The 113,698-nt window shown below is 66.2% G+C and carries 99 protein-coding genes and 1 pseudogene (1 of these 100 cut by a window edge); 35 read left to right on the top strand and 65 right to left on the bottom strand.

The features are described 5' to 3' along the window. The 5 genes from ACFFJK_RS21035 to ACFFJK_RS21015 all read right to left on the bottom strand — a co-directional run. On the bottom strand, window positions 1-1,182 hold the 5' portion of the coding sequence (locus ACFFJK_RS21035; RefSeq protein ID WP_379681627.1) for a dihydroorotase. It extends 99 nt beyond the left edge of the window; the window shows 1,182 of its 1,281 coding nt (coding positions 1-1,182); it begins with the start codon at window positions 1,180-1,182; the stop codon falls past the left edge of the window. Next, window positions 1,179-2,156, bottom strand: a complete 978-nt coding sequence (locus ACFFJK_RS21030; RefSeq protein WP_379681626.1) for an aspartate carbamoyltransferase catalytic subunit — start codon at window positions 2,154-2,156, stop codon at window positions 1,179-1,181. The genes ACFFJK_RS21035 and ACFFJK_RS21030 overlap by 4 nt, the downstream gene beginning before the upstream one ends. Before the next feature lie 2 nt (window positions 2,157-2,158). Next, a complete protein-coding gene (gene pyrR / locus ACFFJK_RS21025; RefSeq protein ID WP_379681625.1) occupies window positions 2,159-2,707 on the bottom strand; it encodes a bifunctional pyr operon transcriptional regulator/uracil phosphoribosyltransferase PyrR in 549 nt (182 codons plus the stop codon). A gap of 5 nt (window positions 2,708-2,712) precedes the next feature. Beyond that, a complete protein-coding gene (gene ruvX, locus ACFFJK_RS21020) occupies window positions 2,713-3,096 on the bottom strand; it encodes a Holliday junction resolvase RuvX (protein WP_379681624.1) in 384 nt (127 codons plus the stop codon). 140 nt (window positions 3,097-3,236) lie between these two features. After that, window positions 3,237-3,860 carry a YqgE/AlgH family protein gene (locus tag ACFFJK_RS21015; RefSeq protein WP_379681623.1) on the bottom strand — a complete coding sequence of 208 codons (624 nt, stop codon included), beginning with the start codon at window positions 3,858-3,860 and terminating at the stop codon, window positions 3,237-3,239. Between the two features lie 290 nt (window positions 3,861-4,150). Between ACFFJK_RS21015 and ACFFJK_RS21010 the strand changes: the two genes are divergently transcribed. Continuing rightward, entirely contained in the window at window positions 4,151-5,602 is a 1,452-nt protein-coding gene (locus ACFFJK_RS21010) for a cryptochrome/photolyase family protein (RefSeq protein WP_379681701.1), read from the top strand. A 107-nt stretch (window positions 5,603-5,709) separates the two neighbouring features. Here ACFFJK_RS21010 and ACFFJK_RS21005 read toward each other — a convergent pair whose 3' ends face one another. The 6 genes from ACFFJK_RS21005 to ACFFJK_RS20980 all read right to left on the bottom strand — a co-directional run bounded on the left by ACFFJK_RS21005 (window position 5,710) and on the right by ACFFJK_RS20980 (window position 14,980). Further along, complete coding sequence (locus ACFFJK_RS21005; protein ID WP_379681622.1) at window positions 5,710-10,965, bottom strand: hybrid sensor histidine kinase/response regulator; 5,256 nt, start codon at window positions 10,963-10,965, stop codon at window positions 5,710-5,712. Between the two features lie 7 nt (window positions 10,966-10,972). Continuing rightward, on the bottom strand, window positions 10,973-13,282 hold the full coding sequence (locus tag ACFFJK_RS21000; protein WP_379681621.1) for a methyl-accepting chemotaxis protein: 2,310 nt from the start codon (window positions 13,280-13,282) through the stop codon (window positions 10,973-10,975). A gap of 12 nt (window positions 13,283-13,294) precedes the next feature. Beyond that, window positions 13,295-13,882: a chemotaxis protein CheW gene (locus ACFFJK_RS20995; RefSeq protein ID WP_379681620.1), complete on the bottom strand. Its 588-nt coding sequence runs from the start codon at window positions 13,880-13,882 to the stop codon at window positions 13,295-13,297. Beyond that, window positions 13,879-14,271 (bottom strand): response regulator, encoded by a 393-nt coding sequence (locus tag ACFFJK_RS20990; RefSeq protein ID WP_379681619.1) that lies wholly within the window; start codon window positions 14,269-14,271, stop codon window positions 13,879-13,881. Before ACFFJK_RS20990 ends, ACFFJK_RS20995 begins: the two co-directional genes overlap by 4 nt. Window positions 14,272-14,301: 30 nt before the next feature. Continuing rightward, on the bottom strand, window positions 14,302-14,697 hold the full coding sequence (locus ACFFJK_RS20985; RefSeq protein ID WP_379681618.1) for a response regulator: 396 nt from the start codon (window positions 14,695-14,697) through the stop codon (window positions 14,302-14,304). A gap of 130 nt (window positions 14,698-14,827) precedes the next feature. Further along, window positions 14,828-14,980, bottom strand: a complete 153-nt coding sequence (locus tag ACFFJK_RS20980) for a rubredoxin (RefSeq protein ID WP_029755924.1) — start codon at window positions 14,978-14,980, stop codon at window positions 14,828-14,830. 92 nt (window positions 14,981-15,072) lie between these two features. On the opposite strand from ACFFJK_RS20980, the gene thiD reads away from it, so the two are divergent. After that, window positions 15,073-15,897, top strand: a complete 825-nt coding sequence (thiD, locus tag ACFFJK_RS20975; protein ID WP_379681617.1) for a bifunctional hydroxymethylpyrimidine kinase/phosphomethylpyrimidine kinase — start codon at window positions 15,073-15,075, stop codon at window positions 15,895-15,897. Window positions 15,898-15,909: 12 nt separating this feature from the next. After that, window positions 15,910-17,208: a glutamate-1-semialdehyde 2,1-aminomutase gene (gene hemL, locus ACFFJK_RS20970; protein ID WP_379681616.1), complete on the top strand. Its 1,299-nt coding sequence runs from the start codon at window positions 15,910-15,912 to the stop codon at window positions 17,206-17,208. A gap of 82 nt (window positions 17,209-17,290) precedes the next feature. Here hemL and corA read toward each other — a convergent pair whose 3' ends face one another. From corA to mpl, 9 genes are all read right to left on the bottom strand, one after another. Further along, window positions 17,291-18,256 (bottom strand): magnesium/cobalt transporter CorA, encoded by a 966-nt coding sequence (corA, locus tag ACFFJK_RS20965; RefSeq protein ID WP_379681615.1) that lies wholly within the window; start codon window positions 18,254-18,256, stop codon window positions 17,291-17,293. Window positions 18,257-18,432: 176 nt separating this feature from the next. Beyond that, window positions 18,433-20,208, bottom strand: coding sequence for a DUF4214 domain-containing protein (locus ACFFJK_RS20960; RefSeq protein WP_379681614.1), 1,776 nt, complete (start codon window positions 20,206-20,208; stop codon window positions 18,433-18,435). A gap of 94 nt (window positions 20,209-20,302) precedes the next feature. Further along, entirely contained in the window at window positions 20,303-21,052 is a 750-nt protein-coding gene (gene mtgA, locus ACFFJK_RS20955; RefSeq protein WP_379681613.1) for a monofunctional biosynthetic peptidoglycan transglycosylase, read from the bottom strand. Window positions 21,053-21,069: 17 nt separating this feature from the next. Beyond that, entirely contained in the window at window positions 21,070-21,891 is an 822-nt protein-coding gene (gene aroE / locus ACFFJK_RS20950) for a shikimate dehydrogenase (RefSeq protein ID WP_379681612.1), read from the bottom strand. Beyond that, window positions 21,888-22,742: a TonB family protein gene (locus ACFFJK_RS20945; RefSeq protein ID WP_379681700.1), complete on the bottom strand. Its 855-nt coding sequence runs from the start codon at window positions 22,740-22,742 to the stop codon at window positions 21,888-21,890. The genes aroE and ACFFJK_RS20945 overlap by 4 nt, the downstream gene beginning before the upstream one ends. Before the next feature lie 271 nt (window positions 22,743-23,013). Next, a complete protein-coding gene (locus ACFFJK_RS20940; RefSeq protein WP_379681611.1) occupies window positions 23,014-25,077 on the bottom strand; it encodes a ribonuclease catalytic domain-containing protein in 2,064 nt (687 codons plus the stop codon). Window position 25,078: 1 nt separating this feature from the next. Next, window positions 25,079-25,660 (bottom strand): chorismate--pyruvate lyase family protein, encoded by a 582-nt coding sequence (locus ACFFJK_RS20935; protein ID WP_379681610.1) that lies wholly within the window; start codon window positions 25,658-25,660, stop codon window positions 25,079-25,081. A 7-nt stretch (window positions 25,661-25,667) separates the two neighbouring features. Next, window positions 25,668-26,267: a YqiA/YcfP family alpha/beta fold hydrolase gene (locus tag ACFFJK_RS20930; RefSeq protein ID WP_379681609.1), complete on the bottom strand. Its 600-nt coding sequence runs from the start codon at window positions 26,265-26,267 to the stop codon at window positions 25,668-25,670. Beyond that, a complete protein-coding gene (mpl, locus tag ACFFJK_RS20925) occupies window positions 26,264-27,610 on the bottom strand; it encodes a UDP-N-acetylmuramate:L-alanyl-gamma-D-glutamyl-meso-diaminopimelate ligase (RefSeq protein ID WP_379681608.1) in 1,347 nt (448 codons plus the stop codon). The genes ACFFJK_RS20930 and mpl overlap by 4 nt, the downstream gene beginning before the upstream one ends. A gap of 129 nt (window positions 27,611-27,739) precedes the next feature. Between mpl and ACFFJK_RS20920 the strand changes: the two genes are divergently transcribed. The 8 genes from ACFFJK_RS20920 (at window position 27,740) to ACFFJK_RS20885 (ending at window position 35,218) form a co-directional block, all read left to right on the top strand. Continuing rightward, window positions 27,740-28,369: a hypothetical protein gene (locus ACFFJK_RS20920; protein WP_379681699.1), complete on the top strand. Its 630-nt coding sequence runs from the start codon at window positions 27,740-27,742 to the stop codon at window positions 28,367-28,369. After that, window positions 28,366-28,920 (top strand): TlpA family protein disulfide reductase, encoded by a 555-nt coding sequence (locus ACFFJK_RS20915; protein ID WP_379681607.1) that lies wholly within the window; start codon window positions 28,366-28,368, stop codon window positions 28,918-28,920. The genes ACFFJK_RS20920 and ACFFJK_RS20915 overlap by 4 nt, the downstream gene beginning before the upstream one ends. 255 nt (window positions 28,921-29,175) lie before the next feature. Beyond that, on the top strand, window positions 29,176-29,607 hold the full coding sequence (gene aroQ / locus ACFFJK_RS20910) for a type II 3-dehydroquinate dehydratase (protein ID WP_379681606.1): 432 nt from the start codon (window positions 29,176-29,178) through the stop codon (window positions 29,605-29,607). 96 nt (window positions 29,608-29,703) lie between these two features. Next, complete coding sequence (accB, locus tag ACFFJK_RS20905; RefSeq protein WP_379681605.1) at window positions 29,704-30,180, top strand: acetyl-CoA carboxylase biotin carboxyl carrier protein; 477 nt, start codon at window positions 29,704-29,706, stop codon at window positions 30,178-30,180. A 206-nt stretch (window positions 30,181-30,386) separates the two neighbouring features. Next, a complete protein-coding gene (gene accC / locus ACFFJK_RS20900; protein ID WP_379681604.1) occupies window positions 30,387-31,802 on the top strand; it encodes an acetyl-CoA carboxylase biotin carboxylase subunit in 1,416 nt (471 codons plus the stop codon). Next, window positions 31,799-32,755, top strand: a complete 957-nt coding sequence (prmA, locus tag ACFFJK_RS20895; RefSeq protein WP_379681603.1) for a 50S ribosomal protein L11 methyltransferase — start codon at window positions 31,799-31,801, stop codon at window positions 32,753-32,755. The genes accC and prmA overlap by 4 nt, the downstream gene beginning before the upstream one ends. A gap of 14 nt (window positions 32,756-32,769) precedes the next feature. Further along, entirely contained in the window at window positions 32,770-34,257 is a 1,488-nt protein-coding gene (locus tag ACFFJK_RS20890; RefSeq protein ID WP_379681602.1) for a DUF3426 domain-containing protein, read from the top strand. A gap of 19 nt (window positions 34,258-34,276) precedes the next feature. Next, window positions 34,277-35,218, top strand: coding sequence for a carbohydrate kinase family protein (locus ACFFJK_RS20885; protein ID WP_379681601.1), 942 nt, complete (start codon window positions 34,277-34,279; stop codon window positions 35,216-35,218). Between the two features lie 85 nt (window positions 35,219-35,303). On the opposite strand, the gene ACFFJK_RS20880 is transcribed toward ACFFJK_RS20885, so the two are convergent. Together ACFFJK_RS20880 and ACFFJK_RS20875 are read right to left on the bottom strand one after the other, a co-directional pair. Next, window positions 35,304-35,831 (bottom strand): YggT family protein, encoded by a 528-nt coding sequence (locus ACFFJK_RS20880; RefSeq protein WP_379681600.1) that lies wholly within the window; start codon window positions 35,829-35,831, stop codon window positions 35,304-35,306. A gap of 87 nt (window positions 35,832-35,918) precedes the next feature. Then, window positions 35,919-36,224 (bottom strand): hypothetical protein, encoded by a 306-nt coding sequence (locus tag ACFFJK_RS20875; protein WP_379681599.1) that lies wholly within the window; start codon window positions 36,222-36,224, stop codon window positions 35,919-35,921. A 31-nt stretch (window positions 36,225-36,255) separates the two neighbouring features. On the opposite strand from ACFFJK_RS20875, the gene ACFFJK_RS20870 reads away from it, so the two are divergent. Then, complete coding sequence (locus ACFFJK_RS20870) at window positions 36,256-37,461, top strand: hypothetical protein (protein ID WP_379681598.1); 1,206 nt, start codon at window positions 36,256-36,258, stop codon at window positions 37,459-37,461. A 953-nt stretch (window positions 37,462-38,414) separates the two neighbouring features. On the opposite strand, the gene ACFFJK_RS20865 is transcribed toward ACFFJK_RS20870, so the two are convergent. After that, window positions 38,415-39,203 carry a UCP032817 domain-containing protein gene (locus tag ACFFJK_RS20865; protein ID WP_379681597.1) on the bottom strand — a complete coding sequence of 263 codons (789 nt, stop codon included), beginning with the start codon at window positions 39,201-39,203 and terminating at the stop codon, window positions 38,415-38,417. 143 nt (window positions 39,204-39,346) lie between these two features. After that, entirely contained in the window at window positions 39,347-41,062 is a 1,716-nt protein-coding gene (locus ACFFJK_RS20860) for a PQQ-dependent sugar dehydrogenase (RefSeq protein ID WP_379681596.1), read from the bottom strand. 169 nt (window positions 41,063-41,231) lie between these two features. On the opposite strand from ACFFJK_RS20860, the gene ACFFJK_RS20855 reads away from it, so the two are divergent. Continuing rightward, a complete protein-coding gene (locus tag ACFFJK_RS20855) occupies window positions 41,232-43,709 on the top strand; it encodes a hybrid sensor histidine kinase/response regulator (protein WP_379681595.1) in 2,478 nt (825 codons plus the stop codon). A gap of 120 nt (window positions 43,710-43,829) precedes the next feature. Here the strand turns inward: ACFFJK_RS20855 and ACFFJK_RS20850 are convergent, their stop codons facing one another. The 11 genes and pseudogenes from ACFFJK_RS20850 to ACFFJK_RS20800 all read right to left on the bottom strand — a co-directional run. Further along, entirely contained in the window at window positions 43,830-44,225 is a 396-nt protein-coding gene (locus tag ACFFJK_RS20850; protein ID WP_379681594.1) for a hypothetical protein, read from the bottom strand. 118 nt (window positions 44,226-44,343) lie between these two features. Further along, window positions 44,344-44,706 carry a hypothetical protein gene (locus ACFFJK_RS20845; RefSeq protein WP_379681593.1) on the bottom strand — a complete coding sequence of 121 codons (363 nt, stop codon included), beginning with the start codon at window positions 44,704-44,706 and terminating at the stop codon, window positions 44,344-44,346. 11 nt (window positions 44,707-44,717) lie between these two features. Continuing rightward, a complete protein-coding gene (locus tag ACFFJK_RS20840) occupies window positions 44,718-45,239 on the bottom strand; it encodes a hypothetical protein (RefSeq protein ID WP_379681592.1) in 522 nt (173 codons plus the stop codon). A gap of 10 nt (window positions 45,240-45,249) precedes the next feature. Then, window positions 45,250-45,741: an Hcp family type VI secretion system effector gene (locus tag ACFFJK_RS20835; RefSeq protein ID WP_379681591.1), complete on the bottom strand. Its 492-nt coding sequence runs from the start codon at window positions 45,739-45,741 to the stop codon at window positions 45,250-45,252. A gap of 187 nt (window positions 45,742-45,928) precedes the next feature. Continuing rightward, on the bottom strand, window positions 45,929-47,035 hold the full coding sequence (locus ACFFJK_RS20830; protein ID WP_379681590.1) for a ribonucleotide-diphosphate reductase subunit beta: 1,107 nt from the start codon (window positions 47,033-47,035) through the stop codon (window positions 45,929-45,931). A gap of 189 nt (window positions 47,036-47,224) precedes the next feature. Continuing rightward, window positions 47,225-50,146, bottom strand: a complete 2,922-nt coding sequence (locus ACFFJK_RS20825; RefSeq protein ID WP_379681589.1) for a ribonucleoside-diphosphate reductase subunit alpha — start codon at window positions 50,144-50,146, stop codon at window positions 47,225-47,227. A 467-nt stretch (window positions 50,147-50,613) separates the two neighbouring features. Continuing rightward, the gene (locus ACFFJK_RS20820; RefSeq protein WP_379681588.1) at window positions 50,614-52,083 is read right to left on the bottom strand and encodes a sigma-54-dependent transcriptional regulator; all 1,470 of its coding nucleotides are present in this window, start codon (window positions 52,081-52,083) and stop codon (window positions 50,614-50,616) included. Between the two features lie 18 nt (window positions 52,084-52,101). Beyond that, complete coding sequence (locus ACFFJK_RS20815; RefSeq protein ID WP_379681587.1) at window positions 52,102-53,784, bottom strand: sensor histidine kinase; 1,683 nt, start codon at window positions 53,782-53,784, stop codon at window positions 52,102-52,104. Window positions 53,785-53,791: 7 nt separating this feature from the next. Then, on the bottom strand, window positions 53,792-54,061 hold the full coding sequence (locus tag ACFFJK_RS20810; protein ID WP_379681698.1) for a PP0621 family protein: 270 nt from the start codon (window positions 54,059-54,061) through the stop codon (window positions 53,792-53,794). Further along, complete coding sequence (locus ACFFJK_RS20805) at window positions 54,061-54,867, bottom strand: cytochrome C assembly family protein (protein WP_379681586.1); 807 nt, start codon at window positions 54,865-54,867, stop codon at window positions 54,061-54,063. Before ACFFJK_RS20805 ends, ACFFJK_RS20810 begins: the two co-directional genes overlap by 1 nt. A gap of 66 nt (window positions 54,868-54,933) precedes the next feature. Beyond that, window positions 54,934-55,184: pseudogene (locus ACFFJK_RS20800) on the bottom strand (hypothetical protein); the annotation flags it as partial. Between the two features lie 175 nt (window positions 55,185-55,359). Here ACFFJK_RS20800 and ffh point away from each other — a divergent pair. Further along, entirely contained in the window at window positions 55,360-56,727 is a 1,368-nt protein-coding gene (gene ffh, locus ACFFJK_RS20795) for a signal recognition particle protein (protein WP_379681585.1), read from the top strand. A gap of 246 nt (window positions 56,728-56,973) precedes the next feature. After that, entirely contained in the window at window positions 56,974-57,363 is a 390-nt protein-coding gene (locus ACFFJK_RS20790) for an SWIB/MDM2 domain-containing protein (protein WP_379681584.1), read from the top strand. A gap of 129 nt (window positions 57,364-57,492) precedes the next feature. Here ACFFJK_RS20790 and ACFFJK_RS20785 read toward each other — a convergent pair whose 3' ends face one another. From ACFFJK_RS20785 to ACFFJK_RS20770, 4 genes are all read right to left on the bottom strand, one after another. After that, complete coding sequence (locus ACFFJK_RS20785; RefSeq protein WP_379681583.1) at window positions 57,493-58,878, bottom strand: alkaline phosphatase; 1,386 nt, start codon at window positions 58,876-58,878, stop codon at window positions 57,493-57,495. A 16-nt stretch (window positions 58,879-58,894) separates the two neighbouring features. After that, on the bottom strand, window positions 58,895-60,367 hold the full coding sequence (locus ACFFJK_RS20780; RefSeq protein ID WP_379681582.1) for an alkaline phosphatase: 1,473 nt from the start codon (window positions 60,365-60,367) through the stop codon (window positions 58,895-58,897). Window positions 60,368-60,453: 86 nt separating this feature from the next. After that, a complete protein-coding gene (locus ACFFJK_RS20775) occupies window positions 60,454-61,053 on the bottom strand; it encodes a lytic transglycosylase domain-containing protein (RefSeq protein WP_379681697.1) in 600 nt (199 codons plus the stop codon). 35 nt (window positions 61,054-61,088) lie between these two features. Next, complete coding sequence (locus tag ACFFJK_RS20770) at window positions 61,089-62,807, bottom strand: proline--tRNA ligase (RefSeq protein ID WP_379681581.1); 1,719 nt, start codon at window positions 62,805-62,807, stop codon at window positions 61,089-61,091. A 206-nt stretch (window positions 62,808-63,013) separates the two neighbouring features. Here ACFFJK_RS20770 and ACFFJK_RS20765 point away from each other — a divergent pair, with 206 nt between their 5' ends. Beyond that, entirely contained in the window at window positions 63,014-63,679 is a 666-nt protein-coding gene (locus ACFFJK_RS20765; RefSeq protein WP_379681580.1) for an RNA pyrophosphohydrolase, read from the top strand. A gap of 309 nt (window positions 63,680-63,988) precedes the next feature. Further along, entirely contained in the window at window positions 63,989-64,417 is a 429-nt protein-coding gene (locus ACFFJK_RS20760) for a DUF1841 family protein (protein ID WP_379681579.1), read from the top strand. A gap of 67 nt (window positions 64,418-64,484) precedes the next feature. Here ACFFJK_RS20760 and ACFFJK_RS20755 read toward each other — a convergent pair whose 3' ends face one another. The 3 genes from ACFFJK_RS20755 to ACFFJK_RS20745 all read right to left on the bottom strand — a co-directional run bounded on the left by ACFFJK_RS20755 (window position 64,485) and on the right by ACFFJK_RS20745 (window position 67,027). Continuing rightward, window positions 64,485-66,005 carry a SulP family inorganic anion transporter gene (locus tag ACFFJK_RS20755; RefSeq protein WP_379681578.1) on the bottom strand — a complete coding sequence of 507 codons (1,521 nt, stop codon included), beginning with the start codon at window positions 66,003-66,005 and terminating at the stop codon, window positions 64,485-64,487. Window positions 66,006-66,328: 323 nt separating this feature from the next. Then, window positions 66,329-66,679: a c-type cytochrome gene (locus ACFFJK_RS20750; RefSeq protein WP_379681577.1), complete on the bottom strand. Its 351-nt coding sequence runs from the start codon at window positions 66,677-66,679 to the stop codon at window positions 66,329-66,331. Window positions 66,680-66,688: 9 nt separating this feature from the next. After that, complete coding sequence (locus tag ACFFJK_RS20745) at window positions 66,689-67,027, bottom strand: c-type cytochrome (protein ID WP_379681576.1); 339 nt, start codon at window positions 67,025-67,027, stop codon at window positions 66,689-66,691. Window positions 67,028-67,205: 178 nt separating this feature from the next. On the opposite strand from ACFFJK_RS20745, the gene ACFFJK_RS20740 reads away from it, so the two are divergent. The 5 genes from ACFFJK_RS20740 (at window position 67,206) to ACFFJK_RS20720 (ending at window position 72,374) form a co-directional block, all read left to right on the top strand. Continuing rightward, window positions 67,206-68,060 (top strand): AAA family ATPase, encoded by an 855-nt coding sequence (locus tag ACFFJK_RS20740; RefSeq protein WP_379681575.1) that lies wholly within the window; start codon window positions 67,206-67,208, stop codon window positions 68,058-68,060. Next, complete coding sequence (locus ACFFJK_RS20735) at window positions 68,057-68,659, top strand: GNAT family N-acetyltransferase (protein WP_379681574.1); 603 nt, start codon at window positions 68,057-68,059, stop codon at window positions 68,657-68,659. The genes ACFFJK_RS20740 and ACFFJK_RS20735 overlap by 4 nt, the downstream gene beginning before the upstream one ends. 4 nt (window positions 68,660-68,663) lie before the next feature. After that, window positions 68,664-69,833: a vWA domain-containing protein gene (locus ACFFJK_RS20730; protein WP_379681573.1), complete on the top strand. Its 1,170-nt coding sequence runs from the start codon at window positions 68,664-68,666 to the stop codon at window positions 69,831-69,833. A 194-nt stretch (window positions 69,834-70,027) separates the two neighbouring features. Continuing rightward, the gene (locus ACFFJK_RS20725) at window positions 70,028-71,242 is read left to right on the top strand and encodes a cation:proton antiporter (RefSeq protein ID WP_379681572.1); all 1,215 of its coding nucleotides are present in this window, start codon (window positions 70,028-70,030) and stop codon (window positions 71,240-71,242) included. Continuing rightward, window positions 71,232-72,374: a YbdK family carboxylate-amine ligase gene (locus tag ACFFJK_RS20720; RefSeq protein WP_379681571.1), complete on the top strand. Its 1,143-nt coding sequence runs from the start codon at window positions 71,232-71,234 to the stop codon at window positions 72,372-72,374. The genes ACFFJK_RS20725 and ACFFJK_RS20720 overlap by 11 nt, the downstream gene beginning before the upstream one ends. Before the next feature lie 126 nt (window positions 72,375-72,500). Here the strand turns inward: ACFFJK_RS20720 and ACFFJK_RS20715 are convergent, their stop codons facing one another. The 3 genes from ACFFJK_RS20715 to ACFFJK_RS20705 all read right to left on the bottom strand — a co-directional run bounded on the left by ACFFJK_RS20715 (window position 72,501) and on the right by ACFFJK_RS20705 (window position 75,003). After that, on the bottom strand, window positions 72,501-72,839 hold the full coding sequence (locus ACFFJK_RS20715; protein ID WP_379681570.1) for a hypothetical protein: 339 nt from the start codon (window positions 72,837-72,839) through the stop codon (window positions 72,501-72,503). A 111-nt stretch (window positions 72,840-72,950) separates the two neighbouring features. Next, window positions 72,951-73,952: a gamma-glutamyl-gamma-aminobutyrate hydrolase family protein gene (locus ACFFJK_RS20710; RefSeq protein WP_379681696.1), complete on the bottom strand. Its 1,002-nt coding sequence runs from the start codon at window positions 73,950-73,952 to the stop codon at window positions 72,951-72,953. Between the two features lie 184 nt (window positions 73,953-74,136). Further along, window positions 74,137-75,003 carry a response regulator gene (locus ACFFJK_RS20705; RefSeq protein ID WP_379681569.1) on the bottom strand — a complete coding sequence of 289 codons (867 nt, stop codon included), beginning with the start codon at window positions 75,001-75,003 and terminating at the stop codon, window positions 74,137-74,139. Window positions 75,004-75,159: 156 nt separating this feature from the next. On the opposite strand from ACFFJK_RS20705, the gene ACFFJK_RS20700 reads away from it, so the two are divergent. Together ACFFJK_RS20700 and parC are read left to right on the top strand one after the other, a co-directional pair. Beyond that, window positions 75,160-77,157, top strand: coding sequence for a DNA topoisomerase IV subunit B (locus tag ACFFJK_RS20700; protein WP_379681568.1), 1,998 nt, complete (start codon window positions 75,160-75,162; stop codon window positions 77,155-77,157). Between the two features lie 153 nt (window positions 77,158-77,310). Beyond that, on the top strand, window positions 77,311-79,635 hold the full coding sequence (gene parC, locus ACFFJK_RS20695; protein ID WP_379681567.1) for a DNA topoisomerase IV subunit A: 2,325 nt from the start codon (window positions 77,311-77,313) through the stop codon (window positions 79,633-79,635). A 212-nt stretch (window positions 79,636-79,847) separates the two neighbouring features. Here parC and ACFFJK_RS20690 read toward each other — a convergent pair whose 3' ends face one another. The 4 genes from ACFFJK_RS20690 to ACFFJK_RS20675 form a co-directional block, all read right to left on the bottom strand. Beyond that, window positions 79,848-80,336, bottom strand: a complete 489-nt coding sequence (locus ACFFJK_RS20690; RefSeq protein ID WP_379681566.1) for a hypothetical protein — start codon at window positions 80,334-80,336, stop codon at window positions 79,848-79,850. A gap of 155 nt (window positions 80,337-80,491) precedes the next feature. Then, window positions 80,492-81,928, bottom strand: coding sequence for an IgA Peptidase M64 (locus ACFFJK_RS20685; protein WP_379681565.1), 1,437 nt, complete (start codon window positions 81,926-81,928; stop codon window positions 80,492-80,494). 61 nt (window positions 81,929-81,989) lie between these two features. After that, on the bottom strand, window positions 81,990-83,345 hold the full coding sequence (locus ACFFJK_RS20680; RefSeq protein WP_379681564.1) for a cyanophycinase: 1,356 nt from the start codon (window positions 83,343-83,345) through the stop codon (window positions 81,990-81,992). 67 nt (window positions 83,346-83,412) lie between these two features. Further along, a complete protein-coding gene (locus ACFFJK_RS20675; protein WP_379681563.1) occupies window positions 83,413-83,850 on the bottom strand; it encodes a GNAT family N-acetyltransferase in 438 nt (145 codons plus the stop codon). Window positions 83,851-84,077: 227 nt separating this feature from the next. Between ACFFJK_RS20675 and argH the strand changes: the two genes are divergently transcribed. The 4 genes from argH (at window position 84,078) to ACFFJK_RS20655 (ending at window position 87,519) form a co-directional block, all read left to right on the top strand. Next, complete coding sequence (gene argH / locus ACFFJK_RS20670; protein ID WP_379681562.1) at window positions 84,078-85,472, top strand: argininosuccinate lyase; 1,395 nt, start codon at window positions 84,078-84,080, stop codon at window positions 85,470-85,472. Window positions 85,473-85,738: 266 nt separating this feature from the next. Beyond that, window positions 85,739-86,329 (top strand): PEP-CTERM sorting domain-containing protein, encoded by a 591-nt coding sequence (locus ACFFJK_RS20665; RefSeq protein WP_379681561.1) that lies wholly within the window; start codon window positions 85,739-85,741, stop codon window positions 86,327-86,329. Between the two features lie 198 nt (window positions 86,330-86,527). Continuing rightward, entirely contained in the window at window positions 86,528-87,211 is a 684-nt protein-coding gene (locus ACFFJK_RS20660; RefSeq protein WP_379681560.1) for an HAD-IA family hydrolase, read from the top strand. Window positions 87,212-87,291: 80 nt separating this feature from the next. Further along, window positions 87,292-87,519, top strand: coding sequence for a hypothetical protein (locus tag ACFFJK_RS20655; RefSeq protein ID WP_036251760.1), 228 nt, complete (start codon window positions 87,292-87,294; stop codon window positions 87,517-87,519). Between the two features lie 20 nt (window positions 87,520-87,539). Here ACFFJK_RS20655 and ACFFJK_RS20650 read toward each other — a convergent pair whose 3' ends face one another. From ACFFJK_RS20650 to paaA, 13 genes are all read right to left on the bottom strand, one after another. Beyond that, on the bottom strand, window positions 87,540-88,013 hold the full coding sequence (locus ACFFJK_RS20650; protein WP_379681559.1) for a cupin domain-containing protein: 474 nt from the start codon (window positions 88,011-88,013) through the stop codon (window positions 87,540-87,542). A gap of 74 nt (window positions 88,014-88,087) precedes the next feature. Then, entirely contained in the window at window positions 88,088-90,139 is a 2,052-nt protein-coding gene (gene paaZ, locus ACFFJK_RS20645) for a phenylacetic acid degradation bifunctional protein PaaZ (protein ID WP_379681558.1), read from the bottom strand. A gap of 185 nt (window positions 90,140-90,324) precedes the next feature. Further along, on the bottom strand, window positions 90,325-90,924 hold the full coding sequence (paaY, locus tag ACFFJK_RS20640) for a phenylacetic acid degradation protein PaaY (protein ID WP_379681557.1): 600 nt from the start codon (window positions 90,922-90,924) through the stop codon (window positions 90,325-90,327). A gap of 2 nt (window positions 90,925-90,926) precedes the next feature. After that, complete coding sequence (gene pcaF, locus ACFFJK_RS20635; protein ID WP_379681556.1) at window positions 90,927-92,132, bottom strand: 3-oxoadipyl-CoA thiolase; 1,206 nt, start codon at window positions 92,130-92,132, stop codon at window positions 90,927-90,929. A 21-nt stretch (window positions 92,133-92,153) separates the two neighbouring features. Beyond that, on the bottom strand, window positions 92,154-93,479 hold the full coding sequence (gene paaK / locus ACFFJK_RS20630; protein ID WP_379681555.1) for a phenylacetate--CoA ligase PaaK: 1,326 nt from the start codon (window positions 93,477-93,479) through the stop codon (window positions 92,154-92,156). A 31-nt stretch (window positions 93,480-93,510) separates the two neighbouring features. Next, entirely contained in the window at window positions 93,511-93,948 is a 438-nt protein-coding gene (paaI, locus tag ACFFJK_RS20625; RefSeq protein WP_379681554.1) for a hydroxyphenylacetyl-CoA thioesterase PaaI, read from the bottom strand. Beyond that, window positions 93,938-95,491 (bottom strand): 3-hydroxyacyl-CoA dehydrogenase PaaH, encoded by a 1,554-nt coding sequence (gene paaH / locus ACFFJK_RS20620; RefSeq protein ID WP_379681553.1) that lies wholly within the window; start codon window positions 95,489-95,491, stop codon window positions 93,938-93,940. Before paaH ends, paaI begins: the two co-directional genes overlap by 11 nt. Before the next feature lie 2 nt (window positions 95,492-95,493). Next, complete coding sequence (gene paaG / locus ACFFJK_RS20615; RefSeq protein WP_379681552.1) at window positions 95,494-96,285, bottom strand: 2-(1,2-epoxy-1,2-dihydrophenyl)acetyl-CoA isomerase PaaG; 792 nt, start codon at window positions 96,283-96,285, stop codon at window positions 95,494-95,496. 216 nt (window positions 96,286-96,501) lie between these two features. Continuing rightward, a complete protein-coding gene (gene paaE / locus ACFFJK_RS20610; protein WP_379681551.1) occupies window positions 96,502-97,578 on the bottom strand; it encodes a 1,2-phenylacetyl-CoA epoxidase subunit PaaE in 1,077 nt (358 codons plus the stop codon). 16 nt (window positions 97,579-97,594) lie between these two features. Beyond that, window positions 97,595-98,107 (bottom strand): 1,2-phenylacetyl-CoA epoxidase subunit PaaD, encoded by a 513-nt coding sequence (gene paaD / locus ACFFJK_RS20605; protein WP_379681550.1) that lies wholly within the window; start codon window positions 98,105-98,107, stop codon window positions 97,595-97,597. Next, a complete protein-coding gene (gene paaC, locus ACFFJK_RS20600) occupies window positions 98,107-98,868 on the bottom strand; it encodes a 1,2-phenylacetyl-CoA epoxidase subunit PaaC (protein WP_379681549.1) in 762 nt (253 codons plus the stop codon). The genes paaD and paaC overlap by 1 nt, the downstream gene beginning before the upstream one ends. A gap of 20 nt (window positions 98,869-98,888) precedes the next feature. Beyond that, window positions 98,889-99,173 carry a 1,2-phenylacetyl-CoA epoxidase subunit PaaB gene (gene paaB, locus ACFFJK_RS20595; RefSeq protein ID WP_159701094.1) on the bottom strand — a complete coding sequence of 95 codons (285 nt, stop codon included), beginning with the start codon at window positions 99,171-99,173 and terminating at the stop codon, window positions 98,889-98,891. 95 nt (window positions 99,174-99,268) lie between these two features. Beyond that, window positions 99,269-100,258, bottom strand: coding sequence for a 1,2-phenylacetyl-CoA epoxidase subunit PaaA (gene paaA, locus ACFFJK_RS20590; RefSeq protein ID WP_379681548.1), 990 nt, complete (start codon window positions 100,256-100,258; stop codon window positions 99,269-99,271). A 94-nt stretch (window positions 100,259-100,352) separates the two neighbouring features. Here paaA and paaX point away from each other — a divergent pair, with 94 nt between their 5' ends. From paaX to ACFFJK_RS20570, 4 genes are all read left to right on the top strand, one after another. Continuing rightward, window positions 100,353-101,282 carry a phenylacetic acid degradation operon negative regulatory protein PaaX gene (gene paaX, locus ACFFJK_RS20585; protein WP_379681547.1) on the top strand — a complete coding sequence of 310 codons (930 nt, stop codon included), beginning with the start codon at window positions 100,353-100,355 and terminating at the stop codon, window positions 101,280-101,282. A 59-nt stretch (window positions 101,283-101,341) separates the two neighbouring features. Continuing rightward, window positions 101,342-102,490: a M14 family metallopeptidase gene (locus ACFFJK_RS20580; RefSeq protein WP_379681546.1), complete on the top strand. Its 1,149-nt coding sequence runs from the start codon at window positions 101,342-101,344 to the stop codon at window positions 102,488-102,490. A gap of 64 nt (window positions 102,491-102,554) precedes the next feature. Next, window positions 102,555-102,791, top strand: a complete 237-nt coding sequence (locus tag ACFFJK_RS20575; protein ID WP_379681545.1) for a hypothetical protein — start codon at window positions 102,555-102,557, stop codon at window positions 102,789-102,791. Window positions 102,792-102,904: 113 nt separating this feature from the next. Beyond that, window positions 102,905-108,049: a type I secretion C-terminal target domain-containing protein gene (locus tag ACFFJK_RS20570; RefSeq protein ID WP_379681544.1), complete on the top strand. Its 5,145-nt coding sequence runs from the start codon at window positions 102,905-102,907 to the stop codon at window positions 108,047-108,049. A 47-nt stretch (window positions 108,050-108,096) separates the two neighbouring features. Here ACFFJK_RS20570 and ACFFJK_RS20565 read toward each other — a convergent pair whose 3' ends face one another. Both ACFFJK_RS20565 and pmbA read right to left on the bottom strand, forming a co-directional pair. Further along, window positions 108,097-108,360, bottom strand: coding sequence for a hypothetical protein (locus tag ACFFJK_RS20565; protein ID WP_379681543.1), 264 nt, complete (start codon window positions 108,358-108,360; stop codon window positions 108,097-108,099). 24 nt (window positions 108,361-108,384) lie between these two features. After that, window positions 108,385-109,761 carry a metalloprotease PmbA gene (pmbA, locus tag ACFFJK_RS20560; RefSeq protein WP_379681542.1) on the bottom strand — a complete coding sequence of 459 codons (1,377 nt, stop codon included), beginning with the start codon at window positions 109,759-109,761 and terminating at the stop codon, window positions 108,385-108,387. 117 nt (window positions 109,762-109,878) lie between these two features. Between pmbA and yjgA the strand changes: the two genes are divergently transcribed. The 3 genes from yjgA to ACFFJK_RS20545 are packed head-to-tail and all read left to right on the top strand — an operon-like array spanning window position 109,879 to window position 111,800. Then, window positions 109,879-110,481 carry a ribosome biogenesis factor YjgA gene (gene yjgA, locus ACFFJK_RS20555; protein ID WP_379681541.1) on the top strand — a complete coding sequence of 201 codons (603 nt, stop codon included), beginning with the start codon at window positions 109,879-109,881 and terminating at the stop codon, window positions 110,479-110,481. Further along, on the top strand, window positions 110,459-111,094 hold the full coding sequence (gene mog, locus ACFFJK_RS20550; RefSeq protein ID WP_379681540.1) for a molybdopterin adenylyltransferase: 636 nt from the start codon (window positions 110,459-110,461) through the stop codon (window positions 111,092-111,094). The genes yjgA and mog overlap by 23 nt, the downstream gene beginning before the upstream one ends. A 40-nt stretch (window positions 111,095-111,134) precedes the next feature. Continuing rightward, a complete protein-coding gene (locus tag ACFFJK_RS20545; protein ID WP_379681539.1) occupies window positions 111,135-111,800 on the top strand; it encodes an alpha/beta hydrolase in 666 nt (221 codons plus the stop codon). Window positions 111,801-111,981: 181 nt separating this feature from the next. On the opposite strand, the gene ACFFJK_RS20540 is transcribed toward ACFFJK_RS20545, so the two are convergent. Then, entirely contained in the window at window positions 111,982-113,307 is a 1,326-nt protein-coding gene (locus ACFFJK_RS20540; RefSeq protein ID WP_379681538.1) for an aspartate aminotransferase family protein, read from the bottom strand. Between the last annotated feature and the right edge of the window lie 391 nt (window positions 113,308-113,698).

Below are 113,698 nucleotides of genomic sequence, written 5' to 3'. Positions count from 1 at the left end.
CGCCTTGCGCTCGACCTTCCAGCGTGCATCCGGATCGAACAGCACCACGTCGGCCGCGCGGCCGACCGTGAGCGTTCCCGCCTCCAGGCCGGCGATGCGCGCCGCATCCGAGGTGACTTTGGCGATGGCCTGCGGCAGCACGTCGGCGCCGTGCTGGTCCTCGGTCCACTTCAGCATCAGCGCCAGCAGCAGTTCCAGGCCGGTCGCGCCGGGCGAGGCTTCGCCGAAGGGCAGCAATTTCTCGTCTTCGTCCACCGGCGTGTGGTCCGAGCAGACCGCATCGATCGTGCCGTCCAGCAGGCCGGCGCGAATGGCGTCGCGGTCGCGCTGGCTGCGCAGCGGCGGCGTCAGGCGCGCGTTGGAATCGAAGAAGCCGATGTCGGCGTCCGTCATGTGCAGGTGGTGCGCGCCGACGTCGCACGTCACCAGGAGGCCTTCCTTCTTGGCTGCGGCCACGAGCGCCAGCCCGGCGCTTGACGACATGCGGCACAGGTGCACGCGCGCGCCCGTGGCCCGCATCAGTTCGAAGATCGTGTGCAGCGCGATGGTTTCCGACATGACCGGCACGCCGGACAGGCCCAGGCGCGAGGCCAGCGGGCCGCTGTGGGCCACGCCGCCGCGGCCGATATGGGGGTCCTGCGGACGCAGCCATACGGTGTAGCCGAAGGTCTTGGCGTACTGCATGGCACGCAGCAGCACGGTGGTGTCCAGGACCGGTTCCTCGGCCTGCGAGAAGCCGATGCAGCCGGCTTCGGTCAGCTCGGCCATCTCCGTTAATGATTTGCCTTTCAGCCCCATGGTCAGCGCGCCCAGCGGGTGCACATTGGCCTGGTTCAGGATGCGCGCGCGGTGCTTGAGCATCTCCACCAGGCCCGGCTCGTCCAGCACCGGGTCGGTGTCCGGCGGGCAGACGAGCGTCGTCACGCCGCCCTGCATGGCCGCCTGCATTTCGGATTCCAGCGTTGCCTTGTACTCGTAGCCCGGCTCGCGCAGGCGCGCCGACAGGTCCACCAGGCCCGGCGCGACCACCAGGCCGGTGGCGTCGATGGTCCGGTCGGCCGTGAAGCCTTCCAGCGCCGTGCCGACGGCGGCGATGACGCCATCGGCGATGAAGAGGTCCTGGATGGCGTCGATGCCGTTCGCCGGGTCGATCACCCGGCCGTTCTTGATATGGTGTTTCATCCGTGGGTTCCTGCCAAAATGCTCATCACTGCCATCCGTACCGCGATCCCGAAGGTCACCTGCGGCAGGATCACCGCCTGGCTGCCGTCCGCCACCGCCGAGTCGATCTCGACGCCGCGGTTCATCGGGCCCGGGTGCATCACGATCGCGTCCGGCTTGGCCAGCGCCAGGCGCTCGGGCGTCAGGCCGTAGCTCTTGAAGTATTCCTGCGCGGACGGCAGCAGCGCGCCGCTCATGCGTTCGTTCTGCAGGCGCAGCATGATGATCACGTCGACGTCCTTCAGGCCCTCGTCCATGTTCGTGAAGGTGCGCACGCCCATCTGTTCCAGGCCGCCCGGCAGCAGGGTGTGCGGGCCGATGGCGCGCACTTCGGGCACGCCCAGCGTGGTCAAGGCATGGATGTCGGAACGGGCCACGCGGCTGTGCAGGATGTCGCCGACGATGGCCACGCGCAGGTTGGTGAAATCCTGCTTGTAGTGGCGGATCGTGTACATGTCGAGCAGGCCCTGGGTCGGGTGCGCGTGGCGGCCGTCGCCGGCGTTCACGACGTGCACGTGCGACTGGTTCGTCTCGACCAGGTGCTTGGCGATCAGGTAGGGCGCGCCGGATTGCGCATGGCGCACCACGAACATGTCGGCATGCATGGCCGACAGGTTGTCGATGGTGTCGAGCAGCGATTCGCCCTTGCTGGCCGACGAGGCCTGGATGTTCAGGTTGATGACGTCGGCCGACAGGCGCTTGGAGGCGATCTCGAAGGTGGTGCGGGTGCGGGTGCTGTTCTCGAAGAACAGGTTGAACACGCTCTTGCCGCGCATCAGCGGCACCTTCTTGACCTCGCGGTCGGAAATGCTCACGAAGCTCGAGGCGGTGTCGAGGATGTGGTTGATGATCGACTTGGGCAGGCCCTCGATGCTGAGCAGGTGCTGCAGCTCGCCGTTCTTGTTCAGTTGCGGGTTATCAAACAGTTTCGGCATGGTCAGTGGGAAGCAGCGGATTCGGACGGATCTTCTTCGATGGTCAGCGTGAGCTGGCCGGCCTCGTCGCGCTGCAGGCACAGCGACTGGTGCGGGGCCAGGGTGGTGGCGTGGACGCCGACATAATCGGCCGCCACCGGCAGTTCGCGCCCGCCGCGGTCGGCCAGCGCCGCCAGGCGGATGCAGGCCGGGCGGCCGTAATCGAACAGCACGTTGATGGCCGCACGCACGGTGCGGCCGGTCTGCAGCACGTCGTCCACCAGCACGACCGTCGCGCCATCCACCGGGAAGCGGATATGGGTCGGCTTCACGTCCGGGTGCAGGCCCTTCTTGGCATAGTCGTCGCGGTAGAACGAGACGTCGATCGAACCCAGGCGGCCGGTGAGGTCGAGGTCGCGCGCCAGCCGCTCGGCCAGCCAGGCGCCGCCGGAATGGATGCCGACGATGGCGGCGTCCTGCACGCCGTCCAGGCCCGCGCGGACCTGGGCGAGCAGTTCGCGGTAGAGCGCTTCCGCGTCGAAATCGGCGGTAGCGGTGTTAGATGTTGGCATGAGAGTCAATGAGCATCAAAGTATTGTTGCAAAATGATGGCGGCCGCCTTGGCGTCGATGATCTCGCCGCGCTTTTGCGGGATGACGGCGGAGGAATAGCGCTCGTCGACGAGTTCGACGGGCAGGTTGAAGCGGCCGTGGAGCTGGTTGGCGAAACGCCGGCTGCGCAGCGTCATGTCGTGCTCGGCGCCGTCGGGATGGCGCGGCTCGCCCACGACGAGGCGCGCCGGCTTCCATTGCGTGATCAGGTCGCCAATGACCTGGAAACGGGTGGCGTTGTCGACGGCCCGGATGACCGTCAACGGCTGCGCCTGCCCCGTCAGGGTGTTGCCCATGGCAATACCGATGCGCTTGACCCCGAAGTCAAATCCAAAAACAATATCAACCATCGTTAAAGCATCTCGAAGAACCGTAGCGAGCGGAAGCAGTCATGGTCGAGAAGCGCAGCCGTACAGACGTACGGCCGGTCCGCCGTAGCGGAGCATCGCAGGCCGCGAATGCGACGCGCAGTAGGTTATTCGAGATGCCACTACGCATGGCCGGCTTCTGTGGCAAGCATGAGCGGATCAATTCCCAGCAGTTTGATGGCGGCGGTATAGCGTTCCTCGATCGGCAGGTCGAACAGCACGCGCGGGTCGGCGCCCACCGTGAGCCAGCCGTTGCGCGAGATTTCTTCCTCGAGCTGGCCCGGGCTCCAGCCGGCGTAGCCGATCGACACCAGCATGCGGGCCGGGCCGGAACCGCTGGCGACGGCCTCGAGCACGTCGATCGAGGTGGTGAAGGCGACGTCGTCGGTGACCGTGAGCGAGGACGAGAAGCGTCCGCCAGGCGAATGCAGCACGAAGCCGCGGTCGTCCTGGACCGGGCCGCCGAACATGATCGGTTCGTCGACCACGGAAGCGCGCAGGCCTTCGGCGAGCTTGAGGTCGATGCGGTCGAACAGGACTTCCATCGTCATGTCGGTCGGCTTGTTGATGACCACGCCGAGCACGCCCTTTTCGTTGTGCTCGCAGACGTAGACCACGGTGCCGCCGAAGATCGGGTCCTGGATCGACGGCATCGCGATCAGGAAATGGTTGGCGAGGTTCAGTCCCGAAGGAGCGGGCCCGGCCTTCGCGAGCGTGTCGTCGTGCTCCGGCGGCATGCCGGGCATCGGTAGAGTTTTGCCAACTTTACTTTTTTTCATACGCTTGCTCTCACATGGGCTCACTCTGATGGGGGACGCCGTAAGCGACCGTGAAGTGTCCACTAAACAACTTTACGCTTTTCGATAGTTTACACTGAATTGGCTCCGGGGCCATGGAACGCCGTGACGCGCCCCGGTTCAGCATCCTCGCACGGGCCGTCCCGTCCCGCGAATGTCCCGCCTCAGGATGAACGGCTGCTGCTTAGGAAGAATCCTACCCAGTACAATCGGCCGCCGTCTTGACCCTGCACACGATGATGAATATGAGCAACTCTTTGGTCTGGTTCCGTCGTGACCTGCGCGCATTCGACCATGCGGCGCTGCACCAGGCATTGACTTCGTCCAATCGCGTCTACTGCGTCTTCGTGTATGACTGCGACATCCTCGCTGCGCTGCCGCGCGACGACCGGCGTGTACGCTTCATCCACGCCAGCCTGGCCAGTCTCGATGCCGAACTGCGCCGGCTCGGCGGCTACCTGATCGTGCGGCAAGGCCGCCCTCTTGAAGTGATCCCCGCGCTGGCCGCCGAACTCGGCGTGGACGCGGTGTGTGTATGTGCCGATTATGAACCCGACGCGGTCAAACGTGACGCACGGGTGAACGAACGGCTCGAAGCGGACGGACGGAAACTACTGAGCCTGAAGGACCACGTCGTTTTCGAGCAGGACGAGGTGCTGACGCTGGCCGGGGGGCCGTTCTCGGTGTTCACGCCGTACAAGAACGCCTGGCTCAAGCGCCTGGCCGCGAAGCCGGAAACGCTGGCCACCTGGCCGGTCGACCAGTACGCGCAGGCCTTTGCGCCGCCACCCGGGCCGCCTGCCCTGCCCCCGCTCGATGAGCTCGGCTTCGAGCCGGGCGAACCGCCGCTGCCGGCCGGGATGGAAGGCGCCGAAGCGCTGTTCGAACGCTTCGTCGCGCGCGTGGCGGACTATGGCCGGGCGCGTGACTTTCCGTCCGGGGACGGCACTTCGCGCCTGTCGGTGCACCTGCGCTTCGGGACCACCTCGATCCGCCACCTGGTGCGCACGGCGCAGCAGATGGCGCTCAGCGGCGCCGGCGGCAGCGGCGCCTCGGTGTGGCTGTCGGAACTCATCTGGCGCGATTTCTATTCGATGATCCTGGCGCGCAATCCGCAGGTGACGACGCAATCGTTCAAGCCGGCCTTCGACGCGCTGGCGTGGGACAGCGGCGCGCAAGCCGAGGAACGGTTCGCGGCCTGGTGCGCAGGACGGACCGGCTATCCGCTGGTCGACGCGGCGATGGCGCAGTTGAACCGGACGGGCTTCATGCACAACCGGCTGCGCATGATCACGGCGAGCTTTCTCACCAAGGACCTCGGCATCGACTGGCGCCGCGGCGAGCGCTATTTCGCGCTGAAGCTGAACGACTACGACCTGGCGTCGAACAACGGCGGCTGGCAGTGGGCGGCCTCCACCGGCTGCGATGCCCAGCCGTGGTTCCGGATTTTCAACCCGGTGTCGCAGTCGCAGCGCTTCGATGCGCAAGGGCAGTTCATTCGCGCATGGGTGCCGGCCCTGGCAGGACTCGGTGCGAAGGAGATTCATGCGCCGTGGCTGGTCCCGAGGGACGAGCTGGCGCGCAAGGGCGTCGTGCTGGGGCGGGATTATCCGTTGCCGGTGGTGGACCACGATGAGGCGCGCAAGCGCACGCTGGAGCGGTTCGCTGCGCTCAAGAAGGGGGACGGCTAACCCAATGAACTTGAGCCCCCGCCTGCGCGGGGACGACGTCGGTGTAGTGGTCGGCTGAGCAAGGATGGCGGTTGCAAAGGTGCGAATCCAATCCCGCACCGCAGCCATCAGCCCTTGTCGAGCAAACTCCCGATCGCCGCCAGCAACACCTCTTCCTGGTACGGCTTGCCGAAGTAAGCGTTGACTCCCAGCCCCAGCGCCACATTGCGGTGCTTGTCCGCCGTGCGCGACGTGATCATGATGATCGGGATCGACTCCGTCGCCTCGTCGCTGCGGATCTGGCGCGTCAGGTCGAAGCCGTCCATGCGCGGCATCTCGATATCGACCAGCATCAGGTCCGGCCGCATATGCCCGGCCTGCCCGGCCTGCCCGATCTGCTCCAGCGCGTCGACCCCATCCTTGGCCAGCATCACCGCGTAGCCTTCGCGCTCCAGCAGGCGCTGGGTGACGCGGCGCACGGTGATCGAATCGTCCACCACCATGATGGTCGGCGCGCGCGCGGCCGGCGCGCGCTCGGCTGCGCCGTCCGGAACGCGCGCGGCAGGCTGCTGCGCCAGCGCCACCGGGTCGAGGATCAGCACGATCTCGCCGGTGCCCAGCACCGTTGCCCCGGCAATGCCCGGCACGCGCGCCAGCTGCGGCCCGATGGGCTTGACCACCACCTCGCGGTTGCCCAGCACGTCGTCCACACACAGCGCGATGCGGCCGCCGGCGCCCTGCACCACCAGCACCGGATGCAGGCGCTGCGCGGCGGCAGCGCCCTGGCCCGCCGCGGCGTGCTCGCCCAGCAAGGCCGCGAGCGCGTGCAGCGGGTGCGGCTGGCCGCCCACCGGGATCGAACCGAGCGCCTGCGCCGCGTCCAGGTCGGTATCGCGCACCTGCATCACCTGCTCGACCAGCGTCGACGGCAGCGCCCAGGTGCGTCCGGCGCCCGACACCAGCACCACCTGCGCCACGGCCAGGCTCAAGGGCAGGTGGATCGCGATCCGCGTACCCTGGCCCGGCTCGGTGCTCACCGCCACGCGCCCGCCGAGCGCCCGGGCCTCGGAGCGGACCACGTCCATGCCCACCCCGCGCCCGGCCAGCTCGGTCAGCGCGTCGGCCGTCGAGAAGCCCGGCTCGAAGATCAGCTCGGCCGCCTCCTGGTCGGACACGATCTCATCCGTCCCGACCAGGCCCATGGCACGCGCCTTGGCGCGGATGCGCCCGAGGTCGAGCCCGGCGCCGTCGTCGCCGATCACGATCGCCACCTCGTTGCCGTGCTGGCTCACCTGCACCAGGATCTCGCCGGTCTCCGGCTTGCCGGCCGCGGTACGCTGCGCGCGCGGCTCGATGCCGTGCACGATCGCATTGCGCAGCAGGTGCTCGAACGGCGCGGCCATCTGCTCCAGCACGCTGCGGTCGATCTCGACCGCGCCGCCGCGGATGTCGAGGTTGACGCGCTTGTCGGTCTCCTTGGCCGTCCGGCGCGCCACGCGGAACAGGCGTTCGGACAGGTTCGCAAAGGGCACCATGCGCACCCGCATCAGGTCGCGCTGCAGGTCGCGCGTCATGCGCGACTGGGCGGCCAGGTCTTCGGCCGCGCTGTCCACCGTACGCGACAGTCCTTCGTGGAAGGCCTCCACGTCGTTCACGCTCTCGGCCATCATGCGCGTCAGTTCCTGCAGGCGCGTGAAGCGGTCGAATTCGAGCGGGTCGAACTCGCGCTCGCCCGCGATCGACAAGCGCGAGGCGATCTGCGACTCGGCCTGCATCTCGATCTCGCGCATCTGGCGGCGCAGGCGGTCGAGGTTTTCGGAGAAATCGGACAGCGCGCTCTTGAGCGAACCCACCTGGTTTTCCAGGCGCGAACGCGTGATCGACACCTCCCCGGCCTGGTTGACGACCCGGTCGAGCAGGTCGGCGCGCACGCGCACCAGCGGCGCCCGCGCGCCCGGCTGTTCGGCCGGCGCCGCGGCAGCAGCAGAGGCGCCAGCGGCTGCGTCCGGCGCCGGCGCGGATGGCTGCTGGAGCTGTTCGAACAGCAGCAAGGCCTGGTCATGGTTGGCCAGCAGTTCGTCGAAGGCTGCCGCGCCGGGCGCAACAGCGTTCGTCCCGGCATGCACCATGTTCTCGATCTGGGTTTCCATCTCGTGCACGTGCTGGCCGAGGCGCATCGCGCCGGCCATGCGGGCGCTGCCTTTCACCGTGTGCAGCGCGCGCTGCAGGCCCTGCGCGATCGCATGGTCGCCGGGGTTCTGCTGCCACTGGCGCAGGCCGTTGCCGATCTGCGGGAACAGGTCGGCGCCCTCCTCGAGGAACACGGGCAACAGGTCCGGGTCGAGTTCGTCGCCGAACACGGCGCCGGCGGCCAGCACGCTGTCGGCCGGCGCCGGCGTGGCCGGTACGCTGTCGGGAGCAGGCACGGGGACCGGTTCGGAGGCCGTTTCCGGAACAGGCCCGGGCGCCTGCACGGCATCGAGCAGCACCGCTTCATCCGGCGTGACCGGGACGAAGGCCGGTTCCTGTTCCGCAGGCGCCGCCTGGACCAGTTCCGGCGCGGCGAAGGGATCGTCGAGGAAGGCGTCGAACAGGTCGTCGATCTCGCTGGCGGCGCTTTTCTGCCCGGCGGCTTCCGGCACGGCCGGCGCCTCCCCGGCTCCGGCGGTGTCCCCGACGTACTCGAACGGCGGCGCCACCAGCAACTCCCGGTAGGCAGCGGCGAACAGTGCATCGAGCTCCTGCGCCAGCACCGGGTCGACTTCCCCGTACAGGTTCGCCGCCTGCTGGCTCGCCAGGCGTTCGAGCAGCGCGCCGAGCTGGGCGACGAGGTCCGGCTGGGCCGGGGCGAGTTCGCCGAGGGCGAACACCTGCAACATCGTGCGCACGCGCGACAGGGCCGCGTCCAGCAGGCCGCGTGCGCTGTCGTCCAGTTCCGGCCCGGGTGCGGCGAGCTTTTCCAGCACCAGTTCCAGTGCATGGGCGACATCGTGCAGCGCGGTGTAGCCGACCGTGGACGAGGTGCCGGCCAGGGTATGCGCGGCCTTCAGCGATTCCGGGGCGGCGCGGCGTTCCGGTTCGGCGCGCCACGCGTCGACATCCTGCGCCAGCTGCTGCACCAGCGTCTCGGCCTCGTCGAGGTAGATGGTGTACAGGCCGAGCGGAATCTCCAGGTCGCCGATGCGTTTGGTGTCCGGCGCCGGCGCAGCGGCTGCCTCGCCGGTCACGGCGTCGCCGCCTTCCTGCACGCGCGCCGCGGCCGCCACCAGGGCCTCGCCGGTGCGTGCCGAGGTGCCGCCGGCCGCCAGCTCGGCCACCCAGTCCGACAGTTCCGCATGCGCCTGCGCGAGCAGCGCCAGCAGCGCGGGCGTGGCGCTGCGCCCCTCGGCCAGCCACAGGTTCATGGTCTTTTCGATGGCGGCGGCCGCCTCCGCGAAGCGCTCCAGGCTCACCATGCGGCTGCTGCCCTTGAGGGTGTGGAAGGAGCGGCGCAGCAGGGTCAGGGCCTCCTGGTCAGCCGGCCGGCCGTGCGCCTGCGGCAGGGTCCCGGCCACGACGTCCAGCACTTCGCGGGCTTCGAGGATGAAGATCCCGAGCAGCTCGGACTCGAGCGTCGTTTCCTGTGCCGGCGCCGCGGGCTGCTCCTGCGCCGGTTCGGGTACGGGCTCGGGCGCCGGCGCGGCCTCGACGAACTCGAACGGCAGCTCGCGCAGCAGGCGCTTGTCCCGGTCGAAGGTGAAGCGGCCCTGCGCCGCCGCGCTGTCCTGCGCCAGCAGGTCGGTGAAGAAACCGAGCGCGCCGATGTTCTGGGCGATGTTGTGCAGCGCGGCCGACTGGGCCGCGAGGTCGCCGTCGCCCGTTTCCAGTGCGCGCACTTCGGCCGCGACATGGCGCGCCGCCAGCACGGCCTGCTCCTGGTCGAGGATGGCCAGCGCGCCCTGCAGCTGGTGCAGGACCGGTGCGGCCTGCGCCAGCGCCTCGCGCTTGCCCGGATCGTCGTAATACTCGTCCAGCAGCTTCTCGACCTGGCGCAATCCGGTCTTGATCTCGCCCGCCAGCACGGCCACGGTCTGGCCCTGCTGGATCTGGCGCGCCAGCTCGCCCTGCCAGTGCGGCGCGTCGGGCGGGGTCTCGCCGGCCGCCAGCGCCAGCAGGCGCGCGCCGACGGCTTCGGCGTTCTCGGCGAAGTCGTCCGGCAGCTGGCGCAGCTGGTCCAGGCCGTTCTCGACGAACAGCATGGCGGTCGCCATCTCCAGCTTGACCTCGTCGCTGCGGCCGGCCTGCATGGCGTCCGTCGCGGCGCGGCCCAGTTCGCGCATCAGCTGGGCCAGCGCGGGCGCGCCCAGCTTTTCGCTGGCGCCGGCCAGGCGCGACAGCGCGTCGCTGAAATCGTCCCTGACCCCGGCGTCGCCTCCGGTGGCGATGCGGTCCCAGTCCTGCTTGGTGCGGGCCAGCGCCTCGCGCGCTTCCTGCAGCGTGGCCTGGTCGATGTGTCCGTAGCGGCGCGCCGCGTAGTCGTGCGGCACCAGGCCGTCCAGGCCGCAGGCCTGGCGCAGGGTTTGCGCATCCGGCCCAGGCTGGGCTGCGGCCGCCACGAAGAACAGCGCATCGCGCAGCATCGCGTCCGGCGTGCCGCCCTGCCCCTGCGCCAGGCGGCGCAGCTGCAGGTTGACCTGGCCGAGCAGCTGCTTCACGTACAGGTCCGCGTCGACCTGGCCGTCGGCCACCACGCCGGCAAAGGCGTGCATGGCGCGCCAGAACAGGCGCGGGCGCGGCTCGAGCTGGCTGGCCGCGATCGGCGCCAGGGCGTCGCGCATGCCGGCGGCGTGCTCCGGGCCGCCGCTCTTCAGGTAAGGCAGCAACGACCGTTCGAAGCGCGCACGGCAGGCCGCGACGTCGGGGACTTCGGCGGTTCCCGGTCCCGGCAGCTCGACCGCCTTGCCGAGGTCGGCCGGCAGCAGGTCGGACGGATGGATGCGCTCCACGCCCAGCAGTTGCTGCAGGTCGCGGTAATAGGGGAACAGGCGCGCCGGCTGCTGCGAACTGCCCCTGAGCAGTTCGTCCAGGTATTCGACGATGGCCTGGTAGGCTTCCTGCACGGTCTTCACCGCCTCCGGCGTGCAAGGCAGCTGTCCATCCTTGAAGCGGTCGATCAGGGTTTCGGCTGCCGTGCCCAGCACCTCCACGCCTTCGACGTCCACCATCTGCAGGGCGCCATGCGCCTGGTGCAGGTGGGTCTTGGCGTGCAGCAGCAGCGTCGGCTGCGCTTCAGGACTGCGGCCGGCCGCGTCGCGCAGCGCGCTGCCCGAGCGTGCGAGCGCGTCGCGGATCTCGCCGATCACCCACGACAGCGGGCCGGTATCGAAGGAGGAAGAAGCGTTCATGGGGTCCTCAGGCGGCCACGCGGAAGCGCGACACGGAATCTTTCAGCTCCTGCGCCAGCAGCGCCAGCTCGCGGATCGACTGCGCCGTCTGGCGCGTGCCGCCCTGGGTGTGCTCGGTGACGGACAGGATGTGCTGCATGTTGTGGGCCACGCCGTTGGCCGAATGCGCCTGCTCCTCGGCCGCGGCCGAGATGCCCTGGATCAGCTCCGCCAGGCGGTTCGACACGCGCGAGATGTCGATGAGTGCCGCGCCGGCCGCGTCCGACAGGCGCGCGCCCTCGACCACGCCCTGGGTCGATTTTTCCATCGCCGCGACGGCGTCGTGGGTATCGGCCTGGATGGTGCGCACCAGCGCGCCGATCTGCTTGGCCGATTCGGCCGAGCGCTCCGCCAGCCGCTGCACTTCCTCGGCCACCACCGAGAAGCCGCGTCCCGCTTCGCCGGCCGAGGCCGCCTGGATCGCGGCGTTCAGCGCCAGCACGTTGGTCTGCTCGGTGATGTCGGAGATCAGGTCGGTGATCTCGCCGATCTCCTGCGAGGATTCGCCCAGGCGCTTGATGCGCTTCGAGGTTTCCTGGATCTGTTCGCGGATCTCGTTCATGCCGGCGATCGCGTTCTGCACCGCCAGCGCGCCCTGCTCGGCCGCGGCCACCGACTGGCGCGCCACGTCGGCCGACTCGGTGGCGGAACGCGACACGTCCGCGATCTGCGCCGCCATGTGCAGCACGGTGGACGAGGCTTCCTTGATCTGGCGCGACTGCTGCTCGGCCGCGCCCAGCAGCTCGGTCGACACCGCCTGGGCGCCGCCGGACGCGCGCGTCACCTGCTCGGTGGTCTTGATCACCCGCAGGACGAGTCCGCGCAGCTCCTCGACCGTGTAGTTGACCGAGTCGGCAATCGCCCCGGTGATATCTTCCGACACGGTGGCGTGCACGGTCAGGTCGCCGTCCGCCACTTCCTGCAGTTCGTTCATCAGGCGCAGGATCGCCGCCTGGTTCTGGTCGTTGGTGGCCTTGGCCTCTTCTTCCTTGGCCTGGGCCAGCTGGCGCATCGCCTCGGCTTCGCGGCGGCGCGCATCGGCGCCGCGGGTACGGTTGCGCGAATCCTGCAGCATGACGCGGCTGATGCTGCCGCCCACTGCCAGCGTGAAGATCGAGGCGCCGACAAGCAGCCAGAACCAGGCGCCGTTGCGGCCCAGGTTGGCGCGGTATTCGAGCTGCACGCGCGCCAGCGTCGCGCGCAAGCCCTCGTTGTCGCGCGCGATGACCTGCTCGGCGGCGTGGGCGGCGGCGAAATGGTGGAGGTTGCTCGAGAAGGCGGCCACGCCTTCCTGCCAGGCCTGGTAGGCGGTGCGGGCAGCGGCCAGCCGGTCGCGCAGGCCGGCGTCCGGCAACGGCGCCAGGCCGAGGGTGGCGCTGCCTTCGACCAGGCCGTCCAGCAGGGCGCCCAGTTCGGCGCTGTCGCGCACGATGGTCCTGGCGGCGTCGCGGTGCGCGGCGCCAGGGGCCGTGGCGGCATGGCTCGACACCGACAGGCGTTCGGTGAGCGCAACCAGGCGCTCGAGAGCGGCCACCTCGCGCGCACCGCCGCGCTGCGTCCTGGCCGCGAGCAGCTTGCCGGCGACGTCCTGGAGCTCGGGCACGAGCACCTCGAGCCTGGTCACGCTGGCGCCGAACCCGGCCAGGTGGCGTTTGTTTCCGACGATGGTGGTGGCCGCGGCGTTCGAAGCCGACCAGGCCGAACGCGCTTTCGCCAGCAGGGCACTGATCTCGCCCGAAGCGGCCGGCAGCGCCAGGCCGCCCGCCTGGCCGCCGCGCGCCAGCAGCGCCAGTTCGCGCCCGAGTTCGGCGCGGCTTTCGTCGAGTTCCTTGAACGCCGTGGCGTCGCCGCGCAGGGCGTTCGGCGCGGCCTTCGCGACGCGCTGCGAATGCATCAGCGCATCGCTGGCGACCTGGCTCTGGGTCGAGGCGACGTTGGTGCGCGCGGCGCTTTGCCACATCGCCAGCACGGTGAGCAGGATGCCGATCGCGAAGGCTACCAGCAGCAGGCGCAGCTGGCGCGACAGCGACAGGTGGCCGATCAGCGGCAGGCGCAGCTCGTCGCCCTCTTCCGGCGGCGCCGCCAGCGGCTTGCGCGGGCGGGTATTGCCGAGCCGGCGTGCGGCGGCCTCGGCCGAGCCATGGGGCGCCCCGTCGTTCGACGGCTGCTGCGGCAGCATGCCCGGACCGAACTGGGTGTCGGGCGAGGCCAGCGCGGTGTCGACGTCCGCGCTGTCCTTCGAGAATACGTTCATGGCGAGTTTCGAGGCGATACCCATTCCGGCTCCAGCTTATCCGTGGTTTGCGTGTGATGCTGCGTGCGTCGCTGCTTGTACGTGTGCGTGCCCCTGTGCGCCGGCCGGCAGTCCGACGTGCAGGAAGCGCTCTTCCCGCACCAGCGCCGCCAGCGAGAGCGGCGTCCAGGAATTGCCCTCGGCATCGACCAGGGCCTCGCCCTCGCGCTGCATGGCGCTGGCCTGGCGCAGCCCATACACGCGCTCGGCCAGCAGGGCGCAATTGAAGCCGAGCGAGGGCGAAAAGGTGACGAGGCGCGCGCTGGCGCCAGGCGCGGGCGGGCCGTCCCGGCCGAGGTAGCGCGCCAGGTCGATCACGCCCACCAGGGTGCCGCGCACATTGGCCAGGCCCAGGTACCAGGGCACGGTCAGCGGCACGCGCGCCAGCGGCACCGGCGCGACGATCTCGCCGGCCTCGACCAGGTCGAGCAGGTAGCGGGTGCCGCCCACCTGCAGCCCCAGCTGCTGGATCGGCGCGCCGCTGCCGTTCCTGGCGGCCTGCATGCGCTCGAGGAGCTGTTCCTGGTATTCGCGCAGGCGGGTGCGGCGCGTGGCGGGGTCGAGCCGTGCCGGGCCCGCGGTCATGCTGCGGCGGCCTGCACAGCCTTGTCGTCGATCGACGCGATGCTGGCCAGCAGCAGCGCCGGGTCGACCGGCTTGACCAGGTATTCCCTGGCGCCCTGGCGCATGCCCCAGATGCGGTCGGTTTCCTGGCTCTTGCTGCTGCAGATGATGATGGGGATCGCCGCCAGTTCCGGGTCGCGCGCGATCGAGCGCGTCACCTGGAAGCCGTTCGCGCCCGGCATGACCACGTCCATCAGGATCAGGTGCGGGCGTTCGGCGCGGATCTTGTCGATCGCCTCCTCGCCGTTGACGGCGACGGTGACGGCATAGCCGTGCCGCACCAGGATGTCGGTGAGGTAGAAGCGCTCGGTCGGGGAGTCGTCGACGATCAGGACTTTTTGTATGGCCACGTTGGGCTCCGGAGTCGGTGAGGTAGCGGGTCAGGATCTGGCGGCGGTGTGCTCGCGCACGGCCGCCAGCAGGCTGTCCTTGGAAAAGGGTTTGGTCAGGTAGGCCGAGGCGCCGACCATCGCGCCGCGCGCGCGGTCGAACAGGCCATCCTTGGACGAGAGCATCAGGACGGGCGTCGCGTGGAAGCGCGCGCTCTTCTTGATCAATGCACAAGTCTGGTAGCCGTCCAGGCGCGGCATCAGGATGTCGCAGAACACCAGCGCGGGATGGTGGTCGTTGATCTTGGCGAGCGCGTCGAAACCATCGTCGGCCAGCACCACCTGGTAACCCGCCTGGGTCAGGAAGATTTCGGCTGAACGGCGGATCGTGCTGCTGTCGTCGATCACCATGATGGTCAGGCCGGCGGTTTGCGGCGATGTCGTCATTTTCGTTTCACTTCAGCATTGAAGCGCCACGATAGCACAGGGTTTCCCCCTTGTGCGCGGAGTGTTGCAGTGCGTCAACTATGTGACATCAAGCCGCGTCACTTTTTTGACCCGACGAATGCGCCCGATCTCAGATCGCGGTCATCTCGAAATCGTCCTTGCGGGCGCCGCACTCGGGGCAGGTCCAGTTCATCGGGACATCGGCCCAGCGGGTGCCTGGCGCGATGCCATCGTCCGGCGCGCCGGCAGCCTCGTCATAAACCCAGCCGCAGATCAGGCACATCCAGGTCTGGAAAGGGGCCGTCGAATCAGTACTCACAGTTTTGTTCCTTCAATCTAATATAATGGAGAATCAGGTATCTTAATCTAGGCGTCGTGCAAAACCAACCGTTACCCCTCATCCTGACCTTTGGCGTGTCCGACCCGGTCGGCGCGCTGGGCGTGCAGGCCGACCTCGCCGCGTTCGCCGCGCACGGATGCCACGGGCTGTCGGTCGTCGCCGGCCTGCTGGTCGCGGACAGCGCCAAGGTGGAGAACCTGCATGAAGTCGACAGCGACTGGATGGCCGACCAGGCGCGCGTCCTGCTCGAGGACATGCCGGTGGCCGCCTTCAAGGTCGGTGCCGTCGCCAACGTGCTGCAGCTGGCGGCGATCGCCGAAATCGTGTCCGACTACCCGGACGCGCCCCTGATCCTCGACCCCTTCCTCACCGCCCTGCCCGATTCCGGCCTGGCCGACGAAGAAATGCTGTCGGCGATCCGTTCGATCCTCGCGCCGCAGACCACGGTGCTGATGCTGTCGCAGTCGGAGCTGGGCCGCATGGCCGAGACCTGGCGCGAGGTCGGCGAACACGGCGAGGACCATGCCGACGGCGCGCTGCTCGAGGACGTTGCCGAACTGACCAATGCCGGCTGCCAGTACGTGCTCGTCACCGGCACCCGCGACGACAAGGGCGCCTGCTCGAACACGCTGTTCGGCGCCGACGGCATCATTGCCCGGGTCGAATGGCAGCACCTGCCGGGACCGTTCGTCGGCGCCGGCAATACCTATTCGGCCGCCTTCACCGCCCTGATGGCGCGCGGCATGGAGGCGCCGCAGGCCCTGTTCGCGGCCCAGGACTACACGACCGGCGCACTCGAACACGCCCAGCGCATCGGCATGGGCAAGTTCATTCCCAACAAATTCTACCGGGCCGGATAAGCCCGCACCACCATGAGCACTGACCAGACCACCTCGAAGAACGACCTCCTGTTTGCCCGCGCCCAGCAATCGACGCCGGGCGGCGTCAATTCGCCGGTGCGCGCCTTCCGCTCGGTGGGCGGCACGCCGCGCTTCATCACCCGCGCCGAAGGCCCCTACTTCTGGGACGCGGACGGCAAGCGCTACATCGACTACATCGGTTCCTGGGGCCCCGCCATCGTCGGCCACGCCCATCCGCAGGTCGTCAAGGCGGTGCAGGACGCGGCCGCCAACGGCCTCTCGTTCGGCGCGCCGACCCAGGGCGAGATCGAGATCGCCGAAGAGATCTGCCGCCTGGTGCCGTCGATCGAGCAGGTGCGCCTGGTCTCGTCGGGCACCGAAGCGACCATGAGCGCGCTGCGCCTGGCGCGCGGCGCCACCGGACGCGACAAGATCGTCAAGTTCGAGGGCTGCTACCACGGCCACGCCGATTCGCTGCTGGTCAAGGCCGGCTCCGGCCTGCTCACCTTCGGCAACCCGACATCAAGCGGCGTGCCGGAGGACTTCGTCAAGCACACCCTGGTCCTCGACTACAACAACATCCCGCAGCTGGAAGACGCCTTCGAATCGATGGGCGACACCATCGCCTGCGTGATCGTGGAGCCGGTGGCCGGCAACATGAACCTGATCCGCGCCACGCCGGAATTCCTGCAGCGCATGCGCGAACTCTGCACCGAGCACGGCGCCGTGCTGATCTTCGACGAGGTGATGTGCGGCTTCCGCGTGGGCCTGGGCGGCGCCCAGGAAATGTACGGCATCACGCCCGACCTCACCGCGCTGGGCAAGGTGATCGGCGGCGGCCTGCCGGTGGCGGCCTTCGGCGGCCGCGCCGAGCTGATGCAGAAGATGGCGCCGATCGGCCCGGTGTACCAGGCCGGCACGCTGTCGGGCAACCCGGTGGCGGTGGCGGCCGGCATGACGACCCTCAAGCTGGTGCAGGAGCCGGGCTTCTACGAGCGCCTCGGTGCAGCGGCGCAACGCCTGGTGCAGGGCTTGAGCGACGCTGCCCGGGAAGCGGACATCCCGTTCTGCGGCGACGCGGTGGGCGGCATGTTCGGTTTCTATTTTTCGAACAACGTGCCGTCGACCTACGGCCAGATGATGGCAGGCGACAAGGAGCGCTTCAACCGCTTCTTCCACGGCATGCTCGACGAGGGCGTGTACTTTGCGCCGGCGATGTTCGAGGCGGGCTTCGTCTCGGGCCAGCACACCGACGCGGTGATCGACGAGACCATCGAAGCGGCGCGCCGCGTGTTCAAGAGGATCGGTTAACCAGGCGCACAGCCGACCACCTACGAAAACGGCTGGTGAAATTAAATTTCACCAGCCGTTCTTATTTGAAATATTCTTTCAATCAGCGCAACCAGCCCCGGCGGTGGAAATACAGCAGCGGCGCCGCGATGGCCGCGACCATCAGCCCCAGGGCGAACGGGTAGCCGAAATCCCATTTCAGTTCGGGGAACACCTCGAAGTTCATGCCGTAGATGCTCGCGATTAAGGTCGGCGGCAGGAAAGCCACCGAGGCCACCGAGAAGATCTTGATGATCTTGTTCTGGTTGATGTTGATGAAACCGACGGTCGCATCCATCAGGAAGTTCACCTTGTCGAACAGGAACGAGGTGTGGCCGTCCAGCGATTCGATGTCGCGCAGGATCTGGCGCGCCTCCTCGAACTGGTCGGCATTGAGCAGCCGCCCCCGCATCAGGAAGCTGACCGCGCGGCGCGTGTCCATCATGTTGCGGCGGATGCGGCCGTTCAAGTCTTCCTCGTGTGCAATCGCATTCAGCGCGGCGGCCGCGTCCTGGTCGGTGAATTCTTTCTGCAGCACGCGCGTCGAGACTTCTTCCAGCGCCTCGTAGATGCCCTCGAGCGCGTCTGCCGAATACTCGGCGTCGGTCGCGTACAGGTCGAGCAGCACGTCCATGTAGTCTTCGATCGAGCCGGGACGCGAGCGCGCGCGCAGCCGCACCAGCCGGAACACCGGCAGGTCGCACACGTGCACCGAGAACAGGATCTTCCCCGACAGGATGAACGCGACCGTCACCACGCGCGACGGGCCGTCTTCCTCTTCGAGCAGGAAGTCGGTGCGCAGGTGCAGGTCGCCGTTCTCGGCTTCGTAATAACGGGCCGACGCTTCGATGTCCTGCACTTCGTCCTCGCCCGGCAGCGTCACGCCGTAGGCCGTCTTGACCAGGGTGCGTTCTTCGTCGGTGGGATCGGTCAGGTCGACCCAGACCGGCGTTACGTTCGCCAGGTCTTCGCGCAAGTCGACACTGACCTGGTTCAGTCGGCCATTTTGTAGGACAAATACGTTAATCATGCGCTTTTTCTCGGCCGGGATTCGAAACTGACGCAAGTGTACCCGACAGCCCCCCGGCGCTGCCACCCCGTAACGACAATTTCGTCACCGCGGCCATCGCCCCCAGGCAGGTCGCCCGGCACCGTTTCCAGCACAGGCCGGGCGCCCGGCGGCGCAGGCAGCAGATCAAGCGCTTCTCATGCCCAGGGCAGGAAATCGATGCCGTTCTGGATCACGCCAACCACCTGGGCCACGTTTTCCGGGCTTTCGCTGAAATACACCAGCACCTCGGCCCGGCTCAGGCCACGCCCGAGCGAGTCGATCCAGAACGCCAGTCCGGTCGGGTCGGGCTCCCGGTGCAGCACATTGTCGTACATGGCCGTGACGAAGTCCTGGGCGCCCGCACCGGAGGGAACCAGGTCGCCGAACTCCTCGCTGGCGACGAAAGCCTCGGCGACTTGCGCCAACGAGACACCTGCGTCCATGCGTGCGAGCCAGTAGCCGATGCCGACCAGGTCGGGTACGCGGTCGAAGGCGGCCTGGTAGAGGCGATAGAGCTGGCCTGCCGCACCATCGGTATCGAGCGCCAAGCCGCCATTGTCGAATTCGATGCGCTCGACGTTCATTAGCTGTGTGCCGGTCTTGTAGAGGGGAGTCAGCACGGCGCCGTTACCGGATTTCGCGATCTGGTAGTCGCTGCGCTGTCCATGCACGCGCAGGGTATCGAGGCCACCCCTGCCGTCCACGAGGTCGGGCAGGACGGCATAGTCGATGCGGTCGGCCGCGTCGGAACCGCGGTGGTAGTCGACCGACGGCTCCGCGCCCGTGTGCCGGTGCTCGATGCCGTTGATCGTGAACCCCATAAACCCGAACGACGTCGGCGCATTGTCTTCTTCCGGGCTCATGGTCACGGCAATGCCCGTCCCGGCGCCGGCCCCGGTGATGTTCTTGCCTGTGATCGTCACAATGTCGTTGTCCCGGACGACACTGATCTCGCCGGTGGCGCCGCCGGTCAGGGTAACGCCGGCGATCCGGTCGCTATTGCCGTTGTAACGAAGCGCCAGGCCGAAATTCGTCACCGCTGCCGAGCCCCAGCTCTCCGGGGTGACCGTCAGGACCGCGCCCTGCTCGACCATCGACAGCGACAAGGCCGCCGTCGGCAGGACCGGCGGTGGGGGTGCCGTGGTGCTGCCCGTGATCGTGATCGCGGTATTGATGCCCATGGCCTGCAACTGCGCGGGTGAATAGTTGTAGGCGTTGTTCAGGTAGTCGGTCACCAGCACGCCCGTGACCTTGTAGATGCCCGCGGGGGTCTTGGCCGACAGCGCCGGCATCGCCCTGAAGTAGGAATCGCTGTTGTCCTCGACCCGCCCCAATGGCGAAAGGTACAGCCCGTCGGAAGGCCCGCTGTCGAGGATCAGCGGCTTGTCGAACGCGACCCACACCGCGTACACGCCGGCCCCGCCGGTGTCGCGCGCAGTTCCCGTCGGGTAGATGAACTGGGAAAAACCGGTGCTCAGGTCGACGCTTGACGGCAGGTTCAGGCTGACCAGGGTGGGGGCCGTGGTGTCCTGGATGCCGCCTGTCACCGTGATCGAGGTGCGAATGCCGGCTGCCTGCAGCTGGGCGGTATCGTAGGCCGTGCGGTTGCCGGCCATGTCCGTGACCATGACCCGGGCAACGTCGTAGCTGCCGGGCTGGGTCAGATTGCTCACCTGCAAGGTGCCGGCGGCGAATGTAGGCGTGTCATCGTGAAAATTGTCGCTGCTCCAGCGGTCGAACCGAAGAAAATTGGTATTCCTGTTGAAGCCCCAGAAACGCTCTTCGAACTCCACCGTCACGATGTTGACGCCGCTGCCGCCGGGTTCGTCCTGCGCGCGCACGCTGACGGGAATGCTGACGGAGCCGGAGGAAAGGTCGATGGTGGCAGGCAGGGTCAACTCCAGCAATACCGGTGCGGTGGTGTCGCTCATGGCAGTCGTTCAACGGTTGAGGTGGCCCTGATTGTGGCACAGGCACCCGCGCGCATGGCTCACCAAATCCCACCGGGCCGCCAAGTGGAGCGGCTTACGGCAGCTCGGCAAAGCGCATCTGGCGCAGGATGGCGTTGGTGCGGCGCACGAGGTAGCTGGTCGACCGGTGCTTGTCGTAGTAGCGCGGATTCGGCAGCATCACCGCCAGGCGCGCTGCCTGCTGCGCATTCAGGTTCGCCGCCGGGATGCGGTAGTAGTGGCGCGCCGCCGCTTCGGCGCCGAACACGCCGCGGCCGAATTCGACCACGTTCAGGTACAGTTCGAGGATGCGCCGCTTGCTCATCACCGTCTCGAGCATGAAGGCGATGATCATTTCCTGGCCCTTGCGCAGGTAGCTGCGCGAGCCGGACAGGAACAGGTTCTTGGCCAGTTGCTGGGTGATGGTGGAGCCGCCGCCGACCACCTTGCTGCGGCGGTTGTTTTTCTCGTAGGCACGCTCGATCGCTGCCCAGTCGACGCCGTCGTGCTGGTTGAAGCGCGCGTCTTCCGATGCCACCACGGCGCGCTTCAGGTTGACCGAGATGCGCTCGTAGTCCACCCACTCGTGCTTGAGCTTCGCGTTCGGGTTCTTTTCCTGCAGCGCCGCCAGTTGCTGGCGCATGAAGCTGGTCGAGGACGGATTGAACACCGCGTACCAGCAGACCATGATGAAGAAGTACAGCTGCACCAGCAGCACCAGCAGGAGCGGGCCGAGGATGAGCCACTTGAGCCAGCGGCGCGCCGTGCCCGGCCCACGCTTGCCTGCCCCGGCCTTGCGCGGCCCGGCGGCTTTCGTCTTACCCATTCTTATCGTGCTTGTGCTCATGGCCGCATCGCGCGCAGCACCTGCGCCGTGTCGGGACGCACGCCGCGCCAGATGGCGAAGGCTTCGGCCGCCTGCTCCACCAGCATGCCCAGGCCGTCGCGCACGGCGGCGCCGTGGCGTGCCGCGAAATCCATGAACACGGTCGGTTGATTTCCGTACATCATGTCCAGCGCCAGCGCGCCAGGGCCGAAGATCCCCGGCGGGACCGGCGGCAGGTCGCCCGCCAGGCTGCTCGAGGTCGCATTGACGACGATATCGAAGCTGCCGTCGACGGTGTCGAAACCGGCGGCGCCGAGCCGGACGCCGTGGCGGCCGGCGACCTGGGCGAAATCGTGCACCAGCGCTTCGGCGGTGGGCACCGTGCGGTTGGCGATGACGATCTCGCGCGGCGCCTCCTGCACGAAGGGCAGCAGCGCACCGCGCGCCGCGCCGCCGGCGCCGAGCAGCAGCACGCGCCTGCCGCGGATCGGCACGCCCGCGTTACGAGTGATGTCGGCCATCAGGCCGGGGCCGTCGGTGTTGTCGCCGACGATCTCGCCGTGCGCGAACACCAGCGTGTTGACGGCGCCGGCCGCGCGCGCGCGTTCGTTCAGCCGCGTCGCCAGGCGCGCGGCTTCCAGCTTGAACGGCACGGTGACGTTGGCGCCGCGGTAGCCTTCGGCGACCAGGCGCTGCACCGTCTCCGCGAAACCGTCGAGCGGCGCCAGGCAGCGTTCGTAACGAATGTCCTGGCCGGTCTGCGCGGCATAGGCGGCGTGGATCTCGGGCGACTTGCTATGGGCGACCGGATGGCCGATGACGCAGTATTTGTCGGTCATCCCTGCCCTCCGCGCAGTTCGGTCTGCATTTTTTCCTCGCGGGTGAAACGGAAGCGCGTGATGACTTCCCACAGGTCGTCCTTGCCTTGCGTGCGCATGTTGGCCGGGAAGGCGCCGAAAGGCGCGGCGCGGCGCACGACCTGCAGCGCCGCCTGGTCGAGCGCGGGGTTGCCCGAGCTCTGTTCGACGCGCGGACCGCCGTCCTTCATGTAGAGGGTCCCGTCCTGGAACACGGGGATGTAGACCACCAGCTCGCCGTAGAGCTTCTTGCCGTTGTGCTGCGGGAAGTTGAGCGTGCCGACTTCCTCGATGCGTTTCTGCATCTCCTTGTAGTACAGCGCGTAGCCGACCTGGCGCGTGCTGGGCGTGATCTGGGTGCGTTTGGGGCGCTTGTTCTGGTCCTCGATGCGCTCGATGACTTCGGCCGCGGCGCGCGAGATGGCGCGGCTGGTGTCCAGGGCGTCGCTCCCGGTGCGGGTGGGGTCGGGCTTGTCCTGTTCCGTTTTCGGCGGCGCGGCGAAGGCGGACGTCTGCACGCGGGTCAGGACGTTCTGCTGTTGCTGTTCGAGGTCGGCGATGCGGCGCTGCAGGGCCTTGATGCTTTCGCCATCCTCGATCTTGCGCAGGTCGGGCAGCGGTGAGCGGGCGCGGCCGGCGTCGAGGGTGCCGCCGCCGTCGAGGTTCGCCTGGGCCAGCGCATCGGCCTTGTTTGGCGCGTTCGCATGCTTGGCATTGACCAGGATGACTTCCAGGCCGGGGTCGGCCGGCCGGTGCCGGAACGCCTCCGGCGCCGCAAAGCGCACCGCCAGCAGCGCCGCATGCGCCGCCACGGACACGCCGAGGGCAATCATCAAGGATTGGTTCTTTTGCAAATACTTCACGCGCTGCGCTCGCCCGGACGGGCTGTTGGATCAGGGACTAATCATTCTACCCTGCAACGAGGAGCGTGGGGGTGCTGGCGGTGCAGGCGCAACAGTCGGGCGCGACGACCTCGGCGTGGAAACTGGATCCCGGCCCGCGCCAGGATGACGTGCATGCAGTGCCGGCTACAAATCTTTTCATGCACCGGATACCTGAAAGCCGTCGTTCCCGCGCAGGCGGGAACCCAGTTCAGCGTTCAGCTCACGCCGTCCCCGCGTTCGCGGGAACCTGGACGCCTTCTTCGGTGGTGACCGCGGCAACGACACCCTCCGCCTCCACCACCTCGGCCAGCGTGGCCTCCCCGGTATCGCCTTCTTCCTCTTCCTCGAGTTCGAGCGCCGCGTCCGGCGCAGTCGCCGCCACCTCGAGCAGGCGCGCCTCCAGCGACAGGTCGACCTCGTCCCAGCGCACGATGTCGAGTTTCACCTGCGCGCCGCGCGCCACTTGCGGCATGCCGGCCAGGCGCACCACCAGCGGGATGTCCACCAGGCGCACGATTTCGTCCTTCAGCACCACGGCGTCGGCCTGCCTGACGTTTTCCTGGCCCAGCCAGCGCAGGCACCAGTAGCGTTCCATGTTCTGCTGGAAGTCGTTATAGGCCGAGTACGCGGCATCGAAGGCCGAGACGATCGAGAACAGCGTCGCGTCGCGGTGCTTGAACGGGGCCACCAGCGGCGCGGTCACGCCGTGCGAGGCAGCGGCCAGGATCTGCCACTGGTTCACCAGGTCGGTATAGCGGCGCAGCGGCGAGGTGCTCCACGCGTACTGGTCCACGCCCAGGCCCTGGTGCGGCGCCGCGTGCGTCACCATCCGCACCTGGATCTTGGCGTTCCAGCCGCCCGCCCCCGGGCCCTGCGAGCGATAGATGCCCGGCACGCCCGAGTCGTGCAGCAGCTTGCCCCAGGTGCTGTTCGCGAAGATCATCAGCTCGGCCACGATCTTGTCGAGCGGCGCGCCGCGCTTGCGGCGCACGATGGTCACCACGTCGTCCTCGACGTAGAAGTTGAAGTCCACGCGGTTGGCCTGTTCCGGTTTCAGGCCGAAGGCTTCGCGCTTTTTCATGCGGCCCGCTTCCAGCTGCAGCGCCCACTGCCACAGCAGGCCCAGCTCTTCCTTGTGCGGGTAGTCGGCCGTACCTTCGCCGGCGCCGCCCGCCAGCGCCTCTTCGGTCACGACGGCATCGAGGTCGTTGAGGCGCAGGTTGCTCTTGATCGGCACGCGTTCGGCACGGGTAGTGGTCGAGACCACGGTCCAGTCCTGGGGGTCGAGCACCGCGTACAGCGACAGCGCCGGGCAGTCATTGCCTTCGGCAAGCGTGAACGCATCCACGATCTCGTCCGGCAGCATGGTGATCTTGTCACCCGGCATATAAACGGTGGACATGCGGGCGCGCGCGATCTTGTCGATCGCATCGTCCGGGCGGATGCCCAGGCCCGGCGCCGCGATGTGGATACCCACGCGCACCTTGCCGTCATCCTGTTTCACCACCGAGAAGGCGTCGTCGATCTCGGTCGTGGTGACGTCGTCGATCGAGAAGGCGGCGACGTCGGCCAGCGGCAGGTCGCCAGGTGCCTTCGGCACCTCCACTTGCGGGAAGCCGGCGCCGCGCGGGAAGTGCTCGAACAGGAAGCGCGCCATGTGCAGCTCCTTCGGCGAGGACAGCCCGCCGGCAGTGAGCATCAGGCGCGGCGCCGTGGTCTGCAGCGCGTTGGCGGCCGCTTCCAGCGCCTTGTATTCGATGGTGTTCTTGTCGGGCTTGAACAGCAGCTGCTGCACGATCGGCTGCATCGAGCCCGGGAGCTTGCCGGCCTTGAGCTCCTCGACGTAGCCGGCCTGCACGATGGCCTGCTGCTTCTTCTTTTCGATGCCGGCCAGCGCCGCCTTCAGGGTCTGTTCCGGTGCCGCCTTGTAACGCCCGCGTCCCTTCTTGTGGAAGTAGATCGGCGCAGCGTGCAGCGCCAGCACCAGGCCGGCGGCCTCGAACGGCAGCGGCGCGTGGCCGAAGTATTCGGCCCCCAGCTCGGCGAAACCGAATTCTTCCTGGCCCGCGACTTCCCACAGGAAGTCGAGGTCGACTTCGGCGGCGATGTCTTTTGCGGCGGCCAGCAGCGCTTCCGGTTCCGGCTTCTCGAACTGGATCAGCACGTCTTTCGACTTGACCTTGGTGCGCTTGCCGCTGGCCAGCTCGACCTGGTAGGCCTCGCCGGCCTGCGACAGTACCGTGCCGACCTTGAAGTCGCCCGACTCTTCAAAAAATACGTTCATCTTATTTCGTGTTCTGTTGTGTTTGGCCTGGCGTCAGGGCTAGCACCGCAGGCAAGAATACCTCGGTGACCATGAGCAGGCCTTGACGGCGACGGTAGACGCAGCGCCGCGCATAATAAAGTGTTTCGTCTGCCCCGCCGAGGGACGCGCGCACGCGCTCCATCAGCGGATGGCCCGCGCGGATGCGCGCGTATTCCAGCTGGCCCCGGCGCACCAGCGGATCGTAGAAGAGCGTGGTGCCGAGCGAACGCTCGCCCAGCGCCGAAAACAGCGGCCAGTCGGCGGCCGTGCAGCTGGTGGGCACCACGGTGTGGCCGAACACCACCGGCTTGCCGTCGCACACCAGCAGCACCTCGCGTTCCCACACGCGCCCCGGACGCGCCAGCCCGATCGCGCGCGCCTCGTCCGCCAGGCAGGTGGCGGCGCGCTGGTGCAGCCGGCGCACGCGAAAGCTCCCGCTGCTGGCCGTCAGGCGCGCCGTCAGCGAGCCCTCGGTCGTGAGCCAGTCGCGCATCCGGGCGGGCGCACGCACGGCCCCGGCATGCGGCTGCCATGCCGCCTGTCGCAGCGATTGCCGGGTCACCACACGCTCACTGGGCCACGCCCGTCCGTCCGGCGCAGAAGGCGAGCACCTCGTCCACGTACTGCGGGAATTCCGAAATCGCATGGTCGCTGCCCTCGATCACGTGCTGCTTCGCGCCCGCGTAATGGCGCACCATGTCGCGGTAGTCGAGCACTTCGTCGCCGGTCGCAGCCAGCAGGAAGTAGCGCTCCGGCCGCGTGATGGTTTCCACGCGCAGCTCGGCCAGCTCGTCGATGTACTCGCGGCGGAACTCGAACGGCTCGCTCGAGTGCCATGCGGTGGTGACGCCGACGTGGTGTTCCAGGTTCTTCAGGGGATCGACGGACGGGTTGAGCAGCACGGCGCGCACGCCGAGGCGCTCGGCCAGCCAGGTGGCGTAGAAGCCGCCCAGGGAGGAACCGATGATCGACAGATTGTCGGGCGCGTAGCGTTCGGCCAGCAGCAGGGCCAGCGCCATCGCCTCTTTCGGCGAAGCGGGCAGTTGCGGGCAGATCAGCGTGTTCGCGCGGCCGGCGTCCGTCAGGGCTTTCTGCACCACCCGTGCCTTGAACGACTTCGGCGACGAGCGGAATCCGTGCAAATAGAGGACGTACCCGTTTGCGGTCATGGCGCCAGCGCGTCCAGCAGTTTCTGGTGCACGCCGCCGAAGCCGCCGTTGCTCATCACGAGGATGTGGTCGCCCGGCTGCGCCGCCTGCACGATGGCCTGCACCATATAGTCGAGCTGGTCGAAGCTGTGGGCGATGGCGCCCAGCGGCTTGAGCGCGTCGGCCAGCGACCAGCCCAGCGCCTGCTGGCTGCCGAAGCCGAACACCAGGTCGGCGTCCTTCAGGCTGCCCGGCAGCGCGTCCTTCATGGCGCCCAGCTTCATGGTGTTCGAGCGCGGTTCGAGCACGGCCAGGATGCGCCCTGCCGTCGATCCGACTGCGCCGATCTTCTGGCGCAGGCCGCCCACGGTGGTGGCGATCGCGGTCGGGTGGTGGGCGAAATCGTCATACACGGTAATGCCGTTCACGGTGCCGCGCACTTCCATGCGGCGCTTGACGCTCTGGAAGCGCGACAGCGCGGCGATCGCCTGCGAGGTCGGCACGCCCACGTGGCGCGCGGCGGCAATCGCGGCCATCGCATTCGAGCGGTTGTGCTTGCCGGTCAGGTCCCACTGCACGGTGCCCTGCAGGTCGCCGTTGAACAGCACGTCGAAGCTGGAGCCGCCCGGATGTTCGACCAGGCTCCAGTTCACGCCCTCGGCCGCGCCGAAGGTCTCCTTCTCGCTCCAGCAGCCGCGTTTGAGCACGCGCGCGAGCGAGGCTTCGTCACCGTTCACGACCAGGCGTCCCACGCCCGGCACGGTACGCACCAGGTGGTGGAACTGGGTCTCGATGGCGCCGATGTCCGGGAAGATGTCGGCGTGGTCGTATTCCAGGTTGTTCAGCACCGCGGTCTTGGCGTGGTAATGCACGAACTTGCTGCGCTTGTCGAAGAAAGCGGTGTCGTATTCGTCCGCCTCGATGACGAAGAATTCGGAAGGCTTGTCGCCATGCAGGCGCGCCGAGACGCCGAAGTTCATCGGCACCCCGCCGATCAGGAAGCCCGGCGCATAGCCCGCGTCTTCCAGGATCCAGGCCAGCATCGAGGTGGTGGTGGTCTTGCCGTGCGTGCCGGCAACGGCCAGCACCCATTTCTCGCGCAGGATGTGCTCGCCGATCCACTGCGGACCCGACACGTAAGGCAGGCCGCGGTTCAGGATTTCCTCGATCAGCGGATTTCCGCGCGTCATGACATTGCCAATCACATACAGGTCCGGCTCGAGCGAAACCTGCTCCGGCCCGTAACCCTGGATCAGCTCGATTCCCTGGGCTTCCAGCTGGGTGCTCATCGGGGGATAGACGTTGGCGTCGCAACCGGTGACGCGGTGGCCGGCTTCCTTGGCCAGGACCGCGAGGCCACCCATGAAGGTGCCACAAATACCAAGAATGTGAATGTGCATGGTCGAGGGAGAAATAGCAGCGCTGAAAAGTCCGAAAGCGCGATTTTACCCGACCCGCTGTCATTTTCCGTTCAAGAGTATGATTCAGCCATCATGCCGACACAAAATCTAGACGTACTCCAATTGCGCGCCGAAATCGCTGCAAACGCGGCGCGCCTGATCGCCCAGGATGGCGCCGACTACGACACCGCGCGCCGCAAGGCCGCCCGCCAGGTGCTCGGGGTAGACCGGCCGGCGCCCAACCTGATGCCCGACAATTTCCAGATCGAGGACGAGGTCCGTAAATACCAGTCCCTGTTCGGCGGCCCCGGCCAGGCCGCGCGCCTGAACGCGATGCGCGAGACCGCACTCCAGGTGATGGACCAGCTCGCCGATTTCCGCCCCTACCTCACCGGCGCCGTCCTCAACGGCACGGCGGGCGAGCACGACGACATCCACTTGCAGCTGTTTGCCGACAGCGCCAAGGAAGTCGAGATCTACCTCCTCAACCGCAACGTCAATATCGAGATCTCCGAAACGCCCCACTTCAAGGGCGGGCGGCACGAAGCGGTTGAAACGGTGAGCTTCATGTGGCATAAGGAAAGAATTCATGCCGAGTTGTATGATTTTCATGACCTGCGCGGTGCCTTGAAACCGCGCGGCGATGGCCGCCTGCAGCGGGTCGACACAGCTGGACTGCGCGCGCTGATGGCGAACGACGAGACTTTGGAACAGGACGAATGAACAAGAAACACGTAGCAGCCTATGCGGTGGTCGCCGCGATGTTCGGCATCATGGGCGCACTGGTCGCCGTCAACAAGAAAGACCCGCCTCCCATTACCACCGCGATTGCGCCGACCGGCGGCAAGCCGCACACCGCGGTCGACAACCTGTTCGGCCAGTCGCTCAACGACCTGCAGGGCACGCCGCAATCGCTGGCCAAGTGGCGTGGCAAGCCGCTGGTGGTCAATTTCTGGGCAACCTGGTGCGCGCCCTGCGTGCAGGAGATGCCGGAACTGTCGGAACTGGCGGGCAACGACGGCGGCAAGACCTTCAATGTGATCGGCATCGGCATCGATTCGCCCTCGAACATGAGCGAATTTGCGGCCAAGCTGAAGATTTCGTATCCACTCTACGTGGCCGGCATGGGCGGTACCGAGCTGTCGCGGGAATTCGGCAATAGCGCCGGCGGGCTGCCGTATACCGTCCTGATCGGCGCCGATGGGCAGGTGCGCAAGACTTACCTGGGAAAATTGAAGTTCGACGAACTGCGGGCGGACCTCGCGAAGCTGTAATTGTGTTGGCTCGTAGGGCGGTCGGCTCTGCCGACCGCGCGTTCAGCCAGCAATGGAATAGACGAACAGGCAAAATCACCGGAATTTGAACGCGCGTACGGCAAAGCCGTACACCCTACCAAAACCGGTCTAGCGAACGACCGTTCTTTTCCGAATTGCGTCGAACATGCCTTCATCAACTGGCAATTTTACTGCTTGCCAATAGCCAAGCTTGGCGGCACAATGCCTTCCTTTCGGGCGTTCAGACTCTTCAACATGGCGAAAAAGCTACTGCTGCTTAATGGCCCCAACCTCAATCTACTGGGGACCCGGGAGCCTGCGGTGTACGGCGCGACGACGCTGGCCGACATCGAACAGGCAGCAAAGGCACAGGCGCAATCGGCGGGCGCAAGCCTCGACTGCTTCCAGAGCAACCATGAAGGAGCCTTGATCGACCGTATCCATGCCGCGCGCGGCGAAGGCGTGGATGCGATCGTCATCAACCCGGGCGGCCTGACCCATACCAGCGTAGCCTTGCGCGATGCGCTTGCTGCGGTGGCAATCCCATTCGTGGAGGTGCATATTTCGAATGTGCATGCCCGCGAGTCCTTCCGGCACCACTCGCTCCTGGCAGCGATCGCGCAAGGCGTGATCTGCGGACTAGGGCCTGACGGATATCGGTTTGCCATCGACTTTGCGCTTAAATAGCGTTAATCTACGTCAACTTCATGTATCAGCGGCGACGCGGCCACCACCGACGCGACGCCCGCTCTCTAAAACGAATAAAACACCAAGGGGTTTCACATGGATCTCAGAAAACTCAAGACCTTGATCGACCTGGTCGCCGAATCGGACATCGCTGAACTTGAAGTGACCGAAGGCGAAAGCAAGGTCCGCATCGTCAAGTCGTCCGCAATCCCGCAGAATCAAATGGTGGTGATGCCGCCGCAAGGCGTGCAACAATATGCCGCGCCGGCCGTCCAGGCCGCCGCACCGGCCCCCGCCGCAGCCCCGGCCGCCGCGCCGGCCGCTGCCGCCGAGCCGACCGGCCACGTCGTCAAGTCGCCGATGGTCGGCACCTTCTACCGCTCGTCGGCCCCGGGCGCGGCGGCCTTCGTCGAAGTCGGCCAGAGCATCAAGCAGGGCGATACCCTGTGCATCATCGAAGCGATGAAGCTCCTGAACGAGATCGATGCCGACGTCGCCGGCACGGTCACCAAGATCCTCGTGGAAAACGGCCAACCGGTCGAATTCGGCCAGCCGCTGTTCGTGATCGGCTAAGATCGCTGACGTCCCCCATGGCGGCGCTGCATCGTCTCGCCATACCGGCATACTGTCTTCGACGGTGCACCGTGCCCTGGGGTGTGTTGGACGAACCAAGTCTGTCCGGCCCCGGCGGCGTCCTGCCGCCAGCCCATTCATGTCGTGTCCGGCGCGCTTTCTCACCAGACTGATGCGCCGGTTTTCACTGAAACACCGAACCTACCATGTTTGAAAAAATCCTCATCGCCAACCGTGGTGAAATCGCGCTGCGTATCCAGCGCGCGTGCCGCGAACTGGGCATCAAGACGGTTGTCGTTCACTCCGAGGCGGACAAGGACGCCAAGTACGTGAAGCTGGCGGACGAATCCGTCTGCATCGGCCCGGCCCAATCGGCGCTCAGCTACCTGAACATGCCGGCGATTATCAGCGCCGCCGAAGTGACGGACGCCGAGGCGATCCACCCGGGCTACGGCTTCCTGTCGGAGAACGCCGACTTCGCCGAACGCGTCGAGAAATCGGGCTTCGTCTTCATCGGCCCGCGTTCCGACTCGATCCGCCTGATGGGCGACAAGGTCTCGGCCAAGCAGGCGATGATCAAGGCCGGCGTGCCCTGCGTGCCGGGTTCGGACGGCGCCCTGTCGGACGACCCGAAAGAGATCATCCAGACCGCGCGCCGCATCGGCTACCCGGTCATCATCAAGGCCGCCGGCGGCGGCGGCGGCCGCGGCATGCGCGTGGTGCATACCGAAGCCGCGCTGCTGGGCGCCGTGCAGATGACCAAGACCGAAGCGGGCACCGCCTTCGGCAACCCGGAAGTCTACATGGAGAAATTCCTGGAAAATCCGCGCCACGTGGAGATCCAGGTGCTGGCCGACGAGCACAAGAACGCCGTCTGGCTGGGCGAGCGCGACTGCTCGATGCAGCGCCGCCACCAGAAAGTCATCGAAGAAGCACCGGCGCCGGGCATCCCGCGCAAGCTGATCGAGAAGATCGGCGACCGCTGTGCCGAAGCCTGCCGCAAGATCGGCTACCGCGGCGCCGGCACCTTCGAATTCCTGTACGAGAACGGCGAGTTCTACTTCATCGAGATGAACACCCGCGTGCAGGTGGAACACCCGGTCACCGAGATGATCACCGGGATCGACATCGTGCAGGAACAGATCCGCATCGCCTGCGGCGAGAAGCTGCGCTTCCGCCAGCGTGACATCATGCTGTCGGGCCACGCGATCGAGTGCCGCATCAATGCCGAAGACCCGTTCAAGTTCACCCCTTCCCCGGGCCGCATCACCGGCTGGCACCCGCCGGGCGGTCCCGGCATCCGTGTCGATTCGCACTCGTATGCGGGATATTATGTTCCACCTCATTACGACTCGATGATTGGCAAGGTAATTTCTTACGGTGCGACACGCGAGCAGGCCATTCGCCGCATGCAAATCGCGCTCTCGGAAATGGTGGTTGAAGGTATCCTCACCAATATCCCGCTGCACCGTGAGCTGATGGTCGACGCCCGCTTCATCGAGGGCGGCACCAACATCCACTACCTGGAGCACAAGCTGGCTTCCAAGCCAGACCTGCCGAAGGAAACGGGCATCGGCGCCAAATCGGAAACCAAGGTAGCGGACCTTAAGGCTGATCTATGAGCTGGACCGAAGTCGTCATCGAAGTAGCGCGTGAACACGCCGAGGCCCTGTCGGACGCCCTGATGGAAGCGGGCGCCTTGTCGGTCTCGGTCGAAGACGCCGACGAAGGCACGGACGCGGAAAAGCCGCTGTTCGGCGAACCGGGCATGGAACCCACCGAAGCGGCGTGGGACCATTCGCGCGTGGTTGCGCTCACCGACATCGACGCCGACCAGTTCGCGATCGTGCAGGAAGCCGCCAACGCCATCCAGCTGCCCGTCGTCCCCTCGTTCACCACCCGTGCGGTGGCCGACGCCGACTGGGTGCGCCTGACGCAGTCGCAGTTCGAGCCCATCCACATCGGCAAGAACATCTGGGTCGTGCCGAGCTGGCACGAAGCACCGGACCCGAATGGTCTCATCCTCGAGCTCGATCCGGGCCTGGCCTTCGGCACCGGCAGCCATCCGACCACCCGCCTGTGCATGGAATGGCTGGAAGCGCACCCGGCGCCGGGCAAGTCGGTGCTGGACTACGGCTGCGGTTCGGGCATCCTGGCGATGGTGGCCAAGAAGCTCGGGGCGCAAGACGTCGCCGGCGTCGACATCGACCCGCAGGCGATCGAATCGGCACGCAGCAACGCCGAGCGCAACAATGTCAGCATCGACTACTACCTGCCGGACGCCTTTGCCGTTGCGCCGAACGAGCGCCACGCCAAGGGCCAGTTCGACATCGTCGTGGCCAACATCCTGTCGAGCCCATTGAAGCTGATGGCGCCGATGCTGTCCGGCCGCGTGGCGCCGGGCGGTAGCCTGATCCTCTCGGGCGTGCTCGCGCGCCAGGCCGAGGAAGTGGCCGCCGCCTACGCACCTTTCATCAAGCTGGGCGTCTGGGCCGAGCAGGACGGCTGGGTCGCCCTTCACGGGACGCTCGGCCAGGACACCGCACCCGCGCCGCGCTCCGCCACCAACGGCTAAGGGACAACCCAGGCATGGCGCTCGCCACCCAATGCCCCCACTGCGGCACGCTGTTCCGCGTCGCCGCGGACCAGCTCAAGCTGCGTGGGGGCATCGTGCGTTGCGGCTCCTGCCAGCAAATCTTCGACGGTAACGCGGCGCTGGTCGACCTGGCCGCCGCATCTGCTTCACCTCCTGCTTCACCTTCCGCTTCGCCTTCTGCGCTGTCGTCCGCCACGCCGCCCTCTGCTTCCGCTGCTTCCGCTGCTCCCGCAGCGTCTGCACCGGCCCCGGCGCCCGATGTGCAGGATACGTCCCGGGCGCCTGCCGCTGCCGCCGACGTGGAGCAGATGGACGAGGAACCGATCTATACCCTCGAATTCGACCGCACCTTTTCCCCACTAGGAATCATCCCGAAGCTGGCCGGCGGCGTCGATGACGCACCCGCCGGCCCCGCGCGCGCGGACGACATGCCCGTGAAGGCACGAAGCGGACCCGAGCCTGATCTGGTCCCGGAGTCCGAACCGGCGCCTGAACCGGTGCCGGAACCGGAGCCGCTACCGCAACCCGAACCCGAGCCCCTGCCCGAGCCGGAACCACTGCCTGAGCCTGAGCCCCTACCGGAACCGGAGCCGGTACCCGCCCCTGCGCCGATCGCCGCGGGGGAGCCGGCACGCAGGGCGGTGAATGCGCCCTCCCCCTCTTTATCCGACCTGCCGGTGGACGAAGCGCTGGTCGCGGCGCGGCCCCCCGACGACGGGCATGCGTACGGCGAACCCGCGCCCGCCCCGGCGGCGCGCACCCGGGCGGCGGCCGCATCCGTCCCGCCGTTGCTGCTGCGCGAATCCGGCCCCGCCACCGTGACGATGCCGGCGCCGCCGAGCGCGCCGCCGGTGGCGCCCAAGACACCGCGCACACGCGCTGCGGAGGCGCGCGCCGCGCGCCGCTCCAAGCTCACGCCGACCAGGATCGAGCCGCCCAAGCTGCGCGTGCCCGAATCCGACGAGCCGGAATTCGTCCGGCGCGGTCGCCAGCGCGAACGCTCGGGCAAGGCCGTGCGCATCGCCATGGTCCTGGGCAGCCTGCTGCTGCTGCTCGTCCTGGCCGCGCAGATCGTTTATACGTTCCGCAACACACTGGCGGCACGCAATCCGCACATGAAGCCGGCGCTGGTCACCGTGTGCGCGGTGCTCGGCTGCCGCGTCGAACTGCCGACCCAGATCGAGCAGCTGGTCATCGAGACCGGCGAACTGGCCAATTTAGGCGGCAACGCCTACACCTTCACCACGCTGCTGCGCAACCAGGGCGACTCGGTGCAGGCCTGGCCGAGCCTGGAGCTGACCCTGTCCGATCCGGACGACAAGCCGCTGGTGCGGCGCGTCTTCGGCCCGCGCGACTACTTGCCGGCCGGCCCGCTGCTGCAGGCAGGCATTGCCGCGCGCGCCGAACAACCGATCAAACTGCATTTCCGCGTCGAGGAGCCGTCGCCGTCCGGCTACCATATCGCGGTCTTTTATCCCTAATCTCCCTGAGGCTTCCTCCATGACCAAGACCGCCCTGATCTGCGGATCGATCGCATTCGACAAGATCATGCAATACCACGGCCGTTTCGCCGACACCCTGCTGGCCGACCAGCTGCACCGCGTGAACGTCTCCTTCCTGGTGCCGACCATGCGCCTCGAGTACGGCGGCTGCTCGGTGAACATCGCCTACAACCTCAAGCTGCTGGGCGGCGAACCGCTGGTGATGGGCACGATCGGCCAGGACGGCGGCGACTACCTCGAGCGCATGGCGAAACAGGGCATCTCCACCCGCGCCATCCGCACGATTGCCGATGCCTACACCGCGCAGTGCTTCGTCACCGCGGACCAGGACAACAACCAGATCAACGCCTTCCACCCGGGCGCGATGCAGTACTCGCACGAGAACAACGTGGGCGACCAGGGCGAGCTGCGGGTGGCGATCATCTCGCCGGACGGCCGCGACGGCATGATCAAGCATGCCGCCGACTGCGCCGAACTGAAGATTCCGTTCATGTTCGATCCGGGCCAGCAGCTGCCGATGTTCTCGGGCGAGGAGCTGGTCCGTTTCATCGACCAGGCAAGCTACCTGGCTTGCAACGATTATGAATTCGAAGTGGTGATGGACCGCACCGGCCTGAGCCAGGCGGACATCGCCTCGCGCCTGGAGGCGCTGGTCGTGACGCGCGGCGGCGAAGGTTCGGACATCTACGCCGGCGGCGAGCACTATTGCATTCCGGCGGTGCAGGCGGAGAACATTGTCGATCCGACCGGCTGCGGCGACGCCTACCGCGCCGGCCTGCTGTTCGGGATCACCAACGGATACGACTGGCCGACCACCGGCCGTATTGCCAGCATCCTCGGCGCCATCAAGATCGGCAGCATCGGTGGACAGAACCACACGTTCACGCCGGAAGAGGTCGAGCAGAAGTTCGAGGCGGCGTTTGGATACCGCTTTCGTTAATCGCGCACGTTAATACGACAGATAAAAAATGGGTCCCGAGCGGGACCCATTTTACTTTGCACGCCATAAAAACGCGCTTGTATCCTCAACCGAAAAACACCTGTCTCAACACGAACTGGATAATCTGGATCAGCACCAGCGCCACCAGCACCGATAAATCGATCCCGCCAATCGGCGGCACCACGCGCCGGATCGGCCGCAGGATCGGCGTGTTCAGCGCATGGACGAAAGGCGCAAGCGGCGCATGGGGATTGACCCAGCTGAAGATCGCATCGATGATCAAGAGCGCCATGAAGCCGTACAGGATCCAGTTCAGGAAGCGGAACAGCGCCCCGAGCAGCACCGTTGCCCCATCTGCACCGCCGAGCAGCATCAGTGAACTGGCCAGCAGCACCACCAGGAAAGCGCCAATCAGGCTCGCCCAATCGTAGCCTCCCATGCCCGGCACCAGGCGCCGCAGCGGCAGCACCAGCCAGTCGGTCAGGGTGAAGGTGAACTGCCCGATCTGCTGGGGCGGACGCACACGCGTGGCCTGCATCCAGAAGCGCAGCAGGAGCAGCGCTCCGAGCAAGGCAGCAGCGGTATCGACGATAAACTGGAGAATTGACAGCACGTAGGCTCCTCAAAAAAAAACCGCCGTGTGAACGATCACACAGCGGTATTTTGCCTGATCCAGGCAAGACTCGCTATCGAGCCGGAATCACGGACGGCTGCTGGTCGGGAACGGCCATGCGGCAGCCGGCGACAGCGTGGTCTTTGCCGCAGGAGCCGGCGCTGCCGGCGCAGCTGCCGACGCGTCCTTCGATTCCTTCGACTGCTCGGCCGGCGCTGCTGCCTGCTTGGCAGCAGGCTTCTTGGCTACGGCCTTCTTGGCGGCAGGCTTGGCTTCGGCCTTGGTGTCGGCTTTCGCGTCGGCCTTCGCTTCCGGCTTGGCTTCTGCCTTGGCTTCCGCCTTCACTTCCGGCTTGGCTTCTGCCTTGGCTTCCGGCTTGGCTTCCGCCTTCACTTCCGGCTTGGCCTCTGCCTTCGCGGCCGGCTTGGCAGCGGTTTTGGTAGCGGTGGCCTTGGCCGGAGCGGCGGTTTTGGTAGCGGCGGCTTTGGCCGGAGCAGCGGCTTTGGTAGCGGCGGCCTTGGCCGGAGCAGCGGCTTTGGTAGCGGCGGCCTTGGCTGGAGCAGCTTTGGTAGCGGCGGCTTTCGCCGGAGCAGCGGCTTTTTTGGCAGCAGGCGCAGCGGCTTTTTTGGCGGCAGGCGCAGCAGCTTTGCTTGCAGCAGCGTTTTTAGCGGCAGGCTTTGCGGCCGTGGTTTTAGTTGCCGCGGTTTTGGTTGCGGTCGCTTTCTTTGCTGCCGGCTTGGCGGCGGCTTTGCTTGCTACCGGTTTTGCGGCGGATTTTTTGGCTGCCGGCTTGGCTGCCGGCTTGGCTGCCGATTTAGCTGCCGATTTGGCCGCCGGTTTTACGGCGGCCGTTTTAGCGGCAGGTTTGGCAGCAGCTTTCTTTGCTGCCGGTTTTGCTGCGGGCTTGGCTGCCGATTTAGCTGCCGATTTAGCTGCCGGCTTGGCTGCAGCTTTCTTCGCTGCAGGTTTAGCTGCCGGCTTGGCGGCGGCTTTCTTGGCTGCCGGCTTTGCTGCGGGCTTTGCCGCCGATTTGGCGACCGGCTTAGCAGTTGCTTTTGCGGCAGCTTTCTTTGCGGCCGGTTTGGCAGCCGGCTTGGCGGCGGCTTTCTTTGCTGCCGGTTTGGCGGCCGGTTTCGCCGCAGATTTCGCTGCCGGCTTGGCGGCGGCTTTCTTTGCTGCAGGTTTTGCAGCCGATTTCGCTGCAGGCTTTGCAGCCGATTTCGCTGCAGGCTTTGCAGCCGATTTCGCTGCAGGCTTTGCTGCCGATTTTGCTGCAGGCTTTGCTGCCGATTTTGCTGCCGGTTTTGCAGCCGCTTTCTTTGCTGCTGGCTTGGCCGCTGACTTGGTAGCGGTGGTCTTGGTTGCGGCAGCTTTCTTTGCTGCAGGCTTGGCTGCTGCCTTCGCTGCAGGCTTGGCTGCTGCCTTCGCTGCCGGCTTGGCGGCTGCCTTGGTCGCGGTGGCCTTGGTTGCGGCCGTCTTGGTCGCGGCGGCCTTGGTTGCCGGTTTCTCGGCGGCGGCCTTTGCTGCCGGCTTGGCGGCCTTCGTCACGGACGAAGGCGCGCTTTTTGCTGCTGCCTTTGCTGCTGGTTTCTTAGCGGTTGCCATTCTAGTTCTCCTTCATCTGCGATGAAATACGCTCAAGTTTGAAATCCGTCCGGCCATGATTGGCGGGCGGATTATTCATCGGCCTAAACGGGATCGGTTATGGCCAATGAATCCGGCACCGGCTGAACTGCTGCAACTCCTCACAATTGCAGCGCTTCAGCCAACGTCGACAGGCAACCGACTCAACGTGATTTCACATCGCTACCCTCGCGGGCGCGAAAAGAAAAAGCCGCCTTGCCTGAACACGGTCAGGCAGTGCGGCTTGTTCTTTTCGCTTCGCTTACGTGCATTGATTGAATCAGTGTCCTATTATTCGATCGATTGCTGCCCGGATGGACGCGACAATATCACATGTTCACGTTTTGACAAATTCAAACACGTAAAGTACACGAAAACTTTGTGAGGGCGCAACCCGAGCGCCATGAACCAAATCGTCTTTTCGCACTCCTTGCCTGCGCTTGCGCATTCTCTCCCATTCACCTAATCGGCCACATCGCATGCGGTTCCGGCGGCCGGCAGGTATTTGCGATTTCGATGCCTGAATCCCCTGTTCCAGGCGCCAGATAGTTACAGCAGATATTACGGCCTTTCAGAAACCCGCTTCCTGCCAAAGCAGCGCCGCGAGGGGACGGCGCACGATCCCGTAGGGCCACCGGTACCAACCCGCCGAGAGTTTGGCCGGTATGCCTGGCTACTGTCCGGCTGTTTGATCGCACCGTTCGGCACATGGCGCACGCGTGCATGACCGGGGCGAGCGGGCTGACCGAGTGTGAAGGAGCCGGCAGGTTGGCGGCCGTGATGACGACAGAGGTATTTGCGATCAGCACGCCATCGCTGGCGTTCACCGTGACCGCATGGCTGCCCACGCTGCCGGCGGGTGGCACAGGCCATGTCCTGGCCTGTGCCGGGTGGCGGATGGTAGACGGTGGAAGAATGACGTGGAGCGCGGCGGCACCCGCCGCCTTGCCTGCGGGCCGGTCAGCTGCCGCAACCGCCTCCGCCGCAACCGCCGCCACAGGCACTGCCGCCGCTGCAGGGGGCCGCGCCGTCGCCTCCCCCGGCGTCGCCGTCGGCAGTATCCGGCGCCCCGTTGCCGGCGCCCGCAAGACGCAGATCGCCCCGCCCCCCGAGGCGGATGCCCTCGTCGTATTCGGCCTTGCTGACCAGGCCGGCCTGCAACAGCCCACGTGGTGTCATGTTGTCCGGGAAGGACACATGGTCGTCGGAATTGCCGAATTCGTCCAGGACCGACCAGGCGACAAGGGAACCGATGATCCGGTAACCGAAGCCGCGCGGCATGCCCAGTTGGCCATCGAGCAGGAACAGCCGCGGCAGGTTCGGTCCGGCCACCGGTTTCGATGCGCGGCGGCGCGCCTGCACCAGGCAGACCGACAGCGCCATGCGCATATGGCCGCGCATGTGGGTTTTCTCGACATGCGGGATGGACCGGCCGAAATGGCGGATGCAGAAGCGTTCGAGGTTGGGCGCATCCATGCGCATCCACGCGTGCCATACCGAATCGGCCGCGCGCGAAGGCAGCCCGCAAGGCTGGCGGCCGGCAGCCGACACGCAGTCGAAGAACATCATCAAGCCCTCGACCGACTGGGCAAAGAAGGATGCGTCGCGGGGAATACCGGGAAACTCGCCCTGCGAGACCTCGGCCCAGTACCGGAACAGCGTCGGCGGCACGTCTTCCAGCACGGCGGCATAGTTTGACTGGCTGAACTCCCACTCCACCGTGCGCGCCATCGCATCCCTGACATTCATCGCCGCTCCCCGTCGTCAATCGTCCGCTTACGTTAGTGCACAAGGCCCCCTCGAATGATGACTCGGGTCAAGCACCAACCCTTGCCCCGGGCAAGAAAAAACCCGCCATGCGGCGGGTCCTGCGTGGCAGCGCCAGGGATGCGTCAGCGCTGTGGCGCGATGCGCCACAGCACGCCGCCGGCGTCGTCCACCACCAGCAGCGCGCCGTCCTGCGCCACCTCCACGGCGGCCGGGCGGCCCCAGACGTCGCGGTCGCTCAGCACCATGCCCGACATGAAGTCCTGGTACTGCCCGGTCGGCACGCCGTCCTTCATGAACACGCGCACCACCTTGTAGCCGGTGCGCACGCCGCGGTTCCAGGAGCCGTGCAGCGCCACGAACACCTCCCCTTCGTACTCCTTCGGGAAGGCGTTGCGCGCACCCTTCGGCGCGTGGTACACGGCCATGCCGAGCGGCGCCGAATGCGACTGGATCAGCACGTCCGGCACGATGGACTTGCCCTTCAGGTCGGGGCGCTGGCCCTTCAGGCGCGGGTCTTCATGGTCGCCGATGTAGTACCACGGCCAGCCGTAGAAGCCGCCCTGTTTTACACGCGTCAGGTAGTCCGGCGGCAGGTTGTCGCCCAGCGCGTCGCGCTCGTTCACCGTGCACATCACGTCGCCCGTACCCGGATAGACCAGCATGCCGACGCAGTTGCGCAGGCCGGTGGCATAGGTGCGGCGCTTGCCGCCGTCCGGGTCGAAGGCCATGACCGTGGCGCGGTCGGTCTCCACGCCCCAGGCGGCGCCGACGCCATGCCTGGCTTCCCATTGCGCCAGCGGCTCGGGCGGCTTGGGGCCGATCTCGGTGGCGACGTTGGTGGCCGAGCCGATCGACAGCAGCATGGTCTTGTCGTCGTTCGAAAACGCCAGCGTGCGGGTGGTGTGGCCGCCGCTGGTGTCGGACAGGTGCGCCACCACGGTTTCAGGCGCGCTGCGCGCCTTCAGGTCGCCGTTGCGGTAAGGGATGCGCACGACCGAATTGACGTTGGCGACGTACAGGTACTGCGGGTTCGCGCCGGATGGCCAGAAGGCCATGCCGTAGGGACGGCTCAAGCCGGTGGCGAACACCTCGGCGGTGTCGGCCCTGTCGCCGTTCTTCGAGCGCAGCACCTTGATCTCGCCCTTCGCCGTGGCGGCCAGGAAGACGTCGCCGTTCGGCGCGCGCAGCGCCACGCGCGGCTTGTCGGCATCCGTGGCATACACGTTCACGGTGAAGCCTTGCGGGACGACCGGCATGGAACCGTTCGGACGGGCCTCGACGCGCGGGCCGTTGCCGGCGCTGCTCGTGGCGAACGGCGGCGGCATGTCGGTCACCTTGATGTGGTGGATCTTGCCGGGCTGGTTGTCTTCCCAGCTGCCGCTGCGGTCGAGGCTTGCCGCTGCCGCTGCAGTTGCCGCCCCTGCCGCCGGGCCTGCCGCGGCCGCGGCGCCCTGCAGGCTGGCGAGGTAGTCGATCAGCGCCGCGCGCGCCTTCTTGTCCGAGATACCGACCGGCATCGTGGTGCCCGGCACGTTCTTCGCGGGGTCGGCCAGGAACAGGTCCAGTTCCTCGCGGGTCCAGGTCTTGCCGGCGGCGCCGGCCTTGTTCAGGGCCTGCGAATAGTTATAGCCGGGGACGGCGGCCGCCTTGCGGCCGAGGACGCGGTACAGGCCGGGGCCGGCCAGCGGCGACAGGTTCGGATCGGCGCTGTGGCAGCTGGCGCAGTTGTTCTGGAAAACGGTGCGGCCGGCGGCCGGCTGCGCCGCAGCGTGGGAAACGGACAGTGCGGCGAGGCCGGCGAGCAGCGCGGCATGCAACGACAGGGACTTGGCTTGCAAGGGATTCTCCTGGTGAAGCGGATGGATGACAATCCGCCATGATAGGCGAACTCGGCAGTATGTGTTACCCGTGCATGCCAATCCGGCGCAGGCGTGCATGCGGCCTAGATATAATCGGGAAAACCTGGCCCGCTGGCACAAGGCGCCGGACATGACCGAATCCATACGCATGCAAACACACATACCGCCACATGGGGCGGACCAGGAAACCTCGCTGCTCGACGAGCTCGATCGCTACCGCTTCATCACCAGGCTCGACGACGCGATCCGGCTGCTCATCGATCCCGAGCAGATCGCCAGCACGGCCGCGCGCCTGCTCGGCCAGCATCTCGGCGTGGACCGCTGCGCCTACGCGTATGTGAGCGAGGAACTCGGCAGCTTTACGCTGACCGGCAACTATACCAACGGCGTTCCCAGCATCGTCGGCCGCTATGCGCTGGACGCCTTCGGCGCCGAATTCACGCGGCTGAACCGGCTCGGCCTGCCCTACGTCGTGGAGGACGCCGAATCCGACGAGCGCGTCCGGGACGTGCTGCAGGCCTACCGCGACACGGGACTGCGGGCCGTCATCTCCGTTCCCGTCATCAAGGGCGACAAATGGGTGGCCGGCATGGCGCTGCACCAGGCCACGCCGCGGCAGTGGCAGGAAGTTGAAATCAGGCTGCTGGCGGCGGTGGCGAACCGGTGCTGGGAATCGATCGAGCGCAGCCGCATCGCGATCGAACTGCGCGAGGCCGAGGAGCGGATCCGCGCCAACCACGACTACCTGCGCCTGTTGATCAACTGCGCGGATGAAGGCTTCTATTCGGTCGACCGCGATGGCGTCACCATCATGTGCAACACCGCCTTCCTGACCATGCTCGGGTTCCAGAGCGAAGAAGAAGCGGTCGGCCGCAAGCTCCACGGCATCATCCACCACGCGCACCCCGACGGATCGCACTACTGCGTCGAGGACTGCCCGATCTACCGCGCGGCCCAGTACGGCGAACCGGCGCTGGTGGAGGACGAGGTGTTCTTCCGGCTGGACGGCTCCGCCTTCCCGGTCGAATACCGCGCACGGCCGGTCTGGCAGGACGGCCAGCTGCAGGGCGCCGTGTGCACCTTCGTCGACCTGACCGCGCGCCGGCGCACCGAGACCGCGCTGCGCAGGAGCGAAGCCCACCTGCAGTCGCTGTTCGGCCAGACCGCGGCCGGCATCTGCGAGACGGACCTGACCGGCCGGATCCTGCAGATCAACGACCGCTATTGCCAGATCGTCGGACGCACGCGCGAAGAACTGCTCGCGACGCGCATGCATGACATTACCCATCCGGACGACCTGGTCCCGAATGCGCCGCTGTTCCAACGGACCATCGCCACCGGCGAGCCCTTCGAGATCGAAAAGCGCTATGTGCGCCCGGACGGCAGCGTCGTCTGGGTCAACAACACGGTGAGCCTGATCCGCGTCGCCGGCGAACACGCGGGCGGCAGCATCCTCGCGGTGTGCATCGACATCACCAAGCGCAAGCGCGCCGAGGAAGCCCTGCGCGAAGCCGACCGCCGCAAGGACGAGTTCCTGGCGATGCTGGCGCATGAACTGCGTAACCCGATGGCGCCGATCCGCGCCGCCGCCGACCTGCTGGAGACGGCCAACCTGAATCCCACCATGCTCAAGCGCACCAGCCAGGTCATCTCGCGCCAGGTGCGGCACATGACGGGATTGGTGGACGACCTGCTGGACGTGTCGCGGGTCACGCGCGGCCTGGTGGAACTGGATCAGACCCGGCTCGACATCAAGCAGGTGGTCACCGACGCCATCGAGCAGTCGCGCCCCCTGCTGGAGGCCAAGCGCCACCGCCTGGTGCTGGAACTGGCCCCGGAACCGACCCAGGTGCTGGGCGACCACAAGCGACTGGTGCAGGTCCTGACGAACCTGCTCAACAACGCAGCCAAGTACACCCCCGCCGGCGGACGCATCCACATGGCCATGACGGCCACCGACGGCCAGGTGCTGCTGGAAGTGGCCGACAACGGTATCGGCATCGCGCCAGAACTGCAGGAGCACATCTTCGACCTGTTCACCCAGGCCAAGCGCAGCCCCGACCGCTCGCAGGGCGGCCTGGGCATCGGCCTGGCCCTGGTGCGGAGCCTGGTGGAACTGCACGGCGGCAACGTCGCCTGCCATAGCGAGGGGCCAGGCAACGGCAGCCGGTTCGTCGTGACCCTGCCGCGCGCCGCCGGGCAGACGCCCGCGGCGCCGCCCCGGGAGGACGCGCCGCCAGCACCGGCGCCGCGGGCGGGACGGCGCATATTGGTAGTGGACGACAACGCCGACGCGGCCCAGATGCTGGGCATGGTCCTGGAAACGGCGGGGCACGAAGTCATGATCGAGGACAGCCCGGTGCGCGCGCTCGAACGCGCGCGCGATGCACGGCCCGAGGTCTGCATCCTCGATATCGGCCTGCCCGAAATGGACGGGAACGAACTGGCGCGCCGGCTGCGGGCGCAGGCGGCGACGGCCAACGCGCTCTTGGTCGCCCTCACGGGCTACGGGCAGGAACAGGACCGGCAACGTGCCATCGCGGCGGGCTTCGACCACCATTTCGTCAAGCCGGTGACGGCGCCGGCGCTGCTGGCCCTGATTGCGGGGATGCGGGGCCTGGCTTGAGGCCATTCCCCAGGCTGACAGCCGGCGACTGCTGGCAAATCGTAACAAGAGCCAGCAACATCAGTGTGCGCCTAGTTAGCCTACCAAGGCTACGTGAAAATGGTCATCATGCTTCTTGACCTAACAGATCGACCCGTAGGTGCTCTTCCCGGTCGGTACGTCGAGGCCGAAATAACACGAATACCCGGAGTACGTGCTGCGCTTCTCCCAGATACAGGAAAGATGGCCCCTGAGGCGCGTCCGGTGGTCCGGGCCGGCCCCGCAGGCGTCCTTCCTGTCTGGCCCTATCTGGTCGAAAAGCTCCTTTGCAAGAGGACCGGTAAACATCAGCGACACTTTCCGGTCTTTCGCCGTCGGCGGCACGGAATCGCCCAGGCTGCCGCCGTACATGTAGTAGTCGCCCTTGAGCGGCGTGGCAAGATACCGCGCCCCCGGGTCCTTCGGAGGCTGCGAGTCGGCCGCACTGGCTGAAGGGAGCACCAATGCGGCGGCGAGACATATCAGGCATGCGTTCATCGTCCCTCCCATAGTCCAACGTGCAGGTGGTCGTCGTGCAAAGGCCAGCGCTTCACGCGCGGACCGCCTGGCCGACCATCCCGCTGTTTGACTTGCCTCAGCTGCCCGAAAAAAAGGACTAACAGGTCGAACCGTTGGTGCTCTTGCCGGTAGTTACGTCTAGTCCAAGATAGCAAGAATATCCCTCTTTCTTGGTGTAGGTGCAGGACAGGTCGCCTCTGTTCCGCTCGCGGTAATCCGCAGCACCGCTACAAGCGTCCTTTGCGTCTGGTCCGATCTGGTCGAATAGGCCCTTCGCGAGCGACCCCTTGAACATGAACGCCACCTTCTGGTCCTTCTTCGTTGGTGGCACCATGTCGCCCAGGTTCCCGCCGTACACCTGGTAGTCACCTTTCAGCGGTTTCGGACGACCGTCCCAAGCTTCCGGCTGGTCGGCGGCCTGGGCCAGCGAGTACAGAGCAAGGGCCGCGACAATGAACACTCGGCGCGCGCTCATAATGCGAACCTCGGCTTGAGCTCGACGTGGAAGTGATCGTCATGGTTAATGACGGTCTTCACACGTGCTGGACCCAGCGCTTTTTGCACCACTTCGTCATTGAAAAAGACGATCCTCGTCCACGGGTGATTTAGGAACAGACCAATCAGCTTGATCGTGGCCTCCTGGTCGTACACCTTCTCCCTGTAGTTGCAGCGCGCGCCCTGGCCCGTCACATAGTCTTTGCGCACCGGGCGGCAGTCCATCTCGATACCCAGCTGGTGCGTTTTGTGTTTGTCGTACGGTTCGCCACCGTCGATGCTGATGTTCCCGATCCCGAACTTCCTGTCACACATGGTTTGCCACTCTCGCTCAATCTGGAAAATGAAGCTGAGCATGTTGGGATGAGCGTACTGTGCCAGGTGGCCCGTACCGGGCACGCCACCCTTGTTGCCATACACGTAGTAGCCCGCGCCCTCGGGCGCTTGGGGCAGCATGAAGTAGCCGCGCTGGTCCTTCGGTTGTATTGGAATGGCCATGGCTTAGCCCTCATGCGCAGCGCTTGTTGCCGGCCAGATCCCAGCCGCCGGTGGTACTGCCGCAGGTGCCGCCGCCGATCTTCTGCTGCGTGTACGACCACTTCACCTTGGAGAAGCACAGGCCGATTTCGTCCTGGACCAGGCCGCCGCCGGACATCGCCTGGTCCATATGGGACACCATCACGTTCTCCAGTTCGACCTGGTAGTACTTGACCGGTTTACCGTCGCCATCGGCGCGCATGAATTCGATCTTGGCCCTCGGGATCGTCTTGCCCATCGAGCAGTGCTGCATCAGCAGCGGCGAGGCGATGTCGGCGAGCTTGGAAAGCGACAGGGTGCGGTGTTCGCAGTGACCGGACGTGTGGCCGCTGCTGGACTTGTTGGCGACCGTGGGCTGGGTCACGCCCCAGTGAACCGAGGTCAGCTCGATCCAGCCCTGGTGGCCGGCGTCGGCCGACTCGCCCTTGATGCCCTCGATTTGCAGGTATGCGTCGGATGCCATTGGCGTTCTCCACGATGATGGATTGAACGACCATTCTGGCTCCGGACGGACCGGGATAGATTGGCGGTGCGCAAGATGCCCAGACTTTCTGGCGTGCAGCCTGCTTTGGGCTAGTTGTTCGACATTAAAATAGAAATGCCCGCGAAATAGCGGGCATTCTTACATCCAAGCTCGATTAAACCGGCTATTAATCCCAGCTCAGCGCACCACCAGTCTGATACTCGGTCACGCGCGTCTCGAAGAAGTTACGCTCCTTCTTCAGGTCGATCATCTCGCTCATCCACGGGAACGGGTTCTCTTCGTTCGGGAACAGCGGGTCCAGGCCGATCTGCACGGCACGGCGGTTGGCGATGAAGCGCAGGTAGCCCTTGAACATCGGGGCGTTCAGGCCCAGCACGCCGCGCGGCATGGTGTCTTCGGCGTAGCGGTATTCGAGGTCGACGGCCTGCAGGAACAGGGTCTTCAGCTCTTCGCGGAAGGCCGGGGTCCACAGCTGCGGGTTTTCCATCTTGATCGTGTTGATCAGGTCGATGCCGAAGTTCACGTGCATCGACTCGTCGCGCAGGATGTACTGGTACTGCTCGGCGGCGCCGGTCATCTTGTTCTGGCGGCCCAGCGCCAGGATCTGGGTGAAGCCGACGTAGAAGAACAGGCCTTCCATCAGGCAGGCGAACACGATGATCGACTTCAGCAGCTGCTGGTCGGTTTCCAGGGTGCCGGTCTTGAACTCAGGGTCGGTCAGGACGTTGATGAACGGGATCAGGAACTGGTCCTTGTCGTGGATCGACGCGATCTCGTTGTAGGCGTTGAAGATTTCCTTCTCGTCTAGGCCGAGCGACTCGACGATGTACTGGTAGGCGTGGGTGTGGATCGCCTCTTCGAAAGCTTGGCGCAGCAGGTACTGGCGGCATTCCGGCGCGGTGATGTGGCGGTAGGTGCCCAGCACGATGTTGTTGGCGGCCAGCGAGTCGGCGGTAACGAAGAAGCCGAGGTTGCGCTTGACGATGCGGCGCTCGTCTTCGGTCAGGCCGTTCGGGCTCTTCCACAGCTCGATGTCGCGCTGCATGTTCACTTCCTGCGGCATCCAGTGGTTGGCGCAGCCGGCCAGGTACTTGTCCCATGCCCACTTGTACTTGAACGGCACCAGTTGGTTCACGTCGGTCTGGCCGTTGATGATGCGCTTGTCGTCGGCGTTGACGCGCTTGGCGACTTCGGCGGCGGGTGCGGCTTCGCCGGCGGCTTGCGGTGCGCGGGGGGCTGGTGCGGTGCTTGGTTCGTCGTCCCAGGAGAGCATGGTGTGTTCCTTCTTTCGGTGGCCTCCTCGTTCGATGGGGCCGTAATATTCAGGGTGGTCGTCAGTCATGGGTGGACTCCAGCCTCAGCGATGCGCTGCGAACTTGGATTCCCGCCTTCGCGGGAATGACGGTTTTACGGATAGCGGGGCAAGGACACTTGGTAGTGTGCTCGCCCCTTTTTTACTGGCTTACTGGCAGGCTTCGCACTCGTCGAAGCCGGCGTCGCCCGGACGCAGGTAGCAGGCGGCGCCTTCCACCACATCCGCTGCTGCCGGCGCTGCGGCTGCCGGGGCTGCCGCGGCAGGCGCGGCGTGGCCGGCCGACAGGCCGCCCGAGACCGGCACCGCGTTCAGGGCGCCGGTGCGGGTGGTCGACTTCTCCATGTGCGTCGCGGCGATGGTGCGCAGGTAGTAGGTGGTCTTCAGGCCGCGCAGCCATGCCAGTTTATACGTCTCGTCCAGCTTCTTGCCCGAGGCGCCGGCCATGTAGATGTTCAGCGACTGGGCCTGGTCGATCCACTTCTGGCGGCGCGATGCCTGCTCGACCAGCCACTTCGGCTCGACTTCGAACGCGGTGGCGTAGATGTCGCGCAGGTCTTGCGGCACGCGGTCGATCTTGGAGAGCGAACCGTCGAAGTACTTCAGGTCGGCGATCATGACTTCGTCCCACAGGTCGCGTGCCTTCAGGTCGCGCACCAGGTACGAGTTAATCTCGGTGAATTCGCCCGACAGGTTCGACTTCACGTACAGGTTCTGGAAGGTCGGCTCGATGCAGGCCGACACGCCGATGATGTTCGAGATCGTCGCGGTCGGGGCGATCGCCACGCAGTTCGAGTTACGCATGCCGAACTGCTTGATGCGCTCGCGCACCACGGTCCAGTCCATCGATTCGCTGGTGTCCTGCTCCAGGTAGCCGCCGCGTTCTTCCGCCAGCAGCTTGATCGAGTCCTGCGGCAGGATGCCGCGGTCCCACAGCGAACCTTCGTAGGTCTCGTAGCGGCCACGCTCCTCGGCCAGCTCGGTCGATGCCAGGTAGGCGTAGTAGCAGACGGCTTCCATCGAGCGGTCGGCGAATTCCACGGCTTTATCCGAGGCGAACGGCACGCGCATCATGTGCAGGCAGTCCTGGTGGCCCATGATGCCCATGCCCACCGGGCGGTGGCGCAGGTTCGAGTTGCGCGCCTTGTCCACGGCGTAGTAGTTGATGTCGATGACGTTGTCCAGCATGCGCATCGCGGTGCGGATGGTCTTCTGCAGCTTGACGTGGTCCAGCCCGTCGCCCTTCATGTGCTGCGGCAGGTTCACCGAGCCCAGGTTGCAGACGGCGATCTCGTCGGCGCTGGTGTTCAGCGTGATCTCGGTGCACAGGTTCGACGAGTGCACCACGCCGATGTGCTGCTGCGGCGAGCGGATGTTGCACGGATCCTTGAAGGTGATCCACGGGTGGCCGGTCTCGAACAGCATCGACAGCATCTTGCGCCACAGGTCGAGCGCTTCGACCTTCTTGTACACGGTCATTTCGCCGCGCGCGGCCTTGGCTTCGTAGGCGACGTACGCTTCTTCGAAGGCCTTGCCGACCTTGTCGTGCAGGTCCGGGGTTTCGCTCGGCGAGAACAGGCTCCAATGGCCCTTCTCCATCACGCGCTTCATGAACAGGTCCGGAATCCAGTTCGCGGTGTTCATGTCGTGGGTGCGGCGGCGGTCGTCGCCAGTGTTCTTGCGCAGGTCGAGGAACTCCTCGATGTCCATGTGCCAGGTTTCCAGGTAGGCGCAGACCGCGCCCTTGCGCTTGCCGCCCTGGTTCACCGCCACGGCGGTGTCGTTCACCACCTTCAGGAACGGCACCACGCCCTGCGACTTGCCGTTGGTGCCCTTGATGCGCGAGCCCAGCGCACGGACCGGGGTCCAGTCGTTGCCCAGGCCGCCTGCGAACTTCGACAGCAGCGCGTTTTCCTTGATGGCGTCGTAGATGCCTTCCAGGTCGTCGCCGACGGTGGTCAGGTAGCATGACGACAGCTGCGAGCGACGGGTGCCCGAGTTGAACAGGGTCGGGGTCGAGCTCATGAAATCGAACGACGACAGCAGGTTGTAGAACTCGATGGCGCGCGCTTCGCGGTCGGCTTCGCGCAGGGCCAGGCCCATCGCGACGCGCATGTAGAAGGCCTGCGGCATCTCGATGCGGGTTTCGCGCACGTGCAGGAAGTAGCGGTCGTACAGGGTCTGCAGGCCGATGTAGCCGAACTGCAGGTCGCGGTCGGCATTGATGGCCTTGGCCAGGCGCTCGAGGTCGTAGGTGCCCAGCGCCTCGTCCAGCAGTTCGTTCTGGATGCCCTTGGCGACGTACTGCGGGAAATAGGTGATGTATTCGGCGGCGGCGGCGGCCTGCGGCACTTCCTTGCCGAAGACTTCCTTGCGGATGGTGTGCAGCAGGATGCGCGCGGTGACCTGGCTGTAGGCCGGGTCTTTTTCCATCAGGGCGCGGGCGGCCAGGATGGCCGACTTGTGCAGTTCCTCGACCGGCACGCCGTCGTACAGGTTCTTGAGGGTCTCGGCGACGATGGCGTCGGCGTCGACGTGCTTTTCCAGGCCCGAGCAGGCGGCGTTCACGAGGGCGTGGACGTCGTTGATGTCCAGCGGGCGGCGCTGGCCGCCGTCGACCACGTGGATCTGCGGCGCGGCGACCGGGGTGCCACCAGCGGCTGCCTTGGCGGCCTTGCGCTCTTCCATGCGCTTGGCGCGGTACAGCACGTATTCGCGCGCGACGTCATGCTCGCCCGAGCGCATCAGCGACAGTTCGACCTGGTCCTGCACGTCTTCGATGTGGAAGGTGCCGCCGTTCGGCTGGCGGCGCACCAGCGCGGCCACGACGTTGCCGGTCAGCTGTTCCACCAGTTCGCGGATGCGCGCCGACGCCGCGCCCTGCCCGCCGGCGACGGCGAGGAAGGCCTTGGTCATGGCGACCGAGATCTTGTGCGGCTCGAAGGCCACGACGGCGCCGTTACGGCGGATGACCCGGTAGTCACCACGTGCGACGATCTCTGCGGGCGTGGCATTGGCCGACGCTCCTGGGGTGACGTGCGGATTGATCGAAATGTCTTGTGCTGTTTGCATGGAGCCTCCAGGATTGGCAGCCGGTCCTGCCGTAATTAGGGCAAAGCGATACCCCGCCAGCCGGAAAGCCTTGCTGGCAACCAGATACGCAGGGTAGAAAATCGCTGTTGAATCAGTGGCTTGCAGAGCAAGCTTCACGTCGGGTCTTAAGCCTCATCGAGCTAGTTGCCTTAAGACCACTACCACTATATCTAGTGTTCGACGTTGAGATGAGACTAATTGTAGTGCCTGACCCAAGTCACGGCAAGTGAATAACTTCTCAATTTTTTCTGTTTTTTTTAGCGGACGGGCTTGACAAGCGGGGTTCAGCCAAACGACGCGGAAATTCCGGTGAGTAAGCGCCAACTTGCTCGGCAGCGCTGCATAAAGCTTCATCAGTGCGATGCGCGGTGCATGCTACTTGTAGATTTTGCACTGGCGAAAAGACAACATGAAGGCACGAGCGACGGTGGAAGGTAGAGATACGATCAGGCGGTATCATCCGGCGCGCTGATCTCGAGCTTCTGCATCTGGTAGCGCAACTGCCGCACGCTGATCCCGAGCAGCGCCGCCGCCTGCGTGCGGTTGAACTGGGTCTGCTGCAAGGCGCGCCCGATGATGTCCCGCTCGACCTGGATCAGGTATTCCGGCAGGTTGCTGGGCAGCTCGTCCGGCCCGAGCATGCCGGGACGCGCTGCCGCCTGCGCGGGCGCCGGTACAGGGGACTGCGCCGCTTCGGCCGCAGGCGCAGGTGCCTGGACCGGCGCCACGGCCGCTTCCGGCTCACGCGCAGCGGCTTCGCCCGGGCGCGCCGCCTTCAGCGACAGGTCTCCGACTTCGATCACGCCGTCGTTCGCGAACGCGAGCGCGCGCTCCAGCACGTTCTCCAGCTCGCGGATATTCCCAGGGAAGGAATACGCGCGCAGCGCGTCGAGCACGCCCGGCCCGAGCGCGGCCTGCCCCGGCCCGGCCAGGCGCGCCAGGATCGCGTCCACCAGCGGCGCCAGGTCGTCCAGGCGCTCTCGCAGCGGCGGCAGCGACAGCTCGATCACATTCAGCCGGTAGAACAGGTCCTGCCTGAACCGGCCCTGCTCGACGCACTTCGCCAGGTCCTGGTGGGTGGCGCTGATGATGCGCACGTCCACCGGTTCCTCATTGGTGGCGCCGATCTTGCGCACGCGCCGCTCCTGGATCGCGCGCAGCAGCTTGACCTGCATCGGCAGCGGCAGGTCGGCCACCTCGTCGAGCATCAGGGTGCCGCCGTTGGCCGCCTGGAAGAAGCCCTCGCGCTCCTCGGCCGCACCGGTGAAGGCGCCCTTGCGGTAGCCGAAGAACTCGGCTTCCATCAGCGTCTCGGGGATGGCGCCGCAGTTCACCGCCACGAAAGGCTTGCCCGCGCGCGAACTTCGGGCGTGGATCTCGCGCGCGGCGAGCTCCTTGCCGCTGCCCGATTCGCCGGTGATGGAAATCGGCGCGTTGGAGCGGGCCAGGCGCCCGATCTGGGCGCGCAGCGACTGCATCGCGGGCGAGTCGCCGATCATGCGCGAGCCCGGCATGCTGCCGTCCTGGCGCGCCGCCGGGGCATCGAGCAGCTTCAGGGCCGAGCGCACCATCACGCGCAGCGCATCGAGCGCCACCGGCTTGGAGATGTAGTCGAAGGCGCCGGCCTTGAGCGCGACCACCGCGTTCTCGGCGCTGCCGTAGGCGGTGATGACGGCGATCGGTGTCGCCTTGTGGCGGGGCGAGGCGTTGACTTCACGCACCAGCTCCAGCCCCAGTCCGTCGGGCAGGCGCATGTCGGTCAGGATCAGCGCGTAGTCGTGCTCCTCGACCAGGCCGCGCGCCTGGCGCAACGTGGCCGCGCTGTCGACGTCGAGCCCCATCTTGAGCAGGGTGATCTCGAGCAGTTCGCGCAGGTCGGCTTCGTCGTCGACCACGAGGATGCGGGGTGCGGTCATGGTTCCTTCACCATTCGTCTATATAGGGCAGCCATCCTGGGCCGGTTGCGCGAAGCTGATGACGAAGCGCCCGCTCGCCTTGCGCGGTCCCGGTGTGGGGGCGTCGAAGCGGTATTCGTAATCGAGCTTCGCATCGTTGTTCAGGCACAGCTCGCGCGCCAGGTACAGGCCCAGGCCGGTGCCCTTGCTCGAAGTCGTGTAGAACGGCTCGAACAGGTGCGCGCGCACTTCCGGCGTGATGCCCGGGCCGTCGTCCTGCACGTGCAGCTCGATGCGCCCGGCGGCGTCGCGCGCGGGGAAGATGCGGATGCTGGCCGGTTCCCTGCTGGCGTAGCGGATCGCGTTGCCCAGCAGGTTGAGCAGCACTTCGTGCAGGTGCAGCGGGTCGAAGCGCACCGCGCTGGCGCCGGCATCGCCTATATGGACTATATCACCGGCCAGGCCGTGGGTTTCGCAGAATTCGAGCTTCAGCTCGGCCAGGAAAGCCGCCAGCAGCAAGGGTTCGCCGTTCAGCTGCACCTTGCGCGACAGCTGCAGGATGTCCTCGACCATGCGGTTCACGCGCGTGACGTTGTCGCCGATGATCTTCAGCAGCCGCACCTCGGCCGGGCCGTGCAGGTCCTCGGCCAGCAGCGCGGTGGCGTGGCCGATCGCCGACAGCGGGTTGCGCACCTCGTGCGCGATGCTGGCGGTGAGGCGCCCCATCGACGCCAGCTTGAGCTGCTGCGCCTGGTTTTCGATGGCGCTCACGTCCTGCATGAACACGACGCTGCGCCCGTCCCCCACGCCCGCGGTATCGACCCGCGCGAAGCGCAGCTTCAGGTGCACCGGCTCGTCGCGCCGGCCGCGCAGCAGGCCCGCGCTCTCGTGGTAGGGCTTGACGGTGACGAAGGCCGCTTCTTCCACCGGCGCCCGCAGCCAGGCGCCGAAGGCCTGGGCCACCGGTTCCATGCCGGGCGCCTCGCCAAGGCGAAAACCCGCCACTTCGCCGTCGAAGCCGAGCATGCGCCGCGCCGCCGGGTTGCCGGTAAACACCACGCCATCATCGCCCACGACCAGGATGCCGTCGCCCACGTCGGCGATGACGATCCCGTTGATCAGCTGCTGGATGCGCAGGTCGGTACCGCGCTGCGCCGCCAGTTCCTCCTGCTTGATCAGGCGCGCGGCAAGCCGGTTCACCAGCAGCACGCCGGCGAAGAAGGCGGCGCCGTACAGGCCTGCCTGCATCAGCGGCGGCTGGCGGTCGAGCATGAACACCTGCCAGGTGCTTTCGGCGAGCAGGAACAGCGTGGCGAGCGCGCTCGAGAACAGCGCCAGCGTCAGGGGCGCCAGGATCGCGGCGCCTGCCAGCGGGAACAGGTACAGGATCGCCAGTCCGCTGCGCATGCCGCCGGCGGCCAGGTAGAGCAGCGAAATCACGGCCAGGTCGAGCGCGACCTGGCACGCCAGCTGCGCCAGGAAGCGGCGCTTCCACCGGGTGCCGAGGGCGGCAAACACCAGCGCCGCCGCCAGGTAGAACAGGCAGGTGCCGGCATGGTAGGTGTCGGCGCGCACGCCGCCTTCGGTGATGTTCACACCCAGGTACAGCAACAGCACCAGCGCGATGACGATGCGGGTGATGGTGAAGGTCTGGAGCGAGCGCCACAGGGTCGCGCGCGCCTGGCGGGACAGCGCCGGCGGGAGCAGCTTCGGCCGCAGCATCGGCCGTTTACCGCGGCGGCAGGCGCACGTGGCCCGGCGAGCAGTAGTCGTGGCCGTCGGCGTGCACCGCTTCGGAGGCCGGGAAGTACACGCCGCAGTGCGCGCACTGCGTCATGGTTTCGATTTCCTTCGGCGCCTGCCGGCCAGGCTGCTGGCCCTGCTGCTCGTGCATCTGCTCGCGCAGCGACGCTTCGTGGCGCGCGACCAGCTTGCGCAGCTTGGCGCGCACGGCAAACCCCACCAGGATGATGAGGGCGATCCAGAACAGGATGCGCATCATGCCACTCCCCTGTTCAGGACGACTTCGAGCACGAAGCGGCTGCCGACATAGGCCAGCGCCAGCGTGGCGAAGCCGGCCAGCGTGAAACGCAGCGCGGTCTTGCCGCGCCAGCCCTGCCAGCGGCGCCCGGCCAGCAGCGCGGCGAACAGCAGCCACGACAGCAGCGCGAACACGCTCTTGTGGTCGAGGGGCAGCGCGCGGCCGAACAGCTGTTCGGAGAACACGATCCCCGACAGCACGGTGAGGCTGAGCAGGATGAAGCCGATCCAGATCACGCGAAACAGCAGTTTTTCCATGGTCAGCAGCGCCGGCAGCTGGTCGAGCGCGTTGCCGAGCCAGCCGCCGCCGGCGGTGGCGCGCCCATGCAGCCGCGTTTCCTGCAGCGCCATCAGCACCGCGTGGAAGGCGGCGATGGTCAGGGTGCTGTAGGCCAGCACGGCCACCGCGACATGCCAGCCGAAGGCAGCCGACTGTCCCTGCACGGGCAACAGGCTGCCCGGGAAGATGGCGGGCAGCAGGCTCGCCACGAAGGCGAACGGCATCACGAGGCGGCGCATGCCGTCGAGCGCGAAGTTGCGGTTCTCGAGCCAGTACGCAGCCACCGAGACCCACAGCGCGCTCGAGAGCATGATGGCGAAGCCGACCCGCAGCCGGCCCGGCGTGACGACGTCGAGCGCGAGCGCGGCGCCATGCACCGCCCAGGCCACGGCGGTGACGCCGGAAATGACGGCGCCCCGGTGCGACGGCAGCAGGGCGCACACCGCGTACAGCAGGGCCGCGGCGAGGAAGAGGGAGTTCTGCATAATAAGAGTCTACACCATCGGGAAATGGTGGTGGCAGCCCTCCTTTGCCAGTAAGGCCAGCAAGGACTATTGGAGGGCGAATGGCTGGCCAGGCCGTCGATCCGCCGCCATCCTCGATTCATCCGTATGCTGCCGTTGCTGCTCCTCCATCACCAGCATCGCCAGCTCGCGCTTGAGCGTGCCGGCCGCTAGGTCATCACGACGATACGGCCGGCCAGGCAGACCGCCTCCTCGATGCTGTGGGTGAGGAACAGGATGGTCTTCCTGAGCTCGGACCAGATGCGCAACAGCTCGTCCTGCAGCTTGCGCTGGCGCAAGGTGACGCCCGGGGACCAAGCCAGCCGCAGGCTGACCGACGACTTGCAACAGTGTGGCAGTCACGGCGGTTCGGCGCGGCCGCACTAAGGTAAAATGCTGGTTTCCTCCGCAGCCCTGGCGCCATCGACCGGGCTGCAGCATCCATTTTCCTGAAGTTTTTCCGAAGACGCAGACATGCTAGATAACCTGACCCAACGCCTCGCCAAGGTCGTCAAGACCATGCGCGGCGAGGCGCGCCTTACCGAGGCGAATACCGCCGAAATGCTGCGCGAAGTGCGCATGGCCCTGCTCGAAGCCGACGTGGCGCTGCCTGCGGTGCGCGAATTCATCGCCAAAGTGAAGGAAAAGGCACTGGGCGAAGAAGTGATCGGCTCGCTCAGCCCGGGCCAGGCCCTGGTCGGGGTGGTGCAGCGCGAGCTGGCCGCCCTGATGGGGGCCGACCTCGGCCCGGACGCCACCCAGCTGTCCTTCGCCCAGCAGCCGCCGGCGATCATCCTGATGGCGGGCCTGCAGGGTGTGGGTAAAACCACCACCACCGGCAAGCTGGCCAAGTACCTCAAGGAGCAGAAGAAAAAGAAGGTCCTGACCGTTTCGGCCGACGTCTACCGCCCTGCCGCGATCGCGCAGCTGGAGTCCGTCACCAAGCAGGTCGGCGCCGACTTCTTCCCTTCATCCGCGTCGGACAAGCCGGTCGACATCGCGAAGAATGCGCTGGACTGGGCCAAGAAGCACTACCACGACGTCCTGATCATCGACACCGCCGGCCGCCTCGGCATCGACGAAGCCATGATGCAGGAGATCGCCGCGGTGCACGCCGCCGTCAAGCCGGTCGAGACCCTGTTCGTGGTCGACGCCATGCTCGGCCAGGATGCGATCAACACCGCCAAGGCCTTCAACGACGCCCTGCCGCTGACCGGCGTGGTCTTGACCAAGCTCGATGGCGACTCGCGCGGCGGCGCGGCCCTGTCGGTGCGCCATGTGACCGGCAAGCCGATCAAGTTCGCCGGCGTGTCCGAGAAGCTGGACGGCCTGGAAGCCTTCGATCCGACGCGCATGGCCAACCGCGTGCTGGGCATGGGCGACATCCTGGCGCTGGTGGAAGAGGCGCGCAAGGGCGTGGACGCCGAGGCCGCAACCGAGCTGGCCAACAAGATCAAGGGCGGCGGCAAGTTCGACATGAACGACTTCAAGGCGCAACTCACGCAAATGAAGAAGATGGGCGGCATGTCGGGCCTGCTCGACAAGCTGCCGGCGCAGTTCCAGCAGGCCGCGGCCGGCGCCAACATGGACCAGGCCGAGAAGCAGGTGCGCCGCATGGTCGGCATCATCGACTCGATGACCCCTGGCGAGCGCGCCAAGCCCGAACTGATCAAGGCCAACCGCAAGCGCCGCATCGCGGCCGGCGCCGGCGTGCAGGTGCAGGAAGTGAACCGCATGCTGAACCAGTTCGAGCAGATGCAGACCATGATGAAAAAGCTCAAAGGCGGTGGCCTGATGAAGATGATGCGCGGGATGAAAGGCATGATGCCGGGACTGCGCTGATCGATGCGCCGGGCGCTTGCGCTTCGGCGAAAAAACCGCGCGGGCACTGGTCTTGCGCGGTTTTTTTACGCCCGTGCGCCCGCTTTTTTCATTGGAAGCATCCGTAGTGTGCGGTAGCTCGCATTTCGGGGCTTATAAGAATGAAAAAATTTCGAAAAAGACTTGCACGAACAGTAAAAGGCCACCAATATAAGCCGGTGCGTCAATAACGCAACTTTCCCTGTGATCGTTTTAGGAGGCTCGAAGATGGCAACAGCCAAAAAATCCACCGCAGCGCCAGCCAAGAAAGCCGCTGCCAAGCCGGCTGCGGCGGCCAAGCCTGCAGCAAAAAAAGCAGCGCCAGCAAAAGCAGCAGCGAAACCCGCCGCCAAACCGGCTGCAGCACGCAAGCCGAATGCCGCTTTCATGAAAGAGATGACCCCGTCGGGCGAACTGGCAGCAGTGGTCGGCAACAAGCCGCTGCCACGCACCGAAGTCACCAAGAAGGTCTGGGACTACATCAAGAAAGAAAACCTGCAGGACGCCGAGAACCGCCGCATGATCAACGCCGACGACAAGCTGAAAGCCGTCTTCGGTGGCAAGGCGCAGGTCTCGATGTTCGAAATGACCAAGCTGATTTCGGACCACCTGAAGTAAGCGCTGGCCGGCTGTCCAGTAGCCTTACATGCGGAAAGCCCCGGGATGCCGGGGCTTTTTGTTTTTGGGGTGCCGGGCGAGTATCCGGCAACCTGGATCCCCCGCCTTCGCGGGGGATCACAAACTCGGTCACAACCCCGCCGCCGCCTTCATCAGGTGGAATACCTGCGTATTCTCCATCGTCCCCTTGAACGGCGCCGAACCTGCGCCCGTCGCATACAGCTTCACGTCCCCGCCGCCGTGCGACTCGTACACCGTACGCACGCCCGCCTCCTGCTGGTAGCGGTCGCCCTGCGCCGTGGCGCTGTCCACGTCGGCCCGCACGTCCGGACGCACCTTGCCGTTGCCGAATACGAGCGCCGTGAAGGTCTTGCCGTCGGCGTCCTTCTTCGGCTCGCCGGTGGCATAGTCGTGCACGATGTCGAGCACCTTGCTGCCGCGCTTCGGATAGCCGTTCAGCACCATGGTGTGGTCGTGGTCCGCCGTGACGACGATCAGGGTGTTTTCCAGCCCCGGATCGATCGTGCGCATGCGGTCGATCGCGGCCTGGATCGCTTCATCGAAGGCCACCGTGTCGGCCAGCGCGTTCTTGGCGTTGGTGTCGTGCAGCGCGTGGTCGATCTTGCCGCCTTCGACCATCAGGAAGAAGCCGTCCGGGTCCTTCGACAGCAGTTCGATCGCCTTCAGCGCCATTTCGGTCAGGGTCGGCTGTTCCGGACGGCGCGCCAGCGAATAATCCAGGTGGTCGTCCTTGCTGAAGATGCCGACGAACTTGCGGCCCGGGCGCGCCGACATCATGTCGGCACGGGTGTTCCCGACCGCATAGCCCTGGGCGGCGAATTCGGACATCAGGTCGCGCCCGTCGGCACGGCCCTTCGGGTTGGCGGTCTTGTCCCAGGGCGTGAAGTGGTGGCGCCCGCCGCCCATCAGGACATCGACGCCGTCGCCCAGCGCCTTGTTGTAGCCCTCGCCGCCCGGCACGATCTGGCGCGCGATGGTGTAGGCCGCGTCGCGGTGGCATACGTGCGAGAAGGTCGAGGCCGGCGTGGCGTGGGTCAGCTCGGTGGTCGTCACCGCCCCCACGGCCTTGCCGCGCGCCTTGGCCAGTTCGAGGATGGTCGGGACCACCAGGCCGTTGTTCCCGCCGCACTTGTCGATCGTGCGGTTGCCGCGTGCGTCGCGTTCGGGGTCGATGGCGCGCGCGTCCTTCATCGAGATGCCGTCCTGGTTGATCTTCACGCCCGTCATGTAGGCGCCCATCGAGGGCGCGCTGTCGGTGGTCTGGAAATCGTTCGAATAGGTCTTGATGCGCGCGGTGCGCTCGAGCCGCTCGAAGTTCAGCAGGCCATCCTCGCCGTGCTTGAAGATGCGCGCGGCGGTGATGGTGGTCGGGCCCATGCCGTCGCCGAGGAAGAAGATGATGTTCTTGGCCTGCGGGGCGGCCATGGCGGACGTGCTGAACGCACAGGCGGCCAGCAGCATCGGGAGCCGGCGTTTCAGAAATGCTTGTTTCATGTGGTCTCCTAAAGGCTCACAGGCCGGCTGCGGTCTTGATCAGGCTGAAGACGCGGGTGTTGTCGATGGTCCCGCGGAACAGTTCCGAGCCGGCGCCGGCGGCGCCGAGGTAGACGTCGGTGCCGCCGTGCGTCTCGGCGCCGGTGCGCGTACGCACCACGGCTTCCTGGTGGTAGTCGTCGCGCGTCACGATCTCGTCGGTGAGTGCCGGCTTCGATGCACGGCTGCCGTTGGTGCGGTTCTCGCCGGTGCCGAAGCCGATGATCGTGAACGGACGGCCTTCCTTGTCCAGCTTGGGGCTGCCGTCGGCGTTGCGCACCAGGCCCAGCACGCCCGGGTTGGTCGGCGTGGTCTTGCCGGTGCGGACGGTGTAGCCGTTCAGGAGCAGCGTATGGTCATGGTCGGCGGTGGCGACGACCAGGGTATTCTTCAGGCCCGGGTCGAGCGCTTCCATCTTGTCGAGCGCCGCCTGCATGGCGTCGTTGTAGGACACGGTTTCCTGCAGTGCGCGTTTTCCGAGCGTGGCGTGCAGCGCGTGGTCGATCAGGCCTCCCTCGACGACCAGGAAGAAGCCCTTGCCCTGGCTACCCGCGTGCGGCGCCAGCAGGTCGATGGCCTTGCGCGTCATCTCGGTCAGGCTGGGCTGCTGCGCCGGGTTGCGCACGGCGTCGTAGTCCATGTGGTTGGGCGCGAACAGGCCAATGGCCGGGCCCTGCGCCCCCGGCGCCAGCGCATTGAAGCCGGCCGCATCCCGGGCCACGCGGAAGCCCTGCGCCTGCAGTTCCGCCAGCAGGTCGCGGCCATCGGCGCGCTTGCCGCCGCGCGTGTACGGCGTGAAGAACTGGGCGCCGCCGCCGAACATGACGTCGATGCCGCGCGGCCCGAGCGCCGCGTTGAAACCGGCGCCGCCCGGCACCAGCGCGGCGGCGAGATCGGTCTCCAGTTTGCGGTGGCAGGCATGGCCGTAGGTCGAGGCCGGGGTGGCGTCGGTGACGCTGGTGTTGGTCACCACGCCCGTCGCCATGCCGCGCCGCTTGGCCAGTTCCAGCAGCGTGGTCGCGGGCGAACCGTTCTCGCCGCCGTCCGTGCAGCGGTCGACCAGGTTGTTGCCGTTGGCGTCCTTGCCCGGTGAGACCGAACGCGTGCCGGCCGACATCGAGACCACGCCGTTGTTGTGCTTTACGCCGGTCATGTAGGCGGCCATCGAGGCGGCGCTGTCGGTGACCATCGCGTCGTTCGAGAAGGTCTTCACGAAGGCCGATTCGGGCAGGCGGTCGATGGTGAGCTGGCCTTCTTCGCCGGCGTGGAAGATGCGCGCGGCGGTCAGGGTGTTGAGGCCCATGCCGTCGCCGAGGAAGAAGATCACGTTTTTCGCGCGCTGCTCGACCGGAGCCTGCTGCGCCGCGAGGGGCTGGGTGGCGGGCGGCACGGCCGCACAGCCGGCCAGCGCGAGCAGGACTGCGGCGCTGGCGAGGGTGGACAATCGCATGGGGACCTCTACGTTCGGAAAGCGGGAAGTCTACACCTTGCCAAGTGCATATGGCAGATCCATATGTTGCGGGATTGTTGGCGCAATTACGTGGCGGGCTTGAATTCCCACTTCTTCCACGCCGCCAGCACGGCGTTGGGATACTTCGGCTTGCCGCGGCTGCCGTTGTAGCGGCCCAGTGCCAGGTAGAGGTTGCCCTTCTCCATGTCGATGTACATGCGCAGGATCGAGCAGCCGTAGCGCAGGTTGGTCTGCATGTGGAACAGCTTGCGGCGGTCGCTGTCGCCGATCACCTTGGTCCAGAACGGCATCACCTGCATGTAGCCGCGCGCGCCGGCGATCGAGATCGCGTACTTGCGATAGGCCGATTCCACCTGGATCAGCCCCAGCACCAGGCCCGGGTCGAGCCCGGCGCGGGCCGATTCGTACCACACCGATTCGAGGAACTCGGTGCGCGACAGTTCGTCGGGGATGCGCTTGGCCAGGCGGCGCGACATCTCCTCGAACCAGGCCTGGTAACGGGCGCGCGCCGCCTCGTCGCGCAGCACCGGCTTCGGCGGCCGGCTGTCGTTGATGGCGTTGGCCAGGGCGAGGCGGACCGAGTCGGCCAGCGCCTCTTCCTTCTGGTTGCCCGCATGCGCCGGCCCACTGAACAGCGCACCGAACAGCAAGCCGGCGGCGAGCAGCGCACTCGCGGCCCAGGAAATCAGCACAGCCAGGTTCACTTGCCCAGCTTGCCCTTGATGAAGGCGACCATGTCGCCGACCGGCACGCTGGTAGCGGCTTCGTCGCGACGGCCCTGGTATTCCAGGTTGCCTTCCTTGAGGCCGCGCTCGCCGATCACGACGCGGTGCGGCACGCCGATCAGCTCCCAGTCGGCAAACATCGCGCCCGGACGCAGGCCGCGGTCGTCGACGATCACGTCGACACCAGCGGCCAGCAGCTCGGCGTACAGCTTCTCGGTTTGTTCCTTGACCATCTCGCTGCGATCCAGGCCCATCGGACACAGCGCCAGCTCGAACGGCGCGATGGCGTCCGGCCAGATGATGCCCTTGTCGTCGTAGTTCTGCTCGATGGCCGCGCCCAGGATGCGGGTCACGCCGATGCCGTAGCAGCCCATCTGCAGCGGGGCCGGCTTGCCGGCTTCGTCGAGGAAGGTGGCGCCCATCGCTTCCGAGTATGCGGTGCCGAGCTGGAACACGTGGCCCACCTCGATGCCGCGCTCGATCGCCAGCACACCCTTGCCGTCCGGCGAGGCGTCGCCTTCGACCACGTTGCGCAGGTCGGCAACGATCGGCTCGGCGCAATCGCGGCCCCAGTTGGCGCCGGTGTAGTGATAATCAAGCTCGTTGGCGCCGCAGACGAAATCGGCCATGTTGGCGACGGTGCGGTCGGCAACCACGGTGACCGGCAGCTTGGTACCGATCGGGCCCAGGTAACCCGGCACGGTGCCGTAGGCTTCCACGATTTCGGCTTCGGTCGAGAAGCGGAACTCCTTCAGGCCCGCTACCTTGCTCACCTTGATCTCGTTGAGCTCGTGGTCGGCGCGCAGCAGCAGCAGGAAGTAGCGCTTCTTGCCTTCGTTCTCGACGGTCAGGGCAATGCTCTTGACGTGGTGCTGCAGCGGAATGTTCAACAATTCGGCGACGGCCTCGCACTTGGTCTTGCCCGGGGTCGAGGTCTTGGCCAGCTGCTGCGTGGCCGCGCCGCGCTCGCCGGTGGCCAGCGCTTCGGCCGCTTCGATGTTGGCCGCGTAGTCGGAGTCCGGGCAGTACACCAGCGCGTCCTCGCCGGTGCTGGCGATGACGTGGAATTCATGCGAACCGGTGCCGCCGATGGCGCCGTTGTCGGCCGCCACCGCGCGGAACTTCAAACCGAAGCGGGTGAAGATCCTGGTGTAGGCGTCGAACATGGTCGCGTACGACTTCTGCATGCCTTCGACGTCGCGGTCGAAGGAATAGGCGTCCTTCATCGTGAATTCGCGGCCGCGCATCAGGCCGAAGCGCGGGCGGCGCTCGTCGCGGAACTTGGTCTGGATGTGATAGAAGTTGATCGGCAGCTGGCGGTACGACTTGAGTTCGCTGCGCACGACGTCGGTGACGACTTCTTCCGAGGTTGGCTGGATGGCGAACTCGCGGCCATGGCGGTCCTTGACGCGCATCAATTCCGGGCCCATCTTGTCCCAGCGGCCGGTCTCCTGCCACAGTTCGGCCGGCTGCACGAGCGGCATCAGGAGTTCGATCGCGCCGGCACGGTTCATCTCTTCGCGGATGATGTTCTCCACCTTGCGGATGACGCGCAGGCCGGTCGGCATGTAGGTGTAGATGCCCGAGCCGAGGCGCTTGATCATCCCGGCGCGCATCATCAACTGGTGGCTGACGATTTCCGCGTCGGAAGGCGCTTCTTTAAGAGTTGAAATAAAAAATCGTGAGGCGCGCATATCCGTGAATTCTTTTTAAAAAGAGAGAGTTATAATCGACCTAATTTTAAAGGATTAGCTGGCTGATGCGTCCAATCTTTCTACAAATGGGTCCGGAACACGCAGCACCCGCTTCGCCGGCAGCTTGCATGCAAGGCGGGTAAGCACGGCACTGTGGATAAAAATACAAGGATCGTACGGCCGGCAGAAAGTTTCGAGGTGCACTTATGCTCGATCGTGAAGGGTTCCGCCCCAACGTCGGCATCATCCTGCTGAACGCTAACAACGAGGTGTGGTGGGGCAAGCGGGTGCGCGAGCACTCGTGGCAGTTTCCGCAAGGGGGTATCAAATACGGCGAGACGCCGGAACAGGCGATGTACCGCGAGCTCGAGGAAGAAATCGGCTTGCGCCAGGAGCACGTCAAGATCGTGGGCCGCACCCGCGACTGGCTGCGCTATGAAGTGCCCGATCACTTCATCAAGCGCGAGATCCGCGGGCACTACCGCGGCCAGAAGCAGATCTGGTTCCTGTTGCGCATGATCGCGCGCGACAACGACGTCAACCTGCGCCTGACCGACCATCCCGAGTTCGATGCCTGGCGCTGGCACGACTACTGGGTGCCGCTGGACGTGGTCATCGAGTTCAAGCGCGATGTCTACCAGCGCGCGCTGCAGGAGCTGTCGCGCTTCATCACCTGGCCGGCCAAGGGCGGCAACGGCGGGCACGGCGAGCGCCGCCACAGCGCCCGCTACCTGCGCCAGCCGCACGGGCGCGCGCAGGGCGGCGGTAAGCCGGCCCAGCAGCCGTCCGCGCTGACGGCGGCAGCCACTGCGGCCGTGGCCACGACGGCCTCGGGCGCACCGGAATCGCTGCTGCTGGCGCCGGACAAGTAAGGCCGCAATACTCGGGATGAGGCAGCCAGGCTTTTCCATCCCGATTTTCTTCCGCCTGCACCGGCATCCATCCTGGATTGCCGGACGCTTCCTTTTGCCCTGCTTCCGCCGTCCTGCCGCCGTCCGCGGACAGCTTGCCGTCCAAGCATGCAACAGCAACAATACCGATGGCTTGCCCGGGTAGCGGACGGTGCCGGGCGCAGCGCCTGAAAGCGCACGGCGCCCCGACGCGCTACAATGCCGGGTTCCTGCCGCTTCTACCGCCGCTTCTACCGCGTTTTCTTACTGCATTCTCTACCTTCCCCAGCCATGTTCACACCGTCTTCCCACGACGTGCGCCGCTTTTTCTGCGAAGCCCTGCGCAAGCAGCGCAACGGCGAGATCCTGACCCCGATGGACGCCATCGCGGCCGACTGGATCGTCCAGCACCCGGAATACCTTGAAGAGCTCGAGGACGTCGAAGCGGCGATCGCGCGCGACTATTCGGTCGAAGGCGGCAAGCCGAACCCCTTCCTGCACCTGTCGATGCACCTGTCGATCGCCGAGCAGGTGTCGATCGACCAGCCGCGCGGCATCAAGGCCGCGCACGATGCGCTGGTGGCCAGGCGCGGCGAGCATGACGCCCACCACGAGATCATGGAATGCCTCGGCGAGATGATCTGGACCTCGCAGCGCAACGGCGTGCCGCCGGATACCGAGGCGTATATCGACTGCGTGCGGCGACGCGCGGCGCGCTGACCGCGCAGCGCCAGGAAGTGATACAAAAATGCGGCACATGCCGCATTTTTTGTATCGTTTTACCGCTTCAACCCAGTTTGTCGTCCGCCACCCGGTAGCGCGGGTCTTCCAGCAGGTTCACCTCGATCATGTCCTTCGCCTTCTCCAGCACCTCGCGGCAGTCGGGGCTGAGGTGGCGCAGGTGCAGGCGCTTGCCCAGCGCGCGGTAGCGCTCGGCCAGCGCGTCGATCGCCTGGATCGCCGAGTGGTCGGCCACGCGCGCGCGGCGGAACTCGATCACCACGTCCTGCGGGTCCTGCTTCGGCGTGAAAAGGGATTGGAAACCGCTCACCGAGGCGAAGAACAGCGTGCCTTCCAGGTCGTAGACCTTCCAGCCCTGTCCGTCCACGCCGGTGGCGACGCGGATCTGCCTGGCATGCTGCCAGGCGAACACCAGGGCCGAGACGATCACCCCGGCCAGCACCGCCACCGCCAGGTCGAAGGCCAGCGTGAGGCCGGCCACCAGCACGATCACCAGGGCATCGGCGCGCGGCACCTTGCCGAACAGGCGGAAGGTGCCCCACTCGAAGGTCTTTTCGCAGACGAAGAACATCACGCCGATCAGCGCCGCCAGCGGGATCTGCTCGATCCACTGCGAGCCCACCAGGATGAACGACAGCAGGGCCAGGGAGGCCACGATGCCCGACAGGCGCCCGGTGCCGCCGCTGTTCACGTTGATCATGCTCTGGCCGATCAGCGCGCAGCCGCCCATGCCGCCGAAAAAGCCGGTGACCACGTTGGAGGCGCCCAGCGCCAGGCATTCGCGGTTCGGCTGGCCGCGCGTATCGGTGATCTCGTCGATCAGCGTCAGGGTCAGCAGCGACTCGATCAGGCCGACGCCGGCCAGCACCAGCGCATACGGGAAGACGATGCGCAGCGTCTCCAGGTTCCACGGCACTTCGGGCACCGCAAACGACGGCAGGCCGCCGGCGATCGAGCCGAGGTCGCCCACGGTCTTGGTCTCGATGCCGAACAGGGCGCAGCCGGCAGTGGCCAGCAGGATGCCGACCAGGGTCGAGGGGACGGCCTTCGTGAAGCGCGGCGTGACGTAGATGACCGCCAGCGTCGCCGCCACGATGGCCAGCATCGTCACCAGTTCGGCGCCCGCCATCCATTGCATGCTGCCATCCGGATCCGGCGTCTTGAAGTGGCCGAACTGCGCCACGAAGATCACCAGCGCGAGTCCGTTGACGAAACCGAGCATCACCGGGTGCGGCACCATGCGGATGAACTTGCCGAGCCGCGCGGCGGCGAACAGCAGCTGCAGCACGCCCATCAGCACCACGGCCGCGAACAGGTACTGCGCCCCGTGCTGCACCACCAGCGCCACCATCACCACCGCCAGCGACCCGGCCGCGGCCGAGATCATGCCCGGACGGCCGCCGAAGGCCGACGTAATGAAGGACACCAGCACCGCGGCATACAGGCCGGTGAGCGGCGAGACCTGCGCCACCAGGGCGAAGGCGATGGCCTCGGGCACGAGCGCGAGGGCGACGGTCAGGCCGCTGAGCAGGTTGGTCTTGAGGTGGGTGGGCGAGAAGGACGACATGAGTTTCCGGATAAACAATCGACAACAGGGGGCGATGGCACCTTCATGGTGCACGCCAAAGCGGGTGGCGGCGCGATGGAATTGGGTTCCGGCCTTCGCCGGAACGACATATCAAGGGTAGTGGCCGGAGAGCTTGGCTGGCGGCCCGCTCCTTTTGCACGTCATTCCCGCGCAGGCGAAAATCCAAATCCTGTGCGCAGCCGCTGCGCGTGCTTGCACCGCTTGACGACGGCACAGCACTAAAAACAAAATCCCCCGCCGGTTGCCCGGACGGGGGGGATCGCAGTTTACCAGCCCCAGGCCGGTTGCGTGTTGTTTGTCGCTTACTTGCTGACGACCAGCTGCGTCGGCAGGCTTGCCAGGTAAGCGGCGATGTCGGCCATGTCCTGGTTCGACAGCGGCTGCACCTGGCCGGCCATGATCGGGTTGACGCGGCCGTTGGCGCCGGCGCCGCGCTTGTAGGCGCGCAGCGACTGGGCCAGGTAGTCGGCGTGCTGGCCGGCCAGCTTCGGGTAGCTCGGGTCGATCGGCTTGTTGTAGTCGGCGCCGTGGCAGGAGGCGCAGTTGTACTTCTTGGCCAGCGCTTCGCCCTTGGCCACGTCGGCGGCGGCAACGGCGGTGGAGACACTGCAGCAGAAGGCGCCGAACACGAGCGCGGAGATCAGGTTCTTCATGGTCTGTCCTTAGCGCTTGGCGTTGGCGGGAGTCTGCTGCGCGTAGTACGCGGCGACGTCGGCGATGTCCTGGTCGCTCAGGCTGGCGGCGATGCCGCGCATCGACGGATGCTTGCGGTCGCCCTTCTTATAGGCATGCAGCGCCGCTTCGATGTACTTGGCGGACTGGCCGCCGATCTTCGGTACCTGGTAGACCTCGGGGAATGCCGCCTTGTAGCCCGGGATGCCGTGGCAGCCGATGCACATTTCGATCTTGCTGGGTGCCGCCTTGGGATTGCCGACAACTTCCGCCGCGGCCGCGGTACCGGCGAACGCGGCCAGTACCAGTAGTGCTAAGGATTTTTTCATGGGTGTGGCTCGTTAGTTGTAATTCGAATACCGCAAACGCACAAAAAGTTAGCAAATGGTCTACCAACCTGTCGATTCTATCTGAAGAGTTGACACCAGTCTACAAACGCGCGCAGCCTCCAGCACGGTCATTCTGGCATATACTCGACGCCATTTCTTCACCATTTACACGCCGCCCATGCACGCTCCCCACCGCTTCGAAGGCAGCGACAACTACGTCGCCACCGCCGACCTGAAACTGGCCGTCAACGCCGCGTTGACGCTCGGCCGTCCGCTCCTGATCAAGGGCGAACCGGGCACCGGCAAGACCATGCTGGCCGAAGAAGTGGCAGCCGCCCTGGACATGCCGCTGCTGCAGTGGCACGTGAAGTCCACCACCAAGGCGCAGCAGGGCCTGTACGAGTACGACGCGGTGTCGCGCCTGCGCGATTCGCAGCTGGGCGACGAGCGCGTGCGCGACATCCACAACTACATCGTCAAGGGCGTGCTGTGGCAGGCCTTCACGGCGCCGGAACCCGTCGTGCTGCTCATCGACGAGATCGACAAGGCCGACATCGAATTCCCGAACGACCTGCTGCGCGAACTCGACCGCATGGAGTTCTACGTCTACGAGACGCGCGAGATGGTGGTGGCCAGGCACCGCCCGCTGGTGATCATCACCTCGAACAACGAGAAGGAACTGCCGGACGCTTTCCTGCGCCGCTGCTTCTTCCATTACATCAAGTTCCCGGACCGGGACACGATGGCCGACATCGTCAAGGTGCACTTCCCGACCCTGAAGCAGGACCTGCTGGCCGCTGCGCTGCAGAGCTTCTACGAGCTGCGCGACGTCGCCGGCATCAAGAAGAAGCCGTCGACCTCGGAATTCCTGGATTGGTTGAAACTGCTGCTGGCCGAGGACATCCCGGCCGAAGCACTGCGCAGCCAGGATAGCCGTGCCATCGTGCCGCCGCTGCACGGCGCGCTGCTCAAGAACGAACAGGACGTGCACCTGTTCGAGCGCCTCGTCACCATGTCCAGGATGAACCGATGATCAAGGTGCTGCCTGCCACGCTCGAGTTCAACGGGCTGCGCCTGGAACCGCTGGCGCCGCACCACGAGGACGGCCTGCGCGCGGCCGCGATGGACGGCGAGCTGTGGAACCTGCGCGTGACCAGCGTGCCGGAGCCGTACAACGCCGGCCAGTACATCGGCGCCGCGCTCGACACGCGCGACCGCGTCGCCTTCGCCGTCATCGACGCATCGAGCCGTACCCTGCTGGGCACCACCAGCTACCACGACATCGTCCCGGCAGCGGACCGGGTGGAGATCGGCTACACCTGGTATGCGAAACGGGCGCAGCGCACCCACGTGAATACCAGCTGCAAGCTGCTCCTGCTCTCGCACGCCTTCGACACGCTCGGCTGCGCGGTGGTGGGCCTGCGCACCGACGGCGAGAACCTCGCCTCGCAGGCCGCCATCGAGCGCCTGGGCGCCAGGAAGGACGGCACCATCCGCCATCACACCGTGCGCCGCGACGGCACGCCGCGCGATACCGTCATGTACAGCATCCTGCGCAGCGAGTGGCCCGCCATCAAGCGCAGCCTGCACGACCGGCTGGAGCGGCACGCGCGGGGCCAGGCCTGCAGCTAATCCTATGTTGATCGATTTCTTCTATACGCTGCGCGACGCGAAAGTCCCGGTCACGATCAAGGAATTCCTGACCTTGCTGGAGGCGATGCAGCGCCAGGTGATCCTGCCCTCGCTCGACGAGTTCTATTACCTCGCGCGCCTGACCCTGGTGAAGGACGAGGCCCACTTCGACAAGTTCGACCGCGCCTTCGGCGCCTATTTCCACGGCGTGAACGCGGTGTTCGACGAGAAGGCCGACATTCCGCTCGACTGGCTGCTGAAACGCTTCGAGCGCGAACTCACGCCGGAGCAGAAGGCGGCGCTGGAAAAGCTCGGCTACGACAAGCTGCAGCAGCGGCTGGAAGAACTGTTGAAGGAACAGAAAGGGCGGCACGAAGGCGGCAACAAATGGATCGGCACCGGCGGCACGTCTCCCTTCGGGAACGGCGGCACCAACCCGGAAGGCATCCGCATCGGCGGACAAAGCCGCAACCGCACGGCCGTGAAAGTGTGGGAGCAGCGCAGCTACCGCGACTACGACGACGAGCGCGAACTCGGCACCCGCAACATCAAGGTGGCGCTGCGCCGCCTGCGCCGCTTCGCGCGCACCGGCGCTGCCGAGGAACTGGCGCTGGACGACACCATCCGCGCCACCGCCAGCAACGCCGGCTACCTCGACATCCGCATGCAGCCCGAGCGCAAGAACCGCATCAAGGTGGTGATGCTGCTCGACGTCGGCGGCAGCATGGACGACCATATCGAGCGGGTCGAGGAACTGTTCTCGGCGGCGAAAAGCGAATTCAAGAACATGGAGTTCTATTACTTCCACAACTGCGTCTACGACTACCTGTGGAAGAACAACCGGCGCCGCCACAGCGAGCGCTTCCCGACCTGGGACGTGCTGCGCACCTACCCGCCCGACACCCGCGTCATCTTCGTGGGCGACGCCACCATGAGCCCCTACGAGGTGCTGGCGCCGGGCGGCTCGGTCGAGTACAACAACGAGGAAGCCGGCGCCGCCTGGCTGGCGCGCTTCACCAGTACGTTTCCCAAGTTCGCCTGGCTCAATCCGGAGCCGGAAAACCTGTGGCAGTACCGCCAGTCGATCGCCGTCATCAAGCAGATCATGAATCACCGTATGTTTCCGATCACCCTCGACGGGCTGGAGCGGGCCATGCGTCTGCTCTCGAAATAGGCGCGCTCCTACAGCGACATGGGGCGGGCGGCTCAAACGTGCGCACGCTACCCTCTTGTAGAATTGGCAAAAAGACCACGCCTATGGTGGCCGGCTCCGCCGGCCGCGCGTCCAACGGAGGCATGCGTGTCCACAGTGTGGTGGTGATTTGAACGCGCGGACGGCATAGCCGTCCACCCTACGAGAGGAAGCCGATGCCGGATTTGCTGCCCATCCTGACCAGCCTTGCGTGGCCGCTCGCGCTCGCCATTGCCTGGCTGGCCGGCGAATTCGGGCAGCGCTGGACCGGCCTGCCCCGCATCAGCTTCTACGGACTGGTCGGCTTCGCCCTGGCGTATTCGCAGGCCGGCGTGCTGCCGCTGCCCGACGCCGGACCGGTCGCCCTGCTGGCCGACATCGCCTTCGGCCTCATCCTGTTCGAGCTCGGCTACCGCATCAACCTGCGCTGGCTGCGCATCAATCCCTGGATCGGCGCGGCGGGCCTGGCTGAAGCCCTGCTGACCTTCGTGGCGGTGTACCTGGTCGCCATCGCCTTCGGCACCACGCAGCTGGTCGCGCTGATGATGGCCGCGCTCTCGATGGGCACCTCGCCCGCCACCGTGGTGCGCATCATCAACGAGCAGCGCAGCTCGGGGCAGGTAACCGAGCGCGTGCTGCACCTGACGGCGCTGAACTGCGTGCTGGCGGTGTTCGCGTTCAATGCCGTCATCGGCTTCTGGATCTTCCATACCTACGACGACGTCGCCGACGCGATCTGGCAGAGCCTCGTGATGCTGGCCGGTTCCGCGCTCGTCGGCGCCGTCTTCGGCGTGGCGGTGCCGGCCCTGCTGCGCGCGATCGGCCACCCGCGCCAGGATGCCACCGTCGCCTTTGCGCTGGCCGTGGTGCTGCTGGTGGCGATCTGCGATGCGGGAGCGCTCTCGCCCTATGTGGCGGCGCTGGCCTTCGGCCTGACCGCGCGCCACCGCCGCCTCGCGTTCAGCCAGGCGCAGCGCAACTTCGGCGCGCTCGGCGAACTGCTGACGGTGCTGCTGTTCGTCTACGCTGCGTCCACGCTCAACTGGGAGCAGATCGCCGTGGGCAGCGCACTGGCCGTCAGCGTGGTGCTGGTGCGGCTCGTGACCAAGCTGCTCGGCGTGACCGCCTTCGCGCACCTGTCCGGCGTCTCGTGGCGCAAGGGTGCGCTGACGGGGATCGGCCTGGCGCCGCTGTCCGTGTTCGTCATCCTCCTGATCGAGCATGCGCGCCATGCCGGCGTGCACGTGGTCGAGGAGCTGCGCGCGATGGCGGCGGTGACGATGCTGCTGGAGGTCTTCGGTCCGGTCATCATCCAGCGCGCACTCGTGTGGGCACGTGAATCGGCAACCGAATCCGCAACCGAGGCGCCGGAGCATCCCCATGCCACTTGAAGCCTTTACTTCGTCCCAGCCGCTCACCTTCGGGGTCGAGCTGGAACTGCAGCTGGTCAGCCTGTCCGACTTCAACCTGACGGCGGCGGCGCCCGACCTGCTGCACCTCCTGAAGCGCAAGCCCTTCCCCGGAAACGTGACGCCCGAGATCACCGAGAGCATGATCGAGATTAACTCGAGCGTGCACTCGTCGTACGGACCGCTGCTGGCGCAGCTGCTCGAGATCCGCGACACCCTGGTTGCGGCCGGCGACGTGCTCAACGTCGGCATCGCGGGCGGCGGCACGCATCCGTTCCAGCACTGGTCGGAGCAGAAGATCTCCGCCAAGCCGCGCTACGAATACCTGTCGCAGCTGTACGGCTACCTGGCCAAGCAGTTCACGGTGTTCGGGCAGCACGTACACATCGGCTGCGCCAACGGCGACGATGCGCTCTACCTGCTGCATGCGCTGAACCGCTACCTGCCGCACTTCATCGCACTGTCGGCCTCGTCCCCTTTCGTGCAGGGGCACGACAGCGGCTTCGACTCGGCACGCCTGAATTCCGTGTTCGCCTTCCCGATGAGCGGGCGCGCGCCCTTCGTCCTCACCTGGCGGGAGTTCACCGACGTGTACTTCGCCAAGATGGAGCGCACCAACATCATCAAGAGCATGAAGGATTTTTACTGGGACCTGCGGCCCAAGCCGGAATACGGCACCATCGAGCTGCGCGTGTGCGACACGCCGCTGACCGTGGAGCGCGCCGCGGCGATCGCAGCCTACCTGCAGGCCTTGTGCCGCCACCTGCTCACGCGCGCGGAAGCTCCACCCGTCGAGGACGATTACCTCGTCTACAACTACAACCGCTTCCAGGCCTGCCGCTTCGGGCTGGAGGGGTCGATCACGCATCCGAAGACCTACGAGAACGTGCCGCTGCGCGACGACATCCTGGCGACGCTGGAAATGATGATGCCGCATGCGCAGGCGCTGGGCAGCGTCGAGGCACTGGAGCACCTGGCCGCGGCGGCGCGCGGGGGAAGCGATGCGGCGCAGCTGCGCGGCTATTTCGAACGCGACGGCAGCGTCGAGGGAATGGTGAATGCGGCGATCCAGCGTTTCAGGGGGGACAGGCGGATGCGGTGGTCGCCGCCGTGACGTGGTCTGGATGGAATGCTGCCGCAAAACCTGGGCACCGGCGAAGGCCGGTGCCCAGGTTTTGCGCAGGTGGTCCAATCTACGTCTCGACAGGCTGCGATTCGGAAGCTGCCACGCCACCGCTTGTTACGCCGCCTTCCCACCCCACTGTCCTTTCATGAACCTGGCCAGCAGCGGCTGCTTCACCGGCAGTGGTGCTGGCAGCCGCTGGTCCACCAGAGCGGCCCAGCGCTCGGCCAGCTGGTCGCAGGTGGCCCGCAGCACCGGGTCGATCTCCGGCAGGCGCGCCAGCGCGCACAGGTGGCGCTCGATCACCGAAGCCAGCTTCACGCAGGGCTGTTCGCCATCGCCACGCGCGGTGTAATGCGACATCAGGTGCAGCAGCGACGCCACCAGCAGCACGTCCTGCCGGCCCTGCCCCGGCGCTGGCGCCGGCAGTGCCGGGTCTGCAAAGGGAATGTTCATGCACGCCTCTCCTCAACGGTTGCCCTGGAAATCAAACGAGAATGATTCTCATTCCATTATTATCCCGTAGACGGGCGAACGCAAGCGTTTTCGGCAGAAACGAAGCCCGGCTCAGAGCCGGGTTTCGCGCGCGGCGCGCAGGAATTCGTCGAGCACCGGCGTGCAGTCGAGCAGTTCGGTGCCGCCGGCGCGGTGGAACTCGGGGTGCCACTGCAGGCCCATGACGAAGTCGGCCCGCTCGTAGCGGATCGCCTCGACGATGCCGTCAGGGTCGGAATAGGCCTCGACGCGGATGTCGCGCCCCAGCTCCTTGACCGCCTGGTGGTGAATCGAATTGACGATCGGCCGCTCGACACCCGCAAACATCTTGCCGAGCGAAGACCCGGCCGGGAAGCGGATGGCGTGGCGGTGCGCGTCGTAGATGTCGTGCACGTGGGCCATCGCCTCCGGCAGGTTGGTGACGACATCCTGGTAGAGCGTACCGCCGAAGGCGACGTTGATCAGCTGGCAGCCGCGGCACACGCCCAGCACCGGCTTGCCGGCATCGACGAATTCGTGCAGCAGTTCAAGTTCATACACGTCGCGCGCCCGGTCGCCGCTCCATTCGGGGCGGGTCGGGACTTCGGAATAGGTCTGCGGCGCCACGTCCGCCCCGCCCTGCAGCACCAGCCCGTCGAGGTGGCGCGCGTAGTGACGCAGGGTGATGTTGCTGGGGTGAAGCAGCCCGTTCGTGTTCACGGTCGGGATCATGAAGACCAGCACATCGCGCGACATCACCCACTGGGCAATCGATTCTTCGAGGTACTGGAGATTCTTGCTGAGCAGGCCTTTCGAGCCTGGCTCCGGATGGAAGATGCGTGCCGATACGCCGATATGGAGCGTCCGGTGCATGAAATCGCGGTTGAAACGCTCGCGCAGTGCACGCCAGCGCGAGCTCAGGACCCGTCCCGCCAACGCCAGCGGCGTATCGCCGTCGCGCTGGTAGCGGGGTATGCCCCGCAGGGATGGCCCGCGCGTCGCACGCCTGTCAGGGATCCGTACGGGCGAGTCGGGACGCTTTTCGATCGGGGGACCGGGCGTTTCTTCGGGTGGGTTTCGTTCGTCTTCCGCCATGACCATCAATATAGCCTTGCTACGGCCGCGCACGATTTGAATTTGTTACAAAAATTCCATCGTTTGGCCGGCAAGATCCATGGCGGCGTGTGCTTTCGAGACAACGCAGCGGCGTGGCATGGCCGGAACGGCAGCTTGCAGGATTTCCATTTTCAGTTAATACTGTATGCAATTACAGTAGTTTTCAGGCCGGCAGGGCCAGCAACTTCTGGAAAGTGGCGACCAGGTGGCGGTCGGCCACCGGTTTGTCGAGCAGGCCGCGTACACCGGCGTCGCGTGCCCGCAGGCTGTCGTACTTGAACGATTGCCCGACAAGGAACAGCACGGCGGTGCGCCCCGCCCCATCCTGCGACTTGATGGCGCTGCTCAGGCTGTAGGGCTCGATGCCGGGGGCACAGGTGTTGATCATGACGAGCGAGACGGGGGTTTCATCGCACAGGCGCACGGCGGCGCGGCTGCTGTCGGTCCATTCGACCGGCCGGCCGCAGTTGCCGACGCAGTTGTCGAACGTGGTACCGAGCTTGTTGCCGACCACGCGCGCCACGTGGTCGCGGAAGACGCCGCCCTTGTCGATGATGAGCACTGCGCCGTCGGGCGGTCCCTGGCGCATCCGCTGGTAATGGGCCGGGGCTTCGGTATCGGGCCCCAGCCTCGGCCTTCGTCGCCGCTCCGGCAGGCAGTGCTCGCCGCGCGCGGCCAGTGCCGCCAGTGCCTGCACATGGTTGTCGAGCAGCTCGGCCAGGGTACTGTAGAGCCGGGCCGGGTCGACGGACCGCGGCAGGGCGCGCCGGCTGCCGGCGTCGCCGCCACCGCCGCCGATGAGCAGGATCGGTTGCAGGCTGCCGGGCGGCAGGCAGGACAGCCGCGCCAGCGCGGCAGGGTTGTCGCCATTGGCCAGGTAGAGGTCGGGCTCTTGCAAGCTGTCGTCGTGCAGGCAAAAATACGACGGCCCCGTGCGTGGGGCTTGCGCCAGCAGGCTCTCCAGCCGGGCGCATTCAGCAGGCGCGAATCCGACCAGGCGGACGGTGTAGGGATATCTGGTGGCGTGCATCGCTTTTCCAGCCTTTCCTTTGGCATCTTCCGAGCCACATCGTTTTAATCTAGCACAACGGTGCGGACAAACAAGCACGTTTGAGATCTCGAAAAGATCAATTCTTTTCCGTCCGACAAGATAGAATGCGCAAGCATTAAATTTAAGAACTTCAGCATGGCGACCAAGAAACCCGCATCCGACTACAGCGAATCATCCATCCGCGTCCTCAAGGGACTCGAGCCCGTGAAACAGCGTCCGGGCATGTACACCCGGACCGAAAATCCGCTGCACATCATCCAGGAAGTAATCGACAACGCCTCGGACGAGGCGTTGGGCGGACACTGCAAGAACATTGCCGTGACGCTGAATACGGACGGCTCGGTCACGGTCGAGGACGACGGCCGCGGTATTCCGGTTGGACTGCATCCGGAAGAAAACGTGCCGACCGTCGAGATCGTATTCACCCGCCTGCACGCGGGCGGCAAGTTCGACAAGGGCTCGGGCGGCGCCTATGCGTTCTCGGGCGGCCTGCACGGCGTCGGCGTCTCGGTGACGAATGCCTTGTCCACGCGCCTGGAAATCACCGTCTGGCGCAAGGACGAGAACGGCAACGGCGTGCACCAACTGGCCTTCGAAGCCGGCGAGGTCGTGGAGCCGCTGAGCTCGCGCCCTGCCGAGCGTGGCGGGAAGAAGAACGGTACCCGCGTCACCGCCTGGCCCGATGGCAAATATTTCGATTCACCGAACATTCCCCTGAGCGAGATGCAGCGCCTGCTGCGCTCGAAGGCGGTGCTGCTGCCGGGCGTGACCGTCACGCTCACCAACGCCAAGACCGGCGACGTCCAGACCTGGCGCTACGACGAAGGCCTGCGCGGTTACCTCACCGAAGCGCTGGCCCAGAGCTCGAACGGCCAGACCGTGATTCCCCTGTTCGAAGGCGCGCAGTATGCGGCAGCCGGCGACGAAGGCTTCGCCGAGGGCGAAGGCGCGGCCTGGGTGGTGGCCTGGACCGAGGAAGGCTCGGTGGTGCGCGAATCCTACGTCAACCTGATCCCGACCGTCAGCGGCGGCACGCATGAATCCGGCCTGCGCGACGGCCTGTTCGGCGCCGTGAAAAGCTTCGTGGAGATGCACTCGCTGCTGCCCAAGGGCGTCAAGCTGCTGCCCGAAGACGTGTTCGCACGCGTCTCGTTCGTGCTGTCGGCCAAGGTGCTCGACCCGCAGTTCCAGGGCCAGACCAAGGAGCGCCTGAATTCGCGCGACGCGGTCAAGCTGGTCTCGACCTTCACCCGTCCGCCGCTCGAACTGTGGCTGAACCAGCACGTCGAATACGGCAAGAAGCTGGCCGAACTCGTCATCAAGCAGGCGCAATCCCGCCTGCGTTCGCTGCAAAAGGTCGAGAAGAAGAAATCCTCGGGCGTGGCCGTGTTGCCGGGCAAGCTGACCGACTGCGAATCGACCGACATCACGCGCAACGAACTGTTCCTGGTCGAGGGCGACTCGGCGGGCGGCTCGGCCAAGATGGGCCGCGACAAGGAGTTCCAGGCCATCCTGCCGCTGCGCGGCAAGGTCCTGAATTCCTGGGAGACCGACCGCGACCGCCTGTTCGCCAACAACGAGATCCACGACATCGCGGTGGCGATCGGCGTCGACCCGCACGGCGTGGACGACAACCCGGACCTGACCGGCCTGCGCTACGGGAAGATCTGCATCCTGTCCGATGCGGACGTGGACGGCTCGCACATCCAGGTGCTGCTGCTCACGTTGTTCTTCAAGCACTTCCCTGCCCTGTTCCGCAACGGCCACGTGTGCATCGCGCGCCCGCCGCTGTACCGCGTGGACGTGCCGGCACGCGGCAAGAAGCCGATCCAGAAGCTGTACGCCCTGGACGACGGCGAACTGCTGGCGATCGAGGACAAGCTGAAAAAAGAAGGCCTGAAGGAAGGCAGCTGGAGCATCTCGCGCTTCAAGGGCCTGGGCGAGATGAACGCCGAACAGCTGTGGGAAACCACCATGAACCCGGACACCCGCCGCCTGCTGCCGGTGGCCTTGGGCCAGTACAACCTGGCCGAGTCGGCATCGCGCTTCAACATGCTGATGGGTAAAGGCGAAGCCGCCGCCCGTCGGGCGTGGCTGGAAGAGCACGGCAATGAAACTGAGGCGGATATCTGATGAGGTAGTGGTCCGCTTGCAAACTTGGATTCCCGCCTGCGCGGGAATGACGGTCTTGAGGCCAGTGGCTGAAAAACCGTCGCTCCCGCGCAGGCGGGAGCCCAATTTTTGCTAGCGCCGCTACCAGCCCCGCCCAAGAACGAACAAACAATCATGACGACGCAAGCAAGCCTCTTCGAACAACAACACGAGCCCTCCGACGACGTCGAGACGCTCACCCTCTCCACCTTCGCCGAGCGCGCCTACCTCGACTATGCCGTCTCGGTGGTCAAGGGCCGCGCCCTGCCGGACGTCTCGGACGGCCAGAAGCCGGTCCAGCGCCGCATCCTGTTCTCGATGCACGAACTGGGGCTGGGCCACACCGCCAAGCCGCGCAAATCCGCCACCGTGGTCGGCGATGTGCTCGGTAAACTGCACCCGCACGGCGACCAGTCGGTGTACGACGCGCTGGTGCGCATGGCCCAGGATTTCTCGCTGCGCTACCCGCTGATCGACGGCCAGGGCAACTTCGGCTCGCGCGACGGCGACGGCGCTGCGGCGATGCGCTACACCGAAGCGCGCCTGACGCCGGTGTCGCGCCTGCTGCTCGACGAGATCGACATGGGCACGGTGGACTTCGTGCCGAACTACGACGGCTCGACCCTTGAACCACGCCAGCTGCCGGCGCGCCTGCCGATGGTGCTGCTCAACGGCGCCTCCGGCATCGCGGTCGGCATGGCCACCGAAATCCCCTCGCACAACCTGCGCGAAGTGGCGCAGGCGGCAGTCAGCCTGATCCGCAACCCGAAGATCACCCATGCCGAGCTGATGACCTACGTCACCGGCCCGGACTTCCCTGGCGGCGGCCAGATCATCACCCCGGCCTCGCAGATCGCCGACATGTACGCCAGCGGCCGCGGCTCGCTGAAGGTGCGTGCGCGCTGGAAGATCGAGGAGCTGGCGCGCGGCCAGTGGCAGGCGGTCGTGACCGAACTGCCGCCGGGTACCTCGGCGCAGCGCGTGCTCGAAGAGATCGAGGAACTGACCAACCCGAAGGTCAAGATGGGCAAGAAGACGCTGCTGCCCGAGCAGCTGGCGCTCAAGCAGACCATCCTCGGCGCGCTCGACACCGTGCGCGACGAGTCGGGCCGCGAAGCGGCGGTGCGCCTGGTGTTCGAACCGAAGTCGAAGAACCAGGACCAGACCGAATTCATGCTCATGCTGCTGGCGCACACCTCGCTGGAGACCTCGAGCCCGATGAACCTGGTGATGATCGGCGGCGACGGCCGCCCGCGCCAGAAGGGCCTGCTGGAGATCCTGCAGGAATGGATCGACTTCCGCTTCGTCACCATCCGCCGCCGTACCGAGTTCAGGCTGGGCAAGGTCAACGACCGCATCCACATCCTGGAAGGCCGCGAGACCGTCCTGCTGAACATCGACGAGGTGATCTCGATCATCCGCAATTCGGACGAGCCGAAGGCGGCCCTGATCGAGCGCTTCCGCCTGTCGGAGCGCCAGGCCGAGGACATCCTCGAGATCCGCCTGCGCCAGCTGGCGCGCCTGGAAGCGATCAAGATCCAGCAGGAGCTGGCCGAGCTGCGCTCGGAAAAGGAAAAGCTCGAGGACATCCTGGAAAATCCGTCGTCGATGAAGCGCCTGATCATCCGCGAGATCGAATCGGACGCCAAGCAGTACGGCGACGAGCGCCGCACCCTGATCGAAGAGGCGCAGCGCGCCGTGGCCGAGCAGAAGATCATCGACGAGCCGGTGACGGTGATCGTCTCGGAAAAAGGCTGGGTGCGCGCGCGCACCGGCATTGGCCACGACCCGGCGCAGTTCACCTTCAAGGCCGGCGACTCGCTGTACAAGGCTTTCGAATGCCGCACCGTCGACACCCTGCTGGGCATCGGCAGCAACGGCAAGGTGTATTCGGTGCCGGTGGCGGCGCTGCCGGGAGCGCGCGGCGACGGCGTGCCGATCACGACCCTGGTCGACCTGTCGGGCGGCGTCCGTATCCTGCACTACTTCGCGGGCAATCCGGAAACGCGCCTGCTGCTGGCCGCCTCGAACGGCTTCGGCTTCGTCGCCAAGGCCGGCGACATGGTCAGCCGCCTGAAGGGCGGCAAGTCCTTCATCACGCTGGACGACGGCGCCGTGCCGCTGCCGCCGCGCATCGTGCTCGACAATGCCGGCGCGGTGGCCTGCCTGTCCGAGAAGGGCCGCGTGCTGGTGTTCGGCATCGACGAGATGAAGGTGCTGACCAATGGCGGGCGCGGTGTGACGCTCATGGAACTGGAACCGAAGGAAACCCTGCTGGCGGCGCAACCGATCAGCCAGAAGGGCGTGAACGTCATCGGCACCTGGGCCGGCTCGAAGCCGCGCACGGTGGAGCTGTTCGCGTCCGGCCTGGAGCCGCACTTCGGCAAGCGGGCGCGCAAGGGCAAGCCGCTGTCGGCCAAGCTCAAGGCGCAGGACCTGGCGATGCGGTCGACGGACTGAACGGGCCTTGTTGTGCGATAAAGAACGCCGGTTCGATGCCGGCGTTTTTTGTACCTGGTGCACGCAAGCGCTTGTGGGTGCGCACCGAACTTGGGTTCCGGCCTGCGCCGGAACCCAATTTTGCACACGCACCAATAAGGTCAGCAACAAACAAAACGCCGGCGGCAAGCCGGCGTTCTTCATTCACACAATACAGCTTACTTCTTCGCAGCTTACTTCTTCGCCGCCGCCTGATGCACCTCGGCCATCGCCTCGGCCCGCACGGCCTCGGTCTTCGCCGCAGCGGTCGCCTTGTCTGCAGCCGCATCGACCTGGGTTTTCAGCAGCTTCTCGTCGGCCTTGATCATCTTGCGGTCGGTCTTCAGGTTCACATCGGCCAGTTTTTCCTGGGCCTTGGCAGCCACCTTGGCGCGGTCTTCCGGATCGGCCTTGGCGACTTTTTCTACCGCATCGTTATGGGCCTCGACGGCCTTGGCATGCGCCTTTGACCGCTTTTCGTTGGCGTCGGCCACGGCCTCGCGCACTCGCTCGTCGGCCTTGGCCGCGACCTTGGCTTCCTTCTCTTCCGCCTTGGCGATGTCCTTCTCGGCTTCGGCTTCCGCTTTCACGACGGCCTTGGTGGCGGCTGGAGTGGCGGTGGTCTGGGCGTTGGCGGCAGTAGCCAGCAGGCCGGCGATGAGGGTGGCGATCAGCTTGTTCATGGTGTTTCCTTTCCGGTGGTGGTCACGCAGTCCAGCGCATATCCAGCGATATCTGCGTAATAGTTGTTGTCTGACTACGAGTCCAGAATACGGACTCCCCACTCGCCGGGTCTGTTAGCCACGCCACTTAGGCAGATCGGAGTTGTAAGCAAACTTTACTGCCGGGCAGGCCCGGCGTAGAGGTCGATGATGTCGGCAATCCCGTCCTGGCAGACCGGGCAGAACGCCTCGCTGCGGTCGAACATCAGGCACTGCATCGTCGGCCGGAAGTAACCGCTGGCTTCATAGTTCGCGCCTTCGAATGCGCCCACGTCGTGGCGATGCGGCAGTGGCCGACCAGGCTTGCCGGCAAACAGCGCATTGGTCGCTTTCAGGTCCTCGTGGAACAAGGCATTCATCTCGCTTTCCGGACGCTTGGCCGCACGCAAGTCGGCGCGCTTTTTCTGGTAGGCACGCGACGCTGCTTCGTATTGCGCCTTCGGCCACGGGGTCGGCAGCGGCGTGCCGGCCTTCACGTGGCGCTTCCACTTGATGTTGGCCGGATCGCGCAGTGCGGTGACGTTCGGCTCCCACGGCTCCATGCGCGTGCTGGCGGCCGCGTAGGCGACCGGCGAGGTGTAGTACTCGTCGGCCAGGCCGGCGAAGTGGTGGCCGAATTCGTGCACGAACAGGTAGTTGGCCCACGCGTTGCCGGCCGCCGCGGTGCTGAACTGGCCGAAGATGCCGCCGCCGCCGTAGGTCTCGTTGTTGACCAGGATTTCGATGAACTCGTAGGGCGCGTGCTGGGCGATGTCGCGCAGCGCGCGGTTGTCGAGCGTGAGCACGTAGCGCTCGCTGTCGAAAATGTCGTAGCGCGTGCCCAGCGGCGACGCACGGTGCGTGCCTTCCGAAGGGCGGCTGATGCCCGATTCTTCCGTCGGCACGGCCAGCGCCCACACATTGAAATCCCTGGCGCGCTCGCGGAACGGCGACACCGTGAACAGGTGCTGCGTCAGGCGCCGCGCATCCGCTTCAAATTTGTTCATCTCGGCCGCGGTGTAGCCGTCGCCCATGACCAGCAGGTCGACCTTGTCGGGCGACGGGCCGCTGACATGGATCGGGATCGGTTTCACTGGCAGTGCCGGCTGCTTCTTCACCACCTCCTGCGCATCGGTATCGACCTCGACGCTCCATGCGACCGAGAACTGGTTGCGCTCGTCGCGCTGGAGGATGCGCACGCGCACCGGGCGGTCCGGCTTCGGGAAGCGCACCGATTCCTGGAAGCTGCGGCTGATCTTGTTCGCTTCGTCGGTGGTGCGCCACTCCCCGAAAATGGTCGAGAAGCCGCGCGAATACAACAGGTCGCCGGTCTTCGCATCGACCACCTCGACACGGTTGTGGCCGCGGTTCGTGTCGTCGAGGTTACGCGCCGTGCTGCCGGGCCAGGGCAGCGGCTCGATGACGACGCGTTCGAGGGCGTACTGGTCTTGCAGTGCGTTGCCGCTGTGGGTGTAGTCGACCCGGACAGTGGCCGGCTGGGCCGGCTGGGCCATCGTGCTTGCAGGGCCCAGCGCCAGCACGGCAATCAGGAAGCGAAGGAAAAGACGGAGCATGGACGGTCCTCGAAAGGGAAAGGTCGTCCATTCTACTGCGGGAAGGATGCCAGTTCGACCATCACCTGGCGGCGTCCGCCTTGCTGTCGCCGGACCCGGAACCTGCGGACGACACCGCCAGGGACCCGGCCTGCCGGTACTGGTACAGCGGCCGCGGCACGACGATCGGCCGCACGTCAAGCCGCATGTTGTAGACCGAATAGAACTCGGTGAGCGAGGACATGTAGCCGACGCTGTCGTCCGTGCGCGTGAGCTTGAATTCGAAGCCGAGGTCGGGCTGGGCGCCGTGCGGGCTGCCGAGCGAGAGGCCGATGGCGTCAAGCTGGTCGCTGTCGATCAGCTTGGCCATCAGGTCGACCACCGTGCTGTTGCCGAGGATATCGGCCGAGAAGATCGGCTCCCGGTAATACGGCTTGCCCGGGTCGACCTTGTTGTCGATCTTGTCCTGCGACGGCGTGAACACCCGCGTGGCGAGGTTGAAGCGGTCGCCGTTGTCCAGGTAGCTCAGGCGCACGTTGCTGACGCTCAGTGGCCCCCCCTGCAGGCCATCCTGCGGCACCGCCCGCGACAAATCGACCAGCAGCGCGCCGCGATAACCGATCACCTCCACGTCGCGGTCGGGGCCGACCACCATCGCGGTGTTCTCGTCGATGCCGAGGCCGATCTTGTAGCCCTTCTTGAGCATGGCCGGCACCATGCGCGCGAAACGCCCGCGCACCAGCAGGTGCTGGTCGATGAAGACGTCGTCGCCGATGAAGCCCAGGCCGGGCGTGATTTCCTTGCCGTCGTCGAGGCCGAGCTTGAGGGTGGCATGGACCGGCTTGGGATGGCCGAACATGGTGCTGCTCATGATGGCGGCGCCGGCGCTGGAGCCGGCGATGACGCCGCCGCGCCGGTACATGTCCCACAGCGCGTCGAGCATGCGGGTGTTGCTGCCGTCCGCACGGCGCAGCGCGCGCGTGATGCGGCCCTGGTCGCCGCCCGCGAAGAAGACCCCGCCGGCGGTGCGCACGCTGGCGGCCAGGGCGGGATCGTCGGCCGCCGCCCGGTAGTCGGTGCCGCTCAGGCGCACGGCGACCGGCACGAAGAATGCCCTGGCGCCGTACTGGTTGAATCGTTCTACGAGGAATTTGCCCGCTTTTTCGGGATTGGCGGAAGCGGAAGCGAACACGGCGATGCGGGCGCCCTTGCCGCCCGCGAGCTGGACCATGCGTTCCCATACGGCCGCGTTATCGCCGCGCAAGGCACCACCGATGATGACGAGCGAGCCCTTCGGCTGCACGGCTTCCGCGGCGCCGAGCGGATGGCTGCCCAGGATGGCGACACCGAGCAATGCACGCACGATCAGTTTCGTGGCGAGCTTCGTGGCAAGCTTCGCGGCAACCTGGACGACAACATGGGCGACGACCTGGAACATGCGGCTTCCTCTCGGTTCAGACTATCGTAAGCCTGATTCGAGAAGGGCGTCGCCGTGTTGAGTATGCTCAGGACAAATATATGTTCGGAAAGTATCGCTCCATCCAGGCTTCCGGCTGCTGGAGCGGGGTGAATTCGAAGCGTTCGAACAGGCTGTGCGCGTTGTTCGTATTCACGGTGAAACGGCGCAGCTTTTGCAGGCTGGGATGGCGCAGCACGACGCCGATCATCTGCTTGCCGTAGCCGTGGCCGCGGTACTCCGGCACGACGAACACATCGACCATGTTGGCGAAGGTGGCATAGTCGGTGATGACCCGTGCGAAGGCGATCTGGCGGCCGTCGAGATAGCCGCCGAAGCACAGCGAATTCTCGATGGCGCGCTCGACGACAGGACGCGAAATGCCGACGGCCCAGGTGGATTGTTCGCTCAGGAAGCGGTAGATCATCGGGACATCGAGCCGCGATTGGTCGGTACTGACCTGGAAGCTGGAATCGTTGGTAATCATGGGAACCGTGGATCTGGCAAAAAAACCAATTCTAGCGCCGTTTGCATGGTGCCTAACGCGCAATTGGACGCCCGCTTCCGATAGCCGCCGGGCGTCCATACACGGGCCCGGCTAGCAGCGCGGCCATTGTGCAGGCAAGGCTCGGCAGCGGCAGTGCCGGTCTTTCGGGCCCGACTCGGTCATACACATGCCAGTTATAATCGTGGGATACCAACAGGGATCCCACCATGACCGAACAATTCTCCAAGAAAGCCGAAGCCTGGTCGGCGCGCTTCTCCGAACCCGTCTCCGACCTCGTCAAGCGCTATACCGCCTCCGTATTCTTCGACAAGCGCCTGGCGCCGTTCGACATCCAGGGCTCGCTCGCCCACGCCGAGATGCTGGCCGCGCAAGGCATCATCAGCGAGCAGGACCGTGCGGAGATCGAGCGCGGCATGGCACAGATCAAGGGCGAGATCGAGGCCGGCACCTTCGAGTGGCTGCTGGACCTGGAAGACGTGCACCTGAACATCGAGAAGCGCCTGACCGAACTGGTCGGCGACGCCGGCAAGCGCCTGCATACCGGCCGCTCGCGCAACGACCAGGTGGCTACCGACATCCGCCTGTACGTGCGTGCGGCCATCGACGACATCGTCGGCCTCTTGAACAGCCTGCGCAGTGCCCTGACGGACCTGGCCGAGCGCCATGCCGACACCATCATGCCGGGCTTTACCCACCTGCAGGTCGCCCAGCCGATCACCTTTGGCCACCACATGCTGGCCTACGTCGAGATGTTCGGTCGCGACCTTGAACGCATGCAGGACGCGCGCCGCCGCGTGAACCGCCTGCCGCTGGGCGCGGCCGCCCTGGCCGGCACCACCTTCCCGATCGACCGCCTGCGCGTGGCGAAAACCCTGGGCTTCGAGGACGTGTGCCACAACTCGCTCGACGCCGTGTCGGACCGCGACTTCGCCATCGAATTCACCGCCGCCGCCTCGCTGATCATGATGCACGTCTCGCGCTTCTCGGAAGAGCTGGTGATGTGGATCAGCCCGCGCATCGGCTTCATCGACATCGCCGACCGCTTCTGCACGGGCTCGTCGATCATGCCGCAAAAGAAGAACCCGGACGTGCCGGAACTGGCGCGCGGCAAGACTGGCCGCGTCTATGGCCACCTGAACGGCCTCCTGACGCTGATGAAAGGCCAGCCGTTGGCCTACAACAAGGACAACCAGGAAGACAAGGAACCGCTGTTCGACACCATCGACACCGTCACCGACACCCTGCGCATCTTCGCCGACATGGCCGGCGGCATCACGGTCAAGGCAGAGAACATGCGCGCCGCCGCCCTGCAGGGCTATGCGACGGCGACCGACCTGGCCGATTACCTGGTCAAGAAGGGCCTGCCCTTCCGCGACGCGCACGAAGCCGTGGCGCACGCGGTGCGCGCCTGCGACGTGGCCGGCTGCGACCTGTCGGAGATGTCGCTGGAACAGCTGCGCGCGTTCTCTCCGCTGATCGAACAGGACGTGTTTGCCGTGCTCACGCTGGAAGGCTCGGTGGCGGCGCGCGACCACGTGGGCGGCACGGCGCCGAATCAGGTGCGCAAGGCGATCGCGCGCGTGCGCCAGCAACTGGCGTAATGCAGGGTGGACGGCGCTGCCGTCCACGCGTTCACACCCGGCACAAGTAAACGCAAGGTTTGCTTCCATACCGGCCGAACGCGCGGCCGGCAAAACCGGCTCCCGTCTGCCAGCCCTTGTGTCGAAAATATTTACACTTCAAGGAAGGTGAATAGTAAGCTTTTCGGCAAGTTGTTGAATATACGTATTTATTTCCTTTTGGCATGGTAATTGCATTTATGCACGAACTGCAGGGATTCCTACGTACAACAACAACTGGAGCCATCATGTTCAAACAACTCGTATCCAACACCCCAGCCGTTGCGCTCGCCGTAGCCATCGCATTCGCTTTCGCTCCCGCCGCCAACGCCGGCGTGCTCACCTGGAACATCACCGGGCCGGGCACCACCGCGGCAACCCAGACCGCAGCCGGAGCCGACCTGACCTACGCACTTGCCGGACCGGACGTGTACTCGACGCAGAGCTGGAGCGCGACGGCCATTGCCGACAAAGCCGGCGACTACAGTTTCGACTGGACCTATAGCGGCTTCCACGCCTACTTCATGGTTACCGCATTCCTGAACGCGTCGTCCTCGATGGGCAGCACCGATTCGCTCGTCAATGCCGGCCCTGCAAATTGCTGCAGCGCGCCTTCGGGCGGCTTTGGCTATGCGGGCACCTACACCTTCGCCAACGTCAATGCCGGCGATACCCTGCAGTTCACGTTCGGCGGCACCAACGGCGACTCGGACGCGCGCCTCCTGGGCACGCTGTCGCTGAAACAGCAAGAAGCCAGCGACGTGCCGGAACCGGCATCGGCAGCGCTGTTCGGCCTGGCCCTCGCAGGCCTGCTGGCTGCACGCCGCCGCGTCCGCTGATCCGGCCCGGCTGCCATCCAGCCCAACGGCAACCCACCTGGGTTGCCGTTTGTTATTCCGGAATGCTCACTCCCATGGTTTTTCAAGCAAGGGCATGATTGGCCGGTCTGGCGGGCGAAAGGCTTGCGCCGTTTGCGCTATGCTGGGCGCCCTGCCCGCTTCAGCGGGCCTTGCTCAACCGATAACGAGAACCCATCCGTGACGCCGACCAACCCTAACGTCCTGCCCGCGCGTGAATATGCCGCCTTCCTGTTCGACATGGACGGCACCATCCTCACTTCGATCAAGTCCGCCGAGCGGGTCTGGAGCGCGTGGGCATTGCGCCACGGGCTCGACCCGGTGACGTTCGTGCCCACCGTCCACGGCAAGCGCACCGAGGACACCATCCGTAAGCTGGGCCTGCCCGGCGTGGATCCGGTGGCCGAGGCGCTGGGCATTGCGCTGGCCGAGATCGAGGACGTGGCCGACATCGAGGAAATCGCCGGCGTGGGGCGTTTCCTGGCCAGCCTGCCGACGGACCGCTGGGCGATCGTCACCTCGGCCTCGCGCCCGCTTGCCACGGCGCGCATCGCCGCCGCCGGCCTGCCCCTGCCGCCCCTGCTGGTGTCGGCCGAAGACGTCAAGCACGGCAAGCCGGCGCCGGACCCGTTCCTGCTGGGCGCGAAAAAACTGGGCGTGGCGCCGCAGGATTGCCTGGTATTCGAGGACACGCCGATCGGGCTGGCGGCCGCCGAGGCAGCCGGCATGGACAGCATCGTCGTCACCGCCACCCACACGCATCCCGTGGAGACGCGTTCGGCCCCGGTGCCGGACTATGCGGATCTGGTTGCCGTGCGGACGGAAAGCGGGCTGCTGAAGGTGCAGCGCAAGATCGGTCATTGAACGCCGGATCCGCATGGCGCCTTGTACTGACAAGGACCATGCCCACATGGATGGTATCGACGTAAGCCATGGAGATGCACATGCACCGCTACCGCAACACGAGCGGCGAATCCGGTGTGGTCGCCTACGACATCGACAAGGACTCGATCACCATCCAGTTCACCGGAGGCGACCGTTATCTGTACACCGAGCGCAGCGCCGGGGCCGAGAACATTGCCAGAATGCAGGAACTGGCGCGCGAGGGACGCGGCTTGTCCACCTTCGTGAGCCAGCACATCCGCAGCCGCTATGCGAGGAAGCTGAACTGAGCTGATACAGGCCGGTTTGCTCAGCCGTGCGGCGCGCGCGGTGGATACGGCGTGCCGTCCTTGTGCGTATAGGTATCCGTCGCGCCGTCATAGCGCAGGTCGATGTCGGGATAGCTCGCCACGTCTTCCTTGACGCGCGAGCCGACGCACAGGAACACTCCCTGCCCCCAGCTGCGGTTGACGAGATGGTGGCCGTTCGGCTTTCCCGCCGGGAAAGCCGCGCAGTCCCCGGCGCGCATGATGGTCTCGCCTTCGTCGGTCACCAGCACCAGTTCCCCGGACACGATCATCACGAACTCGTCCTCGTGCGAGTGCCAGTGACGCTGCGACGAGGCCGCGCCCGGCTGCAGCTCGACCAGGTTGACGCCGAACTGGGCCAGGCCGCCGGCGTCGCCGAGTGCCTGCCTGGTGCGTCCGTCCACCAGCTCGGCGAACTGCTCGGGGTAGCCCGTGCCTTTCAGTACGGGAATACTGCTCAGGTCCAGTCTCGCCATGCCTTCGGTCTCCTCGGTTGATCGTGGGCGGCGGTGCCATCCACGCACGCGTTATCGTTAGCTATCGCCAGGTTCTAGCCGCGTTTTTGCACCAGCGTCAGGATATCGTAACTCGCCACCAGTTCGTCGTGTTGATTCGTCACCTGCACGTCCCACGCCACCACGCCCTGGCCGCGCCCCTGTTCGTCCGTGCGGTTGCGGTCGACCTTGCGCTTGCAGGTCAGGCGGGCGCGGATGGTGTCGCCGATCGCCACCGGCGCCACGAAGCGCAGGTTGTCCAGGCCGTAGTTGGCCAGCACCGGGCCCGGCGCCGGCGACACGAACAGGCCCGCCGCCGCCGACAGCACGAAGTATCCGTGGGCGATGCGCTTGCCGAACTGGGTGTCCTTGGCCGCGATCTCGTCGAAGTGCATGTAGAAGTAGTCACCCGAGACGCCGCCGAAGTTGACGATGTCCGCCTCGCTCACGGTGCGGCGGTGGGTCAGCAGCGAATGGCCTACCTCCAGGTCCTCGAACCAGCGGCGGAACGGGTGCACTTCCGTTTCCTTCACTGCGCCGCCGCGCACGTACTCGCCGGTGACGGCGCCCAGCATGGTCGGCGAACCCTGCACCGCGGCGCGCTGCAGGAAGTGTTTCACCGCCCGGATGCCGCCCAGCTCCTCACCGCCGCCGGCGCGGCCCGGGCCGCCGTGCTTGAGCTGCGGCAGCGGCGAGCCGTGGCCGGTGGAGTCCACCGCCGATTCGCGCTCGAGGATGTGCACGCGCCCATGCGAGGCGGCCGCGATCGGTACCGCGTGGGCGGCGATCGCCGGGTCCCTGGTCACCAGCGTCGTCACCAGGCTGCCCTTGCCGCGCGCGGCGAGAATCAGGGCTTCGTCGATGTCGCGGTAGGTCATCAGGGTAGAGACCGGGCCGAAAGCCTCGATGTCGTGCACGGCGTCGTTATTCAATGCGTTGCGGCACAGCAGCAGGGTCGGGGCGAAGAAGGCGCCGTTGGCGCAGCCATCGCCCACCGGGTTGAAGCCGTCGCGGGCGCTATACAAGACCTCGTTGCCGCGCGCGAGCATTTCGACGCGCTCGGAGACGTCGCGGTGCTGGTCCATCGAAGCCAGCGCACCCATGCGCACGCCCTCGACCTTCGGGTTGCCGACGGTGATCTTCGCCAGGCGCTCGCGCAGGCGGCTGCCTACGGCATCGGCGTGCTGCTCGGGCACGATGACGCGGCGGATGGCCGTGCACTTCTGGCCGGCCTTGCCGGTCATCTCGCGCGCCACTTCCTTGACGAACAGGTCGAACTCCGGATCGTCGGGGGTCACGTCCGGCGCCAGGATCGCGCAGTTGAGCGAGTCGGCTTCGGCCGTGAACGGGACGGACTGGCGGATCAGGTTCTGGTTGGCCTTCAGCTTGGCGGCGGTGTCGGCCGAGCCGGTGAAGGTCACGGCGTCGAAACCGCCCAGGCGGTCGAGCAGGTCGCCGGTGGAGCCGATGACGAGCTGCAGCGCGCCTTCCGGCAGCAGGCCGGACTCCATCATCATTTTCACTGTCGCGTGGGTCAGGTAGCTGGTGGCGGTAGCCGGCTTGACGATGCAGGGCATCGCGGCCAGGAAGCTCGGCGCGAATTTTTCCAGCATGCCCCAGATCGGGAAGTTGAAGGCATTGATGTGCACCGCCAGGCCGCCGCGCGGCACCAGGATGTGGGTACCGGCGAAGCCGCCGCGCTTGCCCAGGCTAATTGCCGGGCCTTCGTGCAGCACGTTCGAGGACGGCAGCTCGCGCGAGCCCATGCTGGCGTAGGCGAACAGGGTGCCGATGCCGCCTTCGACGTCGACCCAGCTGTCCGGACGGGTGGCGCCGGTCAGGTGCGAGATCTCGTACAGCTCTTCCTTGCGCTCCATGAGGTACAGGGCCAGCGCCTTCAGGCGCTGGGCGCGCTTCTGGAAATCCAGCGCCATCAGCTGGGGCACGCCGGTCTTGCGGGCATAGGTGACGGCCTCGTCGAAATCGATCGGTTCAAGGTGGGTGTGGAAGATCAGTTCGTTGTTCAGCGCGCTGTGCAGCGGCATGTGTGCCTCGAGGCCGTGCCAGCGGCCGGCGATCAGGCTTTGCAAGGTGGCGATGTTGCCCATGTTTTTGTCTCCAGTCAGTTATCTCTTCAGGTATTGCCGACCTAATTCATATCCGCCACGGTTAACCAGCGTCATTCCGCGCAGGCTGGGATCCAGGTTCGCTTCGCAGCCGTCTGCGCAAGCCGACACTACTCACACAACATTGGGTTCCCGCCTGCGCGGGAACGACGGGGCCGGCGGTGCAATCAGGCTTTCGGCTTGTGCCTGCCCTCGGGGTCGAACTCGATGCCCCTCCGGCCCGGCTCCACTTCCGTCAACGCCTCGACTTCTCGCATCGTCTGCAGCGAGCGCAGGTTCAGCTCGTGGTACTGGCGCGTCCCGAAACTCTTCCACTTCACGTCGTCATCGGTGAGCTCGCGCATGACCTTTGCGGGCGTGCCCATCACCATGCTGCGCGGCGGGATGATCATCCCCGCCTTCACGAAACTCATCGCGGCCACGATCGACTCCTCGCCCACCACCGCCTTGTCCATCACGACCGCATTCATGCCCACCATCGCATTGCGCTTGATGCGGCAGCCGTGCAGCACCGCGCCATGGCCGATGTGGCCATCGACTTCGACCACCGTATCCTCGCCCGGGAAGCCGTGCATCACGCAGGTGTCCTGCAGGTTGGCGCCCTCTTCCAGGATCAGGCGCCCGAAGTCGCCGCGCATCGAGGCCAGCGGGCCGATGTAGCAGCGCGGGCCGACGATCACGTCGCCGATCAGGACAGCGCTCGGATGCACGTAGGCTGTGGGATGCACCACCGGTCGCACGCCGTCGATCTCGTACACCTTGACCATGCTTACACCCGCTCGACGATGATCGCGATGCCCTGGCCCACGCCGATGCACATCGTGCACAGCGCGTAGCGCCCCTTGGTGCGATGCAGCTGATTGACGGCCGTGGTCACCAGGCGTGCGCCCGAAGCACCGAGCGGGTGGCCGAGCGCGATCGCGCCGCCGTTCGGGTTCACGTGCGCCGCGTCGTCCGGCAAGCCGAGGTCGCGCATCACGGCCAGGCCCTGGGCGGCGAAGGCTTCGTTCAGTTCGATGACGTCCATCTGGGCCAGCGTCAGCCCGGTCTGCGCCAGCAGCTTCTTCACGGCCGGCGCCGGGCCGAAGCCCATGATGCGCGGCGCCAGGCCGGCGGTGGCCATGCCGACCACGCGGGCGCGCGGCGTGAGGCCGAAACGCGACGCGGCGTCGCCGGATGCCAGCAGCAGCGCGCAGGCGCCGTCGTTCAGGCTCGATGCATTGCCGGCGCTGACCGTCCCGTCGGGCATCACCACGCCCTTCAGTTTTGCCAGCGCGTCGATGCTGGTATCCGGGCGCGGCTGCTCGTCGGTGTCGAACACGCGCGACTCGCCCTTTTTGGAGTGCAGCGTGACCGGCACGATCTCGTCCTTGAAGAAGCCCTCCGCATTGGCACGGGCCCAGCGCTGCTGGCTGCGCAGCGCAAAGGCATCCTGGTCCGCGCGGTTGATATTGAACTCCACCGCCACGTTCTCGGCGGTTTCCGGCATCGAGTCGATGCCGTACTTCGCCTTCATGAGCGGATTGACGAAGCGCCAGCCAAGGGTGGTGTCCTCGATCTTGGCCGCGCGCGAGAAGGCGCTGTCGGCCTTGCCCATCACGAAGGGCGCGCGGGTCATGCTTTCGACGCCGCCGGCAATGATCAGGTTCGCTTCGCCGGCGCGGATGGCGCGCGCGGCGGTGCCGACGGCATCCATGCCCGAGCCGCACAGGCGGTTGATGGTATTCGCCGGCACCTCCTGCGGCAGCCCGGCCAACAGCGCGGCCATGCGGCCGACGTTGCGGTTGTCCTCGCCCGCCTGGTTGGCGCAACCGTAGAACAGGTCGTCGACGGCAGCCCAGTCGACATCCTTGTTGCGATTGATGAGGGCGGCGATCGGCAGCGCGCCCAGGTCGTCGGCGCGCACCGTCGAGAGCGCGCCGCCGTAGCGGCCAAAGGGGGTGCGGATGGCGTCGCAGATGAATGCGTCAGTCATGTTGTCTCCTTGGTATTCGGTTCAGTTCCTGGGGCGCTTGTCCACCACGCGCCGGGCCTTGCCGGTCAGCGTGCGTTCGATGCCGCCGGGCGGCATCAAGCACACGCGCGTGGTCACGCCCACATGGGTCTTGATGCAGTGTTGCAGTTCGCGGCAGAGCAGGTCCACGTCGTTCGGCGACAAGGCGCCGTCACGCAGTTCGCCCAGCACTTCCAGGGTGTCGAGGTGGCCGTCGCGCGCCACCACCAGTTGGTACTGCGGCGCCAGCGCCGGCATGTTCAGGATGATCTCTTCGATCTGGCTCGGGAATACATTGACGCCGCGGATGATGAGCATGTCGTCCGAGCGTCCCGTGATGCCCCCCATGCGGCGCATCGAACGCGATGTCGGCGGCAACAGGCGCGTGAGGTCGCGCGTGCGGTAACGGATGATCGGCAGCGCTTCCTTGGTGAGCGAAGTGAACACCAGCTCGCCCTCTTCCCCGTCGGGTACGACCGCCCCGGTGTCGGGGTCGATGATCTCGGGATAAAAATGGTCTTCCCAGATGACCGGGCCATCCTTGCTCTCGATGCACTCGCTGGCCACGCCAGGGCCCATCACTTCCGAGAGACCATAGATATCGACCGCGTCGATGCCGGCGCGGGTTTCGATTTCGCGGCGCATGGCGTCGGTCCATGGCTCGGCGCCGAAGATGCCGACCTTGAGCGAGGACTTTGCCGGGTCCAGCCCCTGGCGCGTGTACTCCTCGATGATGTTCAACATGTACGAGGGCGTGACCATGATGATCGCGGGCTTGAAGTCCTCGATCAGCTGCACCTGCTTCTCGGTCTGCCCGCCCGACATCGGGATCACCGTGCAGCCGAGCCGTTCGGCGCCGTAGTGCGCACCGAGGCCGCCCGTGAACAGGCCGTAGCCATAGGCGACGTGCACCATGTCGCCGCCACGCCCGCCCGCCGCGCGGATCGAGCGCGCGACCACGCCGGCCCAGGTGTCGATGTCGCGCTGGGTGTAGCCGACCACGGTCGCCTTGCCGGTGGTGCCGCTCGAGGCGTGGATGCGCGCTACCCTCTCGCGCGGCACCGCGAACAGGCCGAAGGGGTAGTTGTCGCGCAGGGTCTTCTTGTCGGTGAACGGGAACTTCGCCAGGTCGCCGAGCGACTTGAGGTCGCCAGGGTGCACGCCGGCGGCGTCGAAGGCGGCGCGGTAGTGCGGCACGTTCTCGTAGGCGTGGCGCAGCGACCATTTCAGGCGCTCGAGCTGCAGGGCCTGCAGTTCGTCGCGGCTGGCGCGTTCGATCGGCTCCAGCTCCTGCGCAGCAGGGGCGGAAGAAAATGCGCGTTGGACCATCTCGACCTCCTCGTCGTCTTGCAAAAAGCTTTTACTCCCCGACCTCGGCCACCAAACCGCTGACGCGGTGCGACTTCCCGCGGAACAGCGCCACCTTGCGCCCGTCCTGGTTGGTCACGGTGATGTCGTAAACGCCGGTTTTACCTTGCAAGGCCTGCTCCACCGCCTCGGCCACCAGCACGTCGCCCTCGAAGCCCGGCGCCAGGTAGTCGATGGTGCAGCCGGCGCCCACGGTATTGAAGTTGTGCGAGTTGCAGGCAAAAGCGAAGGCGCTATCGGCCAGCATGAAGATATAGCCGCCGTGGCAGGTGGCGTGCCCGTTGAGCATGTCGCCCCGTATGCGCATCGACATGCGCGCATAGCCGGGGCGGATCTCGTCAAGCAGCATGCCCAGGGCCTGGCTGGCCGGGTCGCGCTCGTACATGGTCTTGCCGGCGAGTATAGCCAGCGCCTGTGGGTCACGAAGCATGGAAGGTCGCTCCGTGCGGATTGGCAGCGATCTTCCGGCGCAGCAGCGGCGACACGCGGTAGCGGTCTTCGCCATAGGTGGCGGCAAGATTCGACAGGACGGCGACGATGTGCTCGAGTCCGACGCTGTCTGCCCAGGCGAGCGGGCCGCGCGGGTAATTCACTCCTTTTTGCATCGCGATGTCGACGGCGCGGGCGCTGCACACGCCCTGGTTGACGGCGTCGGCCGCTTCGTTGGCCAGCATGGCGACGGTGCGCATCACGGCCATGCCGGGCACGTCGTCGAGGCGGGTGACGGCAAAGCCGGCGGCCTGGAACATCCCGACCACGGCATGGTAGGCGGCGTCGCTGCACTGGTCGGCGCGGGCCAGCGCGATGCGGGTGGCGCCGGAGGCATCCAGCAGCAGGTCGTAGACGACGGTGTCGTCATGCCAGCTCTCGGCGGCACGCTCGGTGGCGCTGCGGCCATCGGTGAGATAGACCGCGGCGCCGTTGCATACGAAGCCGGGCGCAGCGTCCAGGGTCTCCTCGCGCGGCAGCGCATAACCGGCAGCGGCGAGGCGCGCGGCCAGCGCTGCGATCGCGTCGGACTCGTTGCCGACGATCGAGACCGATTCCGGCTTCGCTTGCGGTGCTTCGGTCTGCACGGCAGGTTTCTCGACACCCTCGCCATAACGGTAAAAGCCGCGGCCCGTCTTGCGGCCCAGGAAGCCGGCGTTGACCAGTTCCTGCTGCAGGATCGAGGGCGTGAAGCGCGGGTCGCCGAAGTAGGCGTCATACACCGAGTTCGTGACCGAGAAGTTGACGTCGTGGCCGATCAGGTCCATCAGCTCGAACGGGCCCATGCGAAACCCCCCGCAGTCGCGCAGCACGGCGTCGATCGTCGCCGGGTCGCCGGCCTGTTCCAGCAGCAGGCGCAGGCTTTCCGCGTAGTATGGACGGGCGACGCGGTTGACGATGAAGCCGGGCGTCGACTTCGCGTGCACCGGGTTCTTGCGCCAGCTTTCCGCGGTGGCGTACACGGTGTCCGCCACGGCCTTGTCGGTGGCGATGCCACTGATGACTTCGACCAGCGCCATCAGCGGCACCGGGTTAAAGAAATGCATGCCTACCAGGCGCTCCGGACGGCGCAGCGGTGCGGCGATCGCGGTGACCGAGATCGACGAGGTGTTGGTGGCGAGGATGCAGTCGTCGCCGACCACGCCTTCCAGCTCAAGGAACAGCGCGCGCTTGGCGTCCAGGTTCTCGACGATGGCCTCCACGACCAGCGCAGCCGCGGACGCTTCCTGCAGCGTGCCGATGCGTTGTAGTCGCGCGCGCGCCTGGTCGGCGTCAAGCGCGGCCATGCGCCCCTTCTCGACCAGCTTGGCGTAGGTCTTGCCGATCTCCAGGATGGCCTTGTCGGCCGCGTCCGGACGGGTGTCGAACAGCAGCACCTGGTGGCCGGCGCTGGCGGCTACCTGCGCGATACCGGAACCCATGGCGCCGCTGCCGACGACGGCGACGATGTTGCCCTTGGGGAGTGGGTCGGGAAGTGCCTGCATGCTTACTCTCCCTTGAAGTGCGCCGGGCGCTTGGAGATGAAGGCGGCGACGCCTTCGCGGTAGTCGTGGCTGTAGCCCAGTTCGCGCATCATCCCGGCCTCCAGCTTGAGCTGTTCCGGCAGCGTGTTGGCCCAGCTGGCCTGCAACGCCTTCTTGGTGAAGGCCAGGCCCTTCGTGGGGGCGGCGGCGAAGTGCTCGGCCATGGCCATGGCCTGGTCCATCAGGGCTTCGTCCGGCACGCAGGCCCAGATCAGGCCCCATTGCTCGGCCTTCTCGGCGCTCAGCTTGTCGCCCAGCATGGCCAGGCCCGTGGCGCGCGCGTGGCCGATCAGGCGCGGCAGGTGCCAGGTGCCGCCGGTGTCGGGGATCAGGCCCAGCTTGCAGAAGGCTTCGATGAAGCTGGCCGATTTCGCGGCCAGCACGATGTCGCATGCCAGCGCCAGGTTGGCGCCGGCGCCTGCGGCCACGCCGTTCACCGCGCAGATGACCGGCATGGGGAGCGATTTGAGCGTCAGGACCAGCGGGGCGTAGAACTTCTCGACCGATTCGCCGAGGTCCACGCCCGGGGCGCCGGGTTCGACGGCGCGGTCGGACAAGTCCTGGCCGGCGCAGAAGCCGCGGCCGGCGCCGGTGAGGACCAGCACGCGCACGGATTTGTCGGCCTGCAGCTTGTCCAGGGCGTCACGCACTTCGAGGTGCATGGCCTGGGTGAAGCTGTTCAGGCGGTCGGGGCGGTTCAGGGTCAGGAGGGCGATGCCGCTGTCGATCTTGAACTGGATGGATTCGTAGGTCATGGGGTCTCCAATTTTTATTGTTGTCCTCTGGTTCCGACGGTCGCATCACGACAGTCTGGAACCCATATTCCTTTGTTACCCCTGAGTCGTCATCCCGGCGAAGGCCGGGATCCAATTCCGGTGGTATGCCACAAACGTCAAATTGGGTTCCGGCCTGCGCCGGAACGACGGTCTTTAGGCTAACGGTGCAATCAGGCTATACCGCTATGCTTGCGCTTACTCAGCGATATCGAAGTCCACCACCACCTTGTCGGTGATCGGGAAACTCTGGCAGCTGAGCACGAACCCGCGCGCCACTTCGTAGTCTTCGAGCGCATAGTTCACGTCCATCTCCACCTGCCCGTCGAGCACCTTGCAGCGGCAGGTCGAGCACACGCCGCCCTTGCACGAGTAGCGCATGTCGATGCCGGCGCGCAGGCCCGCATCGAGGATGGATTCCTTGTCCTTGTCCATCGTGAAGCTGGCCGCGTTGCCGTCCATGATCACGGTGACTTCGGTCTGGTGCTGCTGGCCTGCTTCGACCTTGCGCGGCTTGTGCTCGTGCTTGGGGATGCTGGCCGCGAACAGCTCGATGCGGATTTTTTCCTTGGCCAGCCCGGCCTGCTGCAGCGCGCGCGAGACGCCGTGCATCATGTCTTCCGGGCCGCAGATGAAGGCGACGTCGATGTCCTTGATGTCGATCCAGTGACGCAGGAAGTGGCCGCACTTTTCTTCGGTGATGCGGCCGTTGAACAGTTCGATGTCCTGCTGCTCGCGGCTCATCACATACACCAGCTTGAGCCGGTCCATGTAGGTGTCCTTGAGATCGGTCAGCTCGTCGCGGAAGATCACGCTCGACGAGGCGCGGTTGCCGTACACGATGGTGAAGCGGCTTTTCGGCTCGGCCTTCAGGGTCGTCTTCACGATCGACAGGATCGGCGTGATCCCGCTGCCGGCAGCAAAAGCCAGGTAGTGGCGCTCGCTGTCGGGATCGAGCAGCACGTTGAAGTGTCCCATCGGCGGCATCACCTCGAGCGTGGCGCCGGGTTTCAGGTGCTCGTTGGCCCAGGTCGAGAACAGCCCCCCTTGGGTGCGCTTGATCGCCACGCGCAGCACGTCGTCCTGCACCGCCGAACAGATGGAGTACGAACGGCGCACGTCCTCGCCGTCGATCATCGCGCGCAGGGTCAGGTGCTGGCCCTGCTGGTAGGCGAATTGCGGCCTCAAGTCGGGCGGCACGTCGAAGGTCACGGCAATGGCGTCGCGGGTTTCGTGCTTCACCTTGGCCACGGTCAGTGGATAGAATTTGCTCATCGGTCTCGTTGTGCTCTCAGTGGCACTTGAAGTAATCGAAAGGCTCGCGGCAGTCGAGGCACTTGTACAGCGCCTTGCACGGCGTCGAACCGAACTCGCTGGTCAGCTGGGTGTGCGGCGAGCCGCAGTTGGGGCAGGCGACTTCCGGCGCGGCGCGGCGGCGGATGCCGGCGTGCAGGCCGCTGATGTCGATCGCCTGCTGCACTGGTGGCGCAATGCCGTAGCCCTTCAGGGCGGCCTTGCCGGCCTCGCTCATCCAGTCCGTCGTCCAGGCGGGCGACAGGCGGCTGACGATGCGCACGTTTTCCAGGCCTTTCGCCCCCAGTGCTTCCTTTACCGCGTCCGCGATCACCTGCATCGCCGGGCAGCCGGAGTAGGTTGGCGTGATCGTCACCACGCAGGTGTCGTCTTCAAACACGACGTCGCGCACGATGCCGAGATCGACCACCGAGATGACCGGAATCTCCGGGTCGGCGACTTCGCCGAGCCAGTCCCAGACCTGCTCCAGGCTGACACCCAATGCGTTCATTACCACTGCGCTCCCGGATAGGCGCGCTGCAGGAACTGCATTTCGGCCAGGATGTAGCCGAGGCGCTCGGTGTGCCGCCCCTGCTTGCCGCCGCGCTGCATCCAGGCGTCCACTGGCGGCATGGTGAGGGTGGCTTCGTTCAGCACATCGGCCAGGTGGTCGAGGAAGTTCTTGCGCAGCGGTTCGACAGCCGGGGCCACGCCCTGCTCCACCATGGCGTTGTCGATCTCGTCGTAGAGGAACATCTCGCCGCTGTACATCCACAGCTCGTCCAGTGCGGTCTGCATCTTCGCGTGGCTCGTTTCCGTGCCGTCGCCCAGGCGCACCACCAGGTCGCCGGAGCGGCGCAGGTGGTAGGTGACTTCCTTGATCGACTTCTGCGCGATCTCGGCGATGCGCGGGTCGTTTGATTTGGTCAGGCCGTCCATCAGGAAGTAGTGCCAGGTATCGAACAGGAACTGGCGCACCATGACGTCGGCATAACTGCCGTTCGGCTGCTCGACCAGCAGGCAGTTGCGGTAGTCGTGCGCGTCGCGGTGGAAGGCCAGGCGGTCTTCGTCGCGGCCCTTGCCTTCCAGCTCGCCGGCGTAGGTGAGCCACATGCGGGTCTGGCCCAGCAGGTCGAGCGCGACGTTCGACAGCGCCATGTCTTCTTCCAGCGCCGGGCCCTTGCCGCACAGCTGGCACAGCTGCTGCGACAGGACCAGGGCGTTGTCGCCCTGGCGCAGCAGGTAGTCGATTTTCGCGGTGTTAGCGTCCACGGCATTCATCTCCGGCTGCGTCACAGGTTCTTGACTTCTTCCGGCATCGGGAAGAAGGTCGGGTGGCGGTACACCTTGCTGTTGGCCGGCTCGAACAGCGCTTCCTTGTCGCTCGGGCTGCTGGCCACGATATCCTGGGCGCGCACGACCCAGATGCTGACGCCTTCGTTGCGGCGGGTGTAGACGTCGCGCGCGTTATTGATCGCCATCTCGGCGTCGGGCGCGTGCAGGCTGCCCACGTGCTTGTGGGCCAGGCCGTGCTGGCTGCGGATGAAGACTTCCCACAGGGGCCACTCTTTGCTCATTCGTTATCTCCGTATTCTTTTATGCGGTCATGCGGGGGCTGGTTGGACGCGTGGGCGGGAGGACCCGCCCACCCTACAAAGGCGGCCCCGTCAAATCAAGCGACTGCTTTACGGGCGGCCTGCTTCTCGGCGTGGGCAACCAGCGCGTCGCGGAACCATGCGCCATCTTCATAGGCCTTGACGCGGGTGCGCAGGCGCTCGCGGTTGCAGGGGCCGTTGCCCTTCAGGACGTTGTGGAACTCGCTCCAGTCGATTTCGCCGAAGTCGTAGTGGCCGCGTTCTTCGTTCCACTTGAGGTCGGGGTCGGGAATCGTCAGGCCCAGGTATTCGGCCTGCGGCACGGTCTGGTCGACCATGCGCTGGCGCAGCTCGTCGTTCGAGAACAGCTTGATGCGCCAGGCCGTGGACTGCGCGCTGTTGACCGATTCGGCATCCGACGGGCCGAACATCATCAGGGACGGCCACCACCAGCGGTTCAGCGCATCCTGCGCCATGGCCTTCTGCTCGGGCGTGCCGCGGGCCAGGCTCATCATGATGTCGTAGCCCTGGCGCGCGTGGAAGGACTCTTCCTTGCAGACGCGGATCATGGCGCGCGCGTACGGGCCGTACGAGCAGCGGCACAGCGGGATCTGGTTGATGATGGCCGAGCCGTCCACCAGCCAGCCGATGGCGCCCATGTCGGCCCAGCTCAGGGTCGGGTAGTTGAAGATGCTCGAGTATTTCGCCTTGCCCGAGTGCAGCGCCTGCAGCAGCTCGTCGCGCGACACGCCCAGCGTCTCGGCGGCGCTGTACAGGTACAGGCCATGGCCGGCCTCGTCCTGGATCTTGGCCAGCAGCACCGACTTGCGCTTGAGCGTGGGCGCGCGCGTGACCCAGTTCCCTTCCGGCAACTGGCCGACGATCTCGGAATGCGCGTGCTGCGAGATCTGGCGGATCAGGGTCTTGCGGTAGGCCTCGGGCATCCAGTCCTTCGGCTCGATCTTGATGCCGGCGTCGATGCGCGCCTGGAACGCCGCCTCATCAAGGCTCATGTCTTCCTCGGTACGGACTTTCTTGAGTCCGGTCTCCACCATCTGTGCGTACATGTCTGGTCTCCGTTGCAAACCTACTCGATCCATAATACGATACAAAAAATCGGATGTACATCAAAATTTTGAATCATATTGCGACTGAGCCAACATGACACAACGCACCAGCGGCGAGTGGATCGACCACTTCCTGACCATTGATCCGCCGCGCCACAAATCGCTGGTGATGACCGTCTGCGGCGACGCCATCGCCCCGCACGGCGGCGCCTTCTGGCTGGGCAGCATGATCGAATTGCTGGCGCCGCTCGGCGTGAGCGACCGGCTGGTGCGCACCAGCGTGTTCCGCCTGGTCCAGGAAGGCTGGTTGATCGCCAGCCGCGAGGGACGGCGCAGCCGCTATGCCCTGGCGCCGAAGGCGCTGCCGCGCTTCGAGCGCGCCAACCGCCGCATTTATTCGCCGCCGGGACTGGACTGGGACGGCCGCTGGATGGTCGTGCTCGCGCCCAACGGCAGCATCGACGGCGACCTGCGCGCGCTGCTGCGCAAGGAACTGGAATGGGAAGGTTTTACGATGCTGGCCACCGGCGTGATGGCACACCCGGCGCCGGACCGCGACACGCTGCGCGAGATCCTGGCGCGTGCCGGCGCCGCCGGCAAGGTGTTCGCCTGCGAGATGGCCGAGTGGCCGGGCACGGGCTCGCGCCCGCTGCCCGAACTGGTAGGCGACGGCTGGGATCTGTCCGGCGTCATCGGCAGCTACCGCCAGTTCATCGCCACGTTCACGCCGGTACGGGCCCTGCTGGACAAGAGCGCGCAGATCGGCCCGCAGGACGCCTTCGCCCTCCGCACCCTGCTGATCCATGCCTACCGCCGGGTGCAACTGCACGACCCGATGCTGCCGCTGGCGCTGCTGCCCACGCCGTGGCCGGGCACGGATGCCTACGAACTGGCGAAGGATATCTACCGCCTGACCCAGGCCCAGGCCGAAGAACACATCATGGCCATGCTGCGCAAGGAAGACGAGGCGACCCCGCAAGCCGACCGCGTGTTCTACGAGCGCTTCGGCGGCTTGCTTGATTGACCACCGCGCCGTTGCGGTATCATCAGCGTTTTAGTCAACACCCTTCGACAGGACACACCATGTCTATCAAGATCAGCAGCCAGTTCGACGCTGGCGCCATCGAGGTCGTGAACGCCACGAGCGCGAACGCCATCGACCTGAACATCCGCAAGGACTCGCACGCCGACATCGTCCAGTGGTTCTACTTCCGCCTGCAGGGCGCGCAAGGCGAACCGTGCACGATCCGCTTCCTCAACGCCGGCCAGGCCGCCTACCCGAAGGGCTGGGAAGGCTACCAGGCGATGGCCAGCTATGACCGTGTGAACTGGTTCCGCGTGCCGACCTCGTACGACGGCCAGGTGATGACGATCGAGCACACCCCGGGCATGGACAGCGTCTACTACGCCTACTTCGAGCCGTACTCGTGGGAGCGCCACCTGGAGCTGCTGGACCGCGCCCAGATGTCGGAGAACGTGCGCATGCTCGACCTGGGTTCGACCGTCGACGGCCGCGACCTGAACATGCTGGTCATCGGCGAGCCGTCGCCGGAGAAGAAGAAGGTCTGGGTGATCGCACGCCAGCACCCGGGCGAGACGATGGCCGAGTGGTTCGTGGAAGGCATGCTCGACGCCCTGCTCGACCCGGCGCATCCGTTCGGCCGCCAGCTCCTGAAGGAATCGGTGTTTTACGTGGTGCCGAACATGAACCCGGACGGCTCGGTGCGCGGCAACCTGCGCACCAACGCGGCCGGCGCCAACCTGAACCGCGAGTGGATGAACCCCTCGATGGAGCGCAGCCCGGAAGTGTTCCTGGTCCTGAAGAAGATGCACGAAACCGGCGTGGACATGTGCCTCGACGTGCACGGCGACGAGGGCCTGCCCTACGTGTTCGTGGCCGGCAGCGAATCGCTCCCGACCTGGACCGACGAACAGGCGCAACAGCAGCAGCGCTTCATCGAGGACTTCAAGATCGCCAGCCCGGACTTCCAGGACGTGCACGGCTACGGCCAGACGCCGTTCACCGACGAAACGCTCACCATGGGCTCGTCGCACATCACCCATGCCTTCGGCTGCCTGTCCCTGACCCTGGAACTGCCGTTCAAGGACAACGCCAACGACCCGGACCCGCAGGTGGGCTGGGACGGCGCCCGCAGCGCGCGCCTGGGCGCGGCGGTGCTGCAGCCGGTGCTGAACCACGTGCGCGCACTGCGCGAAGCAGCCGGCAAATAAGCACGTGCCGGGTGGCGCGCAGCCTGCGCAGCCGCCTGGCAGTCATCCACCCGACGAGACCACCATGACCGTATTTTCCGCCCCCGTGTTCGACGCCACCGTCGTGTATGAAGGCCAGGAGCTGTTCAAGGGCCGCGGCGCGGCCCAATCCTGGGCCGAAAAAGTCGCCAGGGAGATCGAGACCGAAGTGACGGTCGAGAAGATCGGCACCGGCTGGGCCTTGAAGGCCACGGTCGATGGCGAAACGCGCACCTGGGGCATCTTCGGCCAGCGGCTCAGCCGCCTGGAGCAGGCCGGCTGAACCCGCATGCCGTTGCGTACAAGCCGCATACCTGCTTATGCGTTGTAAGTACAAGTAGACAGGAATTCATGAGTACGTGATAGTTGCGGCTCATAAAGTTTTGTCTACTTAACATGAACAGCGCTGACCTCCCCGCCTTCCCGGGCAAGCTCCTCCAACTTGGCGCGCAATCCGGCGCATCGTCCGCCACTGCGGATACCCAAGCCCCCATCCTGATCGACGCGCCGCTGTGGAACGGTCCGATCACCGACAACCAGCTCGTCTTCACCTTCAACGAACCGGTCCGGCTCGGTACAGGCCTCGTGATGCTGAGGACGCAATCGGGCGACGTCCTGTATGCCTCCGTCGTCGAAGGCAGCCAGCACATCATGGTGTCCGGCAATTCGGTGACGTTCACGCCGCCCAAGGCACTGCAGTACATGACGAGCTACCGGGTCACCTTCGGTGGCGGCGCGATCCTGGACAACGCCGGAAACAGCGCCGTCAGCGACAATTCCCCCGACCTCGTCGTCGACTTCAGCATCGGGCTCAGTCCTGTTGCCGTCGGATGGACCGGCACCGACGCTGCCGAGACCATGCACGGAAGTCACCTGGAGGACGCGCTCGATGGGGGTGGCGGCGACGACCGCCTGTACGGTTATGCCGGCAACGACATCCTGAGGGGTGGGGATTTATCTGACGGAAACGATTTTCTCGACGGGGGCGAGGGCGACGACATGCTCTACGGTGGCCCCGGCAACGACGAACTGCGCGGCGGCCTCGGCGACGATCTGCTCGTCGGCGGCGCCGGCGACGACATTCTCGACGGGATGGGGGGCAATGACAGCCTCTTCGGCGACGACGGCAACGACAGGCTGGTGGCCGGGATCGACTCGACCGGCCTCCTGAGTGGCGGCAGCGGGGACGATCTCCTGGTCGGATACGGCACCGTCGATTTCCTCGGCGGCGACGGCAACGACACCCTCGATATCACGCTCGCCGGCCCCGCTGGCCGGCTTGCCGTGGCCGACGGCGGCAGCGGCGACGACAAGCTGATCATCCGATTCACGGACCAGACGACGGCACGGCTGGAACTGACGGGCCGGGACGGCGTCGACACCTATGTCCTGGACAGCCGCGCAACACAGCCGGGCGCAGGCGTTCAGGTGCGCGTGACCGATTTCACCGCCGGCGCGGGCGGAGACTTGATCGACGCCAGCCTGCTGCTGCCCGCAGGTTATGCCGGCAATCCGTTCACGGACGGCATCCTGCGCCTGTACGCCGACGGGGCCGACACCTTGTTCGAGCGTAGGCTGCCCGGCGACAACGCCGCATACCAGACGATCCTGCGCCTCAGCGGCGTCGAGGCCCGCGAGCTCGGTGTTGCAAACTTTGTGGGCGGCATTGTCCCGTCGGTCTGGACCAAGGGAGCGACGATCACCGGCACCGCCGAGGCCGACAGACTGCATGGCACTGACCTCGACGACACCATCGACGGCCTCGGCGGTAACGACTTCCTGGAAGGCGAAGACGGCGACGACCTGCTCATCGGCTCCGACGGCAACGACTTCCTGCGTGGCGGCAAGGGGAGCGACCGGCTGATCGGCGGCATGGGTGACGACGTGCTCCATGACTTTGCCCATCCGGGTGAGCGCAACATCCTCGAAGGCGGGGAAGGCCATGACGAGCTGGTCGTGGGCGGCACCGGCACCAACCTGCTCGACGGCGGCAGCGGAAACGACCGGCTATACGGCGGGAACGGCGACGACACCCTGCTTGGCGGCGAAGGCAACGATACCTTGAGCGTGAACGCCACGGGAACGCATGCCCATGCCGTCGTCCTCGACGGCGGCGCCGGCAATGACCGGCTGAACATCTCGGTGTCGAACGCCGCGACGACCGTCACCGCGCGCGGCGGCAGCGGCGCCGACACCTTCCAGCTGGAGCGGATGGATGGCAGCCTGCGTATCGCCGACTTCAGCGCCGCCGACGGCGACCAGCTCGACCTGCGCGGCTTCCTGCCGGCCAACCTCGGCGGCAATCCGTTCGGCACGGCCGGCTACCTGAAAATGGAACAGGCGGGCGCCGACACCCTGCTCTTTGCCGACGCCGACGGCGCGTCCGGAAGCAGCCACCAGTTCCGCCTTGTCGCCACCCTGACCGGCGTTGCGCTGTCGTCGCTGACCAGCGCAAACATCGGCAACAACTACGATCCGCACGGCAGCAGTGTCGGCAGGATCATTACCGGCACGGCCGAGCCTGATTACCTGGTCGGCACCGAGTTCGACGATGTCATCACCGGCCTGGGCGGCGACGATATCATCGACGGCGGCAAGGGCGACGACGATATCGACGGCGGCGATGGCGACGACAGGCTGACCGATCTGTCCGGCGCGGGCAGCATCGACGGCGGCGCCGGGAACGACACCATCATCGCGTCGATCACCCTGGACCGCATCGAAGGCGGCAGCGGCAACGACACCATCTCGGTCAAGGCGGCCCCCGGCAGCGCCGGCCTGCCGGCGCTGTCCATCAACGGCGGCGACGGCGACGACAGCATCAGCCTGCAAGGCGCGGACAGCGCCCTGCGCCCGGTCGACGTCACCGGCGGCGCCGGACGGGACACCTACCGCTTCGAGTACCACGCACCCCACCTTCCCTTGCTGACCATCCTGGACTTCCAGGCCGGGGCCGGCGGCGACGTGCTCAATGTCTTCACCATGGCGCCGGGCCTGACCGGCGACAGCAACCCGTTCGCCGCTTCCGACCGGCTGCGCCTGGTCCAGCGCGGTGCCGATGCCGTGCTGCAGCGCGACCGGGACGGGGCCGGCGGTCCTGAGACCTGGATCGACACGGTCGTGCTGCGCAATACCTCGGTCGCGGCGCTGTCGAACGAGAACTTCAGCGAGGGCGCGCGTCCCGATGGATCGCCGACAGGCTGGGTGCGCACCGGATCGGCGGAGGCGGATACCATGCAGGGCGGCGTCCTGCCGGACGAGTTGCACGGCGGCGCGGGCGACGACGTCCTGCACGGCGGCGGCGGCAACGACAAGCTGTATGGCGACGGCGGGAACGACCGGTTGGACGGCGGCGAAGGCGACGACCTGCTGTCGGGCGGCGACGGCGACGACTTCCTGTTCGATCTGCATGGCAGCAACCGGATGGAAGGCGGCGCCGGCAACGATGTGCTGCATACCGGCAGCGCCGGGAACAGCGTGCTGCTCGGTGGCGATGGCAATGACGCGCTCCATGCGGGAGGTCTTGGCGACCTGCTCGACGGCGGCGACGGCGACGACCTGCTGGAAGTCCGGCTGGGACACTACGTCAAGCCAGGGGGCACGGTCACCTTGCATGGCGGCAACGGCAACGACCGCATCCACGTGACGCCGAGTCCGGCGCTCAACGTGATCGCAGAAGGTGGCGCCGGCAGCGATACCTATGTGATCAACAGCTTCGCGCCCGCATCGATGCTGACCATCCTGGATTTCCAGGCCGGGCCGGGCGGGGACCTGCTCGACATCTTCGATCTCCACGGATTTCCCCGGCTGGACGCCTCGCCTTTCGCCAGCGGGCACTACCGGGTGGAACAGCGCGGCGCCGATACCGTCATCGCGATCGACGCCGATGGCGCGGGACCGATGCCGCAACAGGACCTGGTCACGCTCAAGAACCTGGACAAGAACACCCTGACGGCCGACAACATGGCCCACGGCCTGCGGCCCGATGGCAGCAAGGAGGGCGTCACCTGGGAGGGAACCGCGGGCAACGACACCTATACCGGCGGCTGGCTCGACGATATCATCCGGGGCGGCGCCGGCAACGACATACTCGACGGCCACTTCGGCAAGGACATCCTCGACGGCGGCGACGGCGACGACGAGTTGTACGACGAGAACGGCGGCGACACCTTGCTGGGCGGCGCCGGCAACGACTACCTGCAAGGCTCGGGTAGAGGCATCCTGCGCGGCGGGGACGGCAACGACGTCCTGGTGGTCTTTTCCGGTACGGTGCCCACTTCCGCCGTCTTCGATGAGCTGACCATGGACGGCGGCGCCGGCGACGACGTGCTCAACTTCGTCTGGGACAGGCTCGGGGATTGGGTGGTGCGTGCCAACCTGCTGGGCGGTGCCGGCCATGACGTGTTTCGGATTAACAAAAATCCTTTTAACAAACCAAGCATCATATTCAACGTCACCGGCGGTACCGGAAGCGACATCTTCGAAGCGCGTGGCCACGCCTATACGGTAACGGATTTCCAGGCGGGAGCGGCAGGCGACAAGATCGCACTGTCCAGGCTCGGCATCGATCTGAAGACGATCCCGGATCCGTTCGCGAAAGGCTACCTGCGCTTCGTCCAGTCCGGCGCGGACGCGGTCCTGGAAATGGATGCCGACGGCACGTCCGGCGCCGGCACCTTCACCACCGTCATGGCGCTCAAGGGCGTCAGGGTGGGTGACATCACGGCCGAGAACATCGTCGAAAATGTCCAGTACGGCGTCGTTGCGCCGCCTCCGCCTCCGCCGCCTCCGCCACCTCCGCCGCCGCCTGCCCCACCTCCACCGCCGCCGGCCCCGCCTCCCGTCGCCACCGAGCCGCCGGTCACCCGGATCGGCAGCGCGGGCAACGAAGTGCTCAGCGGCGGCAGCGGCAACGACCTGCTCGACGGCGGCGACGGCAACGACGTGCTGGTCGGCGGCGCCGGCAACGACATCCTGATCGGCGGGGCCGGCATCGACAGCGCCCGCTACGCCGGCGCCGCCGCCAACTACACGGTCACGCGCACGGCCGACGGCTTCCGGGTGGTGGACAAGCGTGGCGCCGGCGGCGACGGCACCGACACCCTGTCCGGCATCGAGCGCATCGCCTTCGCCGACGGCGCCATGGCGCTCGACATCGACGGCGTGGCCGGCCAGGCCTTCCGCGTCTACCGCGCCGCCTTCGACCGCGCACCGGACCTGGCCGGCATGGGTTACTGGCTGTCGGTGATGGACGGGGGCGAATCGCTGTTCGACGTCGCCCGCGGCTTTGCCGCCTCGAAGGAGTTCGCCGACCTGTACGGGACGGCGCCGACCAATGCCGAAGTCCTGATGCGAATGTACAAGAACGTGCTGCACCGCGATCCGGACCCGGCCGGCTACGCCTACTGGCTCGATATCCTCGACACCGGGAGGGCCGATGTGGCCAACGTGCTGGCCCACATGAGCGACAGCACCGAAAACCGTGAGGGCGTGGCGGAACTGATCGCCAACGGCATTCCGTTCACGCCGTGGGGAGGGTGACGGCAGCGGGCGCCTGCGGACAGGTCAGGCGGCCGGCAGCCAGGTGATCAGAGTTCGACGCCCAGGTGGGTATGCACCCACGCGTTGGCGTCCTCCGCGCTGTCGAAGGGGAGGGTCGCGATGGTGGTCTTGTCCGGCGCCAGGAAAGCGACATAGACCTTGCGGCTGTCGTTGCCGGAGCTGAGCAGGTCCGATGCCTGCGACAGCTCGACCGTGGCGACCAGGTCGAGGTTGAGCAGCACGGTCTTCTGGCTGCCGAGCACGGCCTTCTGGCTAGCGCTGTCCTTGTCGATGCGTACGAACTTGCTCATGTTGTGCCTCCGCTCATGTTCTTCTTAGCTGCCTGCCACGACCATTTTCTCGATCAGGATCGAGCCGGTCGACTTGTTGCCGCGGGTGAGGACATCGCCGCCGATGGCCACGATCTGCTGGAACATCTCGCGCATGTTGCCGGCGATGGTGATTTCCTCGACCGGGTACTGGATGACGCCGTTCTCGACCCAGTAGCCGGAGGCGCCGCGCGAATAGTCGCCGGTGACGTAGTTGACGCCCTGGCCCATCAGCTCGGTGACCAGCAGGCCGGTGCCCATCTTGCGCAGCATGCCTTCGAAGTCGTCGGCGCGTTTCGTCTGGCTCGACACCAGGTCGAGGTTGTGCGAGCCGCCGGCATTGCCGGTGGTCTGCATGCCCAGCTTGCGCGCCGAGTACGAAGACAGGAAATAGCCCTGCAGGACGCCATTGTCGACCACCTTGCGGCGCACGGTGCGCACGCCTTCCTCATCGAAAGGAGCGGAGCCGACCGCGCCGATCAGGTGCGGGTCTTCGACGATGGTGATGTGGTCGGGGAAGATCTGCTTGCCGAGCGTATCGAGCAGGAAGCTGGACTTGCGGTACAGTGCGCCGCCCGAGACCGCCTGCACGAAGGCGCCGAGCAGGCCGGCGGCCAGCGGGGCCTCGAACAGCACCGGGCAGGTGCGGGTGTCGAGCTTGCGCGCGTTCAGGCGCGCCAGCGCGCGCTCGGCGGCGTAGCGGCCCACGGCTTCCGGCCTGGCCAGCCTGGACGGGTCGCGCGACGAGGTGTACCAGTCGTCGCGCTGCATCTTGCTGCCCTTGCCGGCGATGGGGGCCACGGAAATCGTGTGGCGCGAGAACGGGTAGCCGCCGATGAAGCCGCGCGAATTGGCGCCGACAAAATGCGATTGCTGCACGTAGACGCTGGCGCCTTCGCTGTTGGTCACGCGCGGATCGACCTCGAAGGCCGCGTTCTCGCAACGCTGGGCGATCTCGACGGCTTCCTCGGTCGAAATCTGCCAGGGATAGAACAGGCGCAGGTTGCGCGGGTTCGTTTCCAGCAGTTCGGCGTCCGGCAGGCCGGCGCAGTCGTCTTCGGCGGTGAAGCGGGCGATGTTCCAGGCCGCTTCCACGGTATCCTTCAGGGACTTGGCGGAGAAGTCGGAGGTGTTGGCGTTGCCGCGGCGCTGGCCGTAGTAGACGGTGACGCCGATGCCCTTGTCCTTGTTCTGTTCGATGGTCTCGATCTTGCCTTTACGCACAGAAACCGACAGGCCGCTGCCTTCGCTGATCTCGACCGAGGCGTCGGTGGCACCCTGCTCTTTCGCGAAGGCCAATACGTCGCGGGCGAGCTGTTTCAGCTGGTCCTGGGTGTGGGTGAACACGGCGGTAGGCGCGGAAGTCGGAGCGGTGTCGTTCATGTCGTGTTTTTCGTAGCGAGCCCTAAAACAGTTATCATAGCAGCCGTTTACAGTTTTCACTGATCGGCCCAGCGCAATTGAAACAACGCCGGATCAATCGGAATCAATTTAAAAATTATGCCTAATCCAAACCGCGGCTCCGTGGGCTTCCAGTCCAACGAGTTCGACCAAGAATACGACCGTCCATCCAAGTCTGAACTCAAGCGCCAGTCGAACGAGTTGCAGAAGCTCGGCGAACAGCTGGTCGAGGCGCCGCGCGACCGCGTCAAGCGCGTGGAAATGCCGGAGGACGTGAAGGAAGCCATCCTCGCGTGCCAGACCATCACCAACCACGAAGGCCGCCGCCGCGCCCTGCAGTTCGTGGGCAAGAAGATGCGCACCCTGGGCGAAGAGGAAGTCGACGTCATCCGGCGCACCATCGAGGGCTGGAAGGGCGCATCGAAGGCGGAAACCGCCGCCCTGCACGCACTGGAGCGCCGCCGCGAGAAGCTCCTGGCCGACGACAAGGCCCTGACCCAGCTGCTCGAAGAGAACCCGGAACTGGACGCGCAGCACCTGCGCACCCTGATCCGCAATGCGCGCAAGGAGCAGGCGGAGAACAAGCCGCCGAAAGCCTACCGCGAGATCTTCCAGATCCTGAAGGACCTGGGCAAGAAATCGAAGCCGGCGGATGCCGGCGACGACGAGGAAGCCGGCGATGACGAGTCCGACGACGCGTGATTCCGAACCGGCTCACCATGAGCTGATCATTGGCCTGGTGTCGGTCTCCGACCGCGCCAGCGGCGGCGTGTACGAAGACAAGGGCATCCCGGCCCTGAACGCGTGGCTGGCGCAGGCCATCACCACGCCGTTCCGGGTCGAGACCCGGCTGATCCCGGACGAGCGCGCCGAGATCGAGCGCACCCTGGTCGAGCTGGTCGACCATGCCGGCTGCCACCTGGTCCTGACCACCGGCGGCACCGGCCCGGCGCGGCGCGACGTGACGCCCGAGGCGACGCTGGCCGTGGGCACCAGGGAGATGCCTGGCTTCGGCGAGCAGATGCGCCAGATCAGCCTGCGCTTCGTGCCCACCGCGATCCTGTCGCGCCAGACCGCTGTCATTCGCGAAACTGCGGACCATGCGGCCCTCATCATGAACCTGCCGGGCCAGCCGAAGTCGATCAAGGAAACCCTCGAAGGCCTGAAGGACGACGCCGGCAACACCGTCGTCGGCGGCATCTTCGCCGCGGTCCCCTACTGCATCGACCTGATCGGCGGCCCCTACATCGAAACCGATCCTCTCGTGAGCAAGACCTTCCGCCCGAAGTCGACGCTGCGTCCTCCTGCCGCCTGATCGCGCTCATCGCACACCGAGAACATCGCAAAGGAATCCCATGGAGCTGTTGCAAAATATCGAAATCGAAACCGCGCCGAATCCCACCGTGGCGGTCATCTGGCTGCACGGCCTGGGCGCCGACGGCAACGACTTCGTGCCGCTCGTGAACGAGCTGGACTTGAAGGGCCTGCCGGGCATCCGCTTCGTGTTCCCGCATGCGAAGACGATGCCGGTAACGATCAACGGCGGCTACGTCATGCGCGCCTGGTACGACATCACCGGCGCCGAACTGACCCGCCGCGAGGACGAAGGCGGCCTGCGCGCCTCGCAGCGCGACGTGGAAGCGCTGATCGCACGCGAGAAGGCGCGCGGCATCCCCGCCTCGCGCATCATCCTGGCCGGCTTCTCGCAGGGCTGCGCCATGACGCTGCAGACCGGCATGCGCCATCCGGAGAAGCTGGCCGGCATGCTGTGCCTGTCGGGCTACCTGCCGCTGGCCACGTCCGTCGCAAGCGAGCGCACCGAAGAAAGCCTGGACACCCCGATCTTCATGGCCCACGGCACGCACGACAACGTGGTGCCCTTCGCACGGGCGCGCGAGTCGAAGGACGTGCTGGTGTCGCTGGGCTACCAGGTCGAGTGGCACGAGTACATGATGCAGCACACGCTGTGCCTGGAAGAGGTGCAGGACATCTCGAAGTGGCTCAGGAAGGTGGTGGCGTAGGGTGGACGGCTCCACCCTGCCATGCGAATGATCGGGCTGCGGATGCCGTCCGCGCGTTCAACGACGACATGAATGACCGCTCGATCTGTTCGGCCGGGATTTGAACGCGTGGCCGGCGCACCTGACACCGACTGAGCGCCCTACCGGGTGGAGCCGCCCACCCTACGATTACACGGCGGCGCTACTGCCTGAGCGCCGCCTCCACCGCGTCCGCCAGCCGCGACACGATCTCCGACAGATCCGCCGCCGTCGCAATGAACGGCGGCGCCAGCAGCACGTGGTCGCCGACCTGGCCATCGATCGTTCCGCCGGCCGCATACACCATCAGCCCGTTCTCCATGGCCTTGGCCTTGACCGCCGCGTGCAGCCTGCGCTCCGGCGCGAACGGCGCCTTGGTGGCGCGGTCCTGCACGAACTCCAGCGCCATGAACATCCCGCGGCCGCGGATGTCGCCGACGTGCTCGTGCGTCCCGAACACGTCGCCCAGCATGCGCCGTAGCGTCGCGCCGCGGCTGCGCACGCGTGCCAGCAGGTCGTCGCGCTCGATCACCTTCTGCACTGCCAGCGCCGCCGCGGCGGCCACCGGGTGGCCGATATAGGTGTGCCCATGCTGGAACACGCCGCTGCCGCCCTTCAGGCAGTCGGCGATGGTCTGGTGCGCCAGCACCGCGCCGATCGGCTGGTAGCCGGCGCCCAGGCCCTTGCCCACGGCGATGATGTCCGGCGCCACTCCCTCCTGCTCGATCGCGTACATGGTGCCGGTGCGGCCCATCCCGCACATTACCTCGTCGGCGATGAACAGGATGCGGTAGCGGTCGCAGATGTCGCGCACGCCCTGGAAGTACCCCGGCGTCGGCGGAATGGCACCGCCCGTCGCGCCCACCACCGGCTCGGCGCAGAAGGCGATGATGTTGTCCGGTCCGGCCCTGAGGATCTGGGTTTCCAGCTCATCGAGCAGCCCGGCGGTGTAGTCATCCGTGCTCTGGTGCGCGGCGCGGCCGCGGTATTCGTAGCAGGCCCCAACGCGCACCGTGTTCATCAGCAGCGGCGCGAAGTCCTTGCGGCGCGGCTCGTTGCCGCCCACCGCCAGCGCGCCCAGCGTGTTGCCGTGGTAGCTCTGGCGCCGCGCGACGAACAGCGTGCGCTGCGGCTCGCCGGCCTCCACCCAGTACTGGCGCGCCAGCTTGAGCGCGGCCTCCATCGCTTCCGAGCCGCCCGAGACCAGATAGACGCCTGTGAGCTCCTGCGGCGCGCCCGCAACCAGGCGGTCGGCCAGCTCCTCGGCCGCGTCGGTGGTGAAGAAGGCGGTATGGGCATAGGCGCAGCGGTCGATCTGGCGGTGCATGGCGGCGACCACGTCCGGGTGTCCGTGGCCGAGCGAGGAGACGGCGGCGCCGCCGCAGGCGTCGATGTAGATCCGGCCGGCCTTGTCGCGAATGCGGATGCCGTCGCTGGATACCGCGATCGGCGGCACCTGGCGCAGGTTGCGGTGGAGGATATGGCTCATTGCGACTCCTTCGTGGTGGACGGCTTTGACGATAAGCGTGCAGCGGAGGGGGTCTTTTGATTTTTACTGGACGGTATGCAATTATTTCCAATTACAACACCCGTTCCACAGCCGGAGGGCATGCAGGTGGGACGAGGCGGCGGGGTGTGAGGCGAGGCTGCCGGACCAGGGCGGGTGCGTTGCGGCGTGCGCCGGAACGACGGTTCTACGGTCAGCTTGACAAATACCGCTGAAGCCCGATCGGAGAAAAACTGAAACAACGTCGTCCCGGCGAAGGCCCTAACCTAGCCCCACATCTTTGCAAGTCTCCAACCCTGCATCACTCCGTTGAACCGCTGGAGGCCGTGCAGCATGGTAATAGGGCCAGCCTTGGTTTCGCTAGGGCTGCCCT

Source organism: Massilia consociata (assembly GCF_042432755.1).
GTDB lineage: Bacteria > Pseudomonadota > Gammaproteobacteria > Burkholderiales > Burkholderiaceae_D > Telluria > Telluria consociata.
This window is presented reverse-complemented; position numbering and strand designations above follow the sequence as displayed.

Bases quoted from the DNA above. Each gene is read 5' to 3' on its own strand.
- ACFFJK_RS20985 (WP_379681618.1), bottom strand. From the start codon at position 14,697: ATGACGACATCGCCGCAAACCGCCGGCCTGACCATCATGGTGATCGAC.
- ACFFJK_RS20760 (WP_379681579.1), top strand. From the start codon at position 63,989: ATGTTCACACCGTCTTCCCACGACGTGCGCCGCTTTTTCTGCGAAGCC.
- ACFFJK_RS20790 (WP_379681584.1), top strand. From the start codon at position 56,974: ATGGCAACAGCCAAAAAATCCACCGCAGCGCCAGCCAAGAAAGCCGCT.
- ACFFJK_RS20680 (WP_379681564.1), bottom strand. From the start codon at position 83,345: ATGTTCCAGGTCGTCGCCCATGTTGTCGTCCAGGTTGCCGCGAAGCTT.
- paaH (WP_379681553.1), bottom strand. From the start codon at position 95,491: ATGCAGGCACTTCCCGACCCACTCCCCAAGGGCAACATCGTCGCCGTC.
- mtgA (WP_379681613.1), bottom strand. From the start codon at position 21,052: ATGGGTAAGACGAAAGCCGCCGGGCCGCGCAAGGCCGGGGCAGGCAAG.
- ACFFJK_RS20810 (WP_379681698.1), bottom strand. From the start codon at position 54,061: ATGCGCATCCTGTTCTGGATCGCCCTCATCATCCTGGTGGGGTTTGCC.
- ACFFJK_RS20765 (WP_379681580.1), top strand. From the start codon at position 63,014: ATGCTCGATCGTGAAGGGTTCCGCCCCAACGTCGGCATCATCCTGCTG.
- paaX (WP_379681547.1), top strand. From the start codon at position 100,353: ATGACACAACGCACCAGCGGCGAGTGGATCGACCACTTCCTGACCATT.
- ACFFJK_RS20755 (WP_379681578.1), bottom strand. From the start codon at position 66,005: ATGTCGTCCTTCTCGCCCACCCACCTCAAGACCAACCTGCTCAGCGGC.
- ACFFJK_RS20830 (WP_379681590.1), bottom strand. From the start codon at position 47,035: ATGCTCTCCTGGGACGACGAACCAAGCACCGCACCAGCCCCCCGCGCA.
- ACFFJK_RS20825 (WP_379681589.1), bottom strand. From the start codon at position 50,146: ATGCAAACAGCACAAGACATTTCGATCAATCCGCACGTCACCCCAGGA.
- ACFFJK_RS20930 (WP_379681609.1), bottom strand. From the start codon at position 26,267: ATGACCGCAAACGGGTACGTCCTCTATTTGCACGGATTCCGCTCGTCG.
- ACFFJK_RS20665 (WP_379681561.1), top strand. From the start codon at position 85,739: ATGTTCAAACAACTCGTATCCAACACCCCAGCCGTTGCGCTCGCCGTA.
- paaK (WP_379681555.1), bottom strand. From the start codon at position 93,479: ATGGTCCAACGCGCATTTTCTTCCGCCCCTGCTGCGCAGGAGCTGGAG.
- ACFFJK_RS20730 (WP_379681573.1), top strand. From the start codon at position 68,664: ATGTTGATCGATTTCTTCTATACGCTGCGCGACGCGAAAGTCCCGGTC.
- ACFFJK_RS20865 (WP_379681597.1), bottom strand. From the start codon at position 39,203: ATGAATGTCAGGGATGCGATGGCGCGCACGGTGGAGTGGGAGTTCAGC.
- ACFFJK_RS20735 (WP_379681574.1), top strand. From the start codon at position 68,057: ATGATCAAGGTGCTGCCTGCCACGCTCGAGTTCAACGGGCTGCGCCTG.
- ACFFJK_RS20850 (WP_379681594.1), bottom strand. From the start codon at position 44,225: ATGAACGCATGCCTGATATGTCTCGCCGCCGCATTGGTGCTCCCTTCA.
- paaD (WP_379681550.1), bottom strand. From the start codon at position 98,107: ATGAACGCATTGGGTGTCAGCCTGGAGCAGGTCTGGGACTGGCTCGGC.
- ACFFJK_RS21005 (WP_379681622.1), bottom strand. From the start codon at position 10,965: ATGAACGCTTCTTCCTCCTTCGATACCGGCCCGCTGTCGTGGGTGATC.
- ACFFJK_RS20740 (WP_379681575.1), top strand. From the start codon at position 67,206: ATGCACGCTCCCCACCGCTTCGAAGGCAGCGACAACTACGTCGCCACC.
- ACFFJK_RS20780 (WP_379681582.1), bottom strand. From the start codon at position 60,367: ATGCGATTGTCCACCCTCGCCAGCGCCGCAGTCCTGCTCGCGCTGGCC.
- ACFFJK_RS20580 (WP_379681546.1), top strand. From the start codon at position 101,342: ATGTCTATCAAGATCAGCAGCCAGTTCGACGCTGGCGCCATCGAGGTC.
- ACFFJK_RS20725 (WP_379681572.1), top strand. From the start codon at position 70,028: ATGCCGGATTTGCTGCCCATCCTGACCAGCCTTGCGTGGCCGCTCGCG.
- prmA (WP_379681603.1), top strand. From the start codon at position 31,799: ATGAGCTGGACCGAAGTCGTCATCGAAGTAGCGCGTGAACACGCCGAG.
- ACFFJK_RS20540 (WP_379681538.1), bottom strand. From the start codon at position 113,307: ATGAGCCATATCCTCCACCGCAACCTGCGCCAGGTGCCGCCGATCGCG.
- ACFFJK_RS20915 (WP_379681607.1), top strand. From the start codon at position 28,366: ATGAACAAGAAACACGTAGCAGCCTATGCGGTGGTCGCCGCGATGTTC.
- ACFFJK_RS20785 (WP_379681583.1), bottom strand. From the start codon at position 58,878: ATGAAACAAGCATTTCTGAAACGCCGGCTCCCGATGCTGCTGGCCGCC.
- ACFFJK_RS20920 (WP_379681699.1), top strand. From the start codon at position 27,740: ATGCCGACACAAAATCTAGACGTACTCCAATTGCGCGCCGAAATCGCT.
- accB (WP_379681605.1), top strand. From the start codon at position 29,704: ATGGATCTCAGAAAACTCAAGACCTTGATCGACCTGGTCGCCGAATCG.
- ACFFJK_RS21030 (WP_379681626.1), bottom strand. From the start codon at position 2,156: ATGCCGAAACTGTTTGATAACCCGCAACTGAACAAGAACGGCGAGCTG.
- ACFFJK_RS20980 (WP_029755924.1), bottom strand. From the start codon at position 14,980: ATGTGCCTGATCTGCGGCTGGGTTTATGACGAGGCTGCCGGCGCGCCG.
- ACFFJK_RS20655 (WP_036251760.1), top strand. From the start codon at position 87,292: ATGCACCGCTACCGCAACACGAGCGGCGAATCCGGTGTGGTCGCCTAC.
- ACFFJK_RS20545 (WP_379681539.1), top strand. From the start codon at position 111,135: ATGGAGCTGTTGCAAAATATCGAAATCGAAACCGCGCCGAATCCCACC.
- paaB (WP_159701094.1), bottom strand. From the start codon at position 99,173: ATGAGCAAAGAGTGGCCCCTGTGGGAAGTCTTCATCCGCAGCCAGCAC.
- ACFFJK_RS20685 (WP_379681565.1), bottom strand. From the start codon at position 81,928: ATGCTCCGTCTTTTCCTTCGCTTCCTGATTGCCGTGCTGGCGCTGGGC.
- ACFFJK_RS20835 (WP_379681591.1), bottom strand. From the start codon at position 45,741: ATGGCATCCGACGCATACCTGCAAATCGAGGGCATCAAGGGCGAGTCG.
- ACFFJK_RS20805 (WP_379681586.1), bottom strand. From the start codon at position 54,867: ATGCAGAACTCCCTCTTCCTCGCCGCGGCCCTGCTGTACGCGGTGTGC.
- paaA (WP_379681548.1), bottom strand. From the start codon at position 100,258: ATGTACGCACAGATGGTGGAGACCGGACTCAAGAAAGTCCGTACCGAG.
- paaI (WP_379681554.1), bottom strand. From the start codon at position 93,948: ATGCTTCGTGACCCACAGGCGCTGGCTATACTCGCCGGCAAGACCATG.
- ACFFJK_RS20570 (WP_379681544.1), top strand. From the start codon at position 102,905: ATGAACAGCGCTGACCTCCCCGCCTTCCCGGGCAAGCTCCTCCAACTT.
- ACFFJK_RS20720 (WP_379681571.1), top strand. From the start codon at position 71,232: ATGCCACTTGAAGCCTTTACTTCGTCCCAGCCGCTCACCTTCGGGGTC.
- ACFFJK_RS20890 (WP_379681602.1), top strand. From the start codon at position 32,770: ATGGCGCTCGCCACCCAATGCCCCCACTGCGGCACGCTGTTCCGCGTC.
- paaG (WP_379681552.1), bottom strand. From the start codon at position 96,285: ATGACCTACGAATCCATCCAGTTCAAGATCGACAGCGGCATCGCCCTC.
- mpl (WP_379681608.1), bottom strand. From the start codon at position 27,610: ATGGGTGGCCTCGCGGTCCTGGCCAAGGAAGCCGGCCACCGCGTCACC.
- corA (WP_379681615.1), bottom strand. From the start codon at position 18,256: ATGATTAACGTATTTGTCCTACAAAATGGCCGACTGAACCAGGTCAGT.
- hemL (WP_379681616.1), top strand. From the start codon at position 15,910: ATGAGCACTGACCAGACCACCTCGAAGAACGACCTCCTGTTTGCCCGC.
- ACFFJK_RS20940 (WP_379681611.1), bottom strand. From the start codon at position 25,077: ATGAACGTATTTTTTGAAGAGTCGGGCGACTTCAAGGTCGGCACGGTA.
- ACFFJK_RS20840 (WP_379681592.1), bottom strand. From the start codon at position 45,239: ATGGCCATTCCAATACAACCGAAGGACCAGCGCGGCTACTTCATGCTG.
- ACFFJK_RS20745 (WP_379681576.1), bottom strand. From the start codon at position 67,027: ATGAAAAAATCCTTAGCACTACTGGTACTGGCCGCGTTCGCCGGTACC.
- paaZ (WP_379681558.1), bottom strand. From the start codon at position 90,139: ATGGGCAACATCGCCACCTTGCAAAGCCTGATCGCCGGCCGCTGGCAC.
- ACFFJK_RS20710 (WP_379681696.1), bottom strand. From the start codon at position 73,952: ATGGCGGAAGACGAACGAAACCCACCCGAAGAAACGCCCGGTCCCCCG.
- ACFFJK_RS21010 (WP_379681701.1), top strand. From the start codon at position 4,151: ATGAATATGAGCAACTCTTTGGTCTGGTTCCGTCGTGACCTGCGCGCA.
- ACFFJK_RS20770 (WP_379681581.1), bottom strand. From the start codon at position 62,807: ATGCGCGCCTCACGATTTTTTATTTCAACTCTTAAAGAAGCGCCTTCC.
- ACFFJK_RS20750 (WP_379681577.1), bottom strand. From the start codon at position 66,679: ATGAAGAACCTGATCTCCGCGCTCGTGTTCGGCGCCTTCTGCTGCAGT.
- ACFFJK_RS20700 (WP_379681568.1), top strand. From the start codon at position 75,160: ATGGCGACCAAGAAACCCGCATCCGACTACAGCGAATCATCCATCCGC.
- accC (WP_379681604.1), top strand. From the start codon at position 30,387: ATGTTTGAAAAAATCCTCATCGCCAACCGTGGTGAAATCGCGCTGCGT.
- pyrR (WP_379681625.1), bottom strand. From the start codon at position 2,707: ATGCCAACATCTAACACCGCTACCGCCGATTTCGACGCGGAAGCGCTC.
- ACFFJK_RS20650 (WP_379681559.1), bottom strand. From the start codon at position 88,013: ATGGCGAGACTGGACCTGAGCAGTATTCCCGTACTGAAAGGCACGGGC.
- ACFFJK_RS20945 (WP_379681700.1), bottom strand. From the start codon at position 22,742: ATGATTGCCCTCGGCGTGTCCGTGGCGGCGCATGCGGCGCTGCTGGCG.
- ffh (WP_379681585.1), top strand. From the start codon at position 55,360: ATGCTAGATAACCTGACCCAACGCCTCGCCAAGGTCGTCAAGACCATG.
- pmbA (WP_379681542.1), bottom strand. From the start codon at position 109,761: ATGAACGACACCGCTCCGACTTCCGCGCCTACCGCCGTGTTCACCCAC.
- ACFFJK_RS20855 (WP_379681595.1), top strand. From the start codon at position 41,232: ATGCAAACACACATACCGCCACATGGGGCGGACCAGGAAACCTCGCTG.
- ACFFJK_RS20575 (WP_379681545.1), top strand. From the start codon at position 102,555: ATGACCGTATTTTCCGCCCCCGTGTTCGACGCCACCGTCGTGTATGAA.
- yjgA (WP_379681541.1), top strand. From the start codon at position 109,879: ATGCCTAATCCAAACCGCGGCTCCGTGGGCTTCCAGTCCAACGAGTTC.
- ACFFJK_RS20715 (WP_379681570.1), bottom strand. From the start codon at position 72,839: ATGAACATTCCCTTTGCAGACCCGGCACTGCCGGCGCCAGCGCCGGGG.
- ACFFJK_RS20815 (WP_379681587.1), bottom strand. From the start codon at position 53,784: ATGCTGCGGCCGAAGCTGCTCCCGCCGGCGCTGTCCCGCCAGGCGCGC.
- ruvX (WP_379681624.1), bottom strand. From the start codon at position 3,096: ATGGTTGATATTGTTTTTGGATTTGACTTCGGGGTCAAGCGCATCGGT.
- ACFFJK_RS20675 (WP_379681563.1), bottom strand. From the start codon at position 83,850: ATGATTACCAACGATTCCAGCTTCCAGGTCAGTACCGACCAATCGCGG.
- ACFFJK_RS20885 (WP_379681601.1), top strand. From the start codon at position 34,277: ATGACCAAGACCGCCCTGATCTGCGGATCGATCGCATTCGACAAGATC.
- ACFFJK_RS20690 (WP_379681566.1), bottom strand. From the start codon at position 80,336: ATGAACAAGCTGATCGCCACCCTCATCGCCGGCCTGCTGGCTACTGCC.
- ACFFJK_RS21000 (WP_379681621.1), bottom strand. From the start codon at position 13,282: ATGGGTATCGCCTCGAAACTCGCCATGAACGTATTCTCGAAGGACAGC.
- parC (WP_379681567.1), top strand. From the start codon at position 77,311: ATGACGACGCAAGCAAGCCTCTTCGAACAACAACACGAGCCCTCCGAC.
- aroQ (WP_379681606.1), top strand. From the start codon at position 29,176: ATGGCGAAAAAGCTACTGCTGCTTAATGGCCCCAACCTCAATCTACTG.
- ACFFJK_RS20960 (WP_379681614.1), bottom strand. From the start codon at position 20,208: ATGAGCGACACCACCGCACCGGTATTGCTGGAGTTGACCCTGCCTGCC.
- paaE (WP_379681551.1), bottom strand. From the start codon at position 97,578: ATGAGCAAATTCTATCCACTGACCGTGGCCAAGGTGAAGCACGAAACC.
- ACFFJK_RS20705 (WP_379681569.1), bottom strand. From the start codon at position 75,003: ATGCACGCCACCAGATATCCCTACACCGTCCGCCTGGTCGGATTCGCG.
- aroE (WP_379681612.1), bottom strand. From the start codon at position 21,891: ATGACCGACAAATACTGCGTCATCGGCCATCCGGTCGCCCATAGCAAG.
- paaY (WP_379681557.1), bottom strand. From the start codon at position 90,924: ATGGTCAAGGTGTACGAGATCGACGGCGTGCGACCGGTGGTGCATCCC.
- ACFFJK_RS20995 (WP_379681620.1), bottom strand. From the start codon at position 13,882: ATGACCGCGGGCCCGGCACGGCTCGACCCCGCCACGCGCCGCACCCGC.
- ACFFJK_RS20820 (WP_379681588.1), bottom strand. From the start codon at position 52,083: ATGACCGCACCCCGCATCCTCGTGGTCGACGACGAAGCCGACCTGCGC.
- ACFFJK_RS20565 (WP_379681543.1), bottom strand. From the start codon at position 108,360: ATGAGCAAGTTCGTACGCATCGACAAGGACAGCGCTAGCCAGAAGGCC.
- ACFFJK_RS21015 (WP_379681623.1), bottom strand. From the start codon at position 3,860: ATGCCCGGCATGCCGCCGGAGCACGACGACACGCTCGCGAAGGCCGGG.
- pcaF (WP_379681556.1), bottom strand. From the start codon at position 92,132: ATGACTGACGCATTCATCTGCGACGCCATCCGCACCCCCTTTGGCCGC.
- mog (WP_379681540.1), top strand. From the start codon at position 110,459: ATGACGAGTCCGACGACGCGTGATTCCGAACCGGCTCACCATGAGCTG.
- argH (WP_379681562.1), top strand. From the start codon at position 84,078: ATGACCGAACAATTCTCCAAGAAAGCCGAAGCCTGGTCGGCGCGCTTC.